A 113,223-nucleotide genomic window follows, 5' to 3' on the forward strand; every position below is an offset into this window, starting at 1 on the left:
TGGCTGGCCTTGGTCGACAGATCCAGTTTGCCCGCGGCCTGTGCGTAGCCCGCTAGGGTCGCAGCAAAGGTTTTGCTCACCGAGCCAATCTCGAACAGAGTATTTTCGCTGACTTTCTGCCCGGTATCCTTGGCGGCGACGCCGTAGTTAAAGTAATGCGGCTGACCCCTGACGGTGATAGCCACGACCAGGCCCGGAACCTGCTGTTGCTGCATCACCGGGGTGACGGCTTTATTCACCAGGGCTTGCAGTTGCTCGTCGCTGGGCATGGCAGCCAGGCACGCGTTAGCAGCGAAAATTACGCCGAATGCGCTGCAGGAAATGACTTTGCTCGGGTTGATGAAGGACATGAGTGAACCACTCTCCATGAGTATTGAGGGTGATATCCCGCTAGACTGCGGGCAATTGAAACGTTAGTCGACTGATCAGCGCCGACAATTTAGGCAGTCTGGCACTCGTCGACAAACGATGATATTTCGCATGAGCCATTAGAAAAATTTAGGACTGGGCATGATTCGACCTCAACTGCCGCTCAATGCACTGCGCGCGTTCGAAGCCTCGGCGCGGCATCTGAGCTTTACCCGTGCCGCCGTCGAGCTGTGCGTGACCCAGGCGGCGGTGAGCCATCAGGTGAAAAGCCTTGAGGCGCAGCTCAACGTCACTCTGTTCAAGCGTCTGCCGCGTGGGCTGATGCTGACGGGGGAGGGCGAAACCCTGTTGCCAGTGCTGACCACCTCGTTCGATCACATTGCGCAGATGCTTGAACGTCTGGCTGGTGGACAATACCGCGAAACGTTGACCGTCGGCGCCGTGGGGACGTTCGCGGTCGGCTGGCTGTTGCCGCGGCTGGCGGATTTTCAGGCGAAACATCCGCTGATCGATTTGCGCCTGTCGACCCACAACAATCGGGTCGACGTCGCCGCTGAAGGGCTGGATTACGCGATTCGTTTTGGCGCCGGGGCGTGGCATGGGATCGAGGCGACGCGACTGCTCGATGCGCCCCTGTCGGTGCTGTGCGTGCCGGAAATCGCCCGGCAACTGCACACGCCGACGGATCTGCTGCAACAGCGCTTGCTGCGTTCCTATCGCACCGATGAATGGCCGGAATGGTTTCACGCCGCCGGCCTGACGACTCACGCGGCGCCGCCGCAGAGCATTGTGTTCGACTCATCGCTGGCGATGATGGAGGCCGCGCTGCAGGGCAGCGGGGTAGCGTTGGCACCGCCGCTGATGTTCGCCCGGCAACTGGCGGCGGACGTGATTCGCCAGCCGTTTGCGATTGAAATCACCACTGGCAGTTATTGGCTGACGCGCTTGCAGTCACGGCCGGAGACGGCGGCGATGACGGCGTTCAAAAACTGGCTGCTGCAAATCTCTGCCTGACATAAATCCCCCCCCCCGTGGGAGCGGGCTTGCTCGCGAAGGCGGCGTGTCAGTCAACTCAAATATCGACTGACACACCGCCTTCGCGAGCCCGCTCCCACAGGGGACAGTGGTGGACTAGAGATCAGGATTCAGCGCACCAGACACGGCCGCTTGTTATCGAACGTCCATCCCGGAATCAAAAACTGCATCGCCACGCTGTCATCCCGCGCACCGAGGCCCATGCCTTTGTACAGTTCGTGAGCCTTGGCCAACTGATCCATGTCCAGCTCCACACCCAGCCCCGGTTTCTGTGGCACTTGCACGCAACCGTCGACAATTTGCAGCGGTGCCTTGGTCAGACGCTGGCCGTCCTGCCAGATCCAGTGCGTGTCGATGGCGGTGATGTCGCCCGGTGCCGCCGCCGCGACGTGGGTAAACATCGCCAGGGAAATATCGAAGTGGTTGTTGGAGTGCGAGCCCCAGGTCAGGCCCCACTCATGGCACAACTGCGCGACACGCACCGAGCCTTGCATGGTCCAGAAGTGCGGGTCGGCCAGGGGGATGTCCACCGACTGCAACTGGATGGCGTGGCCCATTTCGCGCCAGTCGGTGGCGATCATGTTGGTCGCCGTCTTCAGCCCGGTGGCGCGGCGGAACTCGGCCATGACTTCGCGCCCCGAGTAACCGTTTTCCGCACCGCACGGGTCTTCTGCGTAAGCCAGCACGTGATGTTGATCGCGGCACAGGCGGATCGCTTCTTTCAGTGACCAGGCGCCGTTCGGGTCGAGGGTAATTCGTGCCTCGGGAAAGCGTTCGGCCAGCGCCGTCACCGCTTCGATTTCCGCGTCGCCACTGAGCACGCCGCCCTTGAGTTTGAAATCCTGGAAACCGTATTTCGCCTGCGCCGCTTCGGCCAGACGTACCACCGCTTCGGCGCTCATGGCCTTCTCGTGACGGACGCGGAACCAGTCGTTATCGGCATCCGGTTCGCTGCGGTAGGCGAGGTCGGTCTCGCGTTGATCGCCGACGTAAAACAGATAACCGAGCATCTTCACTTGGTCGCGTTGCTGGCCTTCGCCGAGCAGCGCCGCGACTGGCACGTCGAGGTGTTGCCCGAGCAGATCGAGCAGGGCGGCTTCGAGTCCGGTGACCGCGTGGATGGTGATGCGCAGGTCGAACGTCTGCAGGCCACGGCCGCCGGCGTCACGCTCGGCGAAGGTCTGGCGCACCTGATTGAGGATTTTCTGATAGTTGCCGATCGCGTTGCCGAGCACCAGGCTGCGGGCGTCCTCCAGCGTCTGGCGGATGCGCTCGCCACCGGGCACTTCACCGACGCCGGTGTGCCCGGCGTTGTCCTTGAGGATGACGATATTGCGGGTGAAAAATGGCCCGTGGGCGCCGCTCAAGTTGAGCAGCATGCCGTCGTGGCCGGCCACGGGAATCACCTGCATTTCAGTGATGATTGGCGCTTTGGCAGTGTCGTATGCGGTCATGGTTTTTATCCTAATCAGACAGAGTTCAAGCGTGCTTCGGCGCGGCTTCGGCCACGGCGATGTCAGCAGCGGGTTTCGGGGTGGTGCGTGCAGCGAAGACGATGACCGCGGCGATGATCGAGGTCGCGGCCAGGCCGTAGAGGCCGCCCTGAATCGAACCGGTGTGTTCTTCGAGCAGGCCGAAGGTGGTGGGCGCGACGAAGCCGCCGAGGTTGCCCACCGAGTTGATCAGTGCGATCACTGCCGCGGCGATCCGTGCATCCAGATAGGCCTGCGGAATCGGCCAGAACAAAGACGAGGCGGACTTGAAACCCAGCGCGGCAAAACAGATCGCGACAAAGGCGAAAATCGGCCCGCCGGTGGTGGACATGAACATCCCCGCTGCGGCGATCAGCAATGCGGTGGCGACCCAGGCTTGCTGGTGCTTCCACTTGGCCGAGAGCGAGGCGAAGGCGTACATGCCGACGATCGACAGCAACCACGGAATCGAGTTGAACAGGCCGACCTGGAAGTCACTCATCTCGCCCATTTTCTTGATGATGCTCGGCAGCCAGAACGTTGCAGCGTAGATCGTCAGCTGAATGAAGAAGTAGATCAGACAGAACAGGATGATCTGCCGGTCCTTGAGCAGTTTGCCCATTGATGGACGGATCGGTGTCGCGGCTTCGCGGGCCTTCTGTTCATCGTCGATGGCGCTGACCAGTGCGTCCTGTTCGGCGCGGGTCAGCCATTTCGCGTCGTGGGGTTTGGCGTCGAGCCAGAACCACACGAACACGCACAGGCCTACGGAAAACATCCCTTCGATGAAGTACATCCATTGCCAGCCGTGCATGCCCAGACCGTTGATCTGCAAGAGCAGGCCAGACAGCGGGCCGGAGATCAGCGAGGCCACCGCCGAACCACTGAGGAAAATCGCGATGGCCTTGCCGCGTTCGGCACCCGGCAGCCAGCGGGTGAAGTAGTAGATCACTCCGGGAAAGAACCCGGCTTCGGCCACGCCGAGCAGAAAGCGCAGGATGTAGAAGTGCGTTTCGTTCTGGATGAACGCCATGCCGGCGGCGACCAGACCCCAGGTGAACATGATGCGGGTCAGCCAGATGCGCGCGCCGACTTTCTGCAGGAGCATGTTGGACGGCACTTCGAACAGTGCGTAACCGATGAAGAACAGACCGGCGCCGAAGCCGTAGGCGGCAGCGCCGATGCCCAGATCATGTTCCATGTGGGTGCGGACGAAACCGATGTTCACCCGGTCAATGTAATTGACGATGAACATGATCACGAAGAGCGGCAGGACGTGGCGTTTCACTTTCGAGATGGCGGACGCGAGTGTCGAATCGACGCCCTCGTTCATCCCGGAGACGGAGGTTTTCACTTGGTTTTCTCCCACTGATTATTTTTATGCGGGGTAGGGCTGGGTGCTGCGTTGTTGATAGACATCATACAACTTAGATTTTTTGTCCTACAAGTGGGGTGCAGCGATTAAATTTGTCTGGTGAACGAATTTTTTATTTCTTTTTGGTGGTTGGCCCAGTTTTTATTGGTTCTAGACGCACCCGTCAGACGCACTTCACGGTTCACGATCTAAATGTTCAAACAGGGCGTAGCGCTTGCTTGTTGCAGTTGTTTTCTTTTGCATTGAGTGTTGTCATACAAGTTGAAGGCTGATTCGGCGCTAAAATCAAATCTCGTCAGCCACCGCGCAGTGCTACGATCGCCAAGCCCCGATCACCGGAACCGAACATGCAAGAAGACCTCGACGCTCCCGCCCGCAAACGTGCGCATAACCTTGCGCATGATCTGGTGGAAAAACTCACCCAGAGCATCCTGCTCGGCCAGCTGTCGCCCGGCGACAAACTGCCGTCGGAGAACGCCATCGTTCAGGAGCACGGCGTCAGTCGCACGGTGGTGCGCGAGGCGATTTCCAAGTTGCAGGCGTCGGGGCTGGTGGAGACGCGGCACGGCATCGGCACGTTCGTCATCGAGCGCGTCGCGGAGCAGGGCTTGCGCCTGAATGTCGACACCGCGCTTGGGGTGCGCAGCATTCTTGAATTGCGCATGGGCCTGGAGACCCAGGCCGCCGCGTTGGCCGCGCAACGGCGCAGCGAGCAGCAACTGCTGCAGATGCGCCAAGCGCTGGATGACTATCAGCGCCTGTTGGACAGCAATGACAGTTGTGTTGAAGCCGACCGACGTTTTCACCTGCTGATCGCCGAAGCCACTGGCAATGTCTGTTTCAGCGAAATCATGCAGCATCTGGGCAGCGCGATGATTCCGCGTCAGCGGCTCAATGCCGCCGAGCGTGGCGCAGCGGATCTGAGCAAGCTGGGGCAGTTGGCGCATCTGGAGCACGAAGCGATCCTGAATGCGATCAAGCGTCAGGATCCGGACGCGGCGCGCGCGGCCATGTGGCTGCACCTGACCAACAGCCGCGACCGCTTCGGTGCGCAGGGCTGATTGCCGTTGGTCTGCTCAATGGCACGGCCTGCGCAGGCACGCTTCCAAGCTGTATGGCCCGGGTTTTCCGGACCTCCTTGGTGAGGTGTGTCATGGCTAATGATTTGCTGTTTCAAGGTGGTGTGCTGCCGACCGATCCGACCCGTCCGGTGCCTGGCACGGATGAGCCGACACTGACCGATCACGATGCGCCGCCGGGCATGAGCCCCGGGCGTGATCCGCTGAGTGATGCCGATCGGCCGGAAGACTGGAAGGATCCGGCGGCGGACGATGATGATGTGCCGCCGGCGGATGAGCCGACGCCGTTGTCGGATGACAGGCGCTGAGGCTGACCCGGCATGAGATATTTATAGTCTGCGCCGGCCCTTTCGCGAGCTAGCTCGCTCCCACAGGTAGAACGCATCCCCCTGTAGGAGTGAGCCTGCTCGCGATGGGGTCATCAGCCTCAGTAAAAACCTCGATCAGACCTCAACCGGTCGACCCTCCACCCGCCGCTCCAGATTCAACGCCAGCACACTGATCAACACCACCGTCGACCCCGCCAGCACCATCAGCGTCGGCCGCTCGCCCAATCCCAGCGAAGCAATCCCCATCGCCGTCGGTGGTATCAGGTAGAACGTCATTGTCGCCCGGCTCAAGTCCACATGCTTGAGCACAAAGCCCCAGGCCAGATAGGCCAGTGCACTGGGAAATACCCCCAGCGCCAGCACTGCCCATTGCACTCTTAGCGGCGCTTGCAACACCGCCGCACCCAGCCCCGGCAGATAAATCAGCAACAGCAGCGTCCCCGACCACACCGCATAACAGGCCAGACTGAAGCCGTCATAACGCCGGGCGTGATGTTTTTGCAGGGCGAAATAAATGCTCCATGACAGCGCCGCCAGCAGAATCAGCAAGCCATGCGCGTCGATCTGCCCCAGGCCTTGATCGGCGCTGACCACGATCACCACCCCGACCAGTCCCAGCAACACGCAGCCCCAACGCCAGACACTGACCTGATCCTTGAATACGTAGCGCGCCAGCAGCGTACTGAACAATGGGCTCGACTGCGCCAGTACGCTGGAGGCGCCGGCGCTGACGCTTTGCTGGCCGATGTTCAGCGCCACGTGATGCAGGCTGACGGCAAAAAATCCCAGGGCGAACAACAGCGGCACGTCGCGCGGTTGCGGCAGGCGAATGCCTTTGAGCGCCGCGATCACGGCCATGAACAGCGACGCCAGGAGAAACCGCAATAACGCCAGGTGCCCGGGGTCGTAGGCTTGCAGGCCGATGTGAATGCCGGTCGGCGAATAGGCCCAGCAGCCGACCACGAAGGCCATGGCCAGAATGATTTTTACAGGAGAAGGAGACGGCATGATCGGCGCACCGCAAGGGTTGATGCGCCGAGTATCCGGGCGGTCAACAGGTCTCCACAACTGACTTATACTGCGCTGAATGTTCACTTTGAGTGATGAGTATGGAGCTGGCGCAGATCCGCATGTTCAAGACCGTGGCCGACGAGGGCAGCATTGTCCGCGCTGCTGAAAAGTTGTTTTGTGTGCCGTCAAACATCACCGCACGGATCAAGGCATTGGAAGCGGAGCTCGGTGTGGCGCTGTTTCTGCGCGAGGGGCGCGGGCTGCGGATCAGCCCGGCGGGACAGACGTTTCTCGCTTATGCCGAGCGGATTCTGGCACTGACCGCCGAAGCCAAGCGCGCAGTAGATCCCGGCGCCGAGCCGTCCGGCCCGCTGCGTATCGGCGCGATCGAGTCCTCGGCCACCGGGCGTTTGCCCCGACTGTTGGCCAAATTTCACCAGCGCTATCCGCAGGTGGCACTGGAGTTGACCACTGGCACCTGGGGCCAATTGCTCGACGACACCGTCAACCATCGCCTCGACGGCGCAATCGTCGCAGTGGACGTCGAGCGCTCGCAGCTCAAACGCACACCGATGTACCGCGAGGAGCTGCTGCTGATTGCTTCGACGTCGTTCGGCCCGGTGCGCGACATCCACGATCTGCAGGACAAAACCGTGTTCATGTGGCCGCAGGGTTGCCCGTATCGGGCGGCGCTGGAGCTCTGGCTGTTGCGTCAGGGCCAGGCGCTGCCGATTGTCAGCCTGGCCAGTTACGGGGCGATTGTTGGTTGCGTAAGTGCTGGCGCCGGGGTCGCGCTGGTGCCTAAAGGCGTGTTCGAGCAATACGCCAGAGGCGCTGGCTGCGTGGGCTATGAGTTTTCCGAACTGACGGCGATCGACAACCTGTTTTACTGGCACGAAAACGCCGGGGTACACCCGGCGCGTGAGGCGTTTGTGGCGATGTTGCGCGAGGAATTCCTCTTATCCCGTTACCCCGCGTTTCCCCTGTAGGAGCTGCCGCAGGCTGCGATCTTTTGACTTTGTTGTTGAAAAACCAGATCAAAAGATCGCAGCCTGCGGCAGCTCCTACAGGGTGGATTCAGGAACTCAGGTCGCGCATCAGCAGGCCAAAGCGCAAATCCACCGCATCCGGAATTGGCAGGTACACCGTGTGCCCGTCACCGGGGGCGACGTCAATGGCTTCACCGTTGGCACTCTGCAACTGGTGCAGGTCGAAGTGGAAATTGCCCTTGGGCGTCATCAGTTCCAGATGATCGCCGAGGGCAAAACGGTTCTTCACCTTGACCTCGGCCAACCGGTCGCGGCGCTCGCCGGTCAGTTCGCCGACGAACTGCTGGCGCTCGGACACCGAGCTGCCGTTCTGATAATTCTGGTATTCGTCATGCACATGGCGGCGCAGAAAACCTTCGGTGTAGCCGCGCTGGGCCAGTGATTCCAGATCGGTCATCAGGCTGCGATCGAACTCGCGTCCGGCCACTGCATCGTCGATCGCCCGGCGATAGACCTGGGTGGTGCGCGCGCAATAGAAGTGCGATTTGGTCCGGCCCTCGATCTTCAGCGAATGCACGCCCATGCGCGTCAGGCGTTCGACGTGCTGCACCGCGCGCAGATCCTTGGCGTTCATGATGTAGGTGCCGTGCTCGTCTTCAAATGCCGGCATCAACTCCTCGGGGCGATTGGCTTCCTGCAGCAGGAACACTTGATCGGTCGGCGCGCCAATGCCCAGGGTCGGCTCCGGCTGAAAGGTCTGCACGATCTCGCCGAGCTGATTTTCCGTGGCTTGCTGTGCTGAATACTTCCAGCGGCAAGCGTTGGTGCAGGTGCCCTGATTGGCGTCGCGTTTGTTCATGTAGCCCGACAGCAGGCAGCGCCCGGAGTAGGCCATGCACAGTGCTCCGTGGACGAACACTTCCAGCTCCATGCCGGGCACCTGTTCGCGGATTTCGCCGATTTCTTCCAGCGACAATTCCCGCGACAGGATGATCCGGCTCAGGCCTTGTTGCTGCCAGAACTCGACGCTCGCCCAGTTCACCGTGTTGGCCTGCACCGAAAGGTGGATCGGCATCTGCGGGAAGTGCCGGCGCACCAGCATGATCAGGCCCGGGTCGGACATGATCAGTGCGTCCGGCGCCATCTCGATCACCGGCGTCAGATCCTTGAGGAATGTCTTCAGTTTGGCGTTGTGCGGGGCGATGTTGACCACCACGTAGAAGCGCTTGCCCTGGGCCTGCGCTTCGCGAATGCCGAGGGCGAGGTTGGCGTGGTCGAACTCGTTGTTGCGCACCCGCAGGCTGTACCGCGGCTGGCCAGCATAGACCGCATCGGCACCGTAGGCGAAGGCGTAGCGCATGTTCTTCAGGGTGCCGGCGGGGGCGAGCAATTCCGGGGCGGCGAGGGGGAGGTCTGGCTTCATGGCGGCATCGGTCGCAAAAGCGCGGCAGGGTAGTGCAGTGGCAAGTGCGGTTTATTGATCTGGATCTACGTTTGCGTGCGCGGAGTTTATCTGTGCAGAAAGGGCACAGATCATGTGCCGGTTTCACTGTGTTCGGTGCGGTGGTGGCTGCTTAAGATTCGCTTATCAAATCAACCGAAGCAGGACTTTCCCATGCAGAACTTTACTCGCCGCTTTCTCACCGCTTGTGCATTTTCCGGTGTAATGGCCAGCAGCGCAGCGATGGCCGACAACCACCCGACCATTCGGGCAATGTCCGGCGCTACACCGGTCGATCATCTGCCAGCGGGCAAGTCTGCGCTGGTGGTGATTGATTTTCAGAATGAGTACTTCAACGGCAAGATGCCGATCCCGGACGGTGCCGCTGCGCTGGCGAAAACCCGAGAGCTGATCACCTTTGCCGACAGTCACAAGATCCCGGTGTATCACGTGCAGCACGTCGCGCCGGCCGGTTCGCCGGTATTTGCCATCGATGGTCAGACCGTCAAATTTCACCAAGACATGCAGCCGCGCCTGCAAGACGTGGTGCTGCAAAAAAGCACCGTCAGCGTGTTCGCCAGTACCGACCTTGACCAGCAACTGAAACAGGCCGGCATCCAGACCCTGATCATTTCCGGCCTGATGACCCACGCCTGCGTGGCGGGTGCCGCTCGGGATGCCGCGCCTTTGGGTTACAACGTGATTGTCGCCTCCGATGCCTCGGCGACCCGCGCCATCACTAGGGCTAACGGCGTAACCATCCATAAGGACTCCCTGCACAAAGCCGCATTGGCGGAAGTCGAAGACACCTTCGGCGACGTGTTGAGCACTGCGCAGATCGTCAAACTGCCGGTGCGCTGATTAGCCGAGCTGCATCGTCCAGGCAATCTATGCTCCATGAACAAAGATGGCACTCGCGCGCGCCCCGGCTGACTAAGGTTCGGGGCGTGCGAGACGCCTGACTGACATGGATCGGACATGAACGAAAAAACCCTGCAATTCAAATCCCTCACCGTGCTGTTGCTGTTGGTGACGGTCGCCTTCATCTGGATTCTGCTGCCGTTCTACGGCGCGGTGTTCTGGGCGGTGATTCTCGGCATTCTGTTTGCGCCGATGCAGCGCAAGTTACAGCTCAAGTTTGGCTGGCGGCGCAACCTGACAGCGCTCTGCACTCTGGGCATCTGCCTGGTGATCGCGATTCTGCCGGTGATCATCCTCAGCATCCTGTTGGTCCAGGAAGGCGCAACGCTGTACAACAACATCGAAAGCGGCCAACTGGACATCGGTGCCTATCTGGCGCAGTTCAAGCACAGCCTGCCCCCGTACTTCCAGCATCTGCTCGATCGCTTCGGCATGGGCGAGCTCAACGGCGTGCGCGAGAAAATCGTCAAGGCGTCGATGCAGGGCAGCCAGGTGCTGGCGAGTCAGGCCTTCAGTTTCGGCCAGGGGACGTTCGAGTTCGTGGTCAGCTTCGGCATCATGCTGTACCTGCTGTTTTTCTTTTTGCGTGATGGCGCCGAACTGGTGCGCAAGGTACGCACCGCGGTGCCACTGGAAGAGAGCCACAAACGCCGTTTGCAGTTGAAGTTCAACCGGGTGGTACGCGCGACAGTCAAGGGCAACCTGGTGGTGGCGGTCACTCAGGGCGCATTGGGTGGGGCGATTTTCTGGTTTCTCGACATCCCCAGCGCGTTGCTGTGGGCGGTGTTGATGGGCTTTCTGTCGCTGTTGCCGGCGGTGGGTGCGGGGATTGTCTGGGCGCCGGTGGCGCTGTATTTCTTGCTCAGCGGGATGATCTGGCAGGGCGTGGTGCTGGCGCTGTTCGGTGTGTTTGTGATCGGCCTGGTGGACAACCTGCTGCGCCCGATCCTGGTCGGCAAGGACACGCGCATGCCCGATTACATGATCCTGATCTCGACCCTCGGCGGTCTCGCGGTATTCGGCCTCAACGGTTTCGTGATCGGGCCGCTGATCGCGGCGCTGTTCATGTCCAGTTGGGCGCTGTTCATCGAGACCAAACCGAAAGTCCAGTTGCCTTAGGCGTGGAACGGCGCACTGACCAACTTCTGTGACAGGGCCTGCGCCGCTGTCAGCGACGTGAGCGGGCCGCTGATCGGCTCGCCTTCGCGCACCAGATACCAGCAGGCGAGCAATCCCGACGCTCTGAGCGATGCGGGAACAGCGCTGCCGATTACCGACATGATTTGAACCTGAGCCATGAAAAGTACCTCCATCAATCTGTGGAGTTACCTTAGGGATTCGCTGCGCTCAGGAACAATCAACGCTTTTGATAGTGGTCATTGATCACAGTGAGGGCTGAATCAGTCGACAACCTGGTCGAGCATGTGCACCACTTCGCGCTCATTGAGCAGGCCCTTGTGCACGAGATTCTCCGCCAGCAGCGAAAGAAACTTGGCGCAGCGGTGGCCTTCCAGGTGTTTCAGTTCAGTCAGCGCGCTGTACACCTTGCTTGAAGTGCACAGGCCGACGATGCGGTGCGGATTTTGTGTAGGCATGGGTCGTCCTTGTTTTTATCAACCTGTTGTTTACGGACGGATTCAGATTGCGGTTCCGTCATGACAAATAGATGACCGTTCTGTGTTTTGCCCCCAACGGTCAAGTCCATCATGCCGACTTTAGCTGCTGGAACTGTCCTCACAGCGACCTTGACGAGATTTTTTCAGACTCTGCCCGACCGACGGTCATAAAAAAGCCCCGCTATAAAGCGGGGCTTGATGTTTGAGATTACCAGCGTGGGCCACCGTAGTAGCCATGTGGCCGGCCGTAGTAGCCGCGTGGCGGGCCGTAGTAGACCGGGCCTGGCACATAAACCGGTTGTTGCACGTACACCGGGGCCGGCTGGTAGTAGACCGGTGGTGGCGGTTGTTGCACATAAACCGGTGCCGGTTGAGCGTAAACAGGCTGTTGCACGTAGACCGGCCGGTCCTGGTTGATCAATGCGGAGCCGATGATGGCCGAGCCGACGATCGCACCAAACACTGCCGGACCCTGCCAGCCACCGCCGTGGGCTTCTGCCTGACCTGTGATAGCGAATGCACCAATCAACAAGGCCACGATGGGGAGTTTACGAATCATGATAATTCCTCGGTTTTTCGACCCGGCGTCCGGGCCTGCACCAGGCCCAACGTTGTCGCGGGGATACTTCTATGACAGCGAAATTCTGAAAATCAGCACGGCCGTTGGGTAAATTTTGTGTAAGGTCTGTACCGGTTTCTTTACCGGCAGGTCAAAGGGGCTCGCGGCCCGTTGCAGACAGGCGCTTATGATCGTCCAGAACTCGATGGAATGGCTAACTCCGTCCATCCGAAAGTCCGTTTTGAAGGAGAAGTTTCATGCAGATGAATCCCAACAAAGACACCCAGCTGTGCATGTCCCTGTCCGGGCGCCCCGGGAATTTCGGTCTGCGCTTTCATAACCATTTGTACGAGCAGTTGGGCCTGAACTTCTATTACAAGGCGTTCAGCAGTCAGGACTTGCCGGGGGCTGTCGGCGGCATTCGTGCGCTGGGGATTCGCGGTTGTGGCGTGTCGATGCCGTTCAAAGAAGCGTGCATCGCGCTGGTCGATGAGCTGGATGCGTCGGCGGCGGCGATCCAGTCGATCAACACCATCGTCAACACCCACGGCCACCTCAAGGCTTACAACACCGATTACATCGCTATCGCCCAGTTGCTGGAAACCCACGCGGTGCCAAAGGATACGAGGTTCGCCCTGCGCGGCAGCGGCGGCATGGCCAAAGCGGTGGCCAGTGCCTTGCGCGATGGTGGCTACAAAAATGGCTTGATCGTTGCGCGTAACGAGCGCGCCGGACGGGCACTGGCGGACTCGCTGGGCTATCGCTGGCAGGCGGAGCTGGGCGAAGAGCGGCCGCAGATGCTGATCAACGTCACCCCGGTAGGCATGGACGGCGGGCCGGAAGCCGGGCAACTGGCGTTCGAGCCTGAAGTGATCCAGGCAGCCGAGATCGTGTTCGATGTGGTGGCGATTCCGTCCGAGACGCCGCTGATCGTGCGCGGGCGGGCCGAGGGCAAGAAGGTGATTACCGGGCTGGAGGTGATTGCGATCCAGGCGCTGGAGCAGTTTGTCCTGTACACCGGGGTGCGGCCAAATGAAGAGCAGTTTGCGGCGGCGGTGGCATTTGCTCGCAGCTGATCATTGAGTTTTGCGCTGAGCCATCGGGCCTCTTCGCGAGCAAGCCCGCTCCCACAGGTATCAGGTTGCAACACAACCAGGTGAGCAACCACAAATCCTGTGGGAGCGGGCTTGCTCGCGAAGGCCGCGACTCGGTTGTTAGTCGGTTGCCTATACTGCGGCCTCAGCAAGCCCAGACTTGCCCCTCATAAAAAACCTGATCGAGGCTCCCCATGCATCCGCCCATCCTCAACCTGCACCAGGTCGAACTCGAACCTTTACCCGAAGCCCTCGCCCCGGAAGGCGAAACCGCTGGCCGCTATCAACAACGCATGGCGCGCATTGGCCAGCAGCTTGGTGCGCAAAAACTCGGCTATCGGTTGTACGCATTGCCGCCAGGCATGCGCGGCAGTCCGTTTCACAGCCATCGGGTCAATGAAGAAATGTTCTATGTGGTGGCCGGGGAGGGCGAAGTGCGGCTGGGGGCCGAACGCTTTCCGATTCGCGCGGGCGACGTGATCGCCTGCCCGCCGGGCGGCCCGGAAACGGCGCATCAGATCATCAACACCAGCGACGGGGAGCTGCGTTACCTGGCGGTCAGCACCCAGCAGCAACCGGATATCTGTGAATACCCGGACTCCAACAAATACGCGGTGATGGACAACTTCAAAGTCGATGACCAGGGCAATGCGTCAGGCTTTGTTGCCGTGGCGCGGCAGGCGGATGGGGTGGATTACTGGGATGGGGAATAAATAGAGATCTTCGGCTTGGTATAGATCCTGTGGGAGCGGGCTTGCTCGCGAAAGCGGTGTGTCAGTCACAGCGCTTTGACTGACACAGCCCCTTCGCGAGCAAGCCCGCTCCCACCATAGGACTGTGGTGATTATTCGAGACGCGCCAAACGCTCTTCCAGTGCGGCAATCCGTGCTTCCAGCTCTTCGATGCGTTCAACTGACACACCGCTTGGCGCGCGTTCCCCCGGATTCTGCCGTGCTGCCAGAATCGCCTCGATATCCGCCGGATCGCCCAGTGCATGGGTGTAGCGGTCTTCACGCTGACCGGCCTGACGCGGAATCAACACCGCCAGCCCGCGCGCGATCAGGCGTTCGAGCTGATGCACCACTTGCTCGGCATCTTCGAAGTCGTGCATGCGGCCGCTGCGGGTCAGCAGCTCATTTACCGTCTGCGGGCCACGCAGGAACATCAAGCCAGTGAGAATCACCTGGGCCGGCACCAGTTCCAGCGCCTTGTCGAGCTTGTGCTCCCAGCGGTCGGCGCGACTGCCCATGACCAGTCTGGCGTAACCGTGGCTTTCCAGCGCGCGCAGGCTCTGGCCGACCTGGCCTTGAGTCAGGTTCATCACCGGCTCGCGGCTGGTTTTCTGATTGCAGGCCAGCACCAGCGCATTGAGGGTCAGCGGATAGGTTTCCGGGCTGGTGGCCTGTTTTTCGATCAACGCACCCAGAATGCGGATTTCCGTGGCGTTGAGCCGTGGTTCGTCGGTAGTTGTTTCAAGTTCTGTGGTCATCGCGCGTTCCCTCTGCAGTCGAAGGCGCCTAGCCTAATCCTTGGCTAACAAAAGGCAAGCCGTGCGGTCATCAAGCATGGCTATAATCGCCTCCACGTTCCACCCAGCCACTACACGAGACTGCCATGACCATTTCCCTGTACGCCGCATCCGTCCCGGTTTTTCAACAAATGCTCAACGCCCTGAGCGATGTCCTGAAAAAGGCTGAAGCCCACGCCACCGAGAAAAACATCGACCCGAACGCCTTCCTGCAAGCGCGCCTGTACCCGGACATGTTCCCGCTGGTGCGTCAGGTGCAGATCGCGGTCGACTTCGCCAAGGGCGTTTCCTCGCGTCTGGCCGAAGTCGAAATCCCGAAATATGACGACACCGAAACCACCTTCGCCGAGCTGCAGGCGCTGATTGCCAAGGTCCTGGCCTACATCGGCGAGATCAAGCCGGAGCAGATCAATGGCAAGGAAGGCATCGAGATCGTGACTCGTCCGGGCACCCCGAAAGAGAAGCGCTTCAGCGGCCAGGCTTACCTGCTGAGCTACGGTCTGCCGCAGTTCTTCTTCCACGTCACCACCACCTACGCGCTGCTGCGCCACAACGGTGTTGAAGTGGGTAAACGCGATTACATGGGCGCGTACTAAAACACCCAGCTACAAAAAAGCCCGCCAAGGTTTGCGCCTTGGAGGGCTTTTTATTGCTTTTTGTAGGAGTGAGCCTGCTCGCGAAGGCGGTGTGTCATTCAAAGGTGAGTTTGCAGATCAGACGCTATCGCGAGCAGGCTCACTCCTACAGAGGTTATGCGGTGCGTTGGGCTTTCGCTTCTTCACCCAGGCATGCCGCAGCGGTGAACAAAACGTCAGTCGACGAGTTCAGCGCGGTCTCGGCGGAGTCTTGCAGAACGCCGATGATGAAACCGACCGCCACCACCTGCATGGCAATCTCGCTCGGGATACCGAACAGGCTGCACGCCAGCGGAATCAGCAGCAGCGAGCCGCCGGCCACGCCCGAGGCGCCACAGGCGCAGATCGCTGCGACGACGCTGAGCAGAATCGCGGTTGGAATGTCCACGGCAATCCCCAGCGTGTGCACCGCGGCCAGGGTCAATACGGTGATGGTGATCGCCGCGCCGGCCATGTTGATGGTCGCGCCCAGCGGGATCGATACCGAGTAGGTGTCTTCGTGCAGGCCCAGGCGTTTACTCAGTTCCAGGTTGACCGGAATGTTCGCCGCCGAGCTGCGGGTGAAAAACGCGGTGATCCCGCTTTCGCGCAGGCACTTGAGGGTCAGCGGGTACGGGTTACGGCGCAGTTTCCAGAACACGATCAGCGGGTTCATCACCAGCGCGACGAACAGCATGCAGCCTAGCAGCACGCCCAGCAGGTGCGCGTAACCGATCAGTGCACCGAAGCCCGAAGTGGCCAGAGTCGAAGCCACCAGACCGAAAATGCCCAGGGGTGCGAAGCGAATCACTACACGCACGATCAGCGTCACGCCGTTGGACAGATCGCCAACCACTTCGCGGGTGGTGTCACCGGCATGGCGAATCGCGACGCCCATGCCGATCGCCCAGGCCAGAATGCCGATGAAGTTGGCGTTCATCAGCGCGCTGACCGGGTTGTCGACCACGCTCAACAGCAGGCTCTGCAGAACTTCAGTGATCCCGCCCGGAGCCGTCACCGCCACGTTCTCGATGGACAGCACCAGATGCGAGGGAAACGCCATGCTGGCGATAACGGCGACCACCGCCGCAGCAAAGGTACCGAGCAGATACAGAAACAGGATCGGCCGGATGTGGGTTTCCTGGCCGTGCTTGTGGTTGGCAATCGACGCCATCACCAGCACGAACACCAGAATCGGCGCCACGGCTTTCAGCGCCGAGACGAACACTTTGCCGATGAACGCGGAGCCTTTCGCCGCTTCCGGGGCGAACAGCGCCAGAGCGATACCGGCAATCAGGCCGATCAGGATCTGCGTGACCAGGCTGAGGTTTTTCAGGCGTTGCAATAGAGAAGGGGATGAAGCGGTCATAACGGCATCTCTGATTTTTTATAGGGTGCAAGGTTGCGTGAAACCGGTGATACATCGGGGGCAGGTCACCGGCACCAACCGAAAGGGCTGACGCGCCATCAACGCTGTTAAACAGGCCGCTGAATAGGGTGTACGTTTTTCAGGGCGCGGACTTTATCACAGCGTAGGCGTTATCCTTCAGGCCTGTGACGATCTGCCACCGGATTGATCGGCAAGTCGGCAGGTTTGTGCAAGTCAGCCCGGAAACACTCTGTTAAGATTCGCCATCCTCATTTTCATAGTCTGCCAGCGGGCCTCTTGGTCATCGCTGGTGTCGTCGTTTTGCTGGAGTTGCTCATGCTGTTGCCCATTCTTCTGTTGTCCGCCGCCGGATTCACGGTGCTGACCACGGAATTCGTCATCGTCGGCCTGTTGCCGGCCATCGCCCGCGACCTGGCGGTAACCATTCCGCAGGCCGGTTTGCTGGTGACCTTATTCGCTTTCACGGTGGCGATGTTCGGTCCATTTTTGACCGCGTATTTCGCCCGCTTCGAGCGGCGCAAGTTGTTCATCACCATTCTGATCATGTTCGGTCTGGCCAACACCGTGGCGGCGCTGGCGCCGAACATCTGGGTCATGGCCATCGCCCGGTTGATCCCGGCGCTCGGCCTGCCGGTGTTCTGGGCCTTGGCCAGTGAGACAGCTGTAGACATCGTCGGCCCGGATCACGCTGGCCGTGCGATTGCCAAGATCGGCTTCGGTATTGTTTGCGCGACGGTGTTCGGCATCCCGGTGGGTACGTTGATTTCCGATGCGTTCGGCTGGCGCAGTGCGTTCGCGATTCTGGCGGTGATCGCTTTCGCCAAGGCCTTGCTGCTGTTGGTTTACCTGCCGAAAACCAGCCTGCACCAGCATCAGGTCAGCTTCGCCTCGCAGTTCAAGATTCTGCGCAGCCCGCTGATGCTCGGCCATGTGCTGTTGTCGATTCTGGTATTCAGCGGCATGTTCACTGCCTACACCTATCTGGCCGACATTCTTGAACGTCTGGCCGGGTTCAACGGCACGCTGGTTGGCTGGTGCCTGATGGGCTTCGGTGCGGTCGGGCTGATCGGCAACTCGCTGGGTGGCCGCGCGGTGGATCGTCATCCGTTGGGCGCGTCAGTGCTGTTCTGCGCGTTCATGATTGCCGGCATGGTCTCGCTGGTGCCGAACATTCACTCGACGGTGGGGCTGGCGGTGGCCATGGGCATCTGGGGCATTACTCAGGCTGCGCTGTTTCTGGTCAGCCATGTACGTCTGATGAAAGCCGCGCCGGAAGCGCCAGCCTTTGCCGCTTCGCTGAATATCGCCGGGGCCAACCTCGGGATTGGTCTGGGCGCGATGATCGGCGGTCGGGTAATCGACAGTGCCGGCCTCGGCTTTCTGGGGTTCGCCGCTGCCGGGTTCATTCTGTTGTCGGTGTTCCTCGCCATGGTGCTGATGACGCTCAAGCCGCGCGAAGAATGCGCCCAGGCGTCATAACGTCGTAAACAGCTCGCGTCGGGCACCTTCGGTAATCGCAACGATGCCGGGGTGCTTGACCTTGCGCTCCACCGAAATGGCATAGAACGACTCGGTCACCGCGTCAGTCTGGCCAATCACTTCGACGCCATACTGGCGTTTCACTTCATCGGCAATCACGCTCGGACCGATGAAAATCCCGCTGCCCGATTGGCCGAAAGCCTGCATCAGGGCGCTGTCATCGAACTCCCCGACGATTCGCGGCTGAATCTGTTGCTCGGCGAACCAGCGCTGCAAACGGCTGCGCACTACGGTTTCCGCCCCGGGAATCAACAGCGGTGCACCGTTGAGGCTGCGCGGGAAATCCTGCCCGTATTGTGCCGCCAGCTGCGCGGTGGCGAAGAAACTGATCCCACATTCCCCGAGCTTCTGGCTGTAGCCTTTGATGTCGAGGTGCGACGGCATCGGGCTGTCGGAAATCACCAGGTCCAGGCGCTGGATCGCGAGATCCGCCAACAGCCGTTCGAGTTTGTCTTCGCGGCAGGTGATGCGTAGCGGCTCGTGCAGCTCCATGGTCGGCGCGATCAGGCGGTAGACGATGGATTTGGGCACCACGTCCGCCACGCCGACGCGAAACAGGATCTGCTGCTCGTCAGGCTGCGCGCGCAGCATCAACTCCAGTTCACCGCCTAACTGAAACATCTGCTCGGCGTAGGGCAAGGCCTGGCGTCCGGCTTCGGTCAGCTCCAATTGGCGGCCGACCCGTTGAAACAACTCGATGCCGTAGGTTTGTTCGAGCAGTGATATCTGCCCGCTGATGGTTTGCGGGGTCAGGTTGAGCTGTTCGCAGGCGCGCACGATGCTGCCGGTCTTGGCGACCACCCAGAAGTAATGCAGTTGTCGGTAATTCAGCATCCGTCGCGCCCCCTCTGTAGGAGCTGCCGCAGGCTGCGATCTTTTGATCTTGCTTTAAAAAATCAAAAGATCGCAGCCTTCGGCAGCTCCCACACTGATTGTCATAGTTCGTTAGAACCGAAGTATAGCCGCTAAAAATACGAATTTTCCTGAAGTGTTTGTCTCCCTAGAATGCCCAGCCATCGACGGGCGGTCTGTGGCCCTGTCTGTTCATTCGAAGGAAAGCCTCATGAAATACACAATTCCAGCATTGATGTTTACGTCTTTACTGTTTATGGCCGGTTGCGACCAGGCCGAAAAAAGCGCCCAGCAGTTGATGGGCAAGGCCGCCGAGAGCGCCAAACAGGCGATCGACGATACGCACAAGGCTGCTGAACAAGCGCTCAGCGACGCCACCGGCGGCTTGATCGAGAAAAAAGAAACACCGGAAAAAGACGCGGAAAAATCCGAATCTTCCTCCAAGACCATCTAAATCGTCTTACACAGAGTCAGGACTGACCCATGGAATATCTGTTAGAACTCGCCGCCAGCCCCGCCGCCTGGGTTGCTTTGGCCACACTGGTGGTGATGGAAATCGTGCTCGGCATCGATAACCTGATCTTTATTTCGATCCTGACCAACAAGCTGCCCGTGCAGCATCGGCAGAAGGCGCGGCGCATCGGTATCGGCATGGCGCTGATTCTGCGTCTGGCTCTGTTGAGCACCATCGCCTTTATCGTGCAGTTGACCGAACCTGTGATCGAAATCATGGGCCAGGCGTTCTCCTGGAAGGACATGATCCTGATTGCCGGTGGTCTGTTCCTGGTGTGGAAAGCCACGACCGAGATCCATCACAGCATGGACCCGGCGCCGGAAGACCCGAAATCCGCGACGTCGACCGTGACCCTGGGTTTTGCGGCTGCGATCGGTCAGATCCTGATGCTGGACATGGTGTTCTCCATCGACAGCATCATTACTGCGGTGGGCATGACTGAGCACTTGCCGATCATGGTGATCGCGGTGGTGGTGTCGGTGATGGTGATGTTGTTCGCGGCTGAGCCGCTGGCCAAGTTCATCAACGACAACCCGACGGTGGTGATGCTGGCGCTGGGCTTCCTGATCATGATCGGCATGACGCTGATCGCCGAAGGCTTCGGCGCCCACGTACCGAAAGGTTATGTGTACGCGGCCATGGCCTTCTCGGCAGCGATTGAGGTGCTGAACATGATGTCGCGCCGGGCAAGACAGAAGAAGCTGGCTGAGCAGGCGTAAACCGTAACAAATAAAAAGGCCGGCTGGACTTCAGGAGTTCAGCCGGCCTTTTTGCCTTTTGCCTTATGTAGGAGCTGCCGAAGGCTGCGATCTTTTGATCTTCAAAGTCAAAAGATCGCAGCCTTCGGCAGCTCCTACAGAGGTTTACGTCAACTGACCGATCAGTGCGCAGTCGCGTGGCGGGTACGGTGCTTTTCAGGCTTGTGAGCCGAGGCGGATTCGACCGGGTGGTGATGGCGCCGCGCGATTCGCAGCACGCCCCACAACATGGCGCTGGCCACGGCCAGCCAGCCGGCTATCAACATTACGATGGTCATGGTCAGGCTCATCAGTGCCTCCTCTTTGCCCTGCATCGGGCACACACTTTTTCAACTCGCTCTGTTTCAGTGACAGTCTAGACAATGGGGTGTTTCAGACTATTGACCAAAGGTCGGTAATGACCAATCAGTTCGCTCTATGCAAACGATCGGTCTGCGGTTTAAGGCTATACCGCAGGCGTGAGCCGCCCTATGATCGCAGGCGTTGCCGGAACACGATGACCGGCGTCTGATGAGAGTGACGATGGTGCAGGTATTTTCTCGATTGCGAGGGGCGTTGCTGATGGCCGGTTGCGTGGCCGTGTTGGCGGGGTGTGCGGGCAGTGTGGCCCCGCAGGTCAAGCGTCTGCCGGAACGGGTCGAACTCAGCGGCACGTTCTATCGCGGCGAAGCCAATCAAAGTGGTCCGCAAGTGCTGGCCAGCCTGTTGTCGCAGCAGGGCATCATGATCACCCCGGGCCTGCTGGAAAAACCGTTGCATCTGCCGGATGCACAAGAGCAGTTGCAGCAGAACCTGCAGAGCCTGGCTCGCGATTACGGCATGGTGGTCTATCCGCTGGACAAGAATTTGCCTGCCCTGTTGACCCAGGTCGCGGCAGGTTATCCGGTAATGGTGCGCTTCAGTGAAGGCTCGGCGTTCTGGGCCGAACCGCGTTACGCGATCCTTTCCGGGTATGACCGGTTGAAACAGAAGGTGCTGTTGCGCGCCGGAATGAATCGCCGCGAACTGATGAGCTTCAGCTCCTTTGAATCGGCGTTCGAAAAATCAGGCGGCTGGGCGGTGCTGATCCAGAAACCGTCGCAGATTCCCGCCGAGGTTGATCGCCAGCGCTGGCTCGCCGCAGCGGATGAGCTGGCGCAGGCCGGGCAGGAACGTGAAGCGGCGCAAGCCAAAAAGGCTCTGGCCGCACATTAAGGCTCCGTTCGTCATCTGCCGGGCACCCTCACGCTCGGCAGGCCTCTCACTGATAGAGCCCGAATGTGCGGGTGAATCAGGAGGCGAGCATGGCAGATTCCCCATCCCCGAAAGGCCCACACTCAAGCGAGCATTCGTCCGGTCATGATCTGGGTTTCGATCCGGATTCACCGGATCTCGACGATCCACAGGTCGACCCCGTCGGCCCGGCCAAGGCGCCGAAAGACGTGGAACCCGGCGAAGACAGCAAGCGTCCGGCCAAACCTTACGATCCTTTGGCTGACTTGAAACCGTGAAGTGAGGTGCGTATGAGTACCGATTCAAGTTTCGACGATAAACATCCCGACAGTGTGCCGACCACGCCTGAAGAGGAGGTGGATCCGGTACTGGACCCGGACAGCCCGCTGCGGGATCCGCTGGCCCGGCCTAATGTGCTGACGCCAGATCCGAGCGCTGGCGACGGCATTCCTGATGACGACAAAATGCCGTTACCCAATGATTGAATAACGGGTTTTTAAAGACTGGCTAATAACCTCTGTGGCGAGGGAGCAAGCTCCCTCGCCACAGTTGGGTATTTCGGTTACTTCGAGGCTTCGACCACGCCGCTCTGGCGTGCCTTGAGGTTCTTCTGAGCCTTGTATTGTTGAGCCACTGCCGGAACGTTGGCGCTCCGGCCGGTTTCCATCCAGCTGCGGATACGGCTCGCATCGGCAAAATGCGTGTACTTGCCGAACGCATCGAGAATCACCAGGGCAACCGGGCGGTTGCTCATCCGCGTCACCAGCACCAGGCAATGACCCGCCGGGTTGGTGAAGCCGGTTTTGGTGATCTTGATGTCCCAGTCGGCCTTGTTCACCAAGTGATCGGTATTGCGGAAACCCAAGGTGTAATTGGGTTTGCGGAACGCTACGGTTTTTTCCTTGGTGGTGGTCAGCTCGCTGAGGATCGGATGCTTGCTCGCCGCCACCAGCAGTTTGGCTAGATCGCGTGCAGTGGACACGTTGCGTTCCGACAGTCCGGTCGGCTCGACATAGTGAGTGTTGGTCATGCCCAGCGCTTTGGCTTTGGCGTTCATCGCCGCGATGAACGCGGCGTAACCACCGGGATAGTGATGCGCGAGGCTGGCGGCCGCACGGTTCTCCGAGGACATCAGGGCAATCAGCAGCATCTCGCGACGCGGCAATTCGCTCTTCAGTTTGACTCGGGAGAATACGCCTTTCATCTCCGGCGTATGGCTGATGTCGACGTCGATCCATTCGTCCATGTTCTGGTGCGCTTCAACCACCACCAGTCCGGTCATCAGTTTGCTCACCGAGGCGATCGGCACGATCACATCCGGGTTGCTCGAATAGATGACTTTATTGGTCTGCAAATCCATAAGCAGGGCGCTGCCGGAGGCGATCTTCAGTTGTGAAGCGTCGCGTGGCGCGGCGGTAGTTTCTGCGGCGTTGACCGTTGGCGTGACGAATGTGCCTGCAACAGCAAATAACAGGCTCAGGATCGAAAGACGAATTTTCACGCGGGCGAACTCATAAAGGTTGGATATTCCGTTAGTTTGTAACGGGTTATTTCTTCAAAGCGTCGCATTCTAGAAGTATGGCTGAAGATCTGTCGATGGTTGTTTGAATGACCTGAAAATCTCGTGAAAAGGCCTGTAAAAAGAGGGGTTTCCGGCGAACGGTTAGTGTTTTTTCTCAGATACAAAAAACCCCGCAAAAGGCGGGGTTCTTTTATTGCGGAAAAGCGTCTCAGGCGTGCAGGGTTTCTGCCGCGTAGAGGGTGTTTTCCAGCAGGCAGGCACGGGTCATCGGGCCAACGCCGCCCGGAACCGGAGTGATCCAGCCGGCGCGGGGCAGGGCGGTTTCGTATACCACGTCACCGACCAGTTTGCCGTCGTCCTGACGGTTGATGCCGACGTCGATGACGATCGCACCTTCCTTGATCCACTCGCCCTTGACCAGACCCGGCTTGCCGGCGGCGACCACCACCAGATCGGCGCGACCAACATGCCCGGCCAGGTCCTTGGTGAAACGGTGGGTGACGGTCACGGTGCAACCGGCCAGCAGCAGCTCCATCGCCATCGGACGACCGACGATGTTGGACGCGCCAACCACCACCGCATCCAGACCATAAAGATCCACGCCGGTGCTTTCCAGCAAGGTCATGATGCCTTTTGGCGTGCACGGCCGCAGCAGCGGAATGCGCTGGGCCAGGCGGCCGACGTTATAAGGGTGGAAGCCGTCGACGTCTTTGTCCGGGCGAATGCGCTCCAGCAGTTTGGAGGCGTCCAGGTGCTCGGGCAGCGGCAGTTGCAGCAGCACGCCGTCGATGGCCGGGTCGTCGTTGAGGCGATCGATCAGATCGGTCAGCGCTTCTTGAGTGGTGTCGGAAGGCAGGTCGTAGGCTTGAGAGAGGAAGCCAACCTCTTCACAGTCTTTACGCTTGTGCGAGACATAAACCTGAGAGGCAGGATCGCTGCCGACCAGGATCACCGCGAGGCCGGGAGTGCGCAGGCCTTGCTGGCGACGCTCGGCAACTCGTTGGGCGATCTGCTGGCGCAGGCTGGCGGCGATCGATTTGCCGTCGATTAGTTGTGCAGTCATTGCGCGTGATTAACCATCGAGAGGGGAAAAAAAGAGAACGCATTCTCGCATGTCAGACGGTGAGGGCAAAGGCGCTTGGTCAGCAAATTCCCCTAACTCCTTTAATTAAATGAATTTTTTTCAAAAAGGATTTGACGACCTTGGGAGCGCTCTATACTATTCGTCGCACTTGTCGGGCACAGCCTAGCACTGGTTAAGAAGGTTGAGCGGAATTAGCGTTCTGCGAAGCTGGAAAGCATTTAGTTTGTAGTCCTCCAAGAGTACAGATTAATAAGGCGCCCGTAGCTCAGCTGGATAGAGCATCCGCCTTCTAAGCGGATGGTCGCAGGTTCGAGTCCTGCCGGGTGCGCCATTAGGCAGCTTTGGCACAAGTAGCGCGATATGGTGGGCGTAGCTCAGTTGGTAGAGCACGGGATTGTGACTCCCGTTGTCGTGGGTTCGATCCCCATCGTCCACCCCATATTTCGAAAGGCGCCAGATGTAACAGTCTGGCGCCTTTGCTTTAAAAAGCTTCATCTGCGGATGTGGTGGAATTGGTAGACACACTGGATTTAGGTTCCAGCGCCGCGAGGCGTAAGAGTTCGAGTCTCTTCATCCGCACCAATTAAAGCTTCATTCATGCCGAAGGCCTGATGAAGTTCAGCAAAGAAGTTGAATGGCTTTTTTGTGACGCAATATGGTGGGCGTAGCTCAGTTGGTAGAGCACGGGATTGTGACTCCCGTTGTCGTGGGTTCGATCCCCATCGTCCACCCCATATTTCGAAAGGCGCCAGATTTAACAGTCTGGCGCCTTTTTTGTTTTACGGCTGGTGGTTTGTCGCGCAGCGTTTCGGGTCGAAGGGCAGGGCATTTCGTCGTGTTCAGCGGCTTGCTGCCAGCGTGCCGACCGCCGGCCATGTTCGCGGGATCAGCCGTCAGGGAGATGGCTCGCGGTCTCTTCTATATATATAGAAGCGGTTGAACAGAGCCCTGGCGTGATGGTCTTTATTCGTCTTCGGGGTGGAGTGCATTGCTGCATTCACACCTATAAATGGCCTGCTGTTTTTTTACCCGTTTTCAGTAGGGTGACTTCTTGAGTTTGACCCACTAGAATGCATGCCCTTGATTCTGGGGTCGGAAACGGCCGGCTAACGTCTGTGCAACGAGGAATATCCATGCAAGTTTCTGTTGAAAATACTACTGCTCTTGAGCGCCGCATGAGCGTCACCGTGCCGGCTGAGCGCATTGAGAGCCAGGTCAACAAGCGTCTGCAGCAGACTGCCCAAAAGGCCAAGATTGCTGGCTTCCGTCCAGGCAAAGTGCCAATGAGCGAAATCAAGCGCCGTTTCGGTGCTGACGCTCGTCAGGAAGCTGTTGGTGATGTCATCCAGTCCTCCTTCTACGAAGCCGTGGTTGAGCAGAAGCTGAACCCTGCCGGTTCGCCTTCGATCGAGCCGAAGTCGCTGGAAGCTGGCAAGGACCTGGAATACGTAGCCGTATTCGAAGTGTTCCCTGAGTTCACCGTTGCCGGTTTCGACGGCATCACTGTCGAGCGCCTGAGCGCTGAAGTGGCTGACGCCGATCTGGACAAGATGCTGGACATCCTGCGCAAGCAGAACACCCGTTTCGAAGTGGCCGATCGCGCTGCTCAGAACGAAGACCAGCTGAACATCGATTTCGTTGGCAAGGTTGACGGCGAAGTGTTCGCTGGCGGCTCCGCCAAGGGTACTCAGCTGGTGCTGGGTTCCGGCCGCATGATTCCGGGCTTCGAAGAAGGCCTGGTGGGTGCTAAAGCGGGCGAAGAGCGCGTTCTGAACCTGACCTTCCCTGAGGACTATCAGAACCTGGACCTGGCCGGCAAAACCGCCGAGTTCACCGTGACTGTAAACACCGTTTCCGAGCCAAAGCTGCCAGAGCTGAACGAAGAGTTCTTCGCTCAATTCGGCATCAAGGAAAGCGGCATCGACGGTTTCCGCACCGAAGTTCGCAAGAACATGGAGCGTGAGCTGCGTCAGGCCATCAAGTCCAAGGTAAAAAATCAGGTAATGGACGGTCTGCTGGCCACCAACCCGATCGAAGTGCCAAAGGCTCTGCTGTCCAACGAAGTCGACCGTCTGCGCGTGCAGGCTGTTCAGCAGTTCGGTGGCAACATCAAGCCTGACCAACTGCCGGCCGAGCTGTTCGAAGAGCAAGCCAAGCGCCGCGTGGTGCTGGGTCTGATCGTGGCTGAAGTGGTCAAGCAATTCGACCTCAAGCCTGACGAAGCCCGCGTTCGCGAAATGATTCAGGAAATGGCTTCGGCTTATCAAGAGCCTGAGCAGGTTGTGTCCTGGTACTACAAGAACGAGCAGCAACTGAACGAAGTTCGTTCGGTTGTGCTGGAAGAACAAGTTGTGGATACTGTTCTGCAGAAAGCTAGCGTGACCGACAAATCGGTCTCTTACGAAGAAGCGGTCAAGCCGGTAGAAGCTCCACAAGCCGACTGATTGTTTTTGCGTTAAGAAGTGCTCACATAAGCCAGCTCTCGAGCTGGCTTATGCGTATTCAAGACATAACTATTTGGGAGTGACTGCAGAGCATGTTCCGTAATTCGTATATTCAGCAGAACTCTGATATCCAGGCCGCAGGCGGCCTGGTTCCGATGGTTGTCGAGCAATCTGCTCGTGGCGAACGCGCCTATGACATCTACTCGCGCCTGCTCAAGGAGCGAGTGATCTTTCTGGTTGGTCCGGTAGAGGACTACATGGCCAACCTGATCTGCGCGCAACTGCTGTTCCTTGAAGCGGAAAACCCGGACAAGGACATCCATCTCTATATCAACTCCCCGGGCGGTTCGGTGACAGCGGGCATGTCGATCTACGACACCATGCAGTTCATCAAACCCAACGTATCGACCACTTGCATCGGCCAGGCCTGCAGCATGGGCGCTTTCCTGCTGACCGCAGGTGCTCCAGGCAAGCGTTTCTGCCTGCCGAACTCGCGTGTGATGATTCACCAGCCACTGGGTGGTTTCCAGGGCCAGGCTTCGGATATCGAAATCCATGCCAAGGAAATCCTCTTCATTCGCGAGCGCCTGAACACGCTGATGGCCAAGCACAGCGGTCGCACTCTGGAAGAAATCGAGCGCGATACCAACCGCGACAACTTCATGAGTGCAGAAGCTGCGAAGGAATACGGCCTGATCGACGAAGTCATCAACCAGCGTCCTGCGTAAAATAAGCAGCTCAAAATAAGGTGGGTCGGCAGGTCCGACCACCAGCGGGCTTGAAAAAGCCCGCAATAGCCTTCATCTTGTGTTGCAAGCCTATCGGATTTGGATCGAACGAATGACTGACACCCGCAACGGCGAGGACAACGGCAAGCTGCTCTATTGCTCCTTCTGTGGCAAAAGCCAGCATGAAGTGCGCAAATTGATTGCCGGCCCCTCGGTCTTTATCTGCGACGAGTGCGTCGACCTGTGCAATGACATCATCCGCGAGGAGGTGCAGGAAGCACAGGCCGAAAGCAGCGCGCATAAATTGCCTTCGCCTAAAGAAATCAGCGGCATCCTTGACCAGTATGTAATCGGTCAGGAGCGTGCGAAAAAGGTTCTGGCCGTAGCGGTGTACAACCACTACAAGCGCCTGAATCAGCGTGACAAGAAGGCTGACGACGTCGAACTCGGCAAGAGCAACATCCTGCTGATCGGCCCGACAGGCTCCGGTAAAACCCTGCTGGCCGAAACACTGGCCCGCCTGCTGAACGTTCCGTTCACCATCGCCGACGCAACTACCCTCACCGAGGCCGGTTACGTAGGTGAAGATGTCGAGAACATCATTCAGAAACTGCTGCAAAAGTGCGATTACGACGTGGAAAAGGCACAGATGGGCATTGTCTACATCGACGAAATCGACAAGATTTCCCGCAAGTCCGACAACCCGTCGATCACCCGCGATGTTTCCGGTGAAGGCGTGCAGCAGGCCTTGCTCAAGTTGATCGAAGGCACGGTCGCTTCCGTCCCGCCGCAAGGTGGTCGCAAGCATCCGCAGCAGGAGTTCCTGCAGGTCGACACCCGTAACATCCTGTTCATCTGCGGTGGTGCGTTCTCCGGTCTGGAAAAGGTTATTCAAAACCGTTCCACCAAGGGCGGCATCGGTTTCAACGCAGAAGTGCGCAGCAAGGAAGAAGGCAAGAAGGTCGGTGAATCCCTGCGTGAAGTCGAGCCTGACGATCTGGTCAAGTTCGGTCTGATCCCGGAATTCGTCGGTCGTCTGCCGGTTCTTGCGACGCTGGACGAGCTGGATGAGGCTGCGCTGATGCAGATCCTCACCGAGCCGAAAAATGCTCTGACCAAACAGTATGCCAAGCTGTTCGAGATGGAAGGCGTGGATCTGGAATTCCGGACCGACGCACTGAAATCGGTCGCCAAGCGTGCCCTGGAGCGTAAAACCGGTGCCCGTGGCCTGCGCTCGATTCTCGAAGGTGTGCTGCTCGACACGATGTACGAAATCCCTTCGCAGTCCGAAGTGAGTAAAGTCGTCATCGATGAAAGCGTGATTGAAGGCAAGTCCAAGCCACTGTATATCTACGAAAACAGTGAGCCGACGGCCAAGGCAGCGCCGGACGCGTAAGCGTCCACACTGCCGGAACAAAGAAGGGGCCTTCGGGCCTCTTTTTTTTTATGTCGTTTTTTACATCCGCTTTGCGCTTGTTTTTTTTCAAGGCAGCCCCCATCTTGGTTTCAAGTTTAATTCCATCTGATTACGGCCATATGGCCGCCGTAGAGGCGAAATCATGAAGACAACCATCGAATTGCCTCTCCTGCCATTGCGTGATGTCGTGGTTTATCCGCACATGGTTATCCCGCTGTTCGTGGGGCGCGAGAAATCCATCGAAGCCCTCGAGGCCGCGATGACGGGCGACAAGCAGATCCTGCTGCTGGCCCAGAGAAACCCGGCTGACGATGATCCCGGTGAAGACGCTCTCTATCGCGTAGGTACTATCGCCACTGTATTGCAGCTGCTGAAGCTGCCGGACGGCACCGTCAAGGTTCTGGTCGAAGGTGAGCAGCGCGGCGCTGTAGAGCGCTTCAGCGAAGTCGACGGGCATTGCCGCGCCGAAGTCTCGCTGATCGACGAAGTCGACGCCGCCGAGCGTGAATCCGAAGTGTTCGTGCGTAGCCTGCTGTCGCAGTTCGAACAATATGTGCAGTTGGGCAAGAAAGTCCCGGCTGAAGTCCTGTCTTCGCTCAACAGCATCGATGAGCCTGGCCGCCTGGTCGACACCATGGCCGCGCACATGGCGCTGAAAATCGAGCAAAAGCAGGAAATCCTCGAAATCATCGATCTGTCGGCCCGGGTCGAGCACGTGCTCGCCTTGCTGGATGCCGAGATCGATCTGCTGCAAGTTGAAAAACGCATTCGCGGCCGCGTCAAAAAGCAAATGGAGCGCAGCCAGCGCGAGTACTACCTGAATGAGCAGATGAAGGCCATTCAGAAAGAGCTGGGCGACGGTGACGAAGGTCACAATGAAATCGAAGAGCTGAAAAAGCGCATCGATGCCGCCGGCCTGCCGAAAGATGCCCTGGCCAAGGCCACCGCCGAGCTGAACAAGCTCAAGCAAATGTCGCCGATGTCCGCTGAAGCCACCGTGGTGCGCTCCTATATCGACTGGCTGGTGCAGGTGCCGTGGAAGGCGCAAAGCAAGGTACGCCTCGACTTGGCGCGTGCTGAAGCTATTCTCGATGCCGATCACTACGGTCTCGAAGAGGTCAAGGAGCGCATCCTTGAATACCTCGCCGTGCAGAAGCGCGTGAAGAAGATCCGTGGCCCGGTGTTGTGCCTGGTGGGTCCTCCTGGCGTGGGTAAAACCTCGCTGGCAGAGTCGATTGCCCACGCCACCAACCGTAAATTCGTGCGCATGGCCCTGGGTGGCGTGCGTGACGAGGCGGAAATTCGTGGCCACCGTCGGACTTACATCGGTTCGATGCCGGGAAGATTGATTCAAAAGATGACAAAAGTGGGAGTACGCAACCCGCTGTTCCTGCTCGATGAAATCGACAAAATGGGCAGCGACATGCGTGGCGACCCGGCGTCGGCGTTGCTGGAAGTGCTCGATCCGGAGCAGAACCACAACTTCAACGATCACTATCTGGAAGTCGATTACGATTTGTCCGATGTGATGTTCCTGTGCACCTCGAACTCGATGAACATCCCGCCGGCACTGCTGGACCGGATGGAAGTCATTCGTCTGCCGGGCTACACCGAAGACGAAAAGATCAACATTGCCGTCAAGTACCTGTCGCCCAAGCAGATCGCCGCTAATGGTCTGAAGAAGGGCGAGCTGGAATTCGACGAGGAAGCGATTCGCGACATCATCCGTTACTACACCCGTGAAGCCGGTGTGCGTGGCCTCGAACGTCAGATCGCCAAAGTCTGCCGCAAGGCCGTGAAAGAGCATGCGCTGGAAAAACGCTTCTCGGTAAAAGTGACAGCAGACCTGCTGGAGCATTTCCTCGGCGTACGTAAATTCCGCTACGGTCTGGCAGAGCAACAGGATCAGATTGGTCAGGTGACTGGCCTGGCGTGGACTCAGGTGGGCGGCGAATTGCTGACTATCGAGGCGGCTGTAGTGCCGGGTAAAGGTCAGCTGATCAAGACCGGTTCGCTGGGCGATGTAATGGTCGAATCGATCACTGCCGCGCTGACCGTTGTGCGCAGCCGTGCCAAAAGCCTGGGCATTCCTCTGGACTTCCACGAGAAGCGCGACACCCACATTCACATGCCGGAAGGGGCGACCCCGAAAGACGGTCCTAGCGCTGGTGTGGGCATGTGCACGGCATTGGTGTCGGCCTTGACCGGGATTCCGGTGCGCGCCGATGTTGCCATGACCGGTGAGATCACGTTGCGTGGTCAGGTACTTGCGATTGGTGGTCTGAAGGAAAAACTGCTCGCGGCTCATCGCGGCGGAATCAAGATTGTGATTATTCCGGAAGAAAACGTGCGCGATCTGAAGGAGATTCCTGACAATATCAAGCAGGATCTGCAGATTAAACCGGTTAAATGGATTGACGAGGTCCTGCAAATTGCGCTGCAATACGCGCCGGAGCCCTTGCCGGATGTGGCTCCGGAGATAGTTTCCAAGGACGAAAAACGTGAGTCTGATTCAAAGGAAAGAATTAGCACGCATTAATACGTTTTTGCCTGGGTGGCTTCCTTGACAGCTTTTTAGAGCCCTTGTTATAAAGCGGCTCTTAAGTGTCTGTAGGCCATTCAGCACTCGTTTTTGCTTTCACCAAAAAACTTAGAATCATCTCAAAATAGATATAAGGGGACTTAGAGTGAACAAGTCGGAACTGATTGATGCTATCGCTGCATCCGCTGATATCCCGAAAGCTGCTGCTGGCCGTGCGCTGGACGCTGTGATCGAATCCGTCACTGGCGCTCTCAAGGCTGGCGACTCCGTTGTTCTGGTTGGTTTCGGCACTTTCTCCGTGACTGATCGTCCAGCTCGCGTTGGTCGTAACCCACAGACCGGCAAGACGCTGCAAATCGCTGCTGCTAAAAAGCCAGGTTTCAAAGCCGGTAAAGCACTGAAAGAAGCTGTTAACTAAGTTAGTTTGTTTCAGGTTTTTACCCATCCGGGTCGGGGTCATGCCTGACTTGGCAGCGGAGCGGTAGAGCAGGTCGCTGGAACAGCCGCCTGTAACGCCGGGATCGAGGGTTCGAGCCCTGTCCGCTCCGCCAGTTACGAGAAGGCGCATCCTCGGATGCGCCTTTCTTCTATCCGGATTCTACCCACGCTCCACGGTTGCCAAATTTTTGAAGTTCAACCGTTTCTGGGGGACGCATGCTGCAGAATATCAGGGACAATTCACAAGGCTGGATTGCCAAGACCATTATCGGGGTCATCGTTGCACTGATGGCTCTGACCGGTTTCGACGCCATTTTCCAGGCCACGACGCATACCAACGATGCGGCCAAGGTCAATGGTGAAGAAATCAGCCAGAACGAGCTGAGCCAGGCCGTTGACATGCAACGCCGTCAGCTGATGCAACAGCTGGGCAAGGACTTCGATGCTTCCTTGCTTGACGAAAAAATGCTCCGCGAATCGGCCCTCAAGGGTCTGATCGATCGCAAGCTGCTGCTGCAAGGCGCAGAACAGTCGAAATTCGCTTTCTCCGAAGGCGCACTGGATCAGGTGATCCTGCAGACTCCTGAATTCCAGGTGGACGGCAAGTTCAGCTCCGAGCGCTTCGACCAGGTGATTCGTCAACTGGGCTACACCCGCATGCAATTCCGCCAGATGCTGGCTCAGGAAATGCTGATCGGTCAGTTGCGCGCCGGTGTTGCCGGCAGCGGCTTTGTTACCGACGCCGAAGTGCTGGCCTTTGCCCGTCTGGAAAAACAGACCCGCGATTTCGCCTCGCTGAACGTCAAGGCCGATGCGGCCGCGGTCAAGCTGACTGACGATGAGGTCAAGGCTTACTACGACGAGCACGCCAAGGAGTTCATGACCCCTGAGCAAGTGGTTGTCGATTATGTCGAGCTGAAGAAGTCCTCGTTCTTCGACCAGGTTGCGGTCAAGGACGAAGACCTGCAGGCGGCGTATCAGAAAGAGATCGCCAACCTGTCGGAACAGCGTCGAGCGGCGCACATTCTGATCGAAGTCAACGACAAGACCACCGACGCTCAGGCCAAGGCGAAGATCGAAGAAGTCCAGGCGCGTCTGGCCAAGGGCGAGAAATTCGAAGCGCTGGCCAAGGAGTTCTCGCAGGATCCGGGTTCGGCCAATAATGGCGGTGACCTCGGTTTCGCCGGTCCTGGCGTTTACGATCCTGCCTTCGAAAAAGCCCTGTACTCGTTGAACAAGGATCAGGTATCCGAGCCGGTGCGTACCGATTTCGGTTACCACCTGATCAAGCTGCTGGGTGTTGAAGCGCCGGAAGTTCCGACCTTGGCCAGCCTGAAAGACAAGCTGACCCGCGAGCTGAAGACTCAACAGGTCGAGCAGCGTTTTGTCGAGGCAACCAAGCAACTGGAAGATTCGGCGTTCGAAGCGTCTGACCTGGCTCAGCCTGCGGCAGATCTGAAACTGACTGTGCACACCTCCAAGCCGTTCGGCCGTGAAGGTGGTGAAGGCATTGCGGCCAACCGTGCTGTGGTGACCGCTGCGTTCAGCCAGGAAGTGCTGGAAGAAAACGCCAACAGCACCGGCATCGAGCTGGATCCGGAAACCGTGGTTGTCCTGCGTGCCAAGGAGCATCTGAAGCCCGAGCAACTGCCGCTGGAAGCAGTCAACACCTCGATTCGTGCCCAGTTGACCAAAGAGCATGCCAGCGCTGCGGCCAAGACCAAGGCTGACCAGTTGATCGCCAGTCTGCGTGATGGCAAGACTCCGCTGGACAAGGCAGTTGATGGCCAGAGCTGGAAGGTTGTGACGGCGGCGACTCGTGCTCAGGAAGGGGTTGACCCGACTGTGCTGCAGGCGTTGTTCCGTATGCCGAAGCCGGCGGCCAAGGGCAAGCCGACGTTCAGCAGCGTGACCTTGCAGGACGGTAGTCTGATGATTGTGCGTCTGGACGGTGTGAATGAAGCGGTAGCGCCGACTGATGAAGAGAAGGCGCAGTACCGTCGTTTCCTTGCTTCGCGTGAAGGTCAGCAGGATTTTGCGGCGTTGCGTAAGCAGTTGGAGAGTCAGGCGGACATCAAGCGGTATTGATGGTTGACTGAGTGGTAACTGGAATGCCCCGATCTTATGGTCGGGGTTTTTTTTTATGGTTGAGATTTGGGTGTATATCCGTTACTTCGGGTGCTGCGGCTGGCGGTTTCGCTCTTACAGCGAGTCACTTTTGCAGACGCCGGAATGCCGGCCCAGCCAAAAGTAACCAAAACGCTTGGCCCCGGCGTACGGCCCTCGCTTAGGCTCGGGTTCCTTCGTTGCGGGGTTCATCCGGGCGCATCGCCTCCGGTTTGCTTCGCTGCACCTCCTCTCGATGCATTTGGCTTCGCCAAACGGTCGCTGCGCTCCCACCCCCGGATAAACCCCTTCACTCAGCCTGCCGATGGGGCCGGCACGGCAAGATCAAGAGCTTTCGGCGAGCTGACACTCGGCCATTTGAGTGGTGAAGAGCATGCGTTCGGCTTTTGCGCTTCTGTGGGAGCTGGCCTGCTGGCGATGGCGGCCTACGAGCCGACCTGTCTCTAACTGACTATCCGCAGATCAATTGTGGGAGCTGGCTTGCCAGCGAAGACGGCCGACTAGCCGCCCGGCCCCTTACAGACAAACATCCCAATCACACAAACCCATAGCCCCGCGCCCTGAGTACCGCACTCAAGGTCAAAACCAGCAATCCCACAACAATCCACGGAAAAACCCCAACCCCCAGACTCCCCAGCAGCAAACCACCCGCCAAACCACCCCCGGCAATCCCGACATTCCACAGGGTCACCAGCATCGACTGGGCCGTATCGGCAGCTTCTCCAGCGGTTTTCGCCGAGGCAGTCTGCAGCAGCGAAGGCATCGCACCGAACGCCAGGCCCCACACGGCGACGGCGATGTAGACCACGGTCGCCGAGTCTCGCCACAGGCCCAAGGCGATGGCGGAGAGCATGAACAGCAGCGTGCTGATCAGCATCAGCTCGCGCAGCCAGTGATCGATCAGGCTGCCGACGATCCACAGGCTCAGCACTGAGGCGAGGCCGAACACCAGCAGCACCCGGTCGATGTCGCTGGCCAGTCCCGACGGTTGCAGGAATGGTGCGATGTAGGTGTACAGCAGGTTGTGGGCGATCACGTAGGTCAAGGTTACGAAGAGCACTGAGCGTACGCCGGGCAGGGTGAAGACCTGACGCAGAGGCAGGCGTTTTCCTGCGCGTTCTCCGGCAAAGTCCGGCACTTGCCAGCGTACCCAGATCACCAGCAACAGCGTCAGCGCAGTCATGATGGCGAAGCTCAGGCGCCAGCCGACCAGTGTGCCGAGCAGTGTTCCCGCCGGGATGCCCAGCGACAGCGCCAGCGGCGCGCCGAGCATGGCGACGGTGATCGCGCGGCCTTGCAGGTGTGGGGCGACCATACGGCTGGCGTAGCCTGCCAGCAACGCCCACAGCAGCCCGGCAAATATCCCGGCGAGCAAGCGTGCGGTCAACGTCAGCCAGTACCACTCCGACACGGCGGTGATGCTGTTGGCGATGGCGAAGCCGCCGATGGCTGACAGCAGCAATGGTCGGCGACGCCAGCTGCGGGTGGCGATGGTCAGCGGAATGGCGGCGAGCATCGAGCCAATCGCGTATAGGGTAACCAGTTGCCCGATCAGTGCCTGCGAGACATTCAGCCCCGCGCTCATTTGTGGCAGCAGGCCGGCGGGCATGGCTTCGGTCAGCACCGTGATGAAGCCGGCGGTGGCCAGGGCCAGCAGAGCGCCGAGGGGTAATCGTTCGCGGGTGTCGACTGGCTGGGTGAGGACCGAGGAGGCCAGTTGTGCGTCGTTCATGAGTCAGCGTCCATGTGCCGAAGTGGGTGAAGGCCTTAGGCTAGGGCGCTGCGCACTGGAGAAAAATGGGTTACGGTTCCGAACATATCGGACACGGATGTCGTGAATCGGAGGGGTGGAATGGACAGTCTGGGCAGTATTTCGGTGTTTGTGCAGGTCGCCGAGACCCGCAGCTTTACCGAGGCGGGGCGGCTGCAGGGCGTGTCGGCTTCAGCGGTGGGCAAAAGTATCGCCCGGCTGGAGGCGAGGCTCGGCGTGCGGCTGTTTCATCGCACCACCCGCAGCATCACCCTGACCAGCGAGGGCGCGCTTTTTCTTGCACGCTGTCGCAAAATTCTTGCCGAGGTGGAAGCCGCCGAGTTCGAACTCTGCGATTCCGCATCCCAGCCCCATGGCAAACTGCGCATCAGCCTGCCGCAGGTGCACGGCCTGGTGATGCCGGTGATGAATGAGTTCATGGCGCTGTACCCGCAGATCGAGCTGGATCTGGACCTGACCGATCGCATGGTCGATGTGGTGGAGGAGGGCTTCGATGCGGTGATTCGTACCGGTCAGCCACGAGATTCACGGCTGATGGCGCGGCCCTTGGGCGAGTTTCACATGGTGCTGGTGGCGAGCCCGCTGTATCTGCAGCAGCGCGGCGTACCGCAAATCCCCGCCGATCTGGCGGAGCACGCCTGCTTGCGGCACACCTTTCATGCCACCGGCAAGCTGGAGCCGTGGCCATTGATTGGCGAGGAGGGCGCGCCGGAGCCGAGGTTGCCGACGCGGCTGGTCACCACCTCCATCGAAGCCGTCAATCATGCGGCCCTGGCAGGGATGGGTATCGCCTGCCTGCCGGATTTCATGACCCATGAGGACGTAGCGCAGGGGCGCTTGCAGCGGGTGCTGGATGCGCATCTGCAACACATCGGTCAGTTCTGGGTGTTGTGGCCGTCCAGCCGCCATGCCACGGCCAAATTGCGCGTCTTCATCGATCACTTGGCGCGGCGACTTTTTCCGGTGAACAAGGGTCAATAGGGTTGTAACGGCTTTAAGACACAATCCATGCGCCGCAGGGCCAAGTTCTGTTGCACAATACGCCCCGGACTGTTTTTCCTCAGGATGTTCAATGTTGATTTCAATTCCCATGCGTGTCTTTGGGTTGGCGCTGTTGTTGACCGCTGTTGCTGGCTGTTCGAAGGACAAGCCGATCTATGAGCATGAGAACTTCGATGATTCCGGCACGTTCTCGCGCAATTATCCGGTGGCCGATACCGCGAGTTGCGAGGCGGCCCGTCGTGCGTTGCTCAGCCAGGGCTACATCATCACCAGCAGTGACCCGAAACTGGTCAGTGGCCACAAGAGTTTCCAGCAGACCGGGGAAACCCACCTGGAAATCAGCTTCAACGTGGTATGTGCCGAAGATGGCAGTGCCAAGCACCATGCCACGGTGTTCGCCAATGCCCTGCAGGATCGCTACGCGCTGAAGAAGACCAACAACTCCGCCAGCCTCGGGGTGGGGGTGTTGGGTTCGGTATCGATGCCGATCGGTTCGTCGGACGATTCGATGGTCAAGGTTGCCAGCGAAACCGTGACTTCGCAGAAATTCTACGAGCGGTTCTTCACTCTGGTTGAGTTGTTCCTGCCGGCAGATGCGAAGAAAGCCGCGCACATCGAAGAAAAACCCAAAACCGATCTCGGTGTGCCGGAGCCCAAGCCTGCCGCTGCAGCGCCGGCGACGTCTTCAACACCTGCGCCGGCAGCAGAGACAGCGCCTGCGCCGCAGCCAGCCGGGATTGTCGAGCCTGCCCAGACCACGACGCCGGCAGCCCCGGCAGCGACCCCGGCGCCGGCCCAGGTTGCGCCGACCCCAACGGGTTCCGAGCCGGTAGTGCCGCCGGCCGAGTCAGCGCCGATTACCCCGGCACCGAGCGCAGAGCCTGCACCGGCCACCGAAACGATCACGCCGCCGGCCAACCCGACCAATATCCCGCCGCCGTCCGAGCCGATTCCGGCAATGCAGTAAGCCGCGCCGGGTTTTCCTGTGGGAGCGGGCTTGCTCGCGAATACGGAGTGTCAGTCCATGTACATGGCGACTGACACTGCGCTTTCGCGAGCAAGCCCGCTCCCACATTTGTTTTGTGGTGTACTTAAATCTCGTTACATTCCCCCGACAAAAATCCTGCGATAAATTCCTGACCACCTGCTACGTTTTATTCATGAAGGCTGGATGTCACTTTTCCTTCATACGGGCACGATAGGCTCGAGGCACTGGTCAGTTGGCCGGGCTATTTTCAAGCGGGCAGCAGGGGGATGACACGATGGACGACTATCAAGAAGAACTGCTCGAATACCAGGCGTATGAACTGGATCAGCCAGAGCCGGCCGAAGACGCCACCGAGCTGTAAGGTGTCAGGCGGTTTTGCGGTGACTGCGGCGAAACTCGCCGGGGGTCTGGCCGCTCCAGCGCTTGAAGGCGCGTTGAAACGCCTCGGCTGAAGCAAAGCCCAGCAGGTAGGCAATTTCGCCGAACGCCAGTTCGGTGTCGCGGATGTAGGTCATCGCCAGATCACGGCGGGTGTCGTTGAGGATCGCGCGAAACTGTGTGCCTTCCTCCGCCAGTTTGCGGCGCAAGGTCCAGGTTGGCAGCTTCAGGCGCGCCGCCACTTCTTCCAGGTCGGGTTCCCGGCCACCATTGAGTAATGGCCCCAACAGCTGAGTAATGCGTTCACGCAGGCTGCGGGTGCGGGTCAATTGCTCCAGTTCCCGTTCACACAACGCGAGCAAATGCTTCCAGGTACTCGGGCAGTGCTCGGGGTTGCGCAGCGCAAGGCTGTTCAGGCTCAGGCGCAATTGATTGCGCTCAGCGCCGAACTGGATCGGGCAGTCGCCCAGTGCGCTGTAGGCGTCGCGATAGTCCGGCGCGTCAAATTCGATCTCGATGCGTTCGGCGCGCAGTGGCTCGCGCCCGACGCTGGACAACTGATGCAGCCAGCCGGCGATGATCGAATCCACCACAAAGCGGTTATAGGCGTTGTACGGACTGATCGAATAGAAGCGCAGCCACGCGCCATGGGCGTCTTCATGAAAACTCGACTGGCCGCGATAGTTGGAGCCGTACAGCGGCTCGAAGCGGATCAGGCAGCGGGCCGCCTCGCGCACGGTCGGCGCTTGTGCGGCGGTGATCCCGGCCAGCCCAGCCTGACTCAAACGGCTGAGCTGGCCCATGCGCAGGCCCAGCGCCGGATCGCCGGTCAACTGGATCGCGCTGTGCCCCAGACGCATGTAGCGCGGAATCGACAACCGCGCGCCGGCCTCGGCCAGTCGCGCGGCATCCAGACCATATTGTTCAAGCAGTGATTGCGGATCAGCGCCGTGGCTGCGCACCGCATCGGCCAGGCTGTGAACGAAGCCTATCGACAGATCCCCAAGGCGCATCGGCAGCGGCTTCATGTCTTACAACCAGACGTTCAGCAGGCGCGCGCCACGGGCTTCGCCGTCGGCGAATTGCTGGCCGTTGCTGCTGAGGAAGCTTTGCCCCGAGCCGGGCTTGTCCCAGAATTGGCCGCGCAGGAACACACTCATGCCGGCAATCGCACGGCTGCTCGGCGGTTGCGCGGTCAGCGTCAGGCGATGCCACGCCTGACCTTCACTGATTTCCCCGGGCTTGAGGCTGACCGACCCCGGCGTACTCGAACCCTTGTAGCCGGCCCACGGCTGATTCCAGGCGTCGTGACCGACGACGAAGGCGGGCACCGCTACCAGTTGTGCGCCATGCTCGTCGAGTTGGCGATAGTTGTCGGGGTACCAACTGTCGCTGCCGATCAGCACACCCAAACGCCCGGCCGGGGTCTCGACCACGTTGATCGCGTGGGCGTCTTCGCTATCGAGGATGTCGCGCTGTTCGAAGATCGGGTGCATCTGCCGCTGGGGCTGGCCCAGCGGCACGCCATCACGACCGAACACCACGCTGCTGTTGAACAGCGCGCCGCTGCCGGGCTTGAGCTGGCCATCGCGAATGCTCGGTTCGGGCAGGACGATGGAGCCGGCCACCAGCGTCACCTGGAATTCCTTGGCAAGACCACCGAACAACGCTTGGTAGTCCTTGGCCATGGCCTTGGACTTCATGCGCAGGTGCGCGTCGTTCAGGCGGTTATCGCCCTTGGCGGTGAGCCAGGCGCGGGCGAACAGCAGCGGGTTGCTCGCCGCCAGCCAGTTCATGGCTTCGGCGAGGGTAGGGGCCTGATACAGCTCGTCTTTTTCGCCGCTGATCATCAGCCAGGTACCGACATGCTCGGGCAGCACCACCACGGTTTTTTCGTTCAGCAACCCCTGATCCTGCGCTTGCTGTAAATAGGCCGCGAGCTTGCGATGCAGGCGTTCCGGGCTTTGGTAGTCGGTGGGAAACAGTTCCGGCTGGATGCCCAGCAAATTGCCACGGTCGGATGGGGTGCCCTGATCGACCGCCAGTTTGATCCGCAGGTCCGACAGATAATGCCCCGCCGGCCGGTCCGCCGCCCACATGGCGTAGGTGGTCAGGGCGGCAACGATAGCCATGGAGAAAAACAGATACAGAAGTTTGCGCATGAAAACCAACAACAACCGGGTACAGGGTGTGGCGACTAGGGTAGGGCGCATGCCTGCGCTTGCCAAGGGGCGCTGCGCATTTGGATCAATAAGTTGTCAGTTTCGGTCATTGAGTGACAGCAGTGCGACTCTTAGTCTGTCGAACATGACTGACGGGGGACGCAGAGCTCCCGCAATTTCCGTGATTGCTCGTTGTGGAGTTACCGATGACCGCCGCTCACTACCCGCACCTGTTGGCCCCGCTGGACCTGGGATTCACCACGCTGCGCAACCGCACCCTGATGGGCTCGATGCACACTGGCCTTGAAGAGAAACCGGGCGGCTTCGAACGCATGGCCGCGTACTTCGCCGAGCGTGCCCGTGGCGGCGTCGGCCTGATGGTCACCGGCGGTATCGGCCCGAACGACGAGGGCGGCGTGTACTCCGGTGCAGCCAAGCTGACCACCGAGGAAGAAGCGCTCAAACACCGCATCGTCACTCGCGCAGTGCACGAGGCGGGCGGCAAGATCTGCATGCAGATCCTCCACGCCGGGCGTTATGCCTACAGCCCGAAACAGGTGGCGCCAAGCGCTATTCAGGCACCGATCAACCCGTTCAAGCCCAAAGAGCTGGACGAGGACGGCATCGAGAAACAGATCCGCGATTTCGTCACCTGCTCGGTGCTGGCACAGAGCGCCGAGTACGACGGTGTGGAGATCATGGGCTCGGAAGGTTATTTCATTAACCAGTTCCTTGCCGCGCACACCAACCACCGCACCGACCGCTGGGGCGGCAGCTACGAAAACCGCATGCGCCTGCCGGTGGAAATCGTTCGCCGCGTACGCGAAGCGGTCGGCCCGAACTTCATCATCATTTTCCGTCTGTCGATGCTCGATCTGGTCGAGGGCGGCAGCAGTTGGGAAGAGATTGTGACCCTGGCCAAAGCCATCGAGCAGGCTGGCGCGACCATCATCAACACCGGCATTGGCTGGCACGAAGCGCGGATCCCGACCATCGCCACCAAGGTGCCGCGTGCGGCGTTCAGCAAGGTCACCGCCAAGCTGCGTGGTTCGGTGAGCATCCCGCTGATCACCACCAACCGCATCAACACCCCGGAGATCGCCGAGCAGATTCTCGCCGAAGGCGATGCCGACATGGTCTCGATGGCGCGGCCGTTCCTTGCCGATCCGGACTTCGTCAACAAGGCCGCCGAAGGCCGCGCCGACGAAATCAACACCTGCATCGGTTGCAATCAGGCGTGCCTCGATCACACCTTCGGCGGCAAGCTCACCAGTTGCCTGGTCAACCCGCGTGCCTGCCATGAAACCGAGCTCAATTATTTGCCGGTGCAGCAGATCAAGAAGATTGCCGTGGTCGGTGCCGGGCCTGCCGGTCTGTCCGCCGCGACCGTGGCCGCCGAGCGCGGCCATCAGGTGACGTTGTTCGATTCGGCCAGCGAGATTGGCGGCCAGTTCAACATCGCCAAGCGCGTGCCGGGCAAGGAAGAATTCTTCGAAACCCTGCGCTACTTCAAGCGCAAGCTGCAGACCACGAATGTCGAGGTGTGCCTGAATACTCGCGTGGACGTGGCGAAGCTGGTCGAGGGCGGTTACGACGAAATCATCCTTGCCACCGGCATCGCACCGCGTGTGCCGGCGATTCCGGGCGTGGACAACGCCAAGGTGCTGAGCTATCTGGACGTGATCCTAGAGCGCAAACCGGTGGGCAAACGCGTTGCCGTGATTGGCGCGGGCGGTATCGGTTTCGACGTCTCCGAGTTCCTTGTTCACCAAGGCGTGGCCACCAGTCTGGATCGCGCCGCGTTCTGGAAGGAGTGGGGCATTGACACCCATCTGGAAGCCCGTGGTGGCGTAGCCGGGATCAAAGCCGCGCCGCACGCTCCGGCTCGCGAAGTGTTCCTGTTGCAGCGCAAGAAAACCAAAGTCGGTGATGGTCTGGGCAAGACCACTGGCTGGATTCACCGCACCGGTCTGAAGAACAAGCAGGTGCAGATGCTCAATAGCGTCGAATACCTGAAGATCGACGACGAAGGCCTGCACATCCGCATCGGCGAAACCGGCGAGCCGCAAGTGCTGGCGGTGGACAACATCGTCATCTGCGCCGGCCAGGATCCACTGCGGGATCTGCAGGATGGTCTGGTCGCAGCGGGGCAGAACGTGCACCTGATCGGCGGCGCCGATGTGGCGGCCGAGCTGGATGCAAAGCGCGCGATCAATCAGGGTTCGCGTCTCGCCGCTGAACTTTAACCACCACGACCCCCCCTGTGGGAGCGGGCTTGCTCGCGAAGGCGGAGTGTCAGTCAACGCATAGGTCGGCTGACACGACGCTTTCGCGAGCAAGCCCGCTCCCACAGTAGATGTATGGCGTTCGCACGGATCCTGTAGGAGTGAGCCTGCTCGCGATGGCGTCCTGTGAGCGACTAGAATGCCGGCTCTGCCTCGAATGATCAGTCGCCCATGCTTGTTCCTCCCGCCAACTGGCTACCCCAAGCCCCCCTCGAATTGCTTCAACTCGACTGGCTCACCAACGCCGGAATCGAGGTCGCGATCCTGCGTCTGGACCGGATCGACCCGCTGATCAGCGGCAACAAATGGTTCAAGCTCGTCGAGCATCTCAAGGCCGCCAACCACGCCGGCGCGCAGGGCATCATCAGCCTGGGTGGCGCGCATTCCAATCATCTGCATGCGCTGGCTGCGGCTGGCAAGCGTCTGGGTTTCGAAACCGTCGGCCTGTTGCGCGGCCATCCGCAGCAGACGCCGACGGTTGCGGATTTGCGGGCGTTCGGCATGCAACTGCACTGGCTCGGTTACGGCGGCTATCGGGCGCGGCATGAGCCCGGCTTCTGGGAGCCGTGGCAGGCGCAGTACCCGAATCTGCACGCAGTGCCGGAGGGTGGCGGCGGATTGGCCGGTGCGCTGGGCTGCAAAGCGCTCAAGGAGCAGGTGGGTTCGCGACTGAGCTCGCTAGGCTGGAGCGATTACCACGGCTGGTGGCTGGCGTGCGGCACCGGGACGACTCTGGCAGGGCTGGTACTCGCCGAGGCGGGAGAGCGTGCGGTGTACGGCGCGCTGGCGGTGCCGGAGGATCATGGCGTGGCGGCGCAGGTGGAGGCGATCGTTCGGGAGGCGGAAATGGCAATGACAAATTACGCGTTGTTCGACGCGAGTCGGGGTGGTTTCGCAGAAATCGATCCGGTGTTGCTCGAATTCATCGACAACACTGAACAGAGCAGCGGCGTCCCGTTGGAGCCGCTGTATACCGGCAAGGCTTTGTTGATGCTCAAGGAGCAGATCGAGGCCGGCAGATTCGAGCCAGGCACCCGGTTGATCTTTGTTCATACCGGCGGTTTTCAGGGGCGCCGCGGATTCACTTCCTACAGTTGAACTTCTGTGGCGAGGGAGCTTGCTCCCGCTCGGCGGCGCAGCCGTCGTCGATTCAGCGAATACAGTTTGCCTGACAGTCCACATTTTCAGGATTCAGGTCTGCTGCGCAGCCCAGCGGGAGCAAGCTCCCTCGCCACAGGGGAAATTCACCGAGTTGGTGTTCAACCGCGCTTGGGCATCATCCGCAGCAACGTGTTATCGCCCACCACATAATGGTGATAAAGCCCCGCCAAGGCATGCAGACCGATCAGCCAGTAACCTGCGGTGGCAATCAGCACGTGCCAGCCTTCAACTTGTTTGGCGAACGCTTTGTCCTCGCTCACCAGCAATGGCAAATCGAAACCGTAGAACATCACCTGGTGCCCTTCGGCGCTGGTGATCAGCCAGCCGAGAATCGGCATGCTGATCATGAACAGGTACAACAGCCAGTGCATCACCCGCGCCAGCAGAGTTTGCCACTGCGGCGAGGCCGGGAAGATTTTCGGTGCCGGGCCGATGCTGCGTGCTACCAGACGAAACCACACCAGCACGAACACGGTCAGGCCTAGCATGTAATGCACTTCGCGGATCAGCGTGCGACCGCCACTGCCTTTGGGAAAAATCCCGCGCAATTCCATGCTGGCATACACCAGCACCAACAGGACCAGCATCAGCCAGTGCAGCAGCACGGACACGGTGCTGTAGCGGGATTCGGAACTTGTCCACGGCATACGGTGTTTTCCTCACAGATCAGGGTCGCCACGTGCCGTTCTTGTGCGACGGCATGCTTTAACTGTAATCCGCTTTGGCGGATTTGCCTGAGGCTGATCGGAGTTTCACTGCGCTGAGTCAGGGCTTTAGCCAAAAAAAACGCCAGTGTCGCGAAGACCCTGGCGTTTTCTATTGTTTGACCAAACGCGCAATCAGCTCGATTGCGGCATCTCACCGTTGGCCAGACGCTTGTTGATGTCGGCAATCACTTCCGGCAGGTCGCTGATGGTGTCGATCATGTAGTGCGGACGCGAATCGGCGAACAGCGCGTGGATGCGTTTGCGTTCGCTGGCCAGTTCGTCGCTGCCCAGCGCCCGGTAACCGGCGTAGTCCAGGCCCAGTGCGTTGCCCGAGCAGATCAGCGCCACGGTCCACATTCCGGCGCGACGACCTTCGAGGATGCCCGGCACGGTGTCATCGATCTTCACGCAGGCCGCGACGTCGTCGATGCCCAGGGCGATCACGTTGGCCAGGGCCTGAGCCGGCCATGGGCGACCGTTCGGCACTTCGTCGGTGGCGACTACATGGTCGGCGACGTAGCCGTTGGTAGCGGCCAGCGCCACGACCTTGTCCATCACCTGTTTCGGGTAGCCGGAGCAGGAACCGATCTTGATCCCTTGCTGGCGCAGGTTGGCGATGGTTTCCAGTGCGCCGGGAATCAGCGCCGAGTGCTCGGCGATCTTCTCGATCTGCAGCGGCATGAAGCGGTTGTAGATCGCGGTCACGTCATCGTCGGTCGGGGTGCGGCCGAAGGCTTTGCGATAACGCTCGGCCACTTGTGGTTGATCGCACAGGGTACGAATGTGATCCCACTTGCCCATGCCCATCGGGCCACGGGCCTCTTCGATGGACACCTGAACATCGAATTCGGCGAAGGCTTCAACGAAGATCTGCGTCGGTGCGAACGAGCCGAAATCGACCACGGTGCCGGCCCAGTCGAGGATGGCGGCTTGCAGTTTGTTTGGGTTGGTATAGTTCATGGCAGTCAATTCCTGAGTTGGCAATACGGTTCAAAACTGTGGGAGCGGGCTTGCTCGCGAATGCGGCGGCACATTCAACATTGATGGCGGCTGACACTCCGCCTTCGCGAGCAAGCCCGCTCCCACAGGGGGGATTAGGGTGTTGTTCAGATCTCTAGCACTTCCATCTCGCGCAGCACTTCACCCACTGCCGCCACGGCCTGGCGCATTTCGTCCGGATTGACGTGGCCGATGCAGCCGACGCGGAAGGTTTCGACCTGGGTCAGTTTGCCGGGGTAGAGGATGTAGCCCTTGGCCTTGACCCGTTCGTAGAAGTTCTTGAACTGGTAACGCGGGTCTTGCGGGGCATGGAAGGTGGCGATGATCGGTGCCTGGATCGCTGCCGGCAGGAAGCTGCGCAGCCCGAGCTTGCCCATCTCTTCCATCAGCGCCTGACAGTTGGCGGCGTAGCGCGCATGACGGGCGGGCAGGCCACCTTCTTCGTTGTATTGCAGCAACGCTTCGTGCAGCGCGGCGACCACGTGGGTCGGCGGGGTGAAACGCCACTGACCGGTCTTTTGCATGTAGGTGTGCTGGTCGTACAGGTCCATCGCCAGCGAATGCGAGTTGCCGGCCGCTGCAGCCAGCGATTCCTTGCGGGCGAAGACAAACCCCATCCCCGGCACGCCTTCCAGACACTTGCCGGAAGCGGCGATCAGCGCATCGAACGGGACTTTTTGCGCATCCACCGGCAACGCGCCAAACGAGCTCATGGCGTCGATGATCAGGCGCTTGCCGTGCTGCGCAACAACGTCGGCGATCTCTGGCAGCGGGTTGAGGATGCCGGTGCTGGTTTCGCAGTGGATCAACGCGACGTGGGTGATGTCGCCATCGGCGTGCAGCAAACGGTCGACGTCAGCGGCGGTGGTCGGTTCGTCTTCAGCGGTTTCGAAGGTGCTGTACGAGCGGCCGAGCACTTCGCAGATTTTCGCCAGACGCTTGCCATAGGCACCGTTGATCAGCACGAGGATTTTGCCGTCGCGTGGCACCAGGGTACCGATTGCGGCTTCGACCGCGAAGGTGCCGCTGCCCTGTAACGGCACGCAGTGGTGAGTGGCGGCGCCGTTGAGGATCGCCAGCAATTGTTCGCAGAGGCTGGCGGTCAGTTGATTGAAGCGGTCATCCCATGACCCCCAGTCGACCATCATTGCCTGGCGGGTGCGGGCCGAGGTGGTCAACGGGCCGGGAGTGAGCAGGATGGGTGCGGCAGTACTCATTCGTGTGTCCTCGCGTAAGCGCTGTGGGATGAAGCTACGGGGCATACGTTGCAATTCGGCGGTCTATCAATCAAATTGTTTGTTGTTATGCCAGCCATCAGTGAGGGTTATCCATGAATCTGTTCCAGCTGCGCGCCTTCGACGCCGTGGCCCGGGAAGGCAGCTTCACCCGCGCCGCCGCGCGTCTGTTCATCAGTCAGCCGGCGGTCACCGGACACATCAAGGCGCTGGAGGAGCATTACCAGATCACCTTGTTGCGCCGTACTGCACGCCGGGTGGAGCTGACCGAGGAGGGCACTAAACTGGCGGCGATCACCCGCGCCATGTTCGGTCTGGCCGAGGAAGCGCAGACCCTGCTCGAAGCCAACCGCCAGTTGCTTACTGGGCGTCTGGAGGTGGCGGCGGACGGCCCGCACATGGTCATGCCAATGCTCGCCAGCCTGCGCGCGCGCTATCCCGGGATCACGGTGAATTTGCGCCTGGGGAATGCGCAGGAAACCCTTGCCGCGCTGTTATCCGAGCATGCCGACGTGGCGGTGCTGACCGAGGTCGAACCGCGCAAAGGCCTGCATTTGCAAGCGTTGAGCGAATCGCGGATTTGCGCGCTGGTGCCCGCCGCACATGTGTGGGCGCAGCGTGCCGGCGAAGTGAAGCTCAAGGAGCTGGATCAGGTGATCATGGTGTTGCGCGAGCCGAGTTCGATTACCCGGCGCACCTTCGATCAGGCGTGTGCGCAGGCGGCGGTCAATCCACGGGTGCTGCTGGAACTGGACAGCCGTGAGGCGGTGACCGAAGCGGTGGCGGCGGAGCTGGGGGTGGGGGTGGTGTCGTCGGTGGAGGTCAGCCATGATCCGCGGGTGGTGGCGATTCCGATTGTTGGCGACGGGCTGGTCAATCGGCACATGATCGGCTGCATGGAGCGGCGGCGGGAGTTGCGCTTGATTCAGGCGTTCTTCGGCCTGGCGCCGGCCTGATACACCGTGGTGCTCCAATCGCGAGCAGGCTCACTCCTACAAGTGTTGTGGGGAGCACATAATGTTTGACCGACATAGATCCTCTGTAGGAGTGAGCCTGCTCGCGAAGGGGCCAGACCGGTTTACACAAGGCTCTCGCGCACCATCTCGAGAAACGTCGCCACCACCCGCCGTGAACTCTGCTCACGCAAGCACACCAGTGTCTCGGTCAAGCGCCGGGTGCAATCGGTAATCGGCAACGCACACACCCGCGAATCCGCGCCAAACTCCGCCGCCGATACCACCCCCACACCGATCCCCACCACCACCGCCTCGCGCGCCGCTTCCCGGCCCTCGACCTGAATCGCCGGACGAATGCGGAACCCGGCGCGGGCCATTTCTTCTTCCAGAGTCTGGCGGGTCACCGAGCCGTGTTCGCGTAGCACCAGTGGCGTATCGTCGAGATCGGCCAGACAGATCGACTCGCGCTCGGCCCATGGGTGGTGGCGCGAAACGAACGCCACCATCGGGTCGTTACGCAGCGGCACGCACAGCAGACGTTCATCACTGACATCACGCCCGAGCAGCGCCAGATCGGCCTGATAGTTGAACAGGCGAAACAGCGATTCATCAGTGTTGCCGGTCTCGATCTTCACGCTGATCCCCGGATACCGCTCGCAGAACCGCGCGATCTGCGGCAGCACGTGAATCGGCGCGTCCACTGCGAGAATCAGGCTGCCGGTCTGCAACGCCTGGGATTCCTGCAGCAGCTCCTGGGCTTCAGCCTCGATCACAAACAGCCGCTGAGTGATCGCCAGCAGCCGCTCACCGAGATCGGTCAGGCGCACCGAGCGCTTGTTGCGATGAAACAGCAACACGCCGAAGCGTTCTTCGAGTTTGCGCACCTGGTCGGAAATCGCCGGTTGCGTGAGAAAAAGCCGTTCGGCGGCTTTGGTAAAGCTTCCATGGACGGCCACGGCGTGGAAGGCTTTGAGCTGGGCGTGGGACACCGACATGCAGCCTCCAGTAACAAGCTGAGCTTATGTGTGAAATACGATAAATCGATTTTATTTATTAAACAGTAATTGCTTTGATCCGCTCACGCCAGCGCTGACAGTCCGCTCGGACAGCAGCGTTGGCGATGAGCCTGTGCGTGCAACAACAGGACTCATCTGACCGCTATCGCCATCAGGGATGGGGCGCTGGCGCAGTGCTCAACAATAAAAAACACAGGCGTTTACTTAACGATTCTGCCGGCACACTCACACCCTGAGGTCAGAACCACAATGAACAAGCACATCGGCACCATTGCGCGTTGGCGCATGCAGATTTTCGCTATCACCTGGCTCGCATACGCCGCTTTCTATTTCACCCGCAAAGCGTTTTCGGTGGCCAAACTGGGCATCGCCGAAGACCCGACGTTCATGCTCGACAAGATGGCCATGGCCAACCTCGATGCGATCTATCTGGCGGCCTACGCCATCGGCCAATTCACCTGGGGCATGCTCGCCGACCGCTTTGGCCCGAGGGTCGTGGTGCTTGGCGGGCTGCTGATTTCCGCTGGCGCGGCATTGGTGATGGGCAGTTTTGCCACCTTGCCGATCTTCGCCACCTGCATGCTGATTCAAGGGCTGGCGCAGTCCACCGGCTGGTCGGGCTTGTGCAAAAACCTCGGCAGTTTTTTCCCTTCCGTACAACGTGGGCGAGTGCTTGGGTTGTGGAGTTCCTGCTATGCGTTTGGCGGTCTGGTGGCGTCACCGTTCGCTGGCTGGTGGGCGTATACGCTGATGGGCACATGGCATGCGGCGTTTATTTCCAGTGCGGCGGTGGTCGCGGTGGTGGCGGTGTTGTTCTTCATTTTTCAGCGCAACAAACCCGAAGATGTCGGCCTGCCAGCGGTAGAGCCGGAGCCGGAACTGAGCGCTGAAGAGATCGAAGCCAACAGCAAACTCAGCATCTGGGAGCCGTTGAAGGAAATCCTGCGCAACCGCACGGTGCTGGTGCTGGGGCTGGCGTACTTCATGTTGAAACCGGCGCGTTACGCGATTCTGTTGTGGGGCCCGGTGATCGTCTTTGAGCAGATGCCAAGTGTCGGCAAGGTCGGCGCGGCGATCATTCCCACCTCGTTCGAACTGGCCGGGTTGCTCGGGCCGATCCTGATCGGTCTGGCCTCGGACAAACTGTTCGGTGCCCGGCGCATGCCTGCCTGTGTGTTGAGTCTGCTGGCGCTGACCGTGACCCTGGCGCTGTTCATGGGCGCCTTGCAAACCGGCAGTGTGTTGCTGGTGGTGGCGCTGCTGTTTGTCATGGGCCTGACCCTGTACGGCCCGGATTCGATGATCAGCGGCGCGGCGGCCATCGACTTTGGCAAAGCCAAGGCTGGCGCTACCGCTGCCGGCTTCGTCAACGGTTGCGGCTCGGTCGGCGCGGTGCTCGGCGGATTGCTGCCGGGTTACTTCGATTCGGTGACGGTGTTCATCGTCTTCGCTGGCTGCGCGTTGTTCTCGGCGCTGGTGCTGATTCCGCACTGGAACAGCCGCCCGGTCGGAGTGATGGAACCGCGCGCGGCCATTCCCAATTGCCCGCTGACCATCAAACCCCTTCGTAACTGAAAACCCTTGCCTGGTGGCCTGCTGCGGCGCTCGCGGCGGGCTGTGCCGTGGCCATCTGACTGGAGAATCCCATGCGACCGTTTTGGCTCGAACAGGCCTTGCAGGCCGACCCATCCCCGACGTGCCCGCCGCTGCAAGGCGAAGTGCGCAGCGACGTGTGCATCGTCGGCGGCGGCTATACCGGGTTGTGGACGGCGATCATGCTCAAGCAGCAGAACCCGGAACTCGATGTGCTGCTGATCGAAGCCGACATCTGCGGCGCCGGCGCCAGTGGGCGCAACGGTGGTTGCGCGTTGTCGTGGTCGGCCAAGTATTTCACCCTCGAGCGACTGTTCGGTGTCGAGGAGGCGGTGCGCCTGGTCAAGGAATCCGAGCGCAGCATCCACGCCATTGGCGCGTTCTGCGAACAGTACGGTGTTGATGCCGATTACCGCCTCGACGGCACGCTGTACACCGCTACCAACCAGGCGCAGGTCGGTTCGACCGACGCCGTGATCGCAGCACTGGAGCGCAATGGCATCAACTCGTTCACCCAGCGTCCCGTGGCTGATGTGCAGCGCATGGCCGGATCCCGTAAGCATCTGGAGGGCTGGTTTTCGCCGGCGGCGGCCAGTGTGCAACCGGGCAAACTGGTGCGCGGGCTGCGTCGGGTGGCGTTGCAGCTAGGCGTGAAGATTCACGAGAACACTGCGATGACCGGCCTGGAGGAGGGCCGTCCGGCGCGCATTCACACCGCTGGCGGCAGTGTGATTGCCGACCGCGTGGTGCTGGCGATGAACGCGTGGATGGCCCGCGCTTTTCCGCAGTTCGAGCGCAGCGTGGCGATCGTTTCCAGCGACATGCTGATCACCGAGCCGCGCCCGGATCTGCTGCAGAAAATCGGTTTGACCAGCGGCGTCACGGTGCTCGATTCGCGGATTTTCGTGCACTACTACCACAACACGCCGGACGGCCGGATCATGCTGGGCAAGGGGGGCAACACGTTTGCGTTTGGTGGGCGGATGTTGCCGGTGTTTGATCAGCCATCGCCTTATGCGGATTTGCTCAAGCGCAGCCTTGGGGAGTTTTTTCCGGCGTTTGCCGAGGTCAAGGTGGATGCGACTTGGAATGGGCCCTCGGATCGTTCGGTGACCGGGTTGCCGTTTTTTGGGCAGATGAGTGCCAGTGGCAATGTGTTTTATGGTTTTGGTTATTCCGGCAGTGGCGTCGGGCCGTGTCACATGGGCGGGCAGATTCTCGCCTCGTTGGTGCAAGGGCTCGATAACCCCTGGACCCGTTCGCCGTTGGCGAACGGGCCGCTGGGGTATTTTCCGCCGGAGCCGATTCGGTATCTGGGATCGTTGATGGTGCGTAATGCGATTCGACGCAAGGAGCGGGCTGAGGATCATGGGCGGCGGCCGCGGCATCTGGATGTGCGGTTGGCGAAGTTTGCGGCGGCGGCGGGGAAGGCTGACAAGGGGTGATTGGGGGCTGGCGAGCGCTGCGTTCTTTTGGGTTACCGAGTACATATCCGTTTCTGCGGTAACGGCTTCTTATGGTTTCGCTCTTACAGCGACTCACTTTTCCAGACGCCGAAAAGTAAGCAAAAGGCTTGGCCCCGGCGTACGGCCCTCGCTTAGGCTTGGGTTCCTTCGTTACGGTGTTCATCCGGGGGCATCGCCTCCGGTTTGCTTCGCTGCACCTCCTCTCGATGTGTTCGACTTCGTCGAACGGTCGCTGCGCTCCCACCCCCGGATGAATCCCTCCACTCAGCCTGCCGATGGGGCCGGCACGGCAAGATCAAGAGCTTTCGGCGAGCTGACACTCGGCCATTTGAGTGGTGAAAAGCATGCGTTCGGCTCTTGCGCTTCTGTGGGAGCTGGCCTGCCGGCGATGGCGGCCTACGAGCCGACCAATCTCTAACTGCCCACACCCAATCCAACTGTAGGAGTGAGCCTGCTCGCGATAGCGACCTCACAACCAACCAATCTCTAACTGCCCACAACCAATCCACTGTGGGAGCTGGCTTGCCAGCGATGGCGGCCTACGAGCCGACCAATCTCCAACTGCCCACACCCAATCCACTGTGGGAGCGGGCTTGCTCGCGAAGGCGGCCTGCGAGCCGACCCACCTCCAACAGCCCACACCCAATCCAACTGTGGGAGCTGGCTTGCCAGCGATAGCGACCTCACAACCACCCAGTTTCTTCCAGGTGTACTCAATGCCAATGTCTGCGGCACTTAAGGATCGGCACCGTGCAGCAGCCAATCGAGCAACAGGCTGCTGTCGCGCGGTGGTGGTGTTTCACTCGGTGGCGCAGGGCGTGGGTTGGCGAGGCACAGAATCGGGCGATCCGGGTCGCTGTCGAGGAAGCTGACCCACACCTCACTGCCGGCGCGGGGCAACTGGTGGGTGGCGAGCCGGCCGGCGCCGGTCAGTGCGATTGGCAGCCACAGGCATGCAGACTCAGTTGTCTGCGCCGGCCAGAGGTTGACGCCGATGCGCCCGCGATCATCCAGTTGTGCGGGCTGGCCGGGCGATCCCAGCACTTGTGCCAGGTGGTAGCCGCCGATGTTCGGGCGCGGCTGTGCCAGTGGCGGGCGAAAATCGTTTGACCAGGGCAGGGCAGTGAAGTCGTTTCGATAGCGATGCACATCCGTTGTCGGATCGAGGATCGAGGGATGCTGGCCTTGATGGTGCAGCTCGGTGATCAGCCATTGTTCATTGAAGGCATTGATCGGATGTTCGCTGATCTGCAACAGATGCCCGCTGCGCAACGCGCTGCAATCGCAGGTGCCGCGGATCGAGCGCGACTGACAGCGCTGGCGCTGCAGATGGCGACGGCTGCGTTGTTCGGCGTGACGCTGTTCCCCCGACAGGTTCTGCGGCGTGAGCGGGGGCACGGGATGATTGGCTGCGTCGGCGGCGATGGCCTCTTGTCCACGGTTGCGAATGCCGTGCGCGGCCATCAAGGGTGGCGCGTCATGGCGCTGAAACAGCGTGCTGACACGCGGTGACGGCGTGTCGTCGGTGATGCCAAACGGTACCGGCAATGGTTCCTGCGGCAGACTGAGGTTGTCATCGGCAAACACCAGCACATGCCCGTTCGGGTGATGTTCGAAGTGATAATGGATGCCTTCCTCCTCACACAGCCGTTGCACGAAGGCCAGGTCACTTTCTTCGTACTGGATGCAAAAGGGCCGCGGCGGGTATTGGCCGACGCTCATTTCGATCCGGTAACTGTCCGCCGGCAATTCATATTCGCCGAGCAATTGCGCGAGGATCGCCGGCACGCTCGTTTGCACGAAGACCCGGCGCCGGGGCGGCTGGTCCAGACTCAGCAGCAGCGGGACGAGGATCAGCCGGTAGCCGATGCGGTGGCTGGCGCGATGCTCGCAACTGACGCTGTGGATCAGACCGTGAATCCCGTGATCGGCGCCCAGGCGCAGGAACGCCGGTTGATGCAGCAGACTGCCAGGGGACAATGCCGGCGCCAGACCGATCACTTCGATTTCGAAGCGAAACGGCTGATTGAGTGCTTCCTTGCCACTGAAACGCAAGACCGGCAGGCACAGCGGGCCGTCGGTCAGGGTCAGGGTGAACGGGCTTTCCTTGTCATTGAGCATTCGTACGGGCTCTGTGGGCAATACGGACGGCAGAGGGTACGAAAACGCGAGCACGAATGGTCATGGCTGGTGGGCTTTTCAGAATCGCCCTACAAGTCGTGGTGAAGATGTCGATTCAACAATGATTTTTTTGGTCGATTGCCGACTTTAGGCCGTATAAACTTGGCGCCACGCGTCGGCCAATAGATGTCTCGGCGCCACAGATCAAGAGAGTGAGTAATGGGCGCACAGTGGAAGGTTAAACACAAAGAAGCGGCAGCCAACGCCAAGGGCAAGATCTTCGGCAAACTGGTGAAAGAAATCACCATCGCTGCCCGCAACGGTGCCGATACCGCCACCAACGCACACCTGCGTCTGGTGGTCGAACAGGCCAAGAAAGCCTCGATGCCCAAGGAAACCCTGGACCGCGCCATCAAGAAAGGCGCCGGCCTGCTGGGCGAAACCGTGCAGTACCACCGTGTGACGTACGAAGGTTTCGCGCCGCACCAGGTTCCGTTGATCGTCGAGTGCGTCACCGACAACATCAACCGCACCGTCGCGGAAATTCGCGTGGCGTTCCGCAAGGGCCAGCTGGGCGCTTCCGGTTCGGTGGCCTGGGACTTCAACCACGTCGGCATGATCGAAGCCTCGCCGGACACTCCGGACGCCGATCCGGAAATGGCCGCGATCGAGGCCGGTGCTCAGGACTTCGAGCCGGGCGAAGAGGGCGCGACCCTGTTCCTGACCGATCCGACCGACCTCGACGCTGTGCAGAAAGCCCTGCCTGAGCAAGGTTTTACCGTGCTGTCGGCCAAACTCGGTTACCAGCCGAAGAACCCGGTCAGCGGCCTGAGCGCCGAGCAGATGGCTGAAGTCGAGGCGTTCCTCGAAGGCCTCGACAACCACGATGACGTGCAGGACATGTTTGTCGGTCTGGCGGGCTGATCTGTTGCAAAGATAACTGTGGCGAGGGAGCTTGCTCCCGCTCGGCTGCGCAGCAGTCGTTGTTTTTGGGACGGCTTTGCCGTCCAGCGGGAGCAAGCTCCCTCGCCACAGGATTTGCGTCAGTTACAGCGTTTCCAGCACCTCAATCACTTCGCTGAACCCCGGCCGCGCCAGCACATCTGGCTGACAGCAACGCTGTTGCAGCGCTTCCAGCACTTCGCGTCTTTCATCGCTCAACCCCGAGTCGATGCGCGCCAGCAATTCCCCGAGCAGAACCCCGAACGCCCGCACTTCGAGGCGTTGCAGCGCCCGGGTTTCCAGGGTATCGGTGGTGGCATGGAACGACGCCGCGCCGAAATCCCCGAGCAAGCAATCACCCTGATCGTTCAATAGAATGTTGTGGCCGTAGAGGTCGCCGTGGGTGATGCCCTGTTGATGCAAGTGTTCGGCCGCCGAAGCGATGCCTCGGGCAATGTTCAGTGCCACTTCGGCACTGAAGCGGCAATCCTCGGCATACACATCCCGCGAGCAGCTCGCCAGGCTCGGTAATGCCGCCAGATTGCGAAAGCTTGGGTCGATCAGTTGCATCACCAACCCCTGTTGACCATCGGGATGCTTGTGAATACGGCCTTCGACGCGGATCAGGTTCGGGTGCAGTCCGGCGGTGATGCAGGCGTTCATCTCGTGCAGCGGCGAACCGTCGCTGGTCATTTCACCTTTATAGAGCTTCACCGCGACCGGCACCTGCGAGCCGTCGTCGCGCTGCCACTGCGCCCGGGAAATCACCCCCGAGGCGCCTTCGCCCAGGCGCTGTTCCAGACGCAGCGCCGACCAGTCGATCAGCGGCGTGGCTTCCAGCGCGGCGGCATCGGCCTCGGTTTCCAGCGGATTACCGGCGTACGCCAGCCAGGTCAGGCTCGGCAGGGTCAGCAGCCACTGCGGCAGTTCACGCATCTGGTTGGCGGCGATGCGGATCAGCTCGAGGCGATGGCATTGGCTCATGGAGGCGGGCAGCGCTTGCAGGCGATTTCCGGCCAGCAGCAGTTTTTGCAGATAAGGGCGCTCGCCCAATTCGTTCGGCAAGGTTTCGATGCAGTTGTCGGTCAGGATCAACCAGCGCAACAGCGGCGGCAGTGCGGCGCCCGGCACGTGGCTGATGCGGTTGGCCTTGAAGCCGATCATCGTCAGCGCTGTACATTGGCCGACGCATTCCGGCACTTCGGTGAAGCGGTTGTCCGAGCAGAACAGAATGCGCATCCTGGTCAGGCGATGCAGGTCGTCCGGCAAGCTGCTCAAGGTGTTGCCGCTGAGGTTGAGCACCTCCAGCGTATCGGCCAGCTCGAAAATCTCCCGGGGAAACTCGGTCAGTCCGCAAGACAGATCCAGCCGGGTAATGCCCGACAACTCGCCGGCGCGCAATTGAGCAAGGGTGTGCATGGGGATGTTCACTATCAAAAGAAAGAAGCGTCGGGCGCTCGAAACGGGCGACATGATAACGGCAAAGCCAGGGTTTGCATTGATCTGACCCTCGCGAACACCAGAAACCCTGTGGGAGCGGGCTTGCTCGCGAAAGGGGTATGTCAGTCGACATTTGCGTCGGCTGACACTCCGCCTTCGCGAGCAAGCCCGCTCCCACAGGGGATCCGAGTTGTCAGTGGATTTCCTGCAACTGCCCCAGGCGACTGCGGGTGCGGGCCAGGTCGATGGCATTGCCGCCTAGCGCTTCACGCAGTGGCAAGCGGCTGAGCAGGGTCAGGTGTTTGTCCTGGTCGTAGAGCACGTCGACCAGGTTGATGAAGCGCTGTTGTGCAGCGATCGAGCACTCACCGAGTTCCGGCAGGTCGTCGATGATCCACTGGTCGAAACGCCGACACAGCTCCAGGTAATCCATTACCGCCGTCGGTTGCTCGCACACATCGTTGAAGGTGAAAGCGACGCGGCTGCCATCGCACAGGCGCGCCTGAACGTGTCGGCTGCCCACTGGTAACGCAATGACCGGGGCACCTTCGGGCGGCAGGTTCAGGGTCTGGCGCTGGGTTGCGGTGGCTGGCCACACATAGTGGCCCTGCGTGAAAACCTGATGCGCATGGTTGCTCGCCTGGCTGCGGTAATCGTGCGGGCCGCCGACTTCCATCACTTGCATTCGGGCGTTGATCAATTCGATCACCGGTTTGAAGCGTGCGTGATAGAGCGGATTGGGCAGCAAGCCTTCCGGCGGATAGTTGGAGGTCACCAGCAGCAGAATTCCGCGCTGAAACAAGGCCTTGAACAGCCGAGTGATGAGCATCGCATCGCCGATGTCATGCACATGAAATTCGTCGAAACACAGTACCCGGCAATCATCTAACAGCTCGTCGAGGGTGACGCCGAGAGCGTCGTCCTGTTCGCGATGGTGGAACATCCCCTGATGCAGCCGGGCAAAGAATTCATGGAAGTGCACGCGCTGTTTCTGCGCGGTCGGCAGGGCCTGGAAAAAACCGTCGAGCAGCCAGCTCTTGCCGCGTCCGACCGCGCCATGCAGGTACAGGCTCGGCGGCGTTTGCGGCTTGGCGCCGAACAACAGGCTGGCCTGCTGCGCCATGCAGTCGATCACCCGCTGCTGGCTGTGGCTGAGGGTGTAACCCTGGCCGTGAGCCTTGTGCCGGAAGTATTCGCGGATCGACTGGGCATTCGCGTCATGCCCGGCATTCGCGGGCCGGCCCTTGGCGAACCAGCGGCGCAGCGCCGACCAGCGTAGGGTCAGTGGCGATCGTTTGGGCGATCGAAAGGGCACAGTGCAGTCACTCCGTAGTCATCAGGCCGACGCCCGGGAGCGCGGCGCCGTAGTGTAACCAGAGGCGGCGCGCGTCTCCATCGCGGCTCGTCGACTGTGGGCGATCACTGAACAAATTTGTGCGGGACGTACAGCTATTTTCAGCGATGTAATTCGCCGTGTTGCCAAACTTTCGAAACATATCCCGGCAGATCCATGGATCCAATCGACTGGCGGATTCGTCGACCGTTGCTAACCTGAAACACAGCAACGTCATCCAGGATGTTCCCTCACAAGGAAATGGGACAGTGATTGCACGTGTGGTGGTGGGCCTGCTCGGGGTGCTGGGCACCTCGGTGTATGCGGCGGATTTTCAGGTCGAAGTCCGCGTTGACGTGCAGCGTGGTTGCCAGTTGATCGGACAGCAGCGCGAAGCGGGTATCGAACAATTGGGCGTGCTGGATTTCGGCAGTACTGCGCGTCTCGATGACCCGGCCGGGCCACTCGGAGCGGCGCTGACCAACCAACGGTTGCCACGCCTGGAGTGCAACCCTGACACGCCGTATCAGCTGCGGGTCGACGGTGGCCTGCATGGCGGGGTTGGTGAGGTTCGCTATATGGCGGGGGCGGCGGGGAGCCAGCCGATTCCTTATCGGCTGTATCAGGACGCGGCGCGCCGGGTGCCGCTGGTGGTGGACGTACCGGTGAGCGGTCGGGTGCCGGACACCGGCACTGTGGAGCTGCCGCTGTACGCGCGGATCGAGCGTCTGGCCCAAGTGCCGCAGGTCAGCCGCTATTCGGATCTGGTGAAAGTCACCGTGACTTGGTGAGTGCAGGATTTCAGGCAATCCGCTGGAGGCGGATTGCGCAGGGAAGGGGCGTTCAATGCAGAACGCAAGGTACGCAGGCATCCTGAGGGAGTAGGAGCGGACGCAATGACAGGCAAGCACTGGATGGTTATCGCCGCAGGGACAATGCTGTTGCTCGCTGACGACGCACAGGCGGCAATCAGTGGGCAGATCAATGCGCGGCTGATCCTGATCGCCGGGTGCGAAGTCACCAACAGTGCCACGCCTGCGATCCCGGTGAGCAATCTGGGTACCCTCGATTTCGGTCAGCAGGGGCCGACCTGGACTGCGCCGATCAAGGCCAGTCTCGACGGCGACAGTAGCGGCAAGCTGAACGTCGCCTGCAATCCCTCGGTCACCGGTTTCACCGTCACTATCGATGGCGGCAGCCACGGTGACGGCACCACCCGCCGCCTGAGCAACGGGCGCCAGACCCTGCCTTATCAACTCTTTCTGGATGCCTCCGGCAGCCAGCGCTACAGCATTGGCCAACAACACAACTTCGCTGTCACCAGCGGTGCGCAGATACCGATTCCGGTGTTTGGCACGGTGGTGGCGAATACCCGCGCGGTACCGGCAGGTGTCTATACCGACACGCTGACGGTGACGCTCGACTGGTAACCCCGTAGAGGAAGGACACCATGCGCAAGTTTGCATCAAGGATAGGTTTGTCGTTGCTCGGCCTGACGCTGGTTTCCAGTGCCAACGCCGCCACCACGGTCACCGGCCAGATCACCGCCAGCCTGACCCTGATCAGCAGCTGTCAGGTCAACGGTGCCGGTGGTTCCACCGGGCTGAACTTCGGTGCGCTGAACTTCGGCACCGCCAACAGTCTGTTCACCACCGCCAGTGGGCAAGTGCTCGGCGGTGGTGGCGGGGCGCTGTCGATTCTCTGCTCCAGCGGCACGACCCCGGTGGTCAAGGTGCGTGCGGGTGCTCACGACGGGCAATCGCCGGGTGGCGCTCGCGCGCTGTACGACGGTGTCGCCAACTACGTGCCATACGACTTCTACACCGATGCCGGGCATTCGCAGCTGCTGCCGATCGACGGCACGATCAACCTGGCGACCAGCACTGGCGTGGCGCAGACGGTGAATATCTACGGTCAGGCGGTGGGCAAGGCCGGGTTGCCGGCGGGTACGTACACCGACACCGTTGCTGTCGAACTGACGTTCTGATGCCATGCGCCGCCAGGGCTGCGCCGCGCTGCTCCTGCTCTGTGCGGGCAGTGTGCCGCTGCCGCTGGGGGCGGCGACCAGCCAGAGCTTTCAGGTCAGCGCGACCATCACGCCGGGGTGTCTGGTGATGGGCGGAGTGTCGAATTACGGCGGGCTGAATTTCGGCTCACGCTCAGCCCTCGCGACCGGCACGGTGCAGGTGGCATTGACCGGCGGCGTGCAGTTGCAATGCACGCCGGGGGTGGCACTGAACATGACGGTCGATGGCGGTCAGTACAACAGCAGCGGTCGGCATATGCAGATCAATAGCGGCAGTGCGCGGGTGGCGTATGCGCTGTTTCGCGATGCGGCTTACAGCCAGAGTCTGGGCATCGGCCAGAGCGTGGCGGTGGCCTATAGCGATGCGAACAACATCAGCCTGCCGATTTACGGCCAGGTGCAATTGCCGGGCAATCAGCCTGGGGGGACGTACAGCGACGTGTTGCAGGTGCAGCTGTCGTGGTGAGGCGAAGTTTGAATGCTGACAAGGAGCAGGTTCATGGGGGTAATTACTTCACGGCATTCGGTTGTGCAGCAGGTGTTGCTGGCGCTGGTCATGCTGGGGGCCGGGCATGCACAGGCCGCCAGTTCGGTGCTGATCTGGCCAATCGATCCGGTGCTGGAGGCCGATCAACAGGCCAGTGCGTTGTGGCTGGAGAATCGCGGCACGGAAACCGCCAACCTGCAGATCCGCGTGTTCGGCTGGAGTCAGAGTGGCTTTGCAGAGCAATACCAGAACCAGCGCGATGTGATCGGCAGCCCGCCGGTGGCGAAGATCGAGCCGGGGCAAAAACAACTGGTGCGCCTGACCCGGACCAGGGATGTGCCGCCGGGGCAGGAACTGGCCTACCGGATCATCATCGACGAAATCCCTTCTGCCCAGCCACCGGTTGCCGAGGGCGGCAAAACCGCAGCCGCGATCCGCTTTCAGATGCGTTATTCGGTGCCCTTGTTTGCCTACGGTGCAGGGCTGTGGAGCAAGGAGGACAGCACCCGCCCGCGGGATCCCAAAGGTGTCGGTGTGCCGCAACTGAGCTGGCGCACGGTGGCGGTGGACGGTCGGCCGTATGTCGAGGTGCGCAATCAGGGTGCGGTGCATGCGCGGCTGACCGACGTGGTGATCAAACAGGGTGGGCAGAGCAAGCCATTGGCCGAGGGCTTGCTGGGTTATGTGTTGCCGGGAGCAGTGATGCGCTGGCCGGCACCGGGGCCGTTGGCCAGTGAGTCGGCGTTGCAGGTGCGGGTCAATGGCGGGGCGCAGGTGCAGAGCATTGCGCCGGTACGCTGAAACAAGACGCTGTGTCGAGATGATTACGGTGGCGAGGGAGCTTGCTCCCGCTGGGTTGCGAAGCAGCCCCAAGCCGTGTCAGGTAGTCCGCTTCAACAGTTCTGACGACGGCCACGCCGCCGAGCGGGAGCAAGCGCCCTCGCCACAATGATTGCGTCGGGTCGTCAAAAACCCAGAGAAAGATAACTGGCTTTGGCAAGAGTGGCATCAGGAGGATCGAGTCCATTGACGGACACAAAGCGTGTATGAGCCCGGGATGGGCTCGTCGTATTCAGCGTCCGTTGTGGCTCATGACCGGCGCGTGGTGCCTGATGTTCGTGCAACCATCTGAGGCCGGCGAACTGCCGCCACCGCCCAGCGGCATGGAGGCCGTGAGTGATGCACAGTTGTTTCTGGAACTGGTGGTCAATCAGATGAACACCGGGCGGGTGGTGGCGGTGCAGCAGCGTGACGGGCATCTGTTTTTGCCGGCCAGCGTATTGGCTGAAACCGGGATGAAATTGCCGGGCAATCCTGGTGCTGAAGTTGATCTCGACGGCCTGCCTGGACTGCACAGCGAATACGACAGTGTCGGCCAGCGCCTGCTGCTGGTGGTGCCACCGCAGTGGCTGCCGGATCAGTTCATCGGTAATCGCGAGAACTATCCGCGCACCCCGGCGCTGAGCAGTTTCGGCGCGTTGTTCAACTACGACATGTACCTCAACGACACCGACGATGCCGGCACTTATCTGGCGGCGTGGAACGAGGTGCGGCTGTTCGATAGCTGGGGCACGTTGTCCAACACCGGGCAGTACCGGCGCACCTTGTCCGGCGATTCGGTCAGCACACTGGACAACGGCTACCTGCGCTACGACACCACCTGGCGTTACTCCGACGACGAGCGAATGCTCACCTACGAGGGCGGGGACGTGATCAGTGGCGCCTTGCCCTGGAGCAATTCGGTGCGTCTGGGCGGTGTGCAGTTCTCACGGGATTTTGCGGTGCGCCCGGATCTGGTGACCTATCCGTTGCCGCAGTTCGCCGGTGAGGCCGCGGTGCCGTCGTCGGTTGATCTGTTTATCAACGGCTACAAGTCGAGCAGCGGCGACCTGCAACCGGGGCCGTATACCCTGACCAACATTCCGTTCATCAACGGCGCCGGGGAGGCAGTGGTGGTGACCACTGATGCGCTGGGGCGGCAGGTGTCGACCACAGTGCCGTTCTATGTCACCAGCAGTTTGCTGCAAAAAGGCCTGAGTGATTTCTCGGTGGCGGCCGGTACGTTGCGCCGCGATTATGGTTTGAAGGACTTCAGCTATGGCCCTGGCGTGACCTCCGGCAGCCTGCGCTACGGTGTCAGCGACAGCTTCACCCTGGAAAGCCACGCCGAAGCGGCTGACTCGCTGACCCTCGGCGGGATCGGCGGCAATTGGCGTCTGGGCAATTTCGGCGTACTCAACAGCGCCATCAGTCAGAGCCGATTCGACGGCGACGGCGGCGAGCAGTTGAGTCTCGGTTATCAGTACAGCAGCCAACGCTACAGTTTTTCCTGGCAGCGCCTGCAACGCCGTGATCAGTACGCCGACCTCAGCGTGATCGACAGCCCTTACATCAGCCTCAGCCGGCGCAGCGAGCAGGCGACTCTGAGCGTCAACCTCGAACGCTGGGGCAGCCTCGGTGCTGGCTACTTCGACGTGCGCGCGGCGGACGATTCGCGCACGCGGTTGCTCAACCTGAGCTGGAGCAAACCATTGTGGCGCAACAGCAGTTTTTATCTGTCGGCCAATCGCGAGATCGGCGACAGCAACTGGGCGGTGCAGGCGCAACTGGTGATTCCGTTCGATCTGCGCGGCAGCCTGGCGATCAGCAGCGAGCGCAGCAAGACCGGGCAGAGTCAGCAGCGGGTCAATTACAGCCGCTCGGTGCCGACCGAGGGCGGGGTCGGTTTCAATCTGGGTTACGCCAAGGGTGATGGCCCCGATTATCGCCAGGCCGACGTCACCTGGCGTCTGCAATCGGTGCAATTGCAGGCCGGTGTTTATGGCACTTCGGAGGCTGAAACCCGTTGGGCCGATGCCAGTGGTTCGCTGGTGTGGATGGACCGCCAGGTGTTCGCGGCCAATCGCATCGACGATGCTTTTGTGGTGGTCAGCACCGAGGGTTTTGCCGATATTCCAGTGCGCTACGAAAACCAGCAGGTCGGTCAGACCGATAAAAACGGCCACTTGCTGGTGCCGTGGAGCAGCGCGTACTACCGCGGCAAATACGAAATCGATCCGCTGAATCTGCCGGCCAACGTGCGCAGCCCCAACGTAGAACAGCGCATCGCCGTGCGTCGTGGCAGCGGCTATTTGCTGGAGTTTCCGCTGACCCGGGTGATCGCCGCGAGCATCGTGCTGGTGGATGCACAGCAACGCGAGCTGCCGTTGGGCGCGGGCGTGTTGCACGAGCAGAGTGGTGCGCGCACGGTGGTCGGCTGGGACGGGCTGGTCTATCTGGAAAACCTGCAGGCGCAGAACGCGTTGCTGGTGACGTTGGCGGACGGCAAGACCTGCAGGACGCAGTTCGAAGTGGACATGCAGCAGAGCCAGGTGCCGCTGATCGGCCCGTTGGTGTGCCAGTGAATGCGGCGCGGATCTGCCTGTGTCTGGCGCTGCTACTGCCGGGGGTAGCGCAGGCCTTGTGTTCGGTGGTGAGCACCACGGCGGCGGCGTTCGGCTCAATCAGTTCGATTGCCGTGCGCACCACGACGCAGCCCAGTTCCACCCTCAACGCCGGGTTGAGTTGTACCGGTTCATTGCTGTCATTGCTGACCAGCAACGACCATTTCTACGCCACCATCACCTCGACCCAGAGCGGCTTGCGCGGGCCGACCGGCGACGTCATCGGCTACACGATCTACGCTAACAACAGCACCAGCTACCCGGTCACCCGTGGCACCGCATTCGACTTCGCCCGCAACGGCATCATCGATGCCTTGGGGCTGCTCAACGGCACCACCCCGAAAACCGTGCCGCTGTATCTGGGCACGACCATTGGCAGCAACGTCGCCGCCGGGGTCTACACGGAAACCCTGAGCATTTTCTGGAACTGGAATTACTGCTCGGGCATTGGCATTGGCGCCATTTGCATCGGCCGCGATATTGCCAGCGGCACCACCACGCTGACCGTGAACTTGACCGTGTCCAACGACTGCACGATTACCGCGCCGAACATTGCCTTCGGCAGCGCACCGGTGATCAGCGCTTTTACCCCGGTGACCGGGCAGACGATCAACCTGGCCTGTACCAAGGGCAGCGCCTACAGCGTCGGTTTGAGCGACGGGCAGAACCCGCTCAGCGTCGGCGGGCGACGACGGATGATTTCCGGGAGCAACTATCTGGCCTACGACATCTTCAAAAGCGCCGGCACCACCCGGTGGGGCAGTGTCGGCAGCGCGCGCCGGTCGAGCACTGACGCGGAGGTCAATCCGGGGAATGGGCTGGGCACGGGGAGCCAGATTTTCAATTACAACGCGAAGATCTACACCGACCAGACCACGCCGCCGGCGGGGACGTACCTGGACAATGTGGTGCTCGACGTAGGTTTCTGACTCATACGATGAACCCTTGTGGGAGCGGGCTTGCTCGCGATAGCGGTAGACCAGCCACCATCATTGTTGAATGACACACCATATTCGCGAGCAAGCCCGCTCCCACAGGGGTATTTGCGCAGTTTTCACAATGGCAGTGATTGCCTCAGTTGCTGCGCCGCCGGCGAGTCCGTCGGGCTGACCATCGCATAGTTGTACCCGCCGCCGGACCAGTAATCGGCCTGCAGATCACCGTCGCTGCGGCTACCGCGTGGCAGGAAGGTGTTCTTCGGTCCCGGTGGCCGCACGTAGAAACTGACCTTGTGGCCGCTGCGATCCTCATACATGACCATCGCCGCCGGGCCTTCGTCGGTGCTGAGCAGGCGGCCGCTGACCGGTTCGAAGCCGGCGGATTTCAGATCCGGCAAGCGACTGGCCTGGGTGAAATAACGGTCGAGCCAACGCTGCATATCGCCGTCAGTGTCGACTTTGTAGTCCGCCGGCAAAATCCCTTGCTGGGCGATCAAACGATAGGCCTGCAAGGCATCGGTCATCGGCAGCATGGAGGAGCGCACGAGGGTCATCTCCCGCGCCTGCCAGCCACTGAAGCCGCCGATGCCGACCGCGATCAGCAACACCGCCGCGCTGGCCAGGTGGCGCCGCGACTGACGCTTGAGGCGCTGGCGAATCAGTGCCGGATCGAGCTCTGGATTGGCCGGTTGCTGCAAGGCACCGCCCAAGGCTGCGCGCAACAACTGGGCGTCGTGCTGCCAGGCGCGCACTTGCGCGGCGGCTTCCGGGTGAGTGGTCAGCCAGGTGTCGACCAGACGCCGGTCGGCTTCGCTGAGTTGGTGATCGACGTACGCGTGCAGGTCGCGCTCGCTGGGGGGCATGCTGATCATTTGAGTATCCGCAAGGAAGGGCTGCTGATTTCGCCGTCGCTGAGTTGGCGCAAGGCCTGGCGGGCGCGGGACAGGCGCGACATCACGGTGCCGGTGGGGACGTCGAGGATGTCCGCGACTTCCTTGTAGCTCAGGCCTTCGACCGAGACCATCAGCAACAGCGCGCGTTGTTCGGTGGGCAGGCGATCGAAGGCTTGCAGGGTCGATTGGGCAATCACGGTGCGCTCGGTCGAGGGTTCGGCGTCATCGCGCCCGGTGAAAAATTCGAGCATCCGCGCATAACGGCGCGAGCGCCGATGGGCGTCGAGAAATTGCCGATAGAGAATCGCGAACAGCCACGCGCGCACATCACCCTCGGCGCGTTTCGCACCCCAGCCGGACAAAGCCCGCTCGAGGCTGGCCTGCACCAGATCGTCGGCGCTGCTGCTGTTGCGGGTCAATGACACGGCAAAGCGGCGCAATCTGGGAATGATTTCTCTCAACTGTTCGTCGAATTCGCTCATGAATTTCTGCTAGTCACTACGCTGTGGACTAGGGAGACGTCTGCCGTTCGAGGTTATTCCACGTTCGGAAAAATAAATACCGGGCTATGGAATAAATCCTGATGGGGTGCGTCTTGCTGATTCTTCCTACTTGTGGCCGATGGCCCTGGAGTTATTCATGGTTGATCGCACTTCACCGCCGGGCAGGCCGTCGCGCCCGCCCTTGAGTGCCGCGAGCACAGTGTTGCGCCTGACGGCGATTGCCGTGGTGGTTGCCGCTGTCGCCGGGGCGTTTGCCTACGTGCACGGTAACCTTGACCCACAACGTCTGACGCCCAAGGCGCTGGTCGATGTGCTGGAGAAAAACAACGGCGTGCATCCCGGGTTCCGGCGCAACCACGCCAAGGGCGTGTGCGTGATCGGGCATTTCGAGAGCAGTGGCGAGGCGCGGGCGTTTTCTTCGGCGCAGGTGTTCAACGAGGCGCAAACCCCGGTGGTCGGGCGTTTCGCATTGCCGGCGGGGAATCCCTACGCCCCGGACAGCAGCGTGCCGATCCGCAGTCTGGCGCTGCGTTTCACCCAGGCCAACGGTCAGCAATGGCGCACCGGGATGAACAGCATGCCGGTGTTCCCGGTCGGCACTCCAGAGGCGTTCTATCAATTGCAGCAGGCGCAGTCGCCGGACCCGGCCACGGGTAAACCGGATCCGTCGAAAGTGCCGGCATTCTTTGCCGCGCACTCGGAAGCCGTGCCGTTTCTGACGTGGGTGAAGACCGCCAAACCGTCGGCCAGCTATGCCACTGAAACCTACAACAGCGTGAATGCGTTCTATCTGGTCAACGCCAGTGGGCAGAAGCAGGCGGTGCGCTGGAGTGTCACGCCACTGGCGCGCGATGCCGCCGGAGCCTCGGCGCCGGAGGGTGCGGATTTTCTCGAGAAGGATCTGGTGCAGCGCCTGGCCGAAGGGCCGTTGCGCTGGCAGTTGAACATCACCTTGGCTAACCCCGGTGATCCGGTGAACGACGCCAGCAAAACCTGGCCCGAGGGCCGCAAGGTGATCAACGCCGGCACGCTGGTGCTGCAGAAGACCCAGCCGCAGCTCAGCGGCGAATGCCGTGACATCAACTACGATCCGCTGGTGCTGCCGGCCGGTATCGAAGGTTCCGACGACCCGCTGCTCGCGGCGCGTTCCGCCGGTTACGCCGATTCTTATTTACGGCGTACCAGTGAAGTCAGCCAATTGCCCGCCGCCAAACAGGAGGCTCGCCCATGAGCACGCAACCGACTCATTTCGCTCTCTTGGCGCGCCTGCTGCACTGGCTAATGGCGGTAATGATCATCGCCATGTTGTTCATCGGCGCCGGCATGGTCACTTCGGTTTCACAGCGGCATGAATGGCTGATTCATCTGCACAAACCGTTGGGGATCGCGATTCTGCTGCTGGTGGTCGTGCGCCTGTTGGTGCGGTTTTCCACTCGACAGCCGCCGCTGCCGGCGGATCTGCCGGGCTGGCAGGTGATGGCGGCCAAGGCCTCGCATGTGTTGTTGTACGCGTTGATGCTGGTGCTGCCGCTGCTCGGTTGGGCGATGATCAGTGCGTCGGGGGAGCCGGTGATGCTCAGCAATACCTTGCACTTGCCGTCGATCCTGCCGGCCGATGCGCAAGTGTTTGCCCTGCTGCGCAAGGCGCATGGCTATCTGGCGTATCTGTTGTTCCTGACCGTGCTGTTGCACCTGGCGGCGGCGCTGTTCCATGGTTGGGTGCGCCGCGACGAGGTCCTTGACAGCATGTTGCGCGGTCGTGATCGCGACTAGCCCGCCTGGGTGGCGCACCGCTGGGGTGCGCCATTTTTCAAGTTCAGCCACCAGTAACCCAGCGCCATCGCATTGATAGCGGCACCGAGCAGACACACGCCGGTCCAGCCGCCCCAGGCGTACATCGCCGTCGACGTAATCGAACCCAATGCACTGCCGATCGAATAGAACAGCATGTAGCCGGCGGTGAGACGGCTTTGCGCTTCGGGGCGCACGCTGTAGATCATGCTCTGGCTGGTGACGTGCACGGCCTGCAAGCCCAGATCGAGGGTGATCACGCCGAGCAACAGCGCCCACAGCGAGGACTGGGTGAGGGCGATCGGCAGCCACGAGGCGAGCATCAGCAGCAGCGACAGACCGCTGACCCATTGGCCCAGACCGCGATCAGCCAGATGTCCGGCGCGCGCGGCGGCGAGTGCACCGGCGGCGCCGGCCAACCCGAACAGGCCGATTTCACTGTGCGACAGCGACAGTGGCGGGGCAGCCAGCGGCAGCACCATCGGCGTCCACAGCACCATGGCGCTGGCAAAGGTCAGCAGCGCGAGAATCGCCCGTTGCCGCAGCACCGGCTCTTGCCTGAACAGGCTGAACACCGATGCGATCAGCGCGCCGTAACCGCTCGCCGGCTGCGCGGCTTCATCCTTGGGCAATACGCGCAACAGCAGCAGCGCCATCAGCAGCGTCAGCCCCGCCGACAGCAGATAGATCGCCCGCCAACCGGCCAGATCAGCCATGACCCCGGCAATGGTGCGGGCGAGCAGAATGCCGACGACGATGCCGCTGGTGACCACGCCGACCACCCGGCCGCGTTGCGCCGGGATCGCCAGGGTCGCGGCGTAGGCCACCAGCACCTGCGTGACCACGGCGAGCAAACCGGTCAGGGTCATGCCGAGCAGCAACCACGCGCTATCGGGGGCCAGCGCGATCATCAGCAGGGCAGCAGCCGAGAGCAGGGTCTGGGTGACGATCAGCCGGCGGCGGTTGAGCAAATCGCCTAGCGGTACCAGCAACACCAGACCGAGGCCATATCCGATCTGCGTCAGGGTGATGACGATGCCGATGGTTGCCGGCGCCATGGCGAAGGCCTCGGCCATGGCGTCCAGCAGCGGCTGCGCGTAATACACGTTGCCCACCGCCAGTCCACAGGCGATGGCGAACAGCAGCACCACACTACTTTTGAGGGGTTGAGATTGCATGCCCTGATTCCTTTTTGGGTTTCAAATTAAAACCAGAATCAAGGTAGGCAGTTTGGTTTTAATTTGCAACCTTGTTGGTCGTGGCATTTCATTGCGCAAAAAAAGATCGCAGCCAACAGCTGCGATCTTTGGGTGGAGCGGAGGAGGGATCAGCGCAGAGTGTCGACCATGTCGGCGATGGTGGTCAGCACGTCCTTGCCCAACTGTTTCGAGCGCTTGCCCGACCAGCCCGTTTCTTTGTCCGGATGGTCGTCGTGATCCTTGAACGGCATTTCCAGGGTCAGCGACAGGCAGTCGTACTTCTGACCGACCGCGTTGCAGGCCAGGGTCATGTTGGCCTGGCCCGGTTCGTCGCGGGTGTAGCCATACTTGGTCTGGAAGTCTTTGGTGGTGTGCTTGAGGTGCGTGCGGAAATGCTCTTCGAGCTTCTCGATGCGCGGCGTGTAACCCGGGTTACCTTCACAACCGGCGGTGAACACGTGGGGGATTTCTTCGTCACCGTGTACGTCGAGGAACAGATCGACGCCGTACTTTTCCATCTGCTGCTGTACGAAAAGTACCTCCGGGCTGACTTCCTGACTGGCGCTCTGCCAGGCGCGGTTCAAATCCTGGCCCATGGCGTTGGTGCGCAGGTGACCGTGGAATGCGCCGTCCGGGTTCATGTTCGGCACCAGATACAGATCGGCGCTGGCCAGCAGCTTGTTCAGCACCGGGTCGTCGTGGCGTTCCAGGCGCTCGATCACGCCTTCCATGAACCATTCGGCCATGTGCTCGCCCGGGTGCTGTTGCGCGATGATCCAGATTCTGCGCTGGCCTTCGGCGCCGCTGCCCTTGCGCAGCAGTTGAATGTCACGACCTTCGACGCTTTTGCCGGTAGCCAGTAGCTCGGTGCCGGCCTTGCTCAGCGCCTGCTCGATCAGCCAGTCGTGACGACCGCGGCTGTAGGGTTCGAAGTAGGCGAACCAGGCGTGGGTCTGCTCGGCTTCGAGGCAGAAGCGCAGGCTGTCGCCTTCGAAGCTGGTAGGAATACGGAACCAGTTGACGTGGTCGTAGGACGCGACAGCCTGATAGCCAGTCCAGGCCTTGTTGTAAGAGGATTGACTGGCGTTGACCAGGCGAAACCAGTGTTCCTGATGGACATGCAGGCCGCTGGCCTTGAAGTGGAACCACTGGAAGTGAGCGCTCTGGGTATCCGGGCGAATGGCCAGAACCGGGTTGAGCGGATTGGAGATGTCGATGACTTGAATGTTGCCGCTGTCGAAGTTGGCGCTGATGTCGAACGAAGATTTGGCCACGGTCATAATCGGTTCCTGAATATGATTTTTATGGCGGCTACTTTACACGCAAGACAGGGGTGAAACCGAGGGAAATTGCGGGCTGCGTGGGGGGCGTCTTCCATGACGCGCAAGCAGCTTAGAGAGTGTGCGATTGATTCTCAAGTGCTAATTGTCATTAGTTTGGCCCAATCGGGCCGGGCTTTGCTTGCCAAGCGATATTCTTTTGATATTATCCGCGCCATCGAATTTGCAACACCAACGTCTTCATTAGCCTGAAGCCATAAGCCCGAAAAACGGGCAAAAAAAGACCCGGCAAAAAGCCGGGTCAAAAACCGTGATTAGCCTGATGAGGAGATAGTCCAGAAGACCGACCTAAGGTCTCTGGTCCATCGACTGATCTCGCGACCAGCTGCTTGCAATAATAATCATTATCATTTGCAAGTCAAATGTTTTTATCTGCGCGATTGGAAAATTCTTTCCTGTCCGTCCGCTTCCCGTGTCCGTCAGAGCTGTTCGCCATCGATTGAATGGTCGACCATCGCCCGCGCCATATCCACCATGTGCACCACCGAAAAGGCAAGGTCGCGGCTTGCACCCTGCAGGTTTTCGGCTGCCTTGAAGGCAGTGGCTGCTGCACAGCGCAACAGATCCGACGCATGTACCAGGGCTTCTTCGCCGCTGAGATGGCGTTTCACATTGAAAAAACGCTCCTCGACCTCGGGTTCTGAAACAGCTGGTTTCAAGTAATAATCCAGCGCCCGCTGCGCTGCCGCGTTGCCTTGAGGGGAGGTGAACGTGGTGTCCATTTGCAGATCGGGCAAGTCTTTGCTGCTGATATTCATGGTGAAGGGTCACTCCTTGTTCGATTGAAAGTCCGTGCTTCCAGCATAGTACGATGCGTAGTTGTGACCAGAATTTAAATACTACAATATGTGTTTTGCTGGCCGAAGGCGGGGCAAGTAAGGTGCCGCACATGGATAAATGGATTGAGTTGGTCAAGGCCAAAATGAGTGAACTCAAAATCACTCAAACAGAGCTCGGAGAGCGCGTCGGCATGTCCCAGGGCGGCATCGGCCATTGGCTGAACAAACGTCGCGAACCGGGCATCACCCAAATGAACCGCGTGTTGCAGGCGCTGGGCATGGACTTCCTCGAAGTCGTGCTGGTGATCCGTGAGCCGCAGGAATCCACGGATGACGAGATGCCACTGGCGCAGAAGTACAACCCGTACTTCCGCTACCCGGTCAGCGATTGGCGCACCTCGTGTGAAACCCGCGAAAGTGCAGCCACGAGCTATGCCCCGGCGCAGGACAAGCAGCGCTTCGAACTGACGGATTATCACGCCCGTGGTGCAGCGTTCTGGCTGACGGTGGCGGGGGACTCGATGACCGCACCCACCGGCCAGAGCATCGCCGAAGGCATGCTGATCCTGGTGGACCCGGAGGTGGAAGCAGTGCCCGGCAAACTGGTGATCGCCCAGTGGCAGAACAGCGAAGAAGCGATCTTCCGCAAACTGGACGAAGAGGGCGGCCAGCGTTACCTGGTACCGCTCAATCCGACCTGGCCCAAAGCCCTGTTCACCGAGGAGTGTCGAATCATCGGCGTGGTGGTTCAGGCTACGGCGCGTTTCTAGTCAGATCGATCCTCGCTCGGCGTAGGATCGATCTCCCATTTACACGGCTTTCAATTCAACCAGAGCGCTGCCTTCGCCGACCATTTCGCCTTCCTGGCAATACAGCGCTTTGATCACTCCCGCATGGGGCGCGCGAATGCTGTGCTCCATCTTCATCGCCTCCAGCACCACCAGTTGCGCACCGGCCTCGACCGATTGCCCGGCCTCCACCAACACCCGCACGATGCTGCCGTTCATGGGCGCAGTCAGACCGCCCTGATGGCTGTGGCTGGCGTCTACGGCGCTGATCGGATCGTAAGTCTGAATGCGCCGCAACTCGCCGTCCCATTGCAGGTACAGCGAATCGCCCTGACGAATGGCACGCAAGGTTCGGCGCACGCCATCGTGCTCGACGACCAATGCTTCATCCGTCAGTTTGGCGTTGTCGGCGGTGCTCAAGGTCAACGCCCGATCCTGACCTTCACAGCTCAAATGCAAGGTAATTTCCGCCGGCAACCCTGCGCGCAACCCGCTGTTCAACGCCCACGGCGAACCAAGGTCATCCGCCCGAACAGCGCCCGGCAAACTCTGCGCGAATGCCTGCGCTGCGGTCTGCCAGAACTTATCGCTCAACTCACCCGGAGCGGGCAGCAGCGTTTCCTGATAACGCGGAATAAACCCGGTATCCAGCTCTGCCGCGGCAAACGCCGGATGCGCGATGATTCGCCGCAGAAAGTTGATGTTGGTCTTCAAACCGCCAATCGCGAACTCATCGAGCATGCTCAACAGCCGCAGGCGCGCCTGCTCTCGATCTTCGCCCCAGGCAATCAGCTTGCCGAGCATCGGGTCGTAGAACGGCGAAATTTCATCGCCTTCTTCTACGCCGCTATCGACCCGACGCCCAGGTCCTTCAGCCGATTCACGGTACAAATCCAGGCGACCGGTAGCCGGCAGGAAATCATTCGACGGATCTTCGGCATACAGGCGCACCTCAATCGCATGGCCATTGAGCGGGACCTGATCCTGGGTGATTGGCAACGCTTCACCGCGCGCTACACGAATCTGCCACGCCACCAGATCGAGGCCGGTGATCGCTTCGGTGACCGGGTGTTCGACCTGCAGGCGCGTGTTCATCTCCATGAAGAAAAACTCGCCGCGCGCATCGAGCAGAAACTCCACGGTGCCGGCACCGACGTAACCGATTGCCTGTGCCGAACGCACGGCCGCTTCGCCCATGGCGCGGCGCAGTTCCGGGGTCAGGCCCGGGGCCGGGGCTTCTTCGACGACCTTCTGGTGCCGGCGCTGGATCGAGCAATCGCGCTCGTTGAGGTATAGGCAGTTGCCGTGCTGGTCGGCGAACACCTGGATTTCCACGTGACGCGGTTTGAGCAGGTATTTCTCCACCAGCATCCGCGAATCGCCGAACGACGACTGCGCTTCACGCTGCGCCGAGGCCAGCGCTTCGGCCAGTTGGCTGACGTCCTCGACGACTTTCATGCCTTTGCCGCCGCCTCCGGCAGTGGCCTTGAGCAGCACCGGATAACCAATGCGTGCGCAGGCATCGCGGAAGGTTTCGAGATCTTGCACCTCGCCGTGATAGCCCGGCACCAGTGGCACACCGGCGGTTTCCATCAAGGCCTTGGCCGCAGATTTGCTGCCCATCGCGTCAATGGCCGAGGCAGGCGGGCCGAGGAATATCAGCCCGGCCTGTTCAATGGCGCGAGCGAAGCTGGCGTTCTCCGACAGAAAGCCGTAACCCGGGTGAATCGCCTGCGCGCCGCTGGCCTTGGCCGCTGCGATCAGCTTGTCGATTTGCAGATAACTGTCAGCGGCTTTGCTGCCACCGAGATCAACGCGGATATCCGCTTCGCGGCTGTGGCGCGCTTCACGGTCGGTGGCACTGTGCACGGCGACGGTGGTCAGGCCCAACGCCTTGGCGGTACGCATCACCCGGCAAGCGATTTCGCCACGGTTAGCCACCAGCAGGGTGGTGAGAACAGGTGCGCTCATCAACGCGGCTCCTTGGTGGTGGATGCGGCTTGCCAGCTTGGCGGACGTTTTTGCAGAAAGGCGCGCAAGCCCTCTTGGCCTTCAGGGCTGACGCGGATGCGCGCGATGGCGTTTTCGGTATAGCGGCGCAGAGCTGGGGTCAGTGCGCCGTTGCCGACTTCGCGCAGCAGATCCTTGCTGGCGCGCATCGCGGCGGGACTGTTGAGCAGCAGATTGTCGATCCATTGCTCGACGGCTTGATCAAGCTCGGCGGCCGGGTAGCTCTCGGACAACAAACCGATTTCCCGCGCACGCTGCCCGCCGAAGCGCTCGGCGGTCAGCGCATACCGACGCGCCGCACGTTCGCCGATGGCCTGCACCACGAACGGACTGATCACCGCCGGCGCCAGGCCGATGCGCACTTCCGACAGACAGAATTGCGCGTCATCGGCGCCGATCGCCATGTCGCAGCAACTGATCAGGCCTAGCGCGCCGCCGAACGCCGCGCCTTGCACCACTGCCACGGTCGGGATTTTCAGCTTGGCGAGGTTATACATCAGCTCCGCCAATTCGCGGGCGTCGTCCAGATTGGTGTGGTAATCGAGTTCGGCTGACTGCTGCATCCACGCCAGATCGGCGCCGGCGCTGAAGTGTCTGCCACGCCCGCGCACCAACAGGAAACGCAGGCTGGCGTCGCTGGCAACCTTGTCCAATGCCAGAATCAGCTCGCGGATCATCTCGGCGTTGAACGCGTTGTTCTTTTCCGCACGGTTGAGCCACAGGGTGGCGAAACCCCGTGGGTCGTTGTGCAGTTCGAGGGTGTTGAAGTCGCTCATATTTATCCGTCTCCACGGTTCTTGTGGGAGCTGCCTGTGCGCCTGGATTACGATTGCTGCGCAATCGAACGGGAGCAAGCTCCCTCGCCACACAAGCCCGCTCCCACAAAAAAGCATCACATCCGGAACACGCCGAAGCGGCTCGGTTCGATAGGCGCGTTCAACGACGCGGACAAGGCCAGGGCCAGCACATCGCGGGTCTGCGCCGGGTCGATGACGCCGTCGTCCCACAGTCGTGCGCTGGAGTAGTAGGGGTGACCCTGCTCTTCGTACTGGTCGAGGATCGGTTGCTTGATCTCGGCTTCCTGCGCGGCGCTGAAGGCCTGGCCGCTGCGTTCGGCCTGCTCGCGCTTGACCTGCACCAGCACGTCCGCAGCCTGTTCGGCGCCCATCACGCCGATGCGCGCATTCGGCCACATCCACAGGAAGCGCGGATCGTAAGCGCGCCCGCACATGCCGTAGTTACCGGCGCCGAAACTGCCGCCGATGATCACGGTGAATTTCGGCACTTTGGCGCAGGCCACCGCCGTCACCAGTTTCGCGCCGTGCTTGGCGATGCCTCCGGCCTCGTACTTCTGGCCGACCATGAACCCGGTGATGTTCTGCAGGAACAGCAGCGGAATGCCGCGCTGGCAGGCCAGTTCGATGAAGTGCGCGCCTTTTTGCGCGGCTTCGGCGAAGAGGATGCCGTTGTTGGCGAGGATCGCGATCGGGTAGCCGTGCAGGTGCGCAAAACCGCAGACCAGCGTGGTGCCGAACAATGCCTTGAATTCATCGAACACCGAACCGTCGACCAGCCGCGCAATCACTTCGCGCACGTCGAATGGCTGTTTGGCGTCGGCCGAAACCACGCCATACAACTCGTCGCTGGCGTACAGCGGCGCAATCGGCGTGCGCTGCTGCACTTCGCCGAGTTTGCGCCAGTTGAGGTTGGCAACGCTGCGGCGGGCGAGGGCGAGGGCGTGTTCGTCGCTCTCGGCGTAATGGTCGGCCACGCCGGAAATCTTGCAGTGCACATCGGCACCGCCAAGCTCTTCGGCGCTGACCACTTCTCCGGTCGCGGCTTTCACCAGTGGGGGGCCGGCGAGGAAAATCGTTGCCTGATTGCGCACCATGATCGCTTCGTCGGCCATCGCCGGCACGTAGGCGCCGCCCGCGGTGCACGAGCCCATGACCACGGCGATCTGCGGAATGCCCATCGCGCTCATATTGGCCTGGTTGAAGAAGATCCGGCCAAAGTGCTCGCGATCCGGGAACACTTCGTCCTGACGCGGCAGGTTGGCGCCGCCCGAGTCCACCAGATAGATGCACGGCAGGCGGTTTTGCTGGGCGATGGTCTGCGCGCGCAGGTGTTTTTTCACGGTCAGCGGGTAGTACGAGCCACCTTTCACCGTCGCGTCGTTGGCGACGATCATGCACTCGACGCCTTCGACACGGCCGATCCCGGCAATCACCCCGGCGGCCGGTACGTCTTCGCCATACACGGCGTGTGCGGCGAGCTGGCTGATCTCGAGAAACGGCGAGCCCGGATCGAGCAGACGGTTGATGCGTTCGCGCGGGAGCAACTTGCCCCGCGAGGTGTGACGTTCCTGGGCTTTCGCGCCGCCGCCCTGCGCCACTTGGGCGAGCAGGGTGTGCAGCGCGTCGACCTGTTCAAGCATCGCCGCGCTGTTGGCGGCGAACTCCGCTGAACGGGGATTGAGCTGGGTATGCAGGATAGCCATGTGCAGCTCCGTTTTAGCGGGTTTCGTTGAACAGTTCGCGGCCGATCAGCATGCGCCGGATCTCACTGGTACCCGCGCCGATTTCGTAGAGCTTGGCGTCACGCAGCAAGCGGCCCGCAGGGAATTCGTTGATGTAGCCGTTACCGCCAAGAATCTGGATGGCGTCGAGGGCCATTTGCGTGGCGCGTTCGGCGGTGTAGAGGATCACCCCGGCGGCGTCCTTGCGCGTGGTTTCGCCACGCTCGCAGGCCTGGGCCACTGCGTACAGGTAGGCGCGGCTGGCGTTGAGTTGGGTGTACATGTCGGCGACTTTGCCCTGAATCAGCTGGAATTCGCCGATGCTCTGGCCGAACTGCTTGCGGTCGTGGATGTACGGCACGATCAGGTCCATGCACGACTGCATGATCCCGGTCGGGCCGCCGGACAGTACGACGCGTTCGTAATCGAGGCCGCTCATCAGTACTTTCACGCCGCCGTTGAGCACGCCGAGGATGTTTTCTTCCGGCACTTCGACGTCATCGAAAAACAGTTCACAGGTGTTGGAGCCGCGCATGCCGAGCTTGTCGAACTTGTTGCTGCGGCTGAAGCCTTTCCAGTCGCGCTCGACGATGAACGCAGTGATGCCGTGCGGGCCTTTTTCCAGGTCGGTCTTGGCGTAGATCACGTAGGTGTTGGCGTCAGGGCCGTTGGTGATCCAGGTCTTGCTGCCGTTGAGCACGAAGCGGTCGCCGCGCTTGTCGGCGCGCAGTTTCATCGAAACCACGTCGGAACCGGCGTTCGGTTCGCTCATGGCGAGTGCGCCGACGTGTTCGCCGCTGATCAGCTTCGGCAGGTATTGGCTTTTCTGTTGGTGATTACCGTTGCGGTTGATCTGGTTGACGCAGAGGTTGGAGTGCGCGCCGTAGGACAGCGCCACCGAAGCCGAACCGCGGCTGATTTCCTCCATCGCCACCACATGTGCCAGGTAACCCAGGCCCGCACCGCCGTACTCTTCCGGCACGGTGATACCCAGCAGGCCCATGTCACCGAATTTGCGCCACATGTCGGCCGGGAACAGGTTGTCGTGGTCGATCTGCGCGGCGCGTGGCGCGATCTGATCGGCGACGAAGGACTGAACCTGATCGCGCAGCATGTCGATGGTTTCACCGAGGGCGAAGTTCAGGGATGGGTAGCTCATGGGTCACCTTTTGGCTTTTTTGTAGGGTGGGGAGGGCGTTCAATGGCTCTCACCTTTACGTTAACGTAAGCCTGTGACGAATGGCTGTCAATCACCCTTTACGTTAACGTCAACATAGGCGAGAGTAGGGCCAGTTCAGGATTGAAGCGGAGTGCTTTTGGTGGGAGCGGGCTTGCTCGCGAATGCAGTGTGTCAGCCTATACATCTGGCGACTGATCCTCCCCATTCGCGAGCAAGCCCGCTCCCACCCGAAGCAAAATCCCGGTAAACCCACTAATAAAGACAATAGGGGTCGTCATGGATCAACCCAGTGCAAACCCGCAGCGCAGCTACACCCGAGGCTCCCAGGACAAAGCCTTGCTGGCGATGACCATCGGGCAGAAGTTCGACCAGACTGTCGCGCAACACCCGGATGGCGAGGCGCTGGTCGTACGGCATCAGCAGTTGCGCTACACCTGGCAGCAACTGGCCGATAGCGTCGATCTGCACGCCAGAGCCTTGCTGGCGCTGGGTTTGCAGGCCGGCGATCGGCTTGGCATCTGGGCGCCGAACTGTGCGCAGTGGTGCATCACGCAAATCGCCACGGCGAAGCTCGGCGTGATCCTCGTCAACATCAACCCGGCCTATCGCAGCTCCGAACTGGAATATGTGCTCAAACAGTCCGGTTGCCAGTGGCTGGTTTGCGCCGGCGCGTTCAAGTCCTCCAACTACCACGCCATGCTGCAAGGAGTGGTGCCGGAACTCGCCGAGCAATCCATCGGCCAGTTGCGCAGCGAACGTCTACCGGATTTGCGCGGGGTGATCAGCCTCGACGCACAGCCACCGTCGGGCTTCCTGCCGTGGTCGCAACTGGCCGATCTGGCGAGCAGTGTTTCGCCCGAACAACTGCGTGAGCGCAGCGACAGCCTGCACTTCGATCAACCGGTGAACATCCAGTACACCTCCGGCACCACCGGTTTTCCCAAAGGCGCGACCCTCAGTCACTACAACATCCTCAACAACGGTTACATGGTCGGTGAAAGCATCGGCCTGACCCCGAGCGACCGTCTGATAATCCCGGTGCCGCTGTATCACTGCTTCGGCATGGTCATGGGCAATCTCGGCTGCATCACCCACGCCAGCACCATGATTTATCCCAACGACGCGTTCGACCCGTTACTGACTCTGCAAACCGTCGCCGAAGAACAAGCCACCGGCCTCTATGGCGTGCCAACCATGTTCATCGCCATGCTCGATCAGCCGCAGCGGGCCGAGTTCGACCTGTCGACCCTGCGCACCGGGATCATGGCCGGCGCCACTTGCCCGATCGAGGTAATGCGCCGGGTCATCAGCGAGATGCACATGAGCGAAGTGCAGATTGCCTACGGCATGACCGAGACCAGCCCGGTGTCGCTGCAGACCGGACCCAGCGATGAGCTGGAACTGCGCGTGACCACCGTCGGCCGCACTCAGCCGCAACTGGAAAGCAAAATCATCGACGAGGCCGGCAACCTGGTGCCGCGCGGTACCATCGGTGAGCTGTGCACCCGCGGTTACAGCGTGATGCTCGGTTACTGGAGCAACCCGCAGGCCACCGCTGAAGCCATCGATGAGGCCGGCTGGATGCACACTGGCGATCTGGCGAGCATGAACGATGAGGGTTACGTGAACATCGCCGGGCGCAACAAGGACATGATCATCCGTGGTGGCGAGAACGTTTATCCGCGTGAGCTCGAAGAGTTTTTCTTCACCCACCCGGCGGTGGCGGACGTACAGGTGATCGGCATTCCGTGCTCGCGTTACGGCGAGGAGATTGTCGCCTGGATCAAATTCCACCCCGGCCACAATGCCACCGAACAAGAGCTGCAAGCGTGGTGCAAGGAGCGCATCGCGCACTTCAAGACGCCGCGTTACTTCAAGTTTGTGGAGGAGTTTCCGATGACGGTGACGGGCAAGATCCAGAAATTCAGGATGCGCGAGATTAGTATCGAGGAGCTCCGCGAAAAGCAGGCCTGACAACAATCAAATGTGGGAGCGGGCTTGCTCGCGAATGCGGTGTATCAGATACAAATTTGTCGCCTGACACTCAGCATTCGCGAGCAAGCCCGCTCCCACAGGGAATCTGTGATGTTTTTCGGAATCACAGAAAGCACAAAGGGGAGCCGAAGCTCCCCTTTAATTTTGTCGTCGCGTGCTCTTTTTTTATTATTGAGGGGCGGTCTGTTGTTGTTTTTGGCAACCGTGGCCCTTTACCGCTGTTTTTGGCGACCCCCATCCGGGGTCAAGAGCAAACGTATTTTTTTGAGCGCTGATCTGCTTTCTCGTTAAACGATCCAACCGATTCGGGAGCTACCTGAAGGTAGTTTTATTGTTCTCTGCCCGGTTGCGGGTCACTCCTGAGAGCACCCTGAAAAGCACACCTTCTCCAAAAAAATCTGTTAGCTGCGTCTCTGCCGTGTTGTTTTTGTTATGTCAGAGTCGGTACGTCTTATTTTTATTGGTTTGCTGCTTTTTATTCTTGTTATGCCATAGAAATAGCAGAAGCCGTGCCAACTTTTTAAAAGCCTTGAAAATCAAGGGTTTGAGATTTTTGAAGGATTTTTCTTTCAGGCAAAGCCAGACAATTTGTTTCCGTGTTACTCGACTACGCCCACGTTTCCGACACAGCGGTAACACCTTCACCCTCACTGGGCGTTACGGGCCTTGGCCACACGCGAACCGCTCGGGCGACCGAGCACCGCGCTGATCTGCTGACCCGCCGCAATCAGGGCGTCGAGGTCGATGCCGGTGTCGATACCCAGACCATTGAGCAGGTACACCACGTCTTCGGTGGCGACGTTACCGCTCGCGCCTTTGGCGTACGGGCAGCCGCCGAGGCCGGCGATAGAGCTGTCGAACACCGCGATGCCTTCCAGCAGGCTGGCATAGATGTTGGCCATCGCCTGGCCGTAGGTATCGTGGAAGTGCCCGGCGAGTTTTTCCCGTGGCACTTGCGCTGACACCACTTCGAACAGCCGCCGGGTCGCGCCGGCGGTGCCGGTGCCGATGGTGTCGCCGAGAGATACTTCGTAGCAGCCCATCGCATACAACTCGCGGGCGACCATCGCCACTTGTTCCGGTGCGACCTCGCCTTCATAAGGGCAACCGAGCACGCAGGACACGTAACCGCGCACGGTAACGCCATGCTGTTTCGCCGCTTCCATGATCGGTGCGAAGCGCGCCAGGCTTTCGCTGATCGAGCAATTGATGTTGCGCTGCGAGAACGCCTCGGACGCGGCGGCGAACACCGCGACTTCTTTCACGCCTGCTGCCAGCGCGTCTTCAAAGCCGCGCAGGTTCGGCGCCAGTGCGCCGTAGGTCACACCGGGCTTGCGCTGGATCTGCGCGAACACCTCGGCGGACCCGGCCATCTGCGGCACCCATTTCGGTGAGACAAAACTGCCGACTTCGATGTAACCAAGGCCGGCGGCGCTCAGGGCGTCGACCAGTTGCACCTTGTCAGCCACGCTGATCGGTTGGGCTTCGTTCTGCAGGCCATCGCGCGGGCCGACTTCGATCAGGCGTACTTGAGAGGGGAGGGACATGGGATTGACCTGCTCTTCTGAATTCGAGGAGAACCCCTGTAGGAGTGAGCCTGCTCGCGATAGCGGTGAGTCAGACCATATTTGCTCGACTGACACACCGCTATCGCGAGCAGGCTCACTCCTACAAGGTATTTGTGTTGTTTACTAGCTCGCCTGCTGGCTCTTCAGCGTCTGCTCCAACGCCTGCACACAGCGTTCTTCAGCGGTATCGAGTTCCAGCTTCATCTGTTCGATGTCGAGCAGCTGCTGCTCGAGCTGTTCGCGGCGCTCGCTGATTTTCGCCAGCATGCTGTTGAGCTGTTTGGTGTTACCGCTGGACGGGTCATAGAGCTCGATCAACTCACGGCATTCGGCCAGCGAGAAACCGATGCGCTTGCCGCGCAGGATCAGCTTCAGGCTGACCTTGTCGCGTGGCGAGTAAATGCGTTCCTGGCCACGGCGCTCAGGGCTGAGCAGGCCTTGTTCTTCATAAAAGCGGATCGCCCGGGTGGTGATGTCCAGCTCGCGGGCGAGGTCGGAAATGCTGTAGGTCTGGCTGCTCATGAACGCGCTCGGAAAAGGTCTTGGCGCTAAGCTAATGGCGAGTTGACGTTTACGTCAAGCAGGATGATCTGCGGTGTTCTTGTGGGCCTCATCGCGAGCAGGCTCACTCCTACAATTGAAACGCGGTCGTATGTAGGAGTGAGCCTGCTCGCGATGCCAGCGACTCGGTAAAAAGACTTACACCTTATCGAGCTTCTTCTCCTGCGCCGCCACCTGCTGGCACAACTCGATGATCTGCTCGCGCATCCAGCGATTGGCCGGGTCCTGGTCGGTGCTTTCATGCCAATACAGATGAGTCTCCAGCGGCGGTACGTCGTTGACCGGCAGGTTGAACGCATGCAAGTCATTACGCCGGGCAAAGCGCTCGGGTACCGTCATCACCATGTCGGTCTGCTGCATGACCTGCGACGCCATCAGATAATGCTGCGAGCGCAGGGCGATCTTGCGCTGAATGCCCATTTTGCCCAGCGCCAGATCCACATAGCCCAGCCCGCTGCGGCGGCTGGAGATATGGATGTGGGTCAGCGACAGATAGTCATCCAGCGACAGTTTCTCCTTGCCCGCCAGCGGATGGCCCTTGCGCATCGCACAGACGTAACGGTCCTCCATCAGCTTGACGTGACGCACCTGCGGGTCAGTGTTGAGCGGTGCATCGACGGCGAAATCCAGACGTCCGGCGGCCAGTTCCTTGGTGGTCTCGCGGCGTTTGGACAGGAAGCTCTCGATGATCACCGTCGGCGCCAGACGCCGCAAACGCTGGAACAGCGGCGGCAGAATCACCGCCTCAGTGAGGTCGGTCATGCTGATGCGGTAAGTCTTCACCGCCTGCGCCGGGTTGAAAATCCGGCTCTCCTGCACTGACACCCGCAGCAACGACAGCGCGTTGCGCACCGGGCCGATGATGTTCTGCGCCATCGGCGTCGGCACCATGCCCTGCGCGGTGCGCACGAACAGCGGATCGTTGAAGGTCTCGCGCAACCGCGCCAGCGCGTTGGACACCGCCGGCTGGGTAATCCCGACAATCTGCCCGGCGCGAGTCAGGTTGGCTTCGGTGTAAATCGCGTCGAAGACGATGAAAAGGTTGAGGTCGACCTTACTCAGATTCATAACGCGGCTTCTCTTGTTCTGTGGGCTGACGATCAGCGGATCATATATCGGTGATGAATGTTTATACACGCCGAGAATAGGCTAGGTAAATTATCCGCGCTGTTCTAGCATCGATTGCATGATCTGAACAACCTCTGCCTAAAGAAGGTAATTGCTCATGGATTTCGCTTATTCGCCCAAGGTACAAGAACTACGTGAGCGCGTGACCGCGTTCATGGACGCTTACGTTTACCCGGCCGAAGCCGTGTTCGAACGCCAGGTTGCCGAGGGCGATCGCTGGCAGCCGACCGCGATCATGGAAGAGCTCAAAGCCAAGGCCAAGGCCGAAGGTCTGTGGAATCTGTTCCTGCCGGAATCGGAACTCGGCGCCGGCCTGACCAACCTTGAATACGCACCGCTGGCGGAAATCATGGGCCGTTCGTTGTTGGGGCCGGAGCCGTTCAACTGCTCGGCGCCGGACACCGGCAACATGGAAGTGCTGGTGCGCTACGCCAACGAAGAGCAGAAACAGCGCTGGCTCGAACCGCTGCTGCGCGGCGAGATCCGCTCGGCGTTCGCCATGACCGAGCCGGACGTGGCCTCGTCCGACGCGACCAACATGGCTGCCCGCGCCGTGCGTGATGGCGACGAGTGGGTGATCAACGGCAAGAAGTGGTGGACTTCCGGCGCCTGCGATCCGCGCTGCAAGATCCTGATCTTCATGGGCCTGAGCAACCCCGACGCACCGCGTCATGCGCAGCACTCGATGATCCTCGTGCCGGTTGACACCCCCGGGGTGAAAATCGTCCGCCCGCTGCCGGTGTTCGGCTACGACGATGCACCGCACGGCCACGCCGAAGTGTTGTTCGACAACGTGCGCGTGCCGTACGAAAACGTCCTGCTCGGTGAGGACCGCGGCTTCGAGATCGCTCAGGGTCGCCTCGGCCCAGGACGGATTCACCACTGCATGCGCTCGATCGGCATGGCTGAACGCGCACTGGAATTGATGTGCAAACGCTCGGTGAGCCGCACCGCGTTCGGCAAACCGCTGGCGCGTCTGGGCGGTAACGTCGACAAGATCGCCGACTCGCGGATGGAAATCGACATGGCGCGCCTGCTGACCCTGAAAGCGGCGTACATGATGGACACTGTCGGCAACAAAGTGGCCAAGAGCGAGATCGCGCAAATCAAGGTCGTCGCACCGAACGTGGCGCTGCGGGTGATCGACCGGGCGATCCAGATTCACGGCGGGGCCGGGGTCTCGAATGATTTCCCGCTGGCCTACATGTACGCCATGCAGCGCACCCTGCGCCTGGCCGACGGCCCGGACGAAGTGCACCGCGCGGCGATCGGCAAGTTCGAAATCGGCAAGTATGTGCCGAAGGAAATGTTGCGTAGCGGTCATTAAGACCGCGTCGCCGGCTTCGCGAGCAAGCCCGCTCCCACATTCGACCGCATTCCAGCTGGAAGCATGCGATCAAAAGTGGGAGCGGGCTTGCTCGCGAAGGGGCCCATGCATCCAGCACATCAACATCAGGTTCAGTAAACCCAAACCTCAACCCGCCGATTCTTGATCCTGCCTTCATCCGCACTGTTCGCCGCCACCGGCATCAGCGCGCCAAACCCGCGCACCTCGCGCATCACCACGCCGTTCTTCACCAGCTCGCGACGCACGGCCATCGCCCGCAGCTTAGACAGCAGGTCAGCGCGTGCCGGATCGTCTTTCTCGTCGCCAAACCCCACCAGCGTCACCGCGCGCTCGGTCTTGTCGTGGCGCTGTATATAGTCGAGCACCCGCGCCAGATCCTGCCGCGCCTTGTTGTCGAGGCTGGCGCTGCCTTCTTCAAATCGGAAATTCACCGTCAGACGCTGGGCATGCCGGCTGAGGGATTGATAACCCTCGGGCATCAGCGCATTCGGCGTGACGGTCATCGCGTGCACGGTCTGGCTGATGAAGCCGTTGGCCGCGACAATCTTCTGGCCCTGTGAGCTTTGCGCAAACGCCACCAATGCCGATGCCCACGGATTCTGGTTGTGGGGCGGCAGATAAAAGAACAGGCGCCGCGACAGCGGATAGTCCTCAGTGGCAATCAGGCTGTTGAGCGGCAACATCGATTGCGATGCGCCGTCGGCAATCGCTACCGCTTTGGCCTGACGCACATACGGCAGACCGATGAAGCCGATACCCTGCGGATCACTGCTCACCGCGTCGGACAATTGCTCGCTGGATTCGAAGCGTTTCGCACTGGAACTCAGATTTTTCCCACGCCGACCCAGCACCAGTTCCTTGAACGTGTCGTAAGTGCCGGACTGATCATCCCGCGCATATAAATGAATCGCGCCGCCGCGACCGCCGAGGTCTTCCCAGGTTTTCGCCTCACCGCTGAAGATCCGCGCCAGTTGCTCGGTGTCCAGTTGCTGCAGTGGGTTGCCGGGGTGAAGGATGATCGCCAGGCCGTCGATGGCAATCACCTGCTCGGCGGCGGCGCTTTTCAGGTCGCCGAGCGCTTGCAGGCTGAGCAGTTCGCTGTCCTTGATCGGGCGGGAAGAAGCGGCGAGGTCGGCACTGGCGTTTTTCAGCGCGGTGAACCCGGTGCTGGAACCGTGGGCGGCGACTTCAATCACCACCCGTTTGCCTTGGTTGGTCTGGCCGACGATGTGTTGTTCGTTGGCGGTATCGGGGTTTTCGCGGTGAATTTTCAGCAGACCCTGATCCTGCAGAAAACCTTCGACCAGCGCCGGGCCGAGATCGGCGCCAATGGTGTTGGAACCCTGAATGCGCAATGCCGGGCCGTTTTCGGGGATGGGCAGGGTGGCGGCAGACACCGACAGCCATGCACTCGACAGAAAAGCGAACAGAACACGCAGGGTCATGCCGGCACCGAATCAAGCCAAGGGGATTGCCGGGGAGATTAAGTCAGGCGCATGACCAAAACATGACAGTGATCCAATGTAGGAGTGAGCCTGCTCGCGATGGCGGAGTATCAGCCAATAAACACATCGACTGATCCACCGTCATCGCGAGCAGGCTCACTCCTACAAGGTTCTCTTAAAGCTTGAGATCAGGCCAGCTCAAGCCAGATCGGCGCATGATCCGACGGTTTTTCCATGCCGCGCAGTTCATAGTCCACGCCCGCATCTTTGACCCGCGGCAGCAAGCCATGGGAGGCGAGGATCACGTCGATGCGCAGGCCACGTTTCGGTTCGTCTTCAAAACCACGGCTGCGGTAGTCGAACCAGCTGAACATGTCGGTCACGTCCGGGTTCAGGTGACGATAGCTGTCGGTCAGGCCCCAGCTTTTCAGGCGGGCCATCCACTCGCGTTCTTCCGGCAGGAAGCTGCACTTGCCGGTTTTCAGCCAGCGCTTCATGTTGTCCGGACCGATGCCGATGTCGCAGTCTTCCGGGGAAATGTTCACATCGCCCATCACCACCAGCGGCTGTTCGTTGTGGAACTGGCTTTCCAGCAGGGTTTGCAGGTCGCTGTAAAAGCGTTGCTTGGCCGGGAATTTGGTCGGGTGATCGCGGCTTTCGCCCTGCGGGAAGTAGCCGTTCATGATGGTCACCGGCACGCCATTGGCGTCGGCGAAAGTGCCCCAGATAAAGCGACGCTGCGCGTCTTCTTCATCGCTGGCGAAGCCTTTGTGAATGGCGATTGGTTCTTTGCGCGACAGTAGCGCGACGCCGTAATGGCCTTTCTGGCCGTGGAAATAAACGTGATAACCCAGCGCACGCACTTCTTCCAGCGGGAACTGGTCGTCGTGAACCTTGGTTTCCTGCAGGCCGATCACGTCCGGCTGATGCTTTTCGATCAGCGCTGCCAGCTGATGCGGACGGGCGCGCAGTCCGTTGATGTTGAAGGAAACAATCTTCATGGTCGGCAGTCCTGGCAAAAGGGCGATGCTAGCTGACATGTGGGATGGGGGCCAGTGTGGGGTGGGAGAAATCATTTTCATCTGTGGGATGTGGGTTGGCCGAGCTGACGCCATCGCGAGCAGGCTCGCTCCTACAATTGGAATGCGTACCCCCTGTAGGAGTGAGCCTGCTCGCGATGGCGGCCGCCCAGTCGATGAAGATCCCGAGTTGGTCTATACCTGTGGGGAACTGCGCCACCGGCAAAAGGTTCGTACCATCAAGAGCGCAGTCATTTGAGCCGCGCCCCGGGGAGAATCACCGTCATGCCTGAAACCCAGACCGCCATCGCCGACATCCACATGCTCGACCGCGGTTACTCGCGCGAAGCCCGATCGCTGCTGTATCAGGCCTATCGCCACGAGCCGACCTTCGGTTACCTGTTCGAGGCCGAGCGGCCCGGGTACGAGCAGCGCGTGCGGGCCACGGTGCGCGAACTGGTCAAACAGCATTTTCTGCAGGATCAGCCGGCCATCGGCCTATTGATCAATGACCGCCTGATCGGCATCGCCCTGATCGCGCCGCCGCAGCGTCGCCTGGGCATCACCGAGAGTTGGGCGTGGCGCCTGCGCATGGTGCTCAGCACAGGTTTCCGCTGCACCCGGCGTTATCTGGAGTACCACGATGCGGTGGCCGCCTGCGTGCCCACCGACTCGGTGCACATGCTGCCGCTGCTGGGCATTCATCCGCAGTTTCAGGGCAAACACTTCGGCGAGCAGTTGCTGACCGCCGTGCACAACTGGTGCGCGGTGGACGAAACCTCGCAAGGTGTGGTGCTCGACACCGGCAACCCGCGTTACCTGGAATTCTATAAACGCCAGGGCTACGAAGAGATCGGCGAAGTGGCCGTCGGCCCGGTGCGCGAGCACGTGTTTTTTCACGCCAATCCGCAGGTGTTACAAACTGCAACTGCTTAGCCATAGAACTTTTCAGGAAATTTCCTGTTCTATCACGCTCCCAAGCCCGTGATAGCATCCGCGCCTATGAAGTTTCCAGGAAGATTTACCAGTGGCGTGCTCATGCTGTTAACCAGCTGCGCGGCGCTGGCGCAAAGTGAATTGGACGTGCGGATCAAACCGTCCAACGACGAACTCAAGGCCAATATAGAAGGCTATATCGGCAGCCTCGGCGATCGTGATGAAGAAGCCTTGCTGCGCTTCAGTCGCGGGGCCGAGGAGCAGGCGCGCAAAGCTGCGCAGGCCTTGGGTTATTACCAGCCGCAGATCGACAGTGACGTGAAGGGCGGCGAAAAACCGCGCCTGGTGCTGAACATCGATCCCGGCGAACCGATTCGCCTGCGCAACGTAACCATCCGCGTCGACGGGCCTGCTGCCTCCCTCAAATCCTTTCGTGTGCCAAGCAGTGACACGCTCAAGTCCGGCGCGGTGCTCAACCATGGGCGTTATGAAGACGCCAAACGCCTGATCCAGAACCAGGCCTCGCGCTTCGGTTTTTTCAGTGGCCATTTCACCAGCCAGAAGCTCCTGGTCGACCCGCGTGCCGGGGTGGCCGATGTTGAATTGATTTACGAAAGCGGCCCGCGTTATGCGCTGGGCAAAGTCAGTTTCGAGGGCGATACGCCGTTCGACGAAGACCTGCTGCAACGCATGGTGCCGTTCAAGGCTGGCGATCCGTATGACTCCGAGCTGATCGCCGAACTCAACCGCGACCTGCAATCGAGCGGCTATTTCGAAGGTGTGCGCGTCGATGCGGCGCCGACGGCGGCGAAAAACGACGTAATCCCGGTCGACGTCAAACTCGACACCCGCAAGCCACGCACCATGGGCCTGGGCCTCGGTTATTCGACCGACGTCGGCCCACGGATCAAGGCCAACTGGACGCGCCACTGGGTCAACCCGCAGGGCGACAGTTACGGCTGGGAGGCCGAGTTGTCGGCGCCACGGCAGAACGTCGGGTTGTTCTACGATATCCCGCTCGACCCGCCGCTGACCGACAAGCTGCGTTGGGCCGGTGGTTATCAATTTGAAAACATCGACGGCTCGGACACCCTGAGCAAGCTGCTGACCTTCGGCCCGGAATGGCACAGCAAGTTGCCCAGCGGCTGGCAGCGGGTGATCTCGCTGAAATGGCAGCGCGAAGAATATGAACTCGGCGACGACTCCGGCCTCAGTACGTTGCTGATGCCCGGCATCAGTTACTCGTACCTGAAAAGCGACAACCGCATCGACCCGCACAACGGCTATCGCCTGAGCTTCGAAAGCAAAGTGGCCAAGGAAGGCCTCGGTTCGGACAACAACCTCTTATATGGCACGGCGTTGATCAAAGGCCTGACCACGGTGTTCGACAAACACCGCTTCCTCGGTCGGGTGCAGGTCGGCGGTAGCGCCACCAACGGTTACAACTCGGTGCCGCCGTCGCTGCGTTTCTTCGCCGGTGGCGATCAGAGCGTGCGCGGTTACGACTATCAGAGTCTGTCTCCGGAAAACTCCGATGGCGACCGCATCGGTGGACGCTACATGGTCGCCGGCAGCGTCGAGTACCAGTATTCGATTGCCGAGAAATGGCGGGTCGCGACCTTCGTCGACCAGGGCAACTCCTTCAACAAACTCGAACTGCCGAACCTCAAGACCGGGGTCGGTATCGGTGTGCGCTGGGTCTCGCCGGTGGGGCCGATCCGCCTCGACCTGGCCCACGCGCTGGACGACGACGGCGGCATCCGGCTGCACTTTTCCATGGGGCCTGAGCTGTGAAGCGTGGTTTGAAAATAGCGGCACTGGCGCTGTTGGCGCTGGTGCTGTTGGTTGTAATGAGCATCAGCGCGGTACTCGGGACGCAGGCCGGCAGCCGTTGGGCGCTGAGCCTGGTGCCGGGTTTGAGCGTGGAGAATTTCCAGGGCCGTCTCGGTGGCCAATGGAGCGCCGATCATCTGCTGTGGCAGCAGGACAGCAGCCGGGTCGAACTGAACCAGGCGATTTTTGCCTGGTCGCCGCTGTGCCTGACCCGCATGACCCTGTGCATCGAACAGCTCAAGGCTGATCAGGTGATCCTGCAATTCCCGCCGAGTGCGGAAACCACCGACAGCGGTCCGATCAAACTGCCGGATCTGCAACTGCCGCTGGCCATCGAGCTCGGTGACGTGCAGGTCGGCAGCCTGCTGTTCAACGGCAGCGAGCAACTCAAGGGCTTGCAGCTGGCGGCGCACTGGACTGCCCAAGGGCTGCAAATTGACAGCGTGAAGTTGCAGCGCGACGACCTCAGTCTGAACCTCTCCGGCCTGCTGCAACCGACCGGCAACTGGCCGCTGAATATCGCTGGTGACCTGACCTTGCCATCGCCGGGCAACGGCCCCTGGACACTGGCGCTGAAGGTTGACGGCGATCTGCTGAAAACCCTCAACCTGCACGCCGACAGCCACGGTTACCTCGACGGCCAGTTGAGCGGCGAACTGCAGCCGCTGGCAGAAAACCTGCCGGCCAAGGTGCGCATCACTAGCGAGGCGTTCAAACCGAGCGCCGATTTGCCGGACACGCTGCAACTCAATCAACTGGTATTGACCGCCGACGGTGACCTGCAAAACGGTTATCAGCTCAACGGCAACGCCACGCTGCCCGCCGATAAAGGCCCGGTGGCGCTGCTGCTCAAAGGCAAGGTCGATGCCAGCGGTGCGCAGATCGCCGGCCTCGACCTGAGTGCCAATGACAAGCAAAGCCTGAAACTCACCGGCAGCGTTGACTGGAGCAAGGGCCTCACGGCTCAGGCCAATATCAACTGGCAGGATTTTCCGTGGCATCGGCTGTATAACGAGATCGACGAGCCGCAGGTCGCCTTGCGCACCTTCACTGGCGAAGTCTCCTACACCGACGGTCAGTACCTCGGTAACTTCGCCGCCGACCTCGATGGCCCGGCGGGGGAGTTCAGCCTGAGCAGCCCGTTCAGCGGCAGCCTGAAACAGATCGCCTTGCCGCAATTGAAAATGGAAGCCGGGCAGGGCAAGGCCGAAGGTCATGTGAACGTGCAGTTTGCCGATGGCATCGCCTGGGACACGGCGCTGGATCTGTCGGCACTCAACCCGGCGTACTGGGTTGCGGAGCTGCCGGGCACCTTGGCCGGGCCACTGAAAAGCAAAGGCGAAATGAAGAACGAGCGCTTGAGCCTGACCGCCGACCTCGATCTGAAAGGCAAATTGCGCGGCCAACCGGCAATCCTCCAGGCCAAGGCTGACGGTGCTGGCGAGCAGTGGAACCTCAACGCCCTGCAAATCCGCCTCGGCGACAACAGCATCACCGGCAAGGGTAGCCTGCAACAGAAACTCACCGGCCAGATCGACATCAAACTGATGCGTCTGGCCCAGCTCTGGCCGCAGTTGCGCGGGCAGGTCATGGGGCAGGTCAACGTTGCCGGTACGCTGAAAGCTCCGCAAGGCAAACTCGGCCTGCAAGGTTCGCAACTGGCGTTCCAGGACAATCGCCTGCAAAGCCTCAACCTCGACGCCACGCTCGACAGTGCGCAACGGGCGAAGATCGATCTCAAGGGCAGCGGCATTCAGGCCGGCGACACCAATCTGGGCGTGTTGACCGCCAGCGCGCAGGGCGACATCAAGAACCAGAAACTCAACCTCGACCTGCTCGGGCCGAAGCTGAAACTGGCCCTCGGTCTGGACGGCAATCTGGACAAGGGCAACTGGCGCGGCCGTCTGGCCAGCGGCGATATTCAGGCCGGCGGCCAAAACTGGAAACTGCAGAGCCCGGCCAAACTCGAACGCCTCGCCGACGGCAAGATCAACTTCGGCGCGCATTGCTGGATGTCCGGTAATGCCAGCCTGTGCGGTGAAGATCAGCGACTTCTGCCGGAGCCGAAACTGCGCTATCACCTCAAGCAGTTCCCGATCGAAAGCCTGGCGCAATGGTTGCCGAAAGACTTTGCCTGGCAGGGCAAGCTCAACGCCGACCTGCAACTGGACCTGCCAGCCAGTGGCCCCAACGGTGTGGTCAGCGTCGACGCCAGTGGCGGCACCTTGCGCATGAAGGAAAAGGATCAGTGGCTGGATTTCCCGTACCAGACCCTGAAGCTCACCAGCAAACTCACACCGAAGCGCGTCGATACCGAACTGAGTTTCGTCGGCGGCAAGCTCGGCGAATTGATGGTGCAGGCACAGCTCAATCCGCTGCCGAAAAACAAACCGCTGAGCGGCTCGTTCCGTCTCTCCGGACTGGACCTGTCGGTGGCGCGGCCGTTTGTGCCGATGGTCGAGAAACTCACCGGGCGCTTGAACGGCAGTGGCACGATTTCCGGCGGACTGCTGGCGCCGCTGGTCAACGGCACGGTGCAACTCAGCGACGGCGAAGTGTCTGGCGCCGAGTTGCCGATGGAGTTGCAGAATCTGCAACTCACCGCTGTGATTGCCGGCGAATCGGTGCGCCTCGACGGTGGCTGGAACAGCGGCAAGAGCGGGCAGGGCAGCCTGAACGGTAACGTCGCCTGGGGCCAGGCGCTGGTGGTTGATCTGGCGTTGAAAGGCACGCAATTGCCGGTCACCGTCGAGCCCTACGCCAAGCTGGAAGTGGCGCCGGACCTGAAAATTTCCATGGCCGGCGATGAGCTGAAGATTGCCGGCAAGGTACAGGTGCCGCGAGGCGAAATCACCGTGCGTGAACTGCCGCCATCGACGGTGAAAGTGTCCGACGACACGATCATCGTTGGCGCGCAGACCGAAGAGGGCAAACCACCGCTGGCGATGAAAATGGACATCGACGTGGTGGTCGGCGAAGACAAACTGAGCTTCGCCGGTTTCGGCCTGACCGCCAACCTGCAAGGTCACGTGCACATCGGCGACAACATGGACACCCGTGGCGAGCTGTGGCTCAACGACGGCCGTTACCGCGCCTACGGCCAGCGCCTGAACGTGCGTCGTGCGCGCCTGTTGTTTGCCGGCCCGATCGATCAGCCGTATCTGGACATCGAAGCGATCCGCCAGACCGACGACGTGATCGCCGGTATCCGCCTGAGCGGCAGCGCCGAGCAACCGACCACGCAAATCTTCTCCGAACCGGCGATGAGTCAGGAACAGGCCTTGTCCTACCTGGTACTGGGGCGTCCGCTGAGCACCAACGGCGAAGACAACAACATGCTCGCGCAAGCGGCGTTGGGCCTGGGTCTGATGGGCAGCTCCGGGGTCACCAGCGGTCTGGCCAAAGACCTGGGGATTCAGGACTTCCAGCTCGACACCCAGGGCAGTGGCAACACCACCAGCGTGGTTGCTAGCGGCAATATCTCCGAGAAGCTCAGTCTGCGTTATGGCGTCGGCGTGTTCGAACCGGCCAGTACCATCGCCCTGCGCTACAAGCTGAGCAAGAAGGTTTATGTCGAAGCCGCCAGTGGCGTCGCCAGTTCGCTGGATATCTTCTACAAGCGCGATTTCTGAGGACGTGGCCAATAGCCGGGTCGTGACGCTGCGATCCGGTTTTTCCAGGATGTATTAGACTCACCGAACCCTCAAAACCTTGCCGGTTGCGCCTATGGTTCGCTTGAGTATGGTCTTGCTCGGTAATGACTTTGTCCGCAAACGCTGGACCGCGCTGGCGCTGACCGGCATTGTCTGGGGCGCGGCCGGGGTGGCGATCTTCATCGATGCGCTGGATGGCGTTTTGTATTTCCCGCTGCATCTCTTCGGCTATCTGTTGTTGCTCGAAGCGCTGATCCTGCTGCTGGTGCCGGCCCCGCAAACTGGAACGGCTGCTGCACTGCGTAAAGCGCGAGGTCTGGCGTTTCTCTTGCTGGGGCTGCTGATCGTTGACCGGCAACATGCTGCCGGGCTGATCTTGGCGGTGCTGTTTGGCGGGGCTTTCATCGTTGATGGGGTCTTCAGGCTGGCGGCTGCGGTGGTGGTGCGCTTTGTCGGCTGGCAAGTGTCGCTGCTGGCCGGATTGTTCGAAATCGGCTTTGGCCTGTTTATCCTTGAACCGTATCCGACGTTGTACAAGGGCACGGTGCCGTTCTGCATCGGCATGAGCCTGTTTCTCTCGGGCTGTGCGTTGTTGCGCCAAGCCGTGCGCTTCAGGCACCTGCCGCCGCTGACAAGCCCTGTTGCGCTTAGTGCGCCGGCCGGCAGCGACGCATTGGTCATTCATGTCTGGACCCCCAGCGGCACCGTCGATGACACTCTGGTGCGCAACCGTCTGCTCAACCGCTATATCGCCGCAGTCGACATCAACGGCGTGATCTCGGCTGGCCACGCGGCACTGGAATGTGGCCCGGACATTTACATCAGCCATTACCCGCTGGACGACATCGATCGTTCGGCGGGGGATTTCGTGCGCTTGCTGCGGGCGACGCCGAACAACGATGTCGCCGGGCGGTTTCTGCCTGACTATGCGGGGGAGGTGGCGGACTGGTGCCCGTCTTCGGTTCAGGTCAGTTTTGCTCACTACGACGCCCGGCGACTGCAGGCGTTCTGGGCTGAGTATCGACAGAACAGCACGTACAACCTCACCAGCCGCAACTGCTCGAGTGCCGTCGCCCACAGCCTCGAAGCAGCCCTTGAAGGGGCGATGAATCGCGGGCATTCGAGCATGCTCGACTTTGCCCGAGTGATCTTCAGCCCCGAGTTCTGGGTGGCGGCGCAGGTGCGTAAACGCGCCGAAGTGATGGCCTGGACGCCCGGTCTGGTGCTCGATTACGCACGGGCGCTGCATGCCGCCATCGAGCCGGCACCGCCGGGCTGGCACAGCATGTATGCGGTGATCAAACGCGCTTGCGGTTATGCAGTGACTGCTTTGCGCGGGCGTGAAGTGCATCCCCTGCAGCCGCCGGCGGCTGCCCGTCCTTCCGATGAAGTCTGATCGGCTCTAAACCGAGTTGCTGCCATCGCGAGCAGGCTCACTCCTACATCGGATTGCTGATCGACGCGAAGTCTGTGTTCGCAGGAGATCCCTTGTAGGAGTGAGCCTGCTCGCGATGGCCTTCTTCTATGCGCCACAAAAACCCAGTCCACTGGTCAACTAATTACAAAGCAACCTAACTATTACGTTGACATTCGCTGCCTAGGCAGTAACATCTCGACATACATTCACTGCCTAGGCAGTTATTAGGTGAGCACATGAAGCATTTCACCCCGGACGAATTCAAACATTGCCACCTCGGCCTGTTGCTCGGCCGTGCCGCGCTGCTAAAAGACCGGATCATCGACACCCACATGGAACCCCACGGCATCACCGCCGCGCAGTTCAAGGTGTTGATCATCATGGCCCAGTTTGGCGTCGACACCCCGGCCGAGCTGTGCCGGCATCTGTCGCTGGACAGCGGTTCGATGACACGCATGCTCGATCGTCTGGAGCAGAAAGGTTTCCTGGCTCGCCAACGCAGCGAAGGCGATCGCCGTCAGGTGCAACTCAAGCTCACCGAGCAGGGGCAGCAACTGGCCGATCGCCTGCCATACATCGGTGCCGATGCGATGAATGAACTGGCCGGCGCCATCTCCCGCGAAGAGCTGAAAACCCTGGAATACATCCTCAAGAAAATCCTGCTGGCAGCCGGTGACCCGATCACTATCCAGCGGTTAGGTGAACACAATGAGCGGTAAAACCTTGCGCAGCAGCCTGACCCTGGTGCTGTCGGCGATGATCCTCGCCGGCTGCGCCAACTACAGCGGCCTCGACACTCAAGGCAAAAGCCTGGATGCGAAAAGCCTCAACGCCAGCCAGTCCCTCAACGGCGTGACCCTGTCGCCGGCCGCATGGCCGAAGAGCGACTGGTGGACCAGCCTTGGCGATCCGCAACTCGACGGTCTGATCCGCGAAGCGTTGCACGACAGCCCGGACATGCAGATCGCCGAAGCCCGCGCGCATCAGGCCAGCGCCGCCGCGTATGCCGCCGATGCCGAACGCTATCCGACCCTCGACGCCAGCGCCGGCATCAGCCGTTCGCGGCTGGCCAAGGATCAGGACCCGCGAGGGCAGGGCGATGCTTACGCCACCGTGCGAAACGTCAGCGCCGGTTTCAATTACAACTTCGACTTGTGGGGCGGCCAGCGTGATGCGTGGGAAGCTGCACTCGGTCAGGCTCGCGCTGCCGAAGTCGATCGTCAGGCAGCGCAATTGACTCTGGCTGCCGATGTGGCCCGCGCCTACAGCGATCTGGGGCAGGCGCACATCGTTTATGACCTGGCCAACGAAGACCTCAAGCGCACCAGGCAGATGCTCGAGTTGAGTGAGCGCCGCCTGGGTGCCGGGATCGACAGCCAGTACCAGTTTCAGCAAACCCAGAGTCTGGAAGCCAGTTCCGAAGCCAGCCTGATCGACGCGGAAAAACGCTTGAACAGCGCGAAAATCGCTTTGGCCGTGCTGCTCGGCAAAGGCCCGGATCGCGGCAATGAAGTTGGTCGGCCGAAAGTCCTGCAAGCCAGCGCCGTGGCGGTGCCCTCGGTATTGCCGGCGGAACTGCTCGGTCGGCGTCCGGATCTGGTCGCTGCGCGCTGGCGTGTAGAGGCGGCGAGCAAGGACATCGACTCGGCGAAAACCCGCTTCTATCCGAACTTGAACCTCACGGCCTCGGCCGGTGCGGAATCCTTGTTGGGTGACGCGATGTTCGGTTCGGCCAGTCGTTTCTTCAACATCGCCCCGACCATTTCGGTACCGATCTTCGACGGCGGGCGTCTGCGCGCCAACCTCGATGCGCGCGACGCCGATTACGATCTGGCGGTGGCGCAGTACAACAAAAGCCTGGTGAAAGCACTGGGCGATGTCAGCGACACGATCAACCAGTTGCGTGACATCGGCCGGCAGATCGGTGCGCAGCAGCACGCCACCGAGATTGCCCAGGATTCTTACAACACCGTCGTCCAGCGTTACGGTTCCGGCATCGGCAACTACCTGGACGTGCTCAGCATCGAGCAGCAATTGCTACAGGCCCAGCGTCAGTTGGCCAACCTCAATGCCGAGCAGATCGACCTGTCGATTCAACTGATGCAAGCGCTGGGCGGCGGCTTCCAGGGTGAAACCCTGACCGCAGCCAACGCCACCCCAGCCACGTCGCACAACTAATTCAGGTATTTGTCATGGCCACTGCCGAAAACACTCAAGCTCAAGCCAACACCCCCGACACCGGCAATCCGCGCAAGCGCAAAGTCATGCTGTTGGTCTTGGCCGTTATCGTGCTCCTCGCCTGTGCTGGCGTGTGGGCGTATCACGAATTCATCGGGCGCTTCAACGAGAGCACCGACGACGCCTACGTCAACGGCAACGTCGTTGAGATCACGCCGCTGGTGACCGGCACTGTGGTCAGCATCGGCGCCGACGATGGCGATCTGGTTCACGAAGGTCAGGTGCTGATCAACTTTGACCCGAACGACGCCGAAGTCGGCCTGCAAAGTGCTCAGGCAAAACTGGCGCGTACCGTGCGTCAGGTGCGCGGGCTGTACAGCAACGTCGATGGCATGAAAGCCCAGGTCAACGCGCAACAGGCTGAGGTGCAGAAGGCTCAGGACAACTACAACCGCCGGAAAAACCTCGCTGCTGGCGGGGCGATTTCCCAGGAAGAACTGTCCCACGCCCGCGACGACCTGACCTCGGCGCAAAACGCCCTGGCCAACGCCAAGCAGCAACTGAAAACCACCAGCGCGCTGGTCGATGACACCGTGGTTTCGTCGCACCCGGACGTGATGTCCGCCGCAGCGGATCTGCGTCAGGCGTACCTGACCAACGCCCGCAGCACGCTGATCGCGCCGGTCACCGGTTATGTCGCCAAACGCACCGTGCAACTCGGTCAGCGCGTACAGCCGGGCACCGCGCTGATGGCGGTGATTCCGCTGGATCAACTGTGGATTGACGCCAACTTCAAGGAAACCCAACTGCGTGACATGCGCATCGGCCAGCCGGTGGACATCGAGTCCGACATCTACGGCAGCGACGTGAAATACAGCGGCACCGTCGACAGCCTCGGCGCCGGTACCGGTAGCGCGTTTGCTCTGCTGCCGGCGCAGAACGCCACCGGTAACTGGATCAAGATCGTGCAGCGTGTGCCGGTGCGGATTCACATCAATGCCGAAGAGCTGGCCAAGCACCCGCTGCGTGTCGGCCTGTCGACCAACGTTGAAGTGAACCTGCACGACCAGAGCGGCCCGGTGCTGGCTCAGCAACCGCCGCAAAAGGCCTCGTTCAGCACCAACGTCTATGACCGCCAACTGGCTGAAGCCGACGCGATGATTGCGCAGCTGATCCACGACAACAGCGCAGCGGTGAGCAAAACCGCGCAACGCTGACCTGCACTGACCTTGTAGGAGTGAGCCTGCTCGCGATAGCGGTGTATCAGTCGAGAAAATTGGGTCTGACCCATCGCTATCGCGAGCAGGCTCACTCCTACAGGGCTGCAGCGACCATCAGGTTTCATAGGATTCACAATGAGCAATAACGCCTCTTTCACGCCGCCCAGCCTGTTGCTCAGCACCATCGGCCTGTCGCTGGCGACGTTCATGCAAGTGCTCGACACCACCATCGCCAACGTGGCGCTGCCGACCATTTCCGGCAACCTCGGGGTGAGTTCGGAGCAGGGCACCTGGGTGATCACCTCGTTTGCCGTGAGTAACGCCATCGCGCTGCCGCTGACCGGTTGGCTCAGTCGGCGTTTCGGCGAGGTGAAGCTGTTTCTCTGGGCCACCATCCTGTTTGTGCTGGCCTCGTTTCTCTGCGGTATCTCCACCTCGATGCCGGAACTGATCGGCTTCCGTGTGCTGCAAGGCCTGGTGGCCGGGCCGCTGTACCCGATGACGCAGACGCTGTTGATTGCGGTCTATCCCCCCGCGAGGCGCGGCATGGCCCTGGCGTTGCTGGCGATGGTCACGGTGGTCGCGCCAATTGCAGGTCCCATTCTTGGTGGCTGGATCACTGACAGCTACAGCTGGCCGTGGATCTTCTTCATCAACGTACCGATCGGCATCTTTGCGGTGATGGTGGTGCGCTCGCAACTGGCCAAGCGCCCGGTGGAGACCAGTCGCCAGCCGATGGACTACGTCGGTCTGATCACGCTGATCATTGGCGTCGGCGCGTTGCAGGTGATCCTCGACAAGGGCAATGACCTGGACTGGTTCGAGTCGAACTTCATCATCATCGGTGCGGCGATTTCGGTGATCGCCCTGGCAGTGTTCGTCATCTGGGAAATGACCGATCAGCATCCGGTGGTGAATTTGCGCCTGTTCGCTTACCGCAACTTCCGTATCGGCACGCTGGTGCTGGTGTTGGGTTACGCCGGGTTCTTCGGTATCAACCTGATCCTGCCGCAGTGGCTGCAAACCCAGATGGGCTACACCGCGACCTGGGCCGGTCTGGCCGTGGCGCCGATCGGCATTCTGCCGGTGCTGCTGTCGCCGTTTGTCGGCAAGTACGCGAACAAGTTCGACCTGCGCCTGCTGGCTGGGCTGGCGTTCCTCGCGATTGGCCTGAGCTGCTTCATGCGCGCCGAGTTCACCAACGAGGTCGACTTCCAGCACATCGCCCTGGTGCAACTGTTCATGGGGATTGGCGTGGCGCTGTTCTTCATGCCGACCCTGAGCATCCTCATGTCCGACCTGCCACCGAGCCAGATCGCCGACGGCGCAGGCCTGGCGACCTTCCTGCGCACCTTGGGCGGCAGCTTTGCCGCATCGCTGACCACGTGGATCTGGATCCGCCGCGCCGATCAGCATCATGCATACATGAGCGAAAGCATCAGCACCTATGAGCCGGCGACCCGCGAGACCTTGAATCATTTAGGCGGCGCGAGCCAATCGGCGTACGCGCAGATGGATCAGATCCTCACCAGCCAGGCGTACATGCTCTCCACTGTGGATTACTTCACGTTGTTGGGCTGGGGCTTTATGGGGCTGATTCTGATTGTGTGGCTGGCGAAGCCGCCGTTTGCGGCGAAGGCCGGCCCGGCCGCCAGCGGTCACTAAGCAAAACGCGGTCAAACTGTAGGAGTGAGCCTGCTCGCGATATCGGTATCACATTCAACATCTTCGTTGACTGGTACACCGCTATCGCGAGCAGGCTCACTCCTACAGTAGTTTGTGTTTGGCTGTTAGATTGCGGGAGCGGGCAGGGCTGGCGGCGGGGCAAAGTCGAACGGCGCCAGGGCAAACCCGTTCTCATCCACCTGCAACGCCCAACCCTGACGATCCCAGTCCCCCAGCACAATCCGCTTCGCTGCCTGCTCGCCGAGTTGCAGCTTGTGGATCGCCGGACGATGGGTATGCCCGTGAATCAGGGTTTTCACCGCGTATTGCTGCATGATCCGCGGAATTTCCTCAGGCGTGACATCAACAATGTCATTAGCCTTCATCCGCGTCTGCGCGCGACTTTCGCTGCGCAGCTTGCGCGCCAGTTTGTGGCGAGTGCTCAGCGGCAGGTGGCGCAGGATAAACAGCGTGATCGGGTTGCGCAGGTAGCGCCGCAGCTTCATGTAGCCAACGTCGCGGGTGCACAGGCTGTCGCCGTGCATCAGCAGCACTGGCTCGCCGTAGAACTGCACGACACTCGGGTCCTTCAACAGCGTGCAGCCGGCTTCTTTGCAGAAGGCCTTGCCGAGCAGGAAGTCGCGATTGCCGTGCATCAGAAAGATCGCCGTGCCGCTGTCGCTCAATTGGCGCAGGGCCTGGCAGATGAAACGCTGGAAGGGCGTCATGGCGTCGTCGCCAATCCACGCCTCGAAAAAATCGCCGAGAATGTACAACGCACTCGCCGAGCGGGCGCGTCCGGCGAGCAAATCCAGAAACGCCCGGGTAATGTCCGGGCGCTCCTCTTCCAGATGCAAATCTGAAATCAGCAATATCACGCTTCGATGATCTCGGCTTTCTCGATGATCACGTCGTCTTTCGGCACGTCCTGGTGACCGGCCTTGGAAGTGGTGGCAACGCCTTCGATCTTGTCGACCACGTCGGTACCGGCAACCACTTTACCGAACACGGCATAACCCCAGCCCTGAGCGGTCTTGGCGGTGTGGTTGAGGAAGCTGTTGTTGGTGGCGTTGATGAAGAACTGCGCCGAGGCCGAATGCGGGTCCATGGTGCGGGCCATGGCAACGGTGTACTTCTCGTTCTTCAGGCCGTTGTCAGCTTCGTTCTGAATGCTTGGGCTCTTGTCTTTCTTTTCCTGCATGCCAGGCTCGAAACCGCCGCCCTGGATCATGAAGCCCTTGATCACACGGTGGAACACCACGTTCTCGTAGTGACCTTTCTTAACGTATTCGATGAAGTTGGCAGTGGTGATCGGCGCTTTTTCCGCGTCCAGTTCGATGACGATGTCGCCGTAGTTGGTGGTCAGTTTGACTTGAGTCATGATCGCTACTCTTTATAAGGAATTCGTGGTTTTCGGACACTGAGTACCGAAACCGGTTCAGCCTGCATCGGCCAAGGTGCGCAGTTTAGCGTGACAGGCGCGAATTTCGAGGCTGTTTTTCAAATCCCGGCGATTAAATGCGCTCCTTTATAGGCCACGCTCTGTCAGCCCCTTGACAGCATCGGCTATGATAGCGGCTTTGTTTTGTCTGGCCCCCTTTGCGGCCGCGCACATGTAAGTCAAGGATCCTATGAGCAAGCCCACTGTCGACCCTACCTCGAATGCCAAGTCCGGCCCTGCCGTGCCGGTCAATTTCCTGCGGCCGATCATCCAGGCAGACCTGGACTCGGGCAAGCACACCCAGATCGTCACCCGTTTTCCGCCTGAGCCCAACGGCTACCTGCACATCGGCCACGCCAAGTCGATCTGCGTGAACTTCGGCCTGGCCCAGGAGTTCGGCGGCGTCACGCACCTGCGTTTCGACGACACCAACCCGGCCAAGGAAGATCAGGAATACATCGACGCGATCGAATCCGACGTCAAATGGCTGGGCTTCGAATGGTCCGGCGAAGTGCGCTACGCCTCGCAGTATTTTGACCAGTTGCACGACTGGGCCGTCGAGCTGATCAAGGCCGGCAAGGCCTACGTCGACGACCTGACCCCTGAGCAGGCCAAGGAATACCGTGGCAGCCTGACCGAGCCGGGCAAGAACAGCCCGTTCCGCGACCGTTCGGTGGAAGAGAACCTTGACTGGTTTGCACGCATGCGCGCCGGTGAGTTCCCGGATGGCGCCCGTGTGCTGCGCGCGAAGATCGACATGGCCTCGCCGAACATGAACCTGCGCGACCCGATCATGTACCGCATCCGCCACGCCCATCACCATCAGACCGGTGACAAGTGGTGCATCTACCCGAACTACGACTTCACCCACGGTCAGTCGGACGCCATCGAAGGCATCACCCACTCGATCTGCACCCTGGAATTCGAAAGCCATCGTCCGCTGTACGAGTGGTTCCTGGACAACCTGCCGGTGCCGGCCAACCCGCGCCAGTACGAGTTCAGCCGCCTGAACCTGAACTACACCATCACCAGCAAGCGCAAGCTCAAGCAACTGGTCGATGAAAAGCACGTCAATGGCTGGGACGACCCGCGCATGTCGACGCTGTCGGGCTTCCGCCGCCGTGGCTACACGCCGGCGTCGATCCGCAATTTCTGCGACATGATCGGCACCAACCGTTCCGATGGTGTGGTCGATTTCGGCATGCTCGAGTTCAGCATCCGTCAGGACCTGGACGCGAACGCCCCGCGCGCCATGTGCGTGCTGCGTCCGTTGAAAGTCGTGATCACCAACTACCCGGAAGGTCAGGTCGAAAACCTCGAACTGCCGCGTCATCCGCAGAAAGAAGAACTGGGCGTGCGCCAGCTGCCGTTCGCCCGTGAAATCTACATCGACCGCGATGATTTCATGGAAGAACCGCCAAAGGGCTACAAGCGCCTGGAGCCGAACGGCGAAGTGCGTCTGCGCGGCAGCTACGTGATCCGTGCCGACGAAGCGATCAAGGACGCTGACGGCAGCATCGTCGAGCTGCGTTGCTCGTACGACCCGGACACCCTCGGCAAGAACCCTGAAGGCCGCAAGGTCAAAGGCGTGATCCACTGGGTGCCGGCGGCGGCCAGCATCGAGTGCGAAGTGCGTCTGTACGATCGCCTGTTCCGTTCTCCGAACCCGGAGAAGGCCGAAGACAGCGCGAGTTTCCTCGACAACATCAACCCTGACTCACTGCAAGTGCTGACCGGTTGTCGTGCTGAGCCATCGCTTGGCAACGCACAGCCGGAAGACCGTTTCCAGTTCGAGCGCGAAGGCTACTTCGTTGCCGACATCAAGGACTCGAAACCAGGTCAGCCGGTATTCAACCGTACCGTGACCCTGCGTGATTCGTGGGGCCAGTGATTTAGCGTCAAGGAAATATAAAGTGCTGACGATCTACAACACGCTCACCAAGAGCAAAGAAGTCTTCAAGCCGCTGGATGGCAACAAGGTGCGCATGTACGTGTGCGGCATGACCGTGTACGACTACTGCCACCTCGGCCACGGCCGCAGCATGGTCGCGTTCGACCTGGTGACCCGCTGGTTGCGGTTCAGCGGTTACGACCTGACCTACGTGCGCAACATCACCGACATCGACGACAAGATCATCAATCGTGCACGCGAGAACGGTGAGTCGTTCGAAGCGTTGACCGAGCGCATGATCGCCGCGATGCACGAAGACGAAGCGCGCCTGAACATCAAGAAGCCGGACATGGAACCGCGCGCCACGGATCACATTCCGGGCATGCACGCGATGATCCAGACCCTGATCGACAAGGGCTTCGCCTACGCCCCGGGCAACGGTGACGTGTATTACCGCGTCGCCAAATTCATGGGTTACGGCAAGCTGTCGCGCAAGAAGATCGAAGACTTGCGCATCGGTGCGCGCATCGAAGTCGACGAGTCGAAAGAAGACCCGCTGGATTTCGTCCTGTGGAAAGCCGCCAAGCCGGGCGAGCCGAGCTGGGAATCGCCGTGGGGCGCCGGGCGTCCGGGCTGGCACATCGAGTGCTCGGTGATGTCCACCTGCTGCCTCGGTGAGACCTTCGACATTCATGGCGGCGGCAGTGACCTCGAATTCCCGCACCATGAAAACGAAATCGCCCAGAGCGAAGCGGCCACCGGCAAGACCTACGCCAAGGCGTGGATGCATTGCGGCATGATCCGCATCAATGGCGAGAAGATGTCCAAGTCCTTGAACAACTTCTTCACCATTCGCGACGTGCTCGACAAGTACCACCCGGAAGTCGTGCGTTACCTGCTGGTGTCGAGCCACTACCGCAGCGCGATCAACTACTCGGAAGACAACCTCAAGGACGCCAAGGGCGCTCTGGAGCGTTTCTACCACGCGTTGAAAGGCCTGCCGAGCGTTGCTCCGGCTGGTGGCGAAGCCTTCGTCGAGCGTTTCACCACGGTAATGAACGACGACTTCGGCACGCCGGAAGCTTGCGCGGTGCTGTTCGAGATGGTGCGTGAGATCAACCGTCTGCGCGAGAGCGATCTCAATGCGGCGGCCGGTCTGGCGGCACGTCTGAAAGAACTGGCGAGCGTGCTGGGCGTGTTGCAGCTGGAAGCCGATGACTTCCTGCAGGCGGGCGCTGAAGGGCGTGTCGATGCGGCTGAGGTTGATGCGTTGATTGCGGCGCGTCTGGCGGCACGTGCGGGTAAGGATTGGGCTGAGTCCGACCGCATCCGCGACCAGCTGACGGCAATGGGCGTGGTGCTGGAAGACGGCAAGGGTGGGACTACCTGGCGTTTGGCTGACTGAATGCCTGATCCGCTTTAAAAACAAAACCCGCCTTGTGCGGGTTTTGTTTTTGGGGGGGCGCTGTGGTTTTTGTGGTGAAGGGACTGGCGCCTTCGCGAGCAAGCCCGCTCCCACACGGGTCATCGGTTACGCCACCAATCCTGTCGGTCGCAAATCCCCGTGGGAGCGAGCTTGCTCGCGAAGAGGCCCACAAGGCCGACGCATCATTCGGCCTGGCGCAAGCGCTTGTAGAGGGTATTGCGGCTCACCCCAAGCCTGCGTGCCAGATGCGAAATATTCCCCCCGGCCGCTTTCAACTCGCGGTTCAACGCCTCCACATCATTCAGATCCAGCCCCAGCGGCTGCACGCTCTCCACCGGCTCCATCTCCAGATCGACAAAAAAATCATCCGGCAGATGCTCCGGCCGCACCGGTTGTTCCTCGGCCATTGCCAGCGCTACCTGCATCACACTGCTGACCTGACGCAGATTGCCCGGCCACGGGTGCCGCTCGAACAGCTCCAGCACTTCGCGGCTGAGCCCGGCCCATTGCGTCGGCTCACGATGCTGTTCCCATAGTCGTTTAAACAACGCCTCCTTATCACTGCGCTCCCGCAGCGGCGGCAGTTCCAGGGTCAAACCGCCAATGCGGTAGTACAAGTCCTCACGAAACCGCCCCAGTTGCACTTGCTCGCGCAAAGAGCGGTTGGTCGCCGAGATGATCCGCAGATCCACCGGGAACAACTCGCTGCTGCCCACCGGTTGCACGCAGCGCTCCTGCAACACCCGCAGCAGCCGGGCCTGAGTCGGCAACGGCATGTCGCCGATTTCGTCGAGGAAGAGGGTGCCTTTGTCGGCTTTGCGGATCAGGCCGATGCTGCCTTTCTGGTTGGCGCCGGTGAACGCGCCTTTTTCATAGCCGAACAGTTCCGACTCCACCAGTTCGGCGGGGATCGCCGCGCAGTTGACGGCGATAAATGCCTGTTTGCTGCGCGAGCTGGCCTGATGCAAAGCTTTGACGAAGACTTCCTTGCCGACCCCGGTTTCGCCGTGGATCAGCAGCGGAATGTCTTTTTCCAGCAGGCGTTCGGCCTGGCGCACGGCTTTCTCGACGCGGCTATCACCGAAGTGCAGGGTGCTGAGGCTGATCGCTCCAGTTGGTTTGTTCGACGTTTCGGTGTTTTTCGGGTCTGCAAACAACCGGGGCTGGATCGCAGCCTGTTTCGGCCGCTTCAGCAAACACTGAAAACGGTTGCGCCCGGAGGTCTGCAGGGCGAACGGCAAGCCGTCCGGCTGATTGATCAGCTCCAGCAGCGACACGTTGAACAGGCTCTCGACACTGACCCGCGACAGGCGCACGCCGAGCAGATTGTCGGCGCGGCGATTGGCCGACAACACCTGACCGCTCTCATCGAAAATCAACAAACCGGCCCACTGGCTGTCGAGGTTGTTCAACCCGGTGTTGAAGGTCAGTTGAAAGTGCTGGCCGTGGAACAGGTTGAGGATCAGCCGGTTCTCCACGGTCTGGCTCATCATCTTGACCATGCCCAGCGTGTGCGAGGGCGGCAGATAGCTGTCGCTGGACACGTCGAGCACCGCGATCACCTTGCGCTCGGCATCGAAAATCGGCGCGGCGGAACCGGTCATGAAACGGTTGGCTTTGAGAAAGTGTTCATCGTGCTCGATGTGCACCGCTTGCTCGCAGGCCAGCGCGGTACCGATCGCGTTGGTGCCGCTGCAGCGCTCCATCCAGCTCGCCCCGGCCTGAAACCCCCGCGCCAGATTCGGCTCGATAAAGCGCTGAGTACCCCACGAGGTCAGCACCTGGCCCTGATGGTCGGCGAGCATGATCAGGCAGTTGGAGTTGCTGAGGATGTTCTCGTAGTACGGCAGCACTTCCTGATGGGTGGTCTGCACCAGCGCGTGGTGACTGTCGAGCAACTGCGCGATGCCGGCGGCGGGTAGTTGATCGAAGGCCGGGGTGCTTTGGTGGTCAAGGCCGAACGCGCGGCAACGTTGCCAGGAGGTCTGGACAATTGCGTCGTGGGACAGCGGCGGGGCAGGTGCGGCCATGGTGGTGGGCCTCTGAAGGGCATTTTATTGTTGTTATGGCGCTGCTTTCAAAACCAACACAGATCAAAACTGTGGGAGCGGGCTTGCTCGCGAAAGCGGTATATCAGACACATTTACATCGACTGACACACCGCCTTCGCGAGCAAGCCCGCTCCCACATTGGATTTTCATCGTTCACAAAATCTGGGCAAAAAGCGTTCATAGAGTGTTGTTCACTATTGTTCATTGTCAATCGCCCAACTGTTCAAATGTGTTCAGCAATGAACGCCCATTCCCCGCGTTTTCAGCCCTTTTCACGACAAATCAACCACTTGCCATTTCTGGCACGAATGTCGCTCTGCTGCACAGGTCGCTTGACTCCAATAATAAAAAGGCCGAGCCATGTCACTCACCCTGGAGCACGTCAGCCGCACCGTCGAGGGCCAGACCTGGATCGACGATGCCTGCCTGAAATTCGAACCCGGATCCTTCAACGTTCTGCTCGGCCGCACGCTGTCCGGCAAGACCAGTCTGATGCGCCTGATGGCAGGTCTGGACAAGCCTGACAGCGGCCGCATCCTGATGACCGGCGTCGACGTCACCCAGCGCCCGGTGCGCCTGCGCAACGTGTCGATGGTCTATCAGCAGTTCATCAATTACCCGACCATGACCGTGTTCGAGAACATCGCCTCGCCGCTGCGTCAGGCCGGTGTTTCCAAAGAAATCATCCATAGCAAAGTGCTGGAAACCGCGAAGATGCTGCGCATCGAGAAGTTCCTGCAGCGCTATCCGCTGGAGCTTTCCGGCGGCCAGCAGCAGCGCACCGCGATGGCCCGGGCGCTGGTCAAGGATGCCGAGCTGATCCTGTTCGACGAGCCGCTGGTCAACCTCGATTACAAGCTGCGCGAAGAGCTGCGTCAGGAAATGCGCGAGCTGTTCAAGCTGCGTCACACCATTGCGATTTACGCCACCACCGAACCGAACGAAGCGTTGGCGCTGGGCGGCACCACGACGATTCTGCACGAGGGTCGGGTGATCCAGAGCGGCCCGTCGACTTCGGTTTACCACCAGCCGCAAACCGTGCTGGCGGCGGAGCTGTTTTCCGAACCGCCGATCAACCTGATGCCCGGGCGCATCGCCGGCAACGAAGTCAGCTTCGCCAACTTCGTGCACTTCCCGCTGAACGTCGACCTGCGTCCTGTAGGCGAGGGCGAGTTTCGCTTTGGCGTGCGCCCCAGCCATATCTCGCTGGTGCCGAGCAACGATGACGATCTGGAGCTGGCGGTTACCGTCGAAGTGGCGGAGATCAGCGGCTCGGAGACCTTCCTGCACGTGCGCAACGAGCATTTCCTGCTGGTGCTGCACCTGCCGGGGGTTCACGAATACGACGTCGATGCGCCGATCCGCATCTACATCCCGACTCACAAACTGTTCGTGTTCGATGCGCAGGGCCGTCTGGTGCAGGCACCGGGCCAACGTGTCGCGAGGGTTGCCTGATGGCCGAAATCCGTTTGCAGCACCTCGCCCACAGCTACAGTAAAACTCCGAGCGGCGCGGAGGATTACGCGATCCGCGAGATGAACCACGTCTGGGAGCAGGGCGGCGCTTATGCCTTGCTCGGCCCTTCGGGTTGCGGCAAGTCGACCTTGCTCAACATCATTTCCGGCCTGCTCAGCCCCTCGCAAGGGCATGTGCTGTTCGATGGCAAAGCGGTCAACGACCTGACCCCGGAGAAGCGCAACATCGCCCAGGTGTTCCAGTTCCCGGTGGTCTACGACACCATGAGCGTGTTCGATAACCTGGCCTTCCCTCTGAGAAATCAGGGCATGGCCGAGGCGAAAGTGCTCAGCAAGGTGCAGGAAATCGCCGAAGTCCTCGACCTGCAAAACCTGCTGAGCAAGAAGGCGCGCAACCTCACCGCCGACGAAAAACAGAAAGTCTCCATGGGCCGTGGCCTGGTGCGCGACGACGTTTCCGCAATCCTGTTCGACGAGCCGCTAACGGTGATCGACCCGCACCTGAAATGGAAGCTGCGGCGCAAGCTCAAGCAGATCCACGAGCAGTTCAACATCACCATGGTCTACGTCACCCACGATCAGCTTGAAGCCTCGACCTTCGCCGACAAAATCGCGGTGATGTATGGCGGGCAGATCGTGCAATTCGGCACGCCCCGTGAGTTGTTCGAGCGGCCGAGCCATACCTTTGTCGGCTACTTCATCGGCAGCCCCGGCATGAACCTGATCGAAGTGCAGCCGCAGCCGGGTGGGGTCGGTTTCGCCTCGACGCACTTGCCGTTGTCTGACGCCTTGCAACGGCATATCGAACATGGTCAGTGGAAAAATCTGAAGGTCGGCATCCGCCCGGAGTTCATTCACGTCTGGGACGAGCCGTTTGATGACGCGATGCAGGCGCGGGTGGTCCACGTCGAAGACCTCGGCACCTACAAGATCCTCACCCTCGACCTCGATGGCGCGCCGCTGAAGGTGCGTCTGGCCGAAGACAAACCGGTGCCGCAGGGCACGGCGTACATCAGTTTTCCGGCACAGTGGCTGATGGTCTATGCCGATGAGTTTCTGCTTGAAGCCGATGAAGAGGTGCAGCCATGAACAAGGTGCAGAACAACAAGGCCTGGTGGCTGGTGTTGCCGGTGTTCCTGCTGGTGGCGTTCAGTGCGGTGATCCCGATGATGACCGTGGTCAACTACTCGGTGCAGGACATCTTCGACCAGTCCAGCCGCTACTTCGTCGGTGCCGACTGGTACAAGCAGGTGCTGCTCGACCCGCGCCTGCATGACTCGCTGCTGCGCCAGTTCATCTACTCGGCCTGCGTGCTGTTGATCGAAATCCCGTTGGGCATCGCTGTCGCCTTGACCATGCCGACCAAGGGGCGCTGGTCGTCGGTGGTGCTGATCATTCTGGCGATTCCGTTGCTGATCCCATGGAATGTGGTTGGCACCATCTGGCAGATCTTCGGCCGCGCCGACATCGGTCTGCTCGGGTCGAGCCTGAATGCGCTGGGCATCAGTTACAACTATGCGGCCAACACCATGGACGCCTGGGTGACGGTGCTGGTGATGGACGTCTGGCACTGGACTTCGCTGGTGGCGCTGCTGTGTTTCTCCGGGCTGCGGGCGATTCCCGACGTGTATTACCAGGCGGCGCGGATCGACCGCGCCTCGGCCTGGGCAGTGTTCAGGCACATCCAGTTGCCCAAGCTGAAGAGCGTGCTGCTGATCGCGGTGATGCTGCGCTTCATGGACAGCTTCATGATCTACACCGAGCCGTTCGTGCTCACTGGCGGCGGGCCAGGCAATGCCACGACTTTCTTGAGCCAGACCTTGACCCAGATGGCCGTCGGCCAATTCGATCTGGGGCCGGCCGCGGCGTTTTCGCTGGTGTACTTCCTGATCATCCTGCTGGTCTCGTGGCTGTTCTACACCGCCATGACCCATTCCGACGCCAATCGCTGAGGGCCCGGCCATGAGCAAGAGAAAGCTGATTCCGCTGCTGGTGTACATCCTGTTTCTGCTGGTGCCGATCTACTGGCTGCTGAACATGTCGTTCAAGAGCAACACTGAAATTCTCGGCGGGTTGACCCTGTTTCCGCAGGATTTCACCTGGCACAACTACAAGGTGATTTTCACCGATCCGAGCTGGTACACCGGTTATCTCAATTCGCTGTATTACGTCAGCCTGAACACGGTGATCTCGCTGAGTGTGGCGCTGCCAGCGGCGTATGCGTTTTCGCGCTATCGCTTCCTTGGCGACAAGCACCTGTTCTTCTGGCTGCTGACCAACCGCATGGCGCCGCCGGCGGTGTTCCTGCTGCCGTTCTTCCAGTTGTATTCGTCGATCGGCCTGTTCGATACGCACATCGCTGTGGCGTTGGCGCATTGTCTGTTCAACGTGCCGCTGGCAGTGTGGATTCTGGAGGGCTTCATGTCTGGCGTGCCCAAGGAAATCGACGAAACCGCTTACATCGACGGCTACAGCTTTCCCAAGTTCTTCGTGAAGATTTTCATCCCGCTGATCGGTTCCGGCATCGGCGTCACGGCGTTTTTCTGCTTCATGTTTTCCTGGGTCGAACTGCTGCTGGCGCGCACGCTGACTTCGGTGAATGCCAAGCCGATTGCGGCGGTGATGACGCGCACGGTGTCGGCCTCGGGCATCGACTGGGGCGTGCTGGCAGCGGCGGGGGTGTTGACCATCCTGCCGGGCATGCTGGTGATCTGGTTTGTTCGCAACCACGTGGCCAAGGGCTTTGCTCTGGGTCGGGTCTGAGGAACGCATGATGGAATGGATGAGCTGGACCACCCCCACGGCGGGGTTCTTTATCGCCATCGGCCTGTTGCTGGTGGGTATGACCACCTGGGAATTGCGCTCGCCGAGCATCCTGCGGCGAGGTTTTCTGCCGATTGCCACCACCCGTGGCGATCGCTTGTTCATCGGTCTTCTCGGCAGCGCCTACCTGCATCTGCTGGTAATCGGCGTCACCGACTGGAGCATCTGGGTAGCGTCCGCGCTGTCTCTGGTGTGGCTGTTGGCTGTGGTGCGCTGGGGCTAGTCGAGTCGCTCGGCAATCGTGCTCCGTAACTCAAACTGGAGGTCTCTATGTTCGACAAAAACAATAAGCTGCGACATAGCATTTCATTGGCAGCCATGCTGGCACTCAGCGGTTTGAGCGCATCTGCCTGGGCCGATGCCTACGAAGACGCCGCGAAAAAATGGATCGGCAGCGAGTTCAAACCGTCGACCCTGACGGCCGAGCAGCAGCTCGAAGAATTGAAGTGGTTCATCAAGGCCGCCGAACCGTTTCGCGGCATGGAAATCAAAGTGGTTTCCGAGACCCTGACCACCCACGAATACGAGTCGAAAGTGCTGGCCAAGGCCTTCAGCGAAATCACCGGGATCAAGCTCACCCACGACCTGCTGCAAGAAGGCGACGTGGTGGAAAAAATGCAGACGGTGATGCAGTCGGACAAGAATATTTACGACGGCTGGGTCAACGACTCGGACCTGATCGGTACGCACTTTCGCTACGGCAAAACCGAATCGATCACCGACCTGATGGCCAACGAAGGCAAGAACTTCACCTCGCCGACCCTCGACATCAAGGACTTCATCGGCATCTCGTTCACCACCGCGCCGGACGGCAAGATCTATCAATTGCCCGATCAGCAGTTCGCCAACCTGTACTGGTTCCGCGCCGACTGGTTCGAACGCGCCGATCTGAAAGCCAAGTTCAAGGAAAAGTACGGCTACGAACTCGGCGTGCCGGTGAACTGGTCGGCCTATGAAGACATCGCCAAATTCTTCAGTGAAGACGTCAAGGAAATCGACGGCAAACGCGTCTACGGCCACATGGACTACGGCAAGAAAGACCCGTCGCTGGGCTGGCGTTTCACCGATGCCTGGTTCTCCATGGCCGGTGGCGGCGACAAGGGCTTGCCCAACGGCTTGCCGGTGGACGAGTGGGGGATTCGCGTCGAGGATTGCCACCCGGTCGGTTCCAGCGTGACCCGCGGCGGCGACACCAACGGCCCGGCGGCGGTGTTCGCCACCACCAAGTATGTCGACTGGCTGAAGAAGTACGCGCCACCGGAAGCGGCGGGCATGACTTTCTCCGAGTCCGGCCCGGTGCCGTCGCAGGGCAACATCGCCCAGCAGATTTTCTGGTACACCGCGTTCACCGCCGACATGACCAAACCGGGCCTGCCGGTGGTCAACGCCGACGGCACGCCGAAATGGCGCATGGCGCCGTCGCCGCGTGGGCCGTATTGGGAGGAGGGCATGAAGCTCGGCTATCAGGACGTGGGTTCGTGGACGTTCATGAAATCCACGCCTGAGAAACAGAAGCTGGCGGCGTGGCTGTACGCGCAATTCGTCACCTCGAAAACCGTGTCGCTGAAGAAAACCATCGTCGGCCTGACGCCGATTCGCGAGTCGGACATCAACTCGCAGGCGATGACCGATCTGGCGCCGAAACTCGGTGGTCTGGTCGAGTTCTACCGCAGCCCGGCCCGCGTGCAATGGACCCCGACCGGGACCAACGTGCCGGACTATCCGCGTCTGGCGCAATTGTGGTGGAGCCACATCGCCGAAGCGGCCAGCGGCGAGAAGACTCCGCAACAGGCGCTGGACGGCCTGGCCAAGGATCAGGACGCAATCATGACCCGCCTCGAACGCTCCAAGGCGCAAGCCACTTGCGCACCGAAAATGAACCCGGAACGCGACGCGCAATACTGGTTCGATCAACCGGGCGCCCCGAAACCGAAACTGGCCAACGAGAAGCCGAAGGGCGAGACCGTGAGCTACAACGAACTGCTGAAATCGTGGGCGGATGCGCGTAAGTGATGGTTGATGTGTGAAAGGCAAACGGCACCGTAAGGTGCCGTTTTTTTGGTGCCGCTGCGATTGCTATCGCGAGCAGGCTCACTCCCACAGAGGTTTGCGGCGTACACCGCATCTGTGAACGACACAAAAACCTGTAGGAGTGAGCCTGCTCGCGATAGCGGTGTGTCAGACGAAAAAGATATCGACTGACCCGCCGCCAGCATTGATGTGTGCCGGTACTGGATGTGTCTTGATCAGACCAGAACAGCCAGATCGGTGTACCGAGCAACCAAAGCATCAGCCGTGAGCAACTTCATCGGTTCGGTCATTGCTGTGGCCACGATAATGCGGTCAAACGGATCCCGGTGATGGTGCTCAAGATCCTTAACGGCGATGGCGTGCTCTGCAGTCACTGGCAGTTCGATAAAGCCACTGTCGAGACAATATTGGCGGACTTCTTCCAGATCAACATTCAGCTTGCCGAGCCCGACCTTGATCGCCATTTCCCAGAAGGTGGCGGCGCTGATGTAGATTTCGGCGGCGTTCTCAATCAATTTTCTGGCTTTGCCGGACAGTCTGGCGTCATCACTGAGCGTCCAGAGCAAAATGTGCGTGTCGAGCAGAAGCCTCATGCTTGAGTGCCCTCAAATGCATCAAGCATGTCATCGGGCAATGGTGAGTCGAAATCGTCGGGCAACACCAGTTTGCC

102 protein-coding genes and 4 tRNA genes (2 of these 106 cut by a window edge) are annotated in these 113,223 nt (G+C 60.5%); 63 read left to right on the plus strand and 43 right to left on the minus strand.

Annotated features, from left to right (window positions below; all coding sequences use genetic code 11):
* A protein-coding gene (gene ampC / locus AC1RBR_RS09990) for a class C beta-lactamase (protein ID WP_492564121.1) crosses the window boundary here: on the minus strand, positions 1–350 show its 5' portion. It extends 817 nt beyond the left edge of the window; only the first 350 of its 1,167 coding nucleotides appear in the window; it begins with the start codon at positions 348–350; its stop codon lies off the left edge, out of view.
* A 160-nt stretch (positions 351–510) separates the two neighbouring features.
* Between ampC and AC1RBR_RS09995 the strand changes: the two genes are divergently transcribed.
* The gene (locus AC1RBR_RS09995; protein WP_492564123.1) at positions 511–1,383 is read left to right on the plus strand and encodes a LysR family transcriptional regulator; all 873 of its coding nucleotides are present in this window, start codon (positions 511–513) and stop codon (positions 1,381–1,383) included.
* A gap of 131 nt (positions 1,384–1,514) precedes the next feature.
* Here AC1RBR_RS09995 and gudD read toward each other — a convergent pair whose 3' ends face one another.
* Both gudD and AC1RBR_RS10005 read right to left on the minus strand, forming a co-directional pair.
* The gene (gene gudD, locus AC1RBR_RS10000; RefSeq protein WP_492564125.1) at positions 1,515–2,858 is read right to left on the minus strand and encodes a glucarate dehydratase; all 1,344 of its coding nucleotides are present in this window, start codon (positions 2,856–2,858) and stop codon (positions 1,515–1,517) included.
* Between the two features lie 25 nt (positions 2,859–2,883).
* Entirely contained in the window at positions 2,884–4,230 is a 1,347-nt protein-coding gene (locus AC1RBR_RS10005; RefSeq protein WP_166496689.1) for an MFS transporter, read from the minus strand.
* Between the two features lie 368 nt (positions 4,231–4,598).
* On the opposite strand from AC1RBR_RS10005, the gene AC1RBR_RS10010 reads away from it, so the two are divergent.
* Both AC1RBR_RS10010 and AC1RBR_RS10015 read left to right on the plus strand, forming a co-directional pair.
* Positions 4,599–5,312 carry a FadR/GntR family transcriptional regulator gene (locus AC1RBR_RS10010; RefSeq protein WP_115985638.1) on the plus strand — a complete coding sequence of 238 codons (714 nt, stop codon included), beginning with the start codon at positions 4,599–4,601 and terminating at the stop codon, positions 5,310–5,312.
* Positions 5,313–5,404: 92 nt separating this feature from the next.
* A complete protein-coding gene (locus AC1RBR_RS10015; protein ID WP_492564127.1) occupies positions 5,405–5,638 on the plus strand; it encodes a hypothetical protein in 234 nt (77 codons plus the stop codon).
* A gap of 135 nt (positions 5,639–5,773) precedes the next feature.
* Here the strand turns inward: AC1RBR_RS10015 and AC1RBR_RS10020 are convergent, their stop codons facing one another.
* The gene (locus tag AC1RBR_RS10020) at positions 5,774–6,667 is read right to left on the minus strand and encodes a DMT family transporter (RefSeq protein WP_492564129.1); all 894 of its coding nucleotides are present in this window, start codon (positions 6,665–6,667) and stop codon (positions 5,774–5,776) included.
* Between the two features lie 101 nt (positions 6,668–6,768).
* On the opposite strand from AC1RBR_RS10020, the gene AC1RBR_RS10025 reads away from it, so the two are divergent.
* On the plus strand, positions 6,769–7,659 hold the full coding sequence (locus tag AC1RBR_RS10025) for a LysR family transcriptional regulator (protein WP_492567225.1): 891 nt from the start codon (positions 6,769–6,771) through the stop codon (positions 7,657–7,659).
* Between the two features lie 88 nt (positions 7,660–7,747).
* On the opposite strand, the gene trhP is transcribed toward AC1RBR_RS10025, so the two are convergent.
* On the minus strand, positions 7,748–9,082 hold the full coding sequence (gene trhP / locus AC1RBR_RS10030) for a prephenate-dependent tRNA uridine(34) hydroxylase TrhP (RefSeq protein ID WP_492564130.1): 1,335 nt from the start codon (positions 9,080–9,082) through the stop codon (positions 7,748–7,750).
* A gap of 192 nt (positions 9,083–9,274) precedes the next feature.
* On the opposite strand from trhP, the gene AC1RBR_RS10035 reads away from it, so the two are divergent.
* Both AC1RBR_RS10035 and AC1RBR_RS10040 read left to right on the plus strand, forming a co-directional pair.
* Positions 9,275–9,961, plus strand: a complete 687-nt coding sequence (locus AC1RBR_RS10035; RefSeq protein ID WP_492564131.1) for a cysteine hydrolase family protein — start codon at positions 9,275–9,277, stop codon at positions 9,959–9,961.
* A 117-nt stretch (positions 9,962–10,078) separates the two neighbouring features.
* Positions 10,079–11,140 carry an AI-2E family transporter gene (locus AC1RBR_RS10040; protein ID WP_095138783.1) on the plus strand — a complete coding sequence of 354 codons (1,062 nt, stop codon included), beginning with the start codon at positions 10,079–10,081 and terminating at the stop codon, positions 11,138–11,140.
* Here the strand turns inward: AC1RBR_RS10040 and AC1RBR_RS10045 are convergent.
* The 3 genes from AC1RBR_RS10045 to AC1RBR_RS10055 form a co-directional block, all read right to left on the minus strand.
* Entirely contained in the window at positions 11,137–11,319 is a 183-nt protein-coding gene (locus AC1RBR_RS10045) for a hypothetical protein (protein ID WP_095138784.1), read from the minus strand. The genes AC1RBR_RS10040 and AC1RBR_RS10045 overlap by 4 nt on opposite strands.
* A gap of 102 nt (positions 11,320–11,421) precedes the next feature.
* On the minus strand, positions 11,422–11,616 hold the full coding sequence (locus AC1RBR_RS10050) for a hypothetical protein (RefSeq protein WP_025108897.1): 195 nt from the start codon (positions 11,614–11,616) through the stop codon (positions 11,422–11,424).
* A gap of 229 nt (positions 11,617–11,845) precedes the next feature.
* A complete protein-coding gene (locus tag AC1RBR_RS10055; protein ID WP_007965394.1) occupies positions 11,846–12,196 on the minus strand; it encodes a hypothetical protein in 351 nt (116 codons plus the stop codon).
* Between the two features lie 257 nt (positions 12,197–12,453).
* Here AC1RBR_RS10055 and AC1RBR_RS10060 point away from each other — a divergent pair, with 257 nt between their 5' ends.
* Both AC1RBR_RS10060 and AC1RBR_RS10065 read left to right on the plus strand, forming a co-directional pair.
* The gene (locus tag AC1RBR_RS10060) at positions 12,454–13,272 is read left to right on the plus strand and encodes a shikimate 5-dehydrogenase (RefSeq protein ID WP_492564134.1); all 819 of its coding nucleotides are present in this window, start codon (positions 12,454–12,456) and stop codon (positions 13,270–13,272) included.
* Between the two features lie 212 nt (positions 13,273–13,484).
* A complete protein-coding gene (locus AC1RBR_RS10065) occupies positions 13,485–14,003 on the plus strand; it encodes a cupin domain-containing protein (protein WP_285373709.1) in 519 nt (172 codons plus the stop codon).
* A 131-nt stretch (positions 14,004–14,134) separates the two neighbouring features.
* Here the strand turns inward: AC1RBR_RS10065 and AC1RBR_RS10070 are convergent, their stop codons facing one another.
* The gene (locus tag AC1RBR_RS10070; protein WP_095138787.1) at positions 14,135–14,779 is read right to left on the minus strand and encodes a YceH family protein; all 645 of its coding nucleotides are present in this window, start codon (positions 14,777–14,779) and stop codon (positions 14,135–14,137) included.
* Between the two features lie 125 nt (positions 14,780–14,904).
* On the opposite strand from AC1RBR_RS10070, the gene AC1RBR_RS10075 reads away from it, so the two are divergent.
* On the plus strand, positions 14,905–15,414 hold the full coding sequence (locus AC1RBR_RS10075) for a DUF1993 domain-containing protein (protein ID WP_007965386.1): 510 nt from the start codon (positions 14,905–14,907) through the stop codon (positions 15,412–15,414).
* Between the two features lie 154 nt (positions 15,415–15,568).
* Here AC1RBR_RS10075 and sstT read toward each other — a convergent pair whose 3' ends face one another.
* The gene (gene sstT / locus AC1RBR_RS10080) at positions 15,569–16,801 is read right to left on the minus strand and encodes a serine/threonine transporter SstT (protein ID WP_492564137.1); all 1,233 of its coding nucleotides are present in this window, start codon (positions 16,799–16,801) and stop codon (positions 15,569–15,571) included.
* A 336-nt stretch (positions 16,802–17,137) separates the two neighbouring features.
* On the opposite strand from sstT, the gene AC1RBR_RS10085 reads away from it, so the two are divergent.
* Entirely contained in the window at positions 17,138–18,301 is a 1,164-nt protein-coding gene (locus AC1RBR_RS10085; RefSeq protein WP_115985630.1) for an MFS transporter, read from the plus strand.
* On the opposite strand, the gene nhaR is transcribed toward AC1RBR_RS10085, so the two are convergent.
* Positions 18,296–19,195 (minus strand): transcriptional activator NhaR, encoded by a 900-nt coding sequence (nhaR, locus tag AC1RBR_RS10090; protein WP_115985629.1) that lies wholly within the window; start codon positions 19,193–19,195, stop codon positions 18,296–18,298. The genes AC1RBR_RS10085 and nhaR overlap by 6 nt on opposite strands.
* Positions 19,196–19,424: 229 nt before the next feature.
* Here nhaR and AC1RBR_RS10095 point away from each other — a divergent pair, with 229 nt between their 5' ends.
* A complete protein-coding gene (locus tag AC1RBR_RS10095) occupies positions 19,425–19,667 on the plus strand; it encodes a hypothetical protein (RefSeq protein WP_115985628.1) in 243 nt (80 codons plus the stop codon).
* A gap of 29 nt (positions 19,668–19,696) precedes the next feature.
* Positions 19,697–20,446 carry a TerC family protein gene (locus AC1RBR_RS10100; protein ID WP_095138792.1) on the plus strand — a complete coding sequence of 250 codons (750 nt, stop codon included), beginning with the start codon at positions 19,697–19,699 and terminating at the stop codon, positions 20,444–20,446.
* 161 nt (positions 20,447–20,607) lie between these two features.
* Here the strand turns inward: AC1RBR_RS10100 and AC1RBR_RS10105 are convergent, their stop codons facing one another.
* The gene (locus tag AC1RBR_RS10105) at positions 20,608–20,775 is read right to left on the minus strand and encodes a hypothetical protein (protein WP_177440021.1); all 168 of its coding nucleotides are present in this window, start codon (positions 20,773–20,775) and stop codon (positions 20,608–20,610) included.
* A 232-nt stretch (positions 20,776–21,007) separates the two neighbouring features.
* Here AC1RBR_RS10105 and AC1RBR_RS10110 point away from each other — a divergent pair, with 232 nt between their 5' ends.
* From AC1RBR_RS10110 to AC1RBR_RS10120, 3 genes are all read left to right on the plus strand, one after another.
* Entirely contained in the window at positions 21,008–21,679 is a 672-nt protein-coding gene (locus tag AC1RBR_RS10110) for a peptidase C39 family protein (protein WP_115985627.1), read from the plus strand.
* A gap of 89 nt (positions 21,680–21,768) precedes the next feature.
* Positions 21,769–21,975 (plus strand): DUF6021 family protein, encoded by a 207-nt coding sequence (locus AC1RBR_RS10115; RefSeq protein ID WP_007965370.1) that lies wholly within the window; start codon positions 21,769–21,771, stop codon positions 21,973–21,975.
* Between the two features lie 12 nt (positions 21,976–21,987).
* A complete protein-coding gene (locus AC1RBR_RS10120; RefSeq protein ID WP_115985625.1) occupies positions 21,988–22,182 on the plus strand; it encodes a hypothetical protein in 195 nt (64 codons plus the stop codon).
* A 77-nt stretch (positions 22,183–22,259) separates the two neighbouring features.
* Here the strand turns inward: AC1RBR_RS10120 and pbpG are convergent, their stop codons facing one another.
* Positions 22,260–23,198 (minus strand): D-alanyl-D-alanine endopeptidase, encoded by a 939-nt coding sequence (pbpG, locus tag AC1RBR_RS10125; protein WP_253150723.1) that lies wholly within the window; start codon positions 23,196–23,198, stop codon positions 22,260–22,262.
* 229 nt (positions 23,199–23,427) lie between these two features.
* Positions 23,428–24,282: a bifunctional methylenetetrahydrofolate dehydrogenase/methenyltetrahydrofolate cyclohydrolase FolD gene (folD, locus tag AC1RBR_RS10130; RefSeq protein WP_041074114.1), complete on the minus strand. Its 855-nt coding sequence runs from the start codon at positions 24,280–24,282 to the stop codon at positions 23,428–23,430.
* A 275-nt stretch (positions 24,283–24,557) separates the two neighbouring features.
* Here folD and AC1RBR_RS10135 point away from each other — a divergent pair.
* The 10 genes from AC1RBR_RS10135 to AC1RBR_RS10180 all read left to right on the plus strand — a co-directional run bounded on the left by AC1RBR_RS10135 (position 24,558) and on the right by AC1RBR_RS10180 (position 33,960).
* Positions 24,558–24,634: transfer RNA gene (locus tag AC1RBR_RS10135), tRNA-Arg, on the plus strand.
* A 32-nt stretch (positions 24,635–24,666) separates the two neighbouring features.
* Positions 24,667–24,742 (plus strand) — tRNA-His (locus tag AC1RBR_RS10140).
* A gap of 58 nt (positions 24,743–24,800) precedes the next feature.
* A tRNA-Leu gene (locus AC1RBR_RS10145) sits at positions 24,801–24,885 on the plus strand.
* A gap of 76 nt (positions 24,886–24,961) precedes the next feature.
* A tRNA-His gene (locus tag AC1RBR_RS10150) sits at positions 24,962–25,037 on the plus strand.
* A 399-nt stretch (positions 25,038–25,436) separates the two neighbouring features.
* Positions 25,437–26,747: a trigger factor gene (gene tig, locus AC1RBR_RS10155; RefSeq protein ID WP_492564144.1), complete on the plus strand. Its 1,311-nt coding sequence runs from the start codon at positions 25,437–25,439 to the stop codon at positions 26,745–26,747.
* A 92-nt stretch (positions 26,748–26,839) separates the two neighbouring features.
* On the plus strand, positions 26,840–27,475 hold the full coding sequence (gene clpP / locus AC1RBR_RS10160; RefSeq protein ID WP_007951559.1) for an ATP-dependent Clp endopeptidase proteolytic subunit ClpP: 636 nt from the start codon (positions 26,840–26,842) through the stop codon (positions 27,473–27,475).
* 112 nt (positions 27,476–27,587) lie between these two features.
* Positions 27,588–28,871 (plus strand): ATP-dependent Clp protease ATP-binding subunit ClpX, encoded by a 1,284-nt coding sequence (gene clpX, locus AC1RBR_RS10165; protein WP_003223632.1) that lies wholly within the window; start codon positions 27,588–27,590, stop codon positions 28,869–28,871.
* A 163-nt stretch (positions 28,872–29,034) separates the two neighbouring features.
* Positions 29,035–31,431 (plus strand): endopeptidase La, encoded by a 2,397-nt coding sequence (gene lon / locus AC1RBR_RS10170; RefSeq protein ID WP_492564146.1) that lies wholly within the window; start codon positions 29,035–29,037, stop codon positions 31,429–31,431.
* A 148-nt stretch (positions 31,432–31,579) separates the two neighbouring features.
* Positions 31,580–31,852: an HU family DNA-binding protein gene (locus AC1RBR_RS10175; protein ID WP_008077714.1), complete on the plus strand. Its 273-nt coding sequence runs from the start codon at positions 31,580–31,582 to the stop codon at positions 31,850–31,852.
* 236 nt (positions 31,853–32,088) lie between these two features.
* The gene (locus AC1RBR_RS10180; RefSeq protein WP_492564148.1) at positions 32,089–33,960 is read left to right on the plus strand and encodes a SurA N-terminal domain-containing protein; all 1,872 of its coding nucleotides are present in this window, start codon (positions 32,089–32,091) and stop codon (positions 33,958–33,960) included.
* Between the two features lie 574 nt (positions 33,961–34,534).
* Here the strand turns inward: AC1RBR_RS10180 and AC1RBR_RS10185 are convergent.
* A complete protein-coding gene (locus tag AC1RBR_RS10185; RefSeq protein ID WP_492564150.1) occupies positions 34,535–35,731 on the minus strand; it encodes an MFS transporter in 1,197 nt (398 codons plus the stop codon).
* Positions 35,732–35,851: 120 nt separating this feature from the next.
* Here AC1RBR_RS10185 and AC1RBR_RS10190 point away from each other — a divergent pair, with 120 nt between their 5' ends.
* From AC1RBR_RS10190 to AC1RBR_RS10200, 3 genes are all read left to right on the plus strand, one after another.
* On the plus strand, positions 35,852–36,751 hold the full coding sequence (locus AC1RBR_RS10190; RefSeq protein WP_492564152.1) for a LysR family transcriptional regulator: 900 nt from the start codon (positions 35,852–35,854) through the stop codon (positions 36,749–36,751).
* A gap of 91 nt (positions 36,752–36,842) precedes the next feature.
* A complete protein-coding gene (locus AC1RBR_RS10195) occupies positions 36,843–37,739 on the plus strand; it encodes a DUF2242 domain-containing protein (RefSeq protein WP_492564154.1) in 897 nt (298 codons plus the stop codon).
* A 253-nt stretch (positions 37,740–37,992) separates the two neighbouring features.
* Positions 37,993–38,121: a hypothetical protein gene (locus tag AC1RBR_RS10200; protein WP_492564156.1), complete on the plus strand. Its 129-nt coding sequence runs from the start codon at positions 37,993–37,995 to the stop codon at positions 38,119–38,121.
* Between the two features lie 4 nt (positions 38,122–38,125).
* Here AC1RBR_RS10200 and AC1RBR_RS10205 read toward each other — a convergent pair whose 3' ends face one another.
* Together AC1RBR_RS10205 and AC1RBR_RS10210 are read right to left on the minus strand one after the other, a co-directional pair.
* Entirely contained in the window at positions 38,126–39,166 is a 1,041-nt protein-coding gene (locus tag AC1RBR_RS10205; RefSeq protein WP_492564158.1) for an AraC family transcriptional regulator, read from the minus strand.
* Positions 39,167–39,169: 3 nt separating this feature from the next.
* Positions 39,170–40,300, minus strand: coding sequence for a nitrilase-related carbon-nitrogen hydrolase (locus AC1RBR_RS10210; protein WP_492564160.1), 1,131 nt, complete (start codon positions 40,298–40,300; stop codon positions 39,170–39,172).
* A gap of 206 nt (positions 40,301–40,506) precedes the next feature.
* Between AC1RBR_RS10210 and AC1RBR_RS10215 the strand changes: the two genes are divergently transcribed.
* Entirely contained in the window at positions 40,507–42,546 is a 2,040-nt protein-coding gene (locus AC1RBR_RS10215; RefSeq protein WP_492564162.1) for an oxidoreductase, read from the plus strand.
* A 210-nt stretch (positions 42,547–42,756) separates the two neighbouring features.
* Positions 42,757–43,683 carry a 1-aminocyclopropane-1-carboxylate deaminase/D-cysteine desulfhydrase gene (locus AC1RBR_RS10220; protein WP_492564164.1) on the plus strand — a complete coding sequence of 309 codons (927 nt, stop codon included), beginning with the start codon at positions 42,757–42,759 and terminating at the stop codon, positions 43,681–43,683.
* A 161-nt stretch (positions 43,684–43,844) separates the two neighbouring features.
* Here the strand turns inward: AC1RBR_RS10220 and AC1RBR_RS10225 are convergent, their stop codons facing one another.
* From AC1RBR_RS10225 to AC1RBR_RS10235, 3 genes are all read right to left on the minus strand, one after another.
* The gene (locus AC1RBR_RS10225) at positions 43,845–44,393 is read right to left on the minus strand and encodes a cytochrome b (RefSeq protein WP_492564165.1); all 549 of its coding nucleotides are present in this window, start codon (positions 44,391–44,393) and stop codon (positions 43,845–43,847) included.
* 192 nt (positions 44,394–44,585) lie between these two features.
* Entirely contained in the window at positions 44,586–45,413 is an 828-nt protein-coding gene (gene phnX, locus AC1RBR_RS10230) for a phosphonoacetaldehyde hydrolase (protein ID WP_097088199.1), read from the minus strand.
* Positions 45,414–45,559: 146 nt separating this feature from the next.
* Positions 45,560–46,669, minus strand: coding sequence for a 2-aminoethylphosphonate--pyruvate transaminase (locus AC1RBR_RS10235; RefSeq protein ID WP_492564167.1), 1,110 nt, complete (start codon positions 46,667–46,669; stop codon positions 45,560–45,562).
* A gap of 113 nt (positions 46,670–46,782) precedes the next feature.
* Here AC1RBR_RS10235 and AC1RBR_RS10240 point away from each other — a divergent pair, with 113 nt between their 5' ends.
* Positions 46,783–47,643 carry a LysR substrate-binding domain-containing protein gene (locus AC1RBR_RS10240; RefSeq protein ID WP_253150701.1) on the plus strand — a complete coding sequence of 287 codons (861 nt, stop codon included), beginning with the start codon at positions 46,783–46,785 and terminating at the stop codon, positions 47,641–47,643.
* Between the two features lie 122 nt (positions 47,644–47,765).
* Here AC1RBR_RS10240 and AC1RBR_RS10245 read toward each other — a convergent pair whose 3' ends face one another.
* Positions 47,766–48,638: a LysR family transcriptional regulator gene (locus tag AC1RBR_RS10245; RefSeq protein ID WP_443532296.1), complete on the minus strand. Its 873-nt coding sequence runs from the start codon at positions 48,636–48,638 to the stop codon at positions 47,766–47,768.
* A gap of 270 nt (positions 48,639–48,908) precedes the next feature.
* Here AC1RBR_RS10245 and AC1RBR_RS10250 point away from each other — a divergent pair, with 270 nt between their 5' ends.
* The gene (locus AC1RBR_RS10250; RefSeq protein ID WP_492564170.1) at positions 48,909–50,234 is read left to right on the plus strand and encodes an MFS transporter; all 1,326 of its coding nucleotides are present in this window, start codon (positions 48,909–48,911) and stop codon (positions 50,232–50,234) included.
* 71 nt (positions 50,235–50,305) lie between these two features.
* Positions 50,306–51,697, plus strand: a complete 1,392-nt coding sequence (locus AC1RBR_RS10255; RefSeq protein ID WP_492564172.1) for an FAD-dependent oxidoreductase — start codon at positions 50,306–50,308, stop codon at positions 51,695–51,697.
* 756 nt (positions 51,698–52,453) lie between these two features.
* On the opposite strand, the gene AC1RBR_RS10260 is transcribed toward AC1RBR_RS10255, so the two are convergent.
* Positions 52,454–53,839 carry a type VI secretion system Vgr family protein gene (locus AC1RBR_RS10260; protein WP_492564174.1) on the minus strand — a complete coding sequence of 462 codons (1,386 nt, stop codon included), beginning with the start codon at positions 53,837–53,839 and terminating at the stop codon, positions 52,454–52,456.
* A gap of 219 nt (positions 53,840–54,058) precedes the next feature.
* Between AC1RBR_RS10260 and AC1RBR_RS10265 the strand changes: the two genes are divergently transcribed.
* Positions 54,059–54,763 (plus strand): YebC/PmpR family DNA-binding transcriptional regulator, encoded by a 705-nt coding sequence (locus AC1RBR_RS10265; RefSeq protein ID WP_027614601.1) that lies wholly within the window; start codon positions 54,059–54,061, stop codon positions 54,761–54,763.
* Positions 54,764–54,886: 123 nt separating this feature from the next.
* Here the strand turns inward: AC1RBR_RS10265 and AC1RBR_RS10270 are convergent, their stop codons facing one another.
* Together AC1RBR_RS10270 and zapE are read right to left on the minus strand one after the other, a co-directional pair.
* On the minus strand, positions 54,887–56,200 hold the full coding sequence (locus AC1RBR_RS10270) for a protein kinase (RefSeq protein ID WP_492564176.1): 1,314 nt from the start codon (positions 56,198–56,200) through the stop codon (positions 54,887–54,889).
* Between the two features lie 214 nt (positions 56,201–56,414).
* On the minus strand, positions 56,415–57,536 hold the full coding sequence (zapE, locus tag AC1RBR_RS10275) for a cell division protein ZapE (protein ID WP_492564178.1): 1,122 nt from the start codon (positions 57,534–57,536) through the stop codon (positions 56,415–56,417).
* A 287-nt stretch (positions 57,537–57,823) separates the two neighbouring features.
* Between zapE and AC1RBR_RS10280 the strand changes: the two genes are divergently transcribed.
* The 7 genes from AC1RBR_RS10280 to AC1RBR_RS10310 all read left to right on the plus strand — a co-directional run bounded on the left by AC1RBR_RS10280 (position 57,824) and on the right by AC1RBR_RS10310 (position 64,439).
* On the plus strand, positions 57,824–58,345 hold the full coding sequence (locus tag AC1RBR_RS10280) for a Csu type fimbrial protein (RefSeq protein ID WP_492564180.1): 522 nt from the start codon (positions 57,824–57,826) through the stop codon (positions 58,343–58,345).
* A 105-nt stretch (positions 58,346–58,450) separates the two neighbouring features.
* Positions 58,451–58,984 (plus strand): Csu type fimbrial protein, encoded by a 534-nt coding sequence (locus AC1RBR_RS10285; protein ID WP_095138827.1) that lies wholly within the window; start codon positions 58,451–58,453, stop codon positions 58,982–58,984.
* 20 nt (positions 58,985–59,004) lie between these two features.
* On the plus strand, positions 59,005–59,541 hold the full coding sequence (locus AC1RBR_RS10290; RefSeq protein WP_098968110.1) for a Csu type fimbrial protein: 537 nt from the start codon (positions 59,005–59,007) through the stop codon (positions 59,539–59,541).
* A 4-nt stretch (positions 59,542–59,545) separates the two neighbouring features.
* Positions 59,546–60,046 (plus strand): Csu type fimbrial protein, encoded by a 501-nt coding sequence (locus tag AC1RBR_RS10295; RefSeq protein ID WP_492564183.1) that lies wholly within the window; start codon positions 59,546–59,548, stop codon positions 60,044–60,046.
* Between the two features lie 33 nt (positions 60,047–60,079).
* Positions 60,080–60,868: a fimbrial biogenesis chaperone gene (locus tag AC1RBR_RS10300; protein ID WP_492564185.1), complete on the plus strand. Its 789-nt coding sequence runs from the start codon at positions 60,080–60,082 to the stop codon at positions 60,866–60,868.
* A 245-nt stretch (positions 60,869–61,113) separates the two neighbouring features.
* Complete coding sequence (locus tag AC1RBR_RS10305; protein ID WP_492564187.1) at positions 61,114–63,471, plus strand: fimbria/pilus outer membrane usher protein; 2,358 nt, start codon at positions 61,114–61,116, stop codon at positions 63,469–63,471.
* The gene (locus AC1RBR_RS10310; RefSeq protein ID WP_492567226.1) at positions 63,468–64,439 is read left to right on the plus strand and encodes a Csu type fimbrial protein; all 972 of its coding nucleotides are present in this window, start codon (positions 63,468–63,470) and stop codon (positions 64,437–64,439) included. The genes AC1RBR_RS10305 and AC1RBR_RS10310 overlap by 4 nt, the downstream gene beginning before the upstream one ends.
* Before the next feature lie 125 nt (positions 64,440–64,564).
* Here the strand turns inward: AC1RBR_RS10310 and AC1RBR_RS10315 are convergent, their stop codons facing one another.
* Both AC1RBR_RS10315 and AC1RBR_RS10320 read right to left on the minus strand, forming a co-directional pair.
* Positions 64,565–65,320, minus strand: coding sequence for an anti-sigma factor family protein (locus AC1RBR_RS10315; RefSeq protein ID WP_492564188.1), 756 nt, complete (start codon positions 65,318–65,320; stop codon positions 64,565–64,567).
* A complete protein-coding gene (locus AC1RBR_RS10320) occupies positions 65,317–65,823 on the minus strand; it encodes an RNA polymerase sigma factor (protein ID WP_492564190.1) in 507 nt (168 codons plus the stop codon). Before AC1RBR_RS10320 ends, AC1RBR_RS10315 begins: the two co-directional genes overlap by 4 nt.
* Positions 65,824–65,980: 157 nt before the next feature.
* Here AC1RBR_RS10320 and AC1RBR_RS10325 point away from each other — a divergent pair, with 157 nt between their 5' ends.
* Both AC1RBR_RS10325 and AC1RBR_RS10330 read left to right on the plus strand, forming a co-directional pair.
* The gene (locus tag AC1RBR_RS10325) at positions 65,981–67,075 is read left to right on the plus strand and encodes a catalase family peroxidase (RefSeq protein ID WP_492564192.1); all 1,095 of its coding nucleotides are present in this window, start codon (positions 65,981–65,983) and stop codon (positions 67,073–67,075) included.
* Entirely contained in the window at positions 67,072–67,617 is a 546-nt protein-coding gene (locus AC1RBR_RS10330) for a cytochrome b (RefSeq protein WP_492564194.1), read from the plus strand. The genes AC1RBR_RS10325 and AC1RBR_RS10330 overlap by 4 nt, the downstream gene beginning before the upstream one ends.
* Here the strand turns inward: AC1RBR_RS10330 and AC1RBR_RS10335 are convergent.
* Both AC1RBR_RS10335 and AC1RBR_RS10340 read right to left on the minus strand, forming a co-directional pair.
* Positions 67,614–68,813 (minus strand): MFS transporter, encoded by a 1,200-nt coding sequence (locus AC1RBR_RS10335; protein WP_492564196.1) that lies wholly within the window; start codon positions 68,811–68,813, stop codon positions 67,614–67,616. The two genes, AC1RBR_RS10330 and AC1RBR_RS10335, sit on opposite strands and share 4 nt — an antisense overlap.
* A 149-nt stretch (positions 68,814–68,962) precedes the next feature.
* Complete coding sequence (locus tag AC1RBR_RS10340; RefSeq protein ID WP_492564198.1) at positions 68,963–70,114, minus strand: M14 family metallopeptidase; 1,152 nt, start codon at positions 70,112–70,114, stop codon at positions 68,963–68,965.
* Positions 70,115–70,210: 96 nt separating this feature from the next.
* Here AC1RBR_RS10340 and AC1RBR_RS10345 point away from each other — a divergent pair, with 96 nt between their 5' ends.
* Positions 70,211–70,366 carry a hypothetical protein gene (locus AC1RBR_RS10345; RefSeq protein ID WP_443532315.1) on the plus strand — a complete coding sequence of 52 codons (156 nt, stop codon included), beginning with the start codon at positions 70,211–70,213 and terminating at the stop codon, positions 70,364–70,366.
* 227 nt (positions 70,367–70,593) lie between these two features.
* Here the strand turns inward: AC1RBR_RS10345 and AC1RBR_RS10350 are convergent, their stop codons facing one another.
* Complete coding sequence (locus tag AC1RBR_RS10350; protein WP_027614617.1) at positions 70,594–70,932, minus strand: DUF6124 family protein; 339 nt, start codon at positions 70,930–70,932, stop codon at positions 70,594–70,596.
* 131 nt (positions 70,933–71,063) lie between these two features.
* Here AC1RBR_RS10350 and AC1RBR_RS10355 point away from each other — a divergent pair, with 131 nt between their 5' ends.
* Complete coding sequence (locus AC1RBR_RS10355) at positions 71,064–71,723, plus strand: LexA family protein (protein ID WP_115985596.1); 660 nt, start codon at positions 71,064–71,066, stop codon at positions 71,721–71,723.
* A gap of 39 nt (positions 71,724–71,762) precedes the next feature.
* Here the strand turns inward: AC1RBR_RS10355 and AC1RBR_RS10360 are convergent, their stop codons facing one another.
* From AC1RBR_RS10360 to AC1RBR_RS10375, 4 genes are all read right to left on the minus strand, one after another.
* Positions 71,763–73,712, minus strand: coding sequence for an acetyl/propionyl/methylcrotonyl-CoA carboxylase subunit alpha (locus tag AC1RBR_RS10360; protein WP_492564201.1), 1,950 nt, complete (start codon positions 73,710–73,712; stop codon positions 71,763–71,765).
* Complete coding sequence (locus AC1RBR_RS10365; RefSeq protein WP_103369280.1) at positions 73,712–74,527, minus strand: gamma-carboxygeranoyl-CoA hydratase; 816 nt, start codon at positions 74,525–74,527, stop codon at positions 73,712–73,714. Before AC1RBR_RS10365 ends, AC1RBR_RS10360 begins: the two co-directional genes overlap by 1 nt.
* A 116-nt stretch (positions 74,528–74,643) precedes the next feature.
* On the minus strand, positions 74,644–76,251 hold the full coding sequence (locus tag AC1RBR_RS10370; RefSeq protein ID WP_492564203.1) for a carboxyl transferase domain-containing protein: 1,608 nt from the start codon (positions 76,249–76,251) through the stop codon (positions 74,644–74,646).
* A 13-nt stretch (positions 76,252–76,264) separates the two neighbouring features.
* A complete protein-coding gene (locus tag AC1RBR_RS10375) occupies positions 76,265–77,428 on the minus strand; it encodes an isovaleryl-CoA dehydrogenase (protein ID WP_492564205.1) in 1,164 nt (387 codons plus the stop codon).
* 297 nt (positions 77,429–77,725) lie between these two features.
* On the opposite strand from AC1RBR_RS10375, the gene AC1RBR_RS10380 reads away from it, so the two are divergent.
* On the plus strand, positions 77,726–79,423 hold the full coding sequence (locus AC1RBR_RS10380) for an AMP-binding protein (RefSeq protein WP_492564207.1): 1,698 nt from the start codon (positions 77,726–77,728) through the stop codon (positions 79,421–79,423).
* A gap of 668 nt (positions 79,424–80,091) precedes the next feature.
* On the opposite strand, the gene AC1RBR_RS10385 is transcribed toward AC1RBR_RS10380, so the two are convergent.
* The 3 genes from AC1RBR_RS10385 to AC1RBR_RS10395 all read right to left on the minus strand — a co-directional run bounded on the left by AC1RBR_RS10385 (position 80,092) and on the right by AC1RBR_RS10395 (position 82,641).
* A complete protein-coding gene (locus AC1RBR_RS10385) occupies positions 80,092–80,991 on the minus strand; it encodes a hydroxymethylglutaryl-CoA lyase (protein ID WP_492564208.1) in 900 nt (299 codons plus the stop codon).
* 144 nt (positions 80,992–81,135) lie between these two features.
* Positions 81,136–81,534, minus strand: coding sequence for a MerR family transcriptional regulator (locus AC1RBR_RS10390; RefSeq protein ID WP_166496729.1), 399 nt, complete (start codon positions 81,532–81,534; stop codon positions 81,136–81,138).
* Between the two features lie 177 nt (positions 81,535–81,711).
* Entirely contained in the window at positions 81,712–82,641 is a 930-nt protein-coding gene (locus AC1RBR_RS10395) for a LysR family transcriptional regulator (RefSeq protein ID WP_027614626.1), read from the minus strand.
* A gap of 157 nt (positions 82,642–82,798) precedes the next feature.
* Between AC1RBR_RS10395 and AC1RBR_RS10400 the strand changes: the two genes are divergently transcribed.
* Entirely contained in the window at positions 82,799–84,028 is a 1,230-nt protein-coding gene (locus AC1RBR_RS10400) for an acyl-CoA dehydrogenase (RefSeq protein WP_492564211.1), read from the plus strand.
* 131 nt (positions 84,029–84,159) lie between these two features.
* Here AC1RBR_RS10400 and AC1RBR_RS10405 read toward each other — a convergent pair whose 3' ends face one another.
* Both AC1RBR_RS10405 and xthA read right to left on the minus strand, forming a co-directional pair.
* Positions 84,160–85,494 carry a substrate-binding domain-containing protein gene (locus AC1RBR_RS10405; RefSeq protein ID WP_492564212.1) on the minus strand — a complete coding sequence of 445 codons (1,335 nt, stop codon included), beginning with the start codon at positions 85,492–85,494 and terminating at the stop codon, positions 84,160–84,162.
* Between the two features lie 188 nt (positions 85,495–85,682).
* Positions 85,683–86,495, minus strand: a complete 813-nt coding sequence (xthA, locus tag AC1RBR_RS10410) for an exodeoxyribonuclease III (RefSeq protein ID WP_492564214.1) — start codon at positions 86,493–86,495, stop codon at positions 85,683–85,685.
* Between the two features lie 303 nt (positions 86,496–86,798).
* On the opposite strand from xthA, the gene AC1RBR_RS10415 reads away from it, so the two are divergent.
* From AC1RBR_RS10415 to AC1RBR_RS10450, 8 genes are all read left to right on the plus strand, one after another.
* On the plus strand, positions 86,799–87,449 hold the full coding sequence (locus tag AC1RBR_RS10415; RefSeq protein ID WP_492564216.1) for a GNAT family N-acetyltransferase: 651 nt from the start codon (positions 86,799–86,801) through the stop codon (positions 87,447–87,449).
* Between the two features lie 66 nt (positions 87,450–87,515).
* Positions 87,516–89,243, plus strand: coding sequence for an autotransporter assembly complex protein TamA (locus tag AC1RBR_RS10420; RefSeq protein WP_115985587.1), 1,728 nt, complete (start codon positions 87,516–87,518; stop codon positions 89,241–89,243).
* The gene (locus AC1RBR_RS10425) at positions 89,240–92,914 is read left to right on the plus strand and encodes a translocation/assembly module TamB domain-containing protein (RefSeq protein ID WP_492564218.1); all 3,675 of its coding nucleotides are present in this window, start codon (positions 89,240–89,242) and stop codon (positions 92,912–92,914) included. Before AC1RBR_RS10420 ends, AC1RBR_RS10425 begins: the two co-directional genes overlap by 4 nt.
* Before the next feature lie 94 nt (positions 92,915–93,008).
* On the plus strand, positions 93,009–94,331 hold the full coding sequence (locus tag AC1RBR_RS10430; protein ID WP_492564220.1) for a hypothetical protein: 1,323 nt from the start codon (positions 93,009–93,011) through the stop codon (positions 94,329–94,331).
* A gap of 257 nt (positions 94,332–94,588) precedes the next feature.
* A complete protein-coding gene (locus AC1RBR_RS10435; protein WP_027614634.1) occupies positions 94,589–95,071 on the plus strand; it encodes a MarR family winged helix-turn-helix transcriptional regulator in 483 nt (160 codons plus the stop codon).
* Complete coding sequence (locus tag AC1RBR_RS10440; protein ID WP_492564221.1) at positions 95,061–96,530, plus strand: efflux transporter outer membrane subunit; 1,470 nt, start codon at positions 95,061–95,063, stop codon at positions 96,528–96,530. The genes AC1RBR_RS10435 and AC1RBR_RS10440 overlap by 11 nt, the downstream gene beginning before the upstream one ends.
* 14 nt (positions 96,531–96,544) lie before the next feature.
* Complete coding sequence (locus tag AC1RBR_RS10445) at positions 96,545–97,747, plus strand: HlyD family secretion protein (RefSeq protein WP_456019226.1); 1,203 nt, start codon at positions 96,545–96,547, stop codon at positions 97,745–97,747.
* 138 nt (positions 97,748–97,885) lie between these two features.
* Complete coding sequence (locus tag AC1RBR_RS10450) at positions 97,886–99,415, plus strand: DHA2 family efflux MFS transporter permease subunit (protein WP_424800303.1); 1,530 nt, start codon at positions 97,886–97,888, stop codon at positions 99,413–99,415.
* A gap of 125 nt (positions 99,416–99,540) precedes the next feature.
* On the opposite strand, the gene lpxH is transcribed toward AC1RBR_RS10450, so the two are convergent.
* Both lpxH and AC1RBR_RS10460 read right to left on the minus strand, forming a co-directional pair.
* A complete protein-coding gene (gene lpxH, locus AC1RBR_RS10455; protein WP_492564224.1) occupies positions 99,541–100,293 on the minus strand; it encodes a UDP-2,3-diacylglucosamine diphosphatase in 753 nt (250 codons plus the stop codon).
* Positions 100,290–100,796 (minus strand): peptidylprolyl isomerase, encoded by a 507-nt coding sequence (locus tag AC1RBR_RS10460; RefSeq protein WP_492564226.1) that lies wholly within the window; start codon positions 100,794–100,796, stop codon positions 100,290–100,292. Before AC1RBR_RS10460 ends, lpxH begins: the two co-directional genes overlap by 4 nt.
* 250 nt (positions 100,797–101,046) lie before the next feature.
* Between AC1RBR_RS10460 and AC1RBR_RS10465 the strand changes: the two genes are divergently transcribed.
* Together AC1RBR_RS10465 and cysS are read left to right on the plus strand one after the other, a co-directional pair.
* The gene (locus tag AC1RBR_RS10465; protein ID WP_492564227.1) at positions 101,047–102,747 is read left to right on the plus strand and encodes a glutamine--tRNA ligase/YqeY domain fusion protein; all 1,701 of its coding nucleotides are present in this window, start codon (positions 101,047–101,049) and stop codon (positions 102,745–102,747) included.
* A gap of 22 nt (positions 102,748–102,769) precedes the next feature.
* Positions 102,770–104,152 (plus strand): cysteine--tRNA ligase, encoded by a 1,383-nt coding sequence (gene cysS / locus AC1RBR_RS10470; protein WP_492564229.1) that lies wholly within the window; start codon positions 102,770–102,772, stop codon positions 104,150–104,152.
* 203 nt (positions 104,153–104,355) lie between these two features.
* Here the strand turns inward: cysS and AC1RBR_RS10475 are convergent, their stop codons facing one another.
* Positions 104,356–106,203, minus strand: coding sequence for a sigma-54-dependent Fis family transcriptional regulator (locus AC1RBR_RS10475; RefSeq protein WP_492564231.1), 1,848 nt, complete (start codon positions 106,201–106,203; stop codon positions 104,356–104,358).
* A 381-nt stretch (positions 106,204–106,584) separates the two neighbouring features.
* Between AC1RBR_RS10475 and AC1RBR_RS10480 the strand changes: the two genes are divergently transcribed.
* The 6 genes from AC1RBR_RS10480 to AC1RBR_RS10505 are packed head-to-tail and all read left to right on the plus strand — an operon-like array spanning position 106,585 to position 112,535.
* Entirely contained in the window at positions 106,585–107,679 is a 1,095-nt protein-coding gene (locus AC1RBR_RS10480) for an ABC transporter ATP-binding protein (protein ID WP_492564233.1), read from the plus strand.
* On the plus strand, positions 107,679–108,788 hold the full coding sequence (locus AC1RBR_RS10485) for an ABC transporter ATP-binding protein (RefSeq protein ID WP_492564234.1): 1,110 nt from the start codon (positions 107,679–107,681) through the stop codon (positions 108,786–108,788). The genes AC1RBR_RS10480 and AC1RBR_RS10485 overlap by 1 nt, the downstream gene beginning before the upstream one ends.
* On the plus strand, positions 108,785–109,651 hold the full coding sequence (locus AC1RBR_RS10490; RefSeq protein WP_007961995.1) for a carbohydrate ABC transporter permease: 867 nt from the start codon (positions 108,785–108,787) through the stop codon (positions 109,649–109,651). The genes AC1RBR_RS10485 and AC1RBR_RS10490 overlap by 4 nt, the downstream gene beginning before the upstream one ends.
* 10 nt (positions 109,652–109,661) lie before the next feature.
* Complete coding sequence (locus AC1RBR_RS10495; protein ID WP_027614646.1) at positions 109,662–110,462, plus strand: carbohydrate ABC transporter permease; 801 nt, start codon at positions 109,662–109,664, stop codon at positions 110,460–110,462.
* Positions 110,463–110,472: 10 nt separating this feature from the next.
* Positions 110,473–110,745 (plus strand): DUF2160 domain-containing protein, encoded by a 273-nt coding sequence (locus AC1RBR_RS10500; protein WP_492564236.1) that lies wholly within the window; start codon positions 110,473–110,475, stop codon positions 110,743–110,745.
* Between the two features lie 47 nt (positions 110,746–110,792).
* Positions 110,793–112,535 carry an ABC transporter substrate-binding protein gene (locus tag AC1RBR_RS10505; protein WP_492564238.1) on the plus strand — a complete coding sequence of 581 codons (1,743 nt, stop codon included), beginning with the start codon at positions 110,793–110,795 and terminating at the stop codon, positions 112,533–112,535.
* Positions 112,536–112,768: 233 nt separating this feature from the next.
* Here AC1RBR_RS10505 and AC1RBR_RS10510 read toward each other — a convergent pair whose 3' ends face one another.
* Together AC1RBR_RS10510 and AC1RBR_RS10515 are read right to left on the minus strand one after the other, a co-directional pair.
* Complete coding sequence (locus AC1RBR_RS10510; RefSeq protein WP_008083738.1) at positions 112,769–113,146, minus strand: type II toxin-antitoxin system VapC family toxin; 378 nt, start codon at positions 113,144–113,146, stop codon at positions 112,769–112,771.
* On the minus strand, positions 113,143–113,223 hold the 3' portion of the coding sequence (locus AC1RBR_RS10515) for a type II toxin-antitoxin system Phd/YefM family antitoxin (RefSeq protein ID WP_492564241.1). Its footprint extends 258 nt past the window's final position; only the last 81 of its 339 coding nucleotides appear in the window; its start codon lies beyond the right edge, outside the window; its stop codon occupies positions 113,143–113,145. Before AC1RBR_RS10515 ends, AC1RBR_RS10510 begins: the two co-directional genes overlap by 4 nt.

This window comes from Pseudomonas sp. GW823-FHT01D03 (assembly GCF_058798255.1).

Excerpts from the sequence above, each read along its gene's own strand:
- AC1RBR_RS09995 (WP_492564123.1), top strand. The coding sequence starts at position 511 with ATGATTCGACCTCAACTGCCGCTCAATGCACTGCGCGCGTTCGAAGCC.
- gudD (WP_492564125.1), bottom strand. The coding sequence starts at position 2,858 with ATGACCGCATACGACACTGCCAAAGCGCCAATCATCACTGAAATGCAG.
- AC1RBR_RS10010 (WP_115985638.1), top strand. The coding sequence starts at position 4,599 with ATGCAAGAAGACCTCGACGCTCCCGCCCGCAAACGTGCGCATAACCTT.
- AC1RBR_RS10015 (WP_492564127.1), top strand. The coding sequence starts at position 5,405 with ATGGCTAATGATTTGCTGTTTCAAGGTGGTGTGCTGCCGACCGATCCG.
- AC1RBR_RS10020 (WP_492564129.1), bottom strand. The coding sequence starts at position 6,667 with ATGCCGTCTCCTTCTCCTGTAAAAATCATTCTGGCCATGGCCTTCGTG.
- AC1RBR_RS10025 (WP_492567225.1), top strand. The coding sequence starts at position 6,769 with ATGGAGCTGGCGCAGATCCGCATGTTCAAGACCGTGGCCGACGAGGGC.
- trhP (WP_492564130.1), bottom strand. The coding sequence starts at position 9,082 with ATGAAGCCAGACCTCCCCCTCGCCGCCCCGGAATTGCTCGCCCCCGCC.
- AC1RBR_RS10035 (WP_492564131.1), top strand. The coding sequence starts at position 9,275 with ATGCAGAACTTTACTCGCCGCTTTCTCACCGCTTGTGCATTTTCCGGT.
- AC1RBR_RS10040 (WP_095138783.1), top strand. The coding sequence starts at position 10,079 with ATGAACGAAAAAACCCTGCAATTCAAATCCCTCACCGTGCTGTTGCTG.
- AC1RBR_RS10045 (WP_095138784.1), bottom strand. The coding sequence starts at position 11,319 with ATGGCTCAGGTTCAAATCATGTCGGTAATCGGCAGCGCTGTTCCCGCA.
- AC1RBR_RS10050 (WP_025108897.1), bottom strand. The coding sequence starts at position 11,616 with ATGCCTACACAAAATCCGCACCGCATCGTCGGCCTGTGCACTTCAAGC.
- AC1RBR_RS10055 (WP_007965394.1), bottom strand. The coding sequence starts at position 12,196 with ATGATTCGTAAACTCCCCATCGTGGCCTTGTTGATTGGTGCATTCGCT.
- AC1RBR_RS10060 (WP_492564134.1), top strand. The coding sequence starts at position 12,454 with ATGCAGATGAATCCCAACAAAGACACCCAGCTGTGCATGTCCCTGTCC.
- AC1RBR_RS10065 (WP_285373709.1), top strand. The coding sequence starts at position 13,485 with ATGCATCCGCCCATCCTCAACCTGCACCAGGTCGAACTCGAACCTTTA.
- AC1RBR_RS10070 (WP_095138787.1), bottom strand. The coding sequence starts at position 14,779 with ATGACCACAGAACTTGAAACAACTACCGACGAACCACGGCTCAACGCC.
- AC1RBR_RS10075 (WP_007965386.1), top strand. The coding sequence starts at position 14,905 with ATGACCATTTCCCTGTACGCCGCATCCGTCCCGGTTTTTCAACAAATG.
- sstT (WP_492564137.1), bottom strand. The coding sequence starts at position 16,801 with ATGACCGCTTCATCCCCTTCTCTATTGCAACGCCTGAAAAACCTCAGC.
- AC1RBR_RS10085 (WP_115985630.1), top strand. The coding sequence starts at position 17,138 with ATGCTGTTGCCCATTCTTCTGTTGTCCGCCGCCGGATTCACGGTGCTG.
- nhaR (WP_115985629.1), bottom strand. The coding sequence starts at position 19,195 with ATGCTGAATTACCGACAACTGCATTACTTCTGGGTGGTCGCCAAGACC.
- AC1RBR_RS10095 (WP_115985628.1), top strand. The coding sequence starts at position 19,425 with ATGAAATACACAATTCCAGCATTGATGTTTACGTCTTTACTGTTTATG.
- AC1RBR_RS10100 (WP_095138792.1), top strand. The coding sequence starts at position 19,697 with ATGGAATATCTGTTAGAACTCGCCGCCAGCCCCGCCGCCTGGGTTGCT.
- AC1RBR_RS10105 (WP_177440021.1), bottom strand. The coding sequence starts at position 20,775 with ATGAGCCTGACCATGACCATCGTAATGTTGATAGCCGGCTGGCTGGCC.
- AC1RBR_RS10110 (WP_115985627.1), top strand. The coding sequence starts at position 21,008 with ATGGTGCAGGTATTTTCTCGATTGCGAGGGGCGTTGCTGATGGCCGGT.
- AC1RBR_RS10115 (WP_007965370.1), top strand. The coding sequence starts at position 21,769 with ATGGCAGATTCCCCATCCCCGAAAGGCCCACACTCAAGCGAGCATTCG.
- AC1RBR_RS10120 (WP_115985625.1), top strand. The coding sequence starts at position 21,988 with ATGAGTACCGATTCAAGTTTCGACGATAAACATCCCGACAGTGTGCCG.
- folD (WP_041074114.1), bottom strand. The coding sequence starts at position 24,282 with ATGACTGCACAACTAATCGACGGCAAATCGATCGCCGCCAGCCTGCGC.
- tig (WP_492564144.1), top strand. The coding sequence starts at position 25,437 with ATGCAAGTTTCTGTTGAAAATACTACTGCTCTTGAGCGCCGCATGAGC.
- clpP (WP_007951559.1), top strand. The coding sequence starts at position 26,840 with ATGTTCCGTAATTCGTATATTCAGCAGAACTCTGATATCCAGGCCGCA.
- clpX (WP_003223632.1), top strand. The coding sequence starts at position 27,588 with ATGACTGACACCCGCAACGGCGAGGACAACGGCAAGCTGCTCTATTGC.
- lon (WP_492564146.1), top strand. The coding sequence starts at position 29,035 with ATGAAGACAACCATCGAATTGCCTCTCCTGCCATTGCGTGATGTCGTG.
- AC1RBR_RS10180 (WP_492564148.1), top strand. The coding sequence starts at position 32,089 with ATGCTGCAGAATATCAGGGACAATTCACAAGGCTGGATTGCCAAGACC.
- AC1RBR_RS10185 (WP_492564150.1), bottom strand. The coding sequence starts at position 35,731 with ATGAACGACGCACAACTGGCCTCCTCGGTCCTCACCCAGCCAGTCGAC.
- AC1RBR_RS10190 (WP_492564152.1), top strand. The coding sequence starts at position 35,852 with ATGGACAGTCTGGGCAGTATTTCGGTGTTTGTGCAGGTCGCCGAGACC.
- AC1RBR_RS10195 (WP_492564154.1), top strand. The coding sequence starts at position 36,843 with ATGTTGATTTCAATTCCCATGCGTGTCTTTGGGTTGGCGCTGTTGTTG.
- AC1RBR_RS10205 (WP_492564158.1), bottom strand. The coding sequence starts at position 39,166 with ATGAAGCCGCTGCCGATGCGCCTTGGGGATCTGTCGATAGGCTTCGTT.
- AC1RBR_RS10210 (WP_492564160.1), bottom strand. The coding sequence starts at position 40,300 with ATGCGCAAACTTCTGTATCTGTTTTTCTCCATGGCTATCGTTGCCGCC.
- AC1RBR_RS10215 (WP_492564162.1), top strand. The coding sequence starts at position 40,507 with ATGACCGCCGCTCACTACCCGCACCTGTTGGCCCCGCTGGACCTGGGA.
- AC1RBR_RS10220 (WP_492564164.1), top strand. The coding sequence starts at position 42,757 with ATGCTTGTTCCTCCCGCCAACTGGCTACCCCAAGCCCCCCTCGAATTG.
- AC1RBR_RS10225 (WP_492564165.1), bottom strand. The coding sequence starts at position 44,393 with ATGCCGTGGACAAGTTCCGAATCCCGCTACAGCACCGTGTCCGTGCTG.
- phnX (WP_097088199.1), bottom strand. The coding sequence starts at position 45,413 with ATGAACTATACCAACCCAAACAAACTGCAAGCCGCCATCCTCGACTGG.
- AC1RBR_RS10235 (WP_492564167.1), bottom strand. The coding sequence starts at position 46,669 with ATGAGTACTGCCGCACCCATCCTGCTCACTCCCGGCCCGTTGACCACC.
- AC1RBR_RS10240 (WP_253150701.1), top strand. The coding sequence starts at position 46,783 with ATGAATCTGTTCCAGCTGCGCGCCTTCGACGCCGTGGCCCGGGAAGGC.
- AC1RBR_RS10245 (WP_443532296.1), bottom strand. The coding sequence starts at position 48,638 with ATGTCGGTGTCCCACGCCCAGCTCAAAGCCTTCCACGCCGTGGCCGTC.
- AC1RBR_RS10250 (WP_492564170.1), top strand. The coding sequence starts at position 48,909 with ATGAACAAGCACATCGGCACCATTGCGCGTTGGCGCATGCAGATTTTC.
- AC1RBR_RS10255 (WP_492564172.1), top strand. The coding sequence starts at position 50,306 with ATGCGACCGTTTTGGCTCGAACAGGCCTTGCAGGCCGACCCATCCCCG.
- AC1RBR_RS10260 (WP_492564174.1), bottom strand. The coding sequence starts at position 53,839 with ATGCTCAATGACAAGGAAAGCCCGTTCACCCTGACCCTGACCGACGGC.
- AC1RBR_RS10265 (WP_027614601.1), top strand. The coding sequence starts at position 54,059 with ATGGGCGCACAGTGGAAGGTTAAACACAAAGAAGCGGCAGCCAACGCC.
- AC1RBR_RS10270 (WP_492564176.1), bottom strand. The coding sequence starts at position 56,200 with ATGCACACCCTTGCTCAATTGCGCGCCGGCGAGTTGTCGGGCATTACC.
- AC1RBR_RS10285 (WP_095138827.1), top strand. The coding sequence starts at position 58,451 with ATGACAGGCAAGCACTGGATGGTTATCGCCGCAGGGACAATGCTGTTG.
- AC1RBR_RS10290 (WP_098968110.1), top strand. The coding sequence starts at position 59,005 with ATGCGCAAGTTTGCATCAAGGATAGGTTTGTCGTTGCTCGGCCTGACG.
- AC1RBR_RS10295 (WP_492564183.1), top strand. The coding sequence starts at position 59,546 with ATGCGCCGCCAGGGCTGCGCCGCGCTGCTCCTGCTCTGTGCGGGCAGT.
- AC1RBR_RS10300 (WP_492564185.1), top strand. The coding sequence starts at position 60,080 with ATGGGGGTAATTACTTCACGGCATTCGGTTGTGCAGCAGGTGTTGCTG.
- AC1RBR_RS10305 (WP_492564187.1), top strand. The coding sequence starts at position 61,114 with ATGAGCCCGGGATGGGCTCGTCGTATTCAGCGTCCGTTGTGGCTCATG.
- AC1RBR_RS10315 (WP_492564188.1), bottom strand. The coding sequence starts at position 65,320 with ATGATCAGCATGCCCCCCAGCGAGCGCGACCTGCACGCGTACGTCGAT.
- AC1RBR_RS10320 (WP_492564190.1), bottom strand. The coding sequence starts at position 65,823 with ATGAGCGAATTCGACGAACAGTTGAGAGAAATCATTCCCAGATTGCGC.
- AC1RBR_RS10325 (WP_492564192.1), top strand. The coding sequence starts at position 65,981 with ATGGTTGATCGCACTTCACCGCCGGGCAGGCCGTCGCGCCCGCCCTTG.
- AC1RBR_RS10330 (WP_492564194.1), top strand. The coding sequence starts at position 67,072 with ATGAGCACGCAACCGACTCATTTCGCTCTCTTGGCGCGCCTGCTGCAC.
- AC1RBR_RS10335 (WP_492564196.1), bottom strand. The coding sequence starts at position 68,813 with ATGCAATCTCAACCCCTCAAAAGTAGTGTGGTGCTGCTGTTCGCCATC.
- AC1RBR_RS10340 (WP_492564198.1), bottom strand. The coding sequence starts at position 70,114 with ATGACCGTGGCCAAATCTTCGTTCGACATCAGCGCCAACTTCGACAGC.
- AC1RBR_RS10345 (WP_443532315.1), top strand. The coding sequence starts at position 70,211 with ATGACGCGCAAGCAGCTTAGAGAGTGTGCGATTGATTCTCAAGTGCTA.
- AC1RBR_RS10350 (WP_027614617.1), bottom strand. The coding sequence starts at position 70,932 with ATGAATATCAGCAGCAAAGACTTGCCCGATCTGCAAATGGACACCACG.
- AC1RBR_RS10355 (WP_115985596.1), top strand. The coding sequence starts at position 71,064 with ATGGATAAATGGATTGAGTTGGTCAAGGCCAAAATGAGTGAACTCAAA.
- AC1RBR_RS10360 (WP_492564201.1), bottom strand. The coding sequence starts at position 73,712 with ATGAGCGCACCTGTTCTCACCACCCTGCTGGTGGCTAACCGTGGCGAA.
- AC1RBR_RS10365 (WP_103369280.1), bottom strand. The coding sequence starts at position 74,527 with ATGAGCGACTTCAACACCCTCGAACTGCACAACGACCCACGGGGTTTC.
- AC1RBR_RS10370 (WP_492564203.1), bottom strand. The coding sequence starts at position 76,251 with ATGGCTATCCTGCATACCCAGCTCAATCCCCGTTCAGCGGAGTTCGCC.
- AC1RBR_RS10375 (WP_492564205.1), bottom strand. The coding sequence starts at position 77,428 with ATGAGCTACCCATCCCTGAACTTCGCCCTCGGTGAAACCATCGACATG.
- AC1RBR_RS10380 (WP_492564207.1), top strand. The coding sequence starts at position 77,726 with ATGGATCAACCCAGTGCAAACCCGCAGCGCAGCTACACCCGAGGCTCC.
- AC1RBR_RS10385 (WP_492564208.1), bottom strand. The coding sequence starts at position 80,991 with ATGTCCCTCCCCTCTCAAGTACGCCTGATCGAAGTCGGCCCGCGCGAT.
- AC1RBR_RS10390 (WP_166496729.1), bottom strand. The coding sequence starts at position 81,534 with ATGAGCAGCCAGACCTACAGCATTTCCGACCTCGCCCGCGAGCTGGAC.
- AC1RBR_RS10395 (WP_027614626.1), bottom strand. The coding sequence starts at position 82,641 with ATGAATCTGAGTAAGGTCGACCTCAACCTTTTCATCGTCTTCGACGCG.
- AC1RBR_RS10400 (WP_492564211.1), top strand. The coding sequence starts at position 82,799 with ATGGATTTCGCTTATTCGCCCAAGGTACAAGAACTACGTGAGCGCGTG.
- AC1RBR_RS10405 (WP_492564212.1), bottom strand. The coding sequence starts at position 85,494 with ATGACCCTGCGTGTTCTGTTCGCTTTTCTGTCGAGTGCATGGCTGTCG.
- xthA (WP_492564214.1), bottom strand. The coding sequence starts at position 86,495 with ATGAAGATTGTTTCCTTCAACATCAACGGACTGCGCGCCCGTCCGCAT.
- AC1RBR_RS10415 (WP_492564216.1), top strand. The coding sequence starts at position 86,799 with ATGCCTGAAACCCAGACCGCCATCGCCGACATCCACATGCTCGACCGC.
- AC1RBR_RS10420 (WP_115985587.1), top strand. The coding sequence starts at position 87,516 with ATGAAGTTTCCAGGAAGATTTACCAGTGGCGTGCTCATGCTGTTAACC.
- AC1RBR_RS10430 (WP_492564220.1), top strand. The coding sequence starts at position 93,009 with ATGGTTCGCTTGAGTATGGTCTTGCTCGGTAATGACTTTGTCCGCAAA.
- AC1RBR_RS10435 (WP_027614634.1), top strand. The coding sequence starts at position 94,589 with ATGAAGCATTTCACCCCGGACGAATTCAAACATTGCCACCTCGGCCTG.
- AC1RBR_RS10440 (WP_492564221.1), top strand. The coding sequence starts at position 95,061 with ATGAGCGGTAAAACCTTGCGCAGCAGCCTGACCCTGGTGCTGTCGGCG.
- AC1RBR_RS10445 (WP_456019226.1), top strand. The coding sequence starts at position 96,545 with ATGGCCACTGCCGAAAACACTCAAGCTCAAGCCAACACCCCCGACACC.
- AC1RBR_RS10450 (WP_424800303.1), top strand. The coding sequence starts at position 97,886 with ATGAGCAATAACGCCTCTTTCACGCCGCCCAGCCTGTTGCTCAGCACC.
- AC1RBR_RS10460 (WP_492564226.1), bottom strand. The coding sequence starts at position 100,796 with ATGACTCAAGTCAAACTGACCACCAACTACGGCGACATCGTCATCGAA.
- AC1RBR_RS10465 (WP_492564227.1), top strand. The coding sequence starts at position 101,047 with ATGAGCAAGCCCACTGTCGACCCTACCTCGAATGCCAAGTCCGGCCCT.
- AC1RBR_RS10475 (WP_492564231.1), bottom strand. The coding sequence starts at position 106,203 with ATGGCCGCACCTGCCCCGCCGCTGTCCCACGACGCAATTGTCCAGACC.
- AC1RBR_RS10480 (WP_492564233.1), top strand. The coding sequence starts at position 106,585 with ATGTCACTCACCCTGGAGCACGTCAGCCGCACCGTCGAGGGCCAGACC.
- AC1RBR_RS10485 (WP_492564234.1), top strand. The coding sequence starts at position 107,679 with ATGGCCGAAATCCGTTTGCAGCACCTCGCCCACAGCTACAGTAAAACT.
- AC1RBR_RS10490 (WP_007961995.1), top strand. The coding sequence starts at position 108,785 with ATGAACAAGGTGCAGAACAACAAGGCCTGGTGGCTGGTGTTGCCGGTG.
- AC1RBR_RS10495 (WP_027614646.1), top strand. The coding sequence starts at position 109,662 with ATGAGCAAGAGAAAGCTGATTCCGCTGCTGGTGTACATCCTGTTTCTG.
- AC1RBR_RS10500 (WP_492564236.1), top strand. The coding sequence starts at position 110,473 with ATGGAATGGATGAGCTGGACCACCCCCACGGCGGGGTTCTTTATCGCC.
- AC1RBR_RS10505 (WP_492564238.1), top strand. The coding sequence starts at position 110,793 with ATGTTCGACAAAAACAATAAGCTGCGACATAGCATTTCATTGGCAGCC.
- AC1RBR_RS10510 (WP_008083738.1), bottom strand. The coding sequence starts at position 113,146 with ATGAGGCTTCTGCTCGACACGCACATTTTGCTCTGGACGCTCAGTGAT.